Source organism: Pseudomonas sp. MDV22-iso1, assembly GCF_058145095.1.
The window spans coordinates 56,212-169,174 of the sequence record NZ_JBYVMF010000009.1 but is presented as its reverse complement, the minus strand read 5'-3'; the positions used below and the strand labels follow the sequence as shown (position 1 = coordinate 169,174).

The window sequence follows — 112,963 nt, the reverse complement described above, 5'->3', positions numbered from 1 at the left end:
ACCCTGTTGGTCACCACCGGTTCCGAAGCGGTAGAAAACGCTGTGAAGATCGCCCGTGCCGCCACTGGCCGTGCTGGCGTGATCGCCTTCACTGGCGCGTACCACGGTCGCACCATGATGACCCTGGGCCTGACCGGTAAAGTCGTCCCTTACTCGGCTGGCATGGGTTTGATGCCAGGCGGCGTGTTCCGTGCGTTGTACCCGAACGAACTGCACGGTGTGAGCGTCGACGATTCGATCGCCAGCATCGAACGCATCTTCAAGAACGACGCCGAGCCGCGTGATATCGCTGCGATCATCATCGAGCCGGTTCAGGGCGAAGGCGGTTTCTACGTCGCGCCTAAAGAGTTCATGAAGCGTCTGCGCGCCCTGTGCGACCAGCACGGCATCCTGTTGATCGCTGACGAAGTACAGACCGGCGCTGGCCGTACTGGCACCTTCTTCGCGATGGAGCAGATGGGCGTTAGCGCTGACCTGACCACGTTCGCCAAATCCATCGCTGGCGGCTTCCCGCTCGCCGGTGTGTGCGGCAAGGCCGAATACATGGACGCCATTGCACCAGGCGGCCTGGGCGGTACCTACGCTGGTAGCCCGATCGCTTGCGCCGCGGCCCTGGCCGTGATGGAAGTGTTCGAAGAAGAGCAACTGCTGGATCGCTGCAAGGCAGTCGGCGAGCGTCTGGTGACTGGCCTTAAAGCTATTCAGGCCAAGTACCCGGTGATCGGTGAAGTTCGTGCCTTGGGCGCAATGATCGCCGTCGAGCTGTTCGTTGATGGCGACAGCCACAAGCCGAACGCCGCTGCTGTGGCATCGGTTGTGGCTAAGGCGCGCGACAAGGGCCTGATCCTGCTGTCCTGCGGTACTTACGGCAACGTTCTGCGTGTACTCGTACCGCTGACCTCGCCCGACGAGCAATTGGACAAAGGTCTGGCAATCATCGAAGAGTGCTTCTCGGAGCTTTGATCTAAAGTGCTCGTATGAAAGTGTGAGCTGATCAACAAAAAAACCCGCTTTGGCGGGTTTTTTTGTGTCCGTGAATCACATCGTGCTGTATCGAATGGCCAGCATTGAACTAAGGTGCGAGCATCGTCTTCGGAGCGTACAGATGACTGTTGTAGTTTTGCCTGCGGCACCGCGTGTGCTAATTGCCGAGGCCGATCCCTGGTCCCGCGATCTGCTCAAGCAGGTGTTGTTGAATGTTCGGTGCGACGCACGGCTGGACCTGTGCGCTAACGGTCAGGAAGCGCTGCACCTGTTGTCGCAGAACCCATACGACCTGGTGATTGCCGATTGGGAGCTGCCCGGCGTCGATGGTTTGAATGTCTTGCGCAGTATTCGCCAGCGTAAACGCAATCCGCCGCTGCCGTTCATTCTGATGAGCAACCGTAATGACAGCGTCAGCGTGCGCGAGGCGTTGCCTTTGGCACCCTCGGCGTATCTGACCAAGCCCCTGAACATGGAGAGCCTGACCCAGCGTCTGCAGGCGTTTCTGTTGAACGTGGGTGAAGAAGTCTTGTGCGAAGCACCGACACTGGCGCCGGGCATGACCTTGTCGGTGTACCTGGAGCGCCGTCGTGAGCAGGCCGATGGCGCGCCTTTGATGACCGACGTGGAATTGGCAGTCAAACGCAGCCTCAATCCCACGGGTCTCGATCTGACGGCGCTGCACGACGAAACCAGAACGGATCCGCAAGTCACCGCCGTGTTGATCGCTGCCGCCAACAGCGCCGCCCAGCACAAAGGCGCACCCGTGCAGACCCTGCTTGAAGCACTGCATCGTCTTGGTACCGGACAAAGCATGAACCTGATTCTGGGGTTGGCCCTCAAGCGAAGCGCCCGGCTCAGTGATCCGTGTCTGGCGGACTACGCCGAGCGCTATTGGGAGCTGTCGCTGCACACCGCTGAATACGCACGGACCCTGGCGCGCTTGCTGGACCTGGATCAGGAGCGCTGTTATTGCGCCGGCATGCTGCATCGCCTGGGTGATCTGGCGTTACTACGGTGCCTGCAGGAATGGAAGCAGTCTGGCGGCGCGCTGGATGACCTGGAGGAGGTTGGCGAGGCGCTGGCTGAATTCGGGGCGGCCTACGGATCGGCATTGCGAACCCGCTGGCGTCTGCCATTGGAGCTGCGTGAGCTGATTGCGGCGGTCTACCAGTTCGGTGGCGGGGTTTATTCGCGCGAAGCGCTGGTGATGAACATGGCGGTGCAACTGGCGCGGCTGGGCGAGCACGAGGGGCTTGAGGCACTGGCCAAGAGCCGGACGGCGCGCTTGCTGAAGATCGGGCTGCCGGAATTGATGCGGTTGCGCAAAAAGTAGTTCGCACTGGAAATCCCCTGTAGGAGCTGTCGAGTGAAACGAGGCTGCGATCTTTTGATCTTCGCTTTTAAAGGCAAGATCAAAAGATCGCAGCCTCGTTTCACTCGACAGCTCCTACACAGTATCTGCAGGGTTTGTGTGGGTGCCGTCAGCCGCTGATTATCCGGTTCTTACCCTGTCGCTTCGCCTCATACATCGCCGCATCTGACCGCGCATACAGGTCGTCGAGGCTTTCATCTTCGGCCATCAGGCTGGTCAGCCCCTGGCTGATGGTGATGCCGAAGGTTTGATCGTCGTGGCTGAAATTCAGCTGTTGAATCTCCCGTTGCAGACGCTCGGCTACCAGCAACGCCACCGCTGGTTCGCAGCCGGGAAATACGGCCGCGAACTCTTCTCCGCCAATGCGCCCGAACACGTCCCCACGGCGTAAGGCCGCGCGACCGCACTCGGCGATACGTTGCAGCACGTTATCGCCTTCCTGATGGCCGTAGGTGTCGTTAACGGCTTTGAAGTCATCGATGTCCAGCATCAGGAACGACAGCGGGGTGCCTTGCTCGCGTGCCTTTTCGAACTCGCGGTTAGCGCATTCGAAAAAGTACCGGCGGTTGCTGCTTTCCGTTAATTCGTCGGTGGTGGCCAGGCGCTGAAGTTCGGTTTCCAGCTGCTTCTTTTCCGTAATGTCTTCGGCAATGCCGACAATGATCACGGGCTGCCCTGGCTCGGCCTGACGGTTCATGAAGCACTTGTCACTCAGCCAGCGCACCTGGCCATCGGCGGTGATGATTCGATACTCACGGTCTTCAACGGCGCCTTTTTCGAGCACTTCGGCCAGGCTGCGCTCGGCATGCTCCAGATCGTCGGGGTAAACGCTGTCACGCCACTGATGATAGTCCGACAGCAGCAGGTCGCTGGATCGGCCAGATATTCGTTCGTAGGCAGGGCTGACGTAGAGCACCTGACGGGTTTCCCAGTTGAACGCCCAGAGCACGGCATTGACGCTCACGAGCAGGGAATTGAGCAGCTGTTCGCGCTCGCTAAGCCGGGCGACTTCGCCTCGGGCACGCATCAGCGCCATGAGTGTTTGCGCGGCCTCGGGCCACTGGGGAGCGGATGAGTCTTGTAGTTTTTTATCGACCATCGACACAAATCTCAAAGCGTGCCGCGAGTCGACAGCGGCCACAACGAAGCCCGCCAGGGTGGCGAAGTGTTTGTGAGATAGGGGATTTGGAGGTTAGTTCCCGGGTTGCGCAGGAGAGAGAGTGGCTCCCGCCGGGCGGTAATGGCGACGCGTTCTCGATAAAAACGCGTCGCCCTATTGGCAGCGGTCAGGCAGTGGTTGGCCGCAGGGAGTAGGTTTTCAGCTGGTTGGCGAAGTCGCGCAGGGAATGGATTCCGCTGGCTTCGGCTTCGTGGATCCAGTCCTTGATGGCGGCCAGCATGTCATGACCGTTTGAGCTGGTCTTGACCCAGATCTGCTGCAAGGCCAGGCGTTTCTCGTAGATGACCTTCAGCGCCTGACTGTGCTCGAGCATGTTCTGGATGCGCACGTGGTGTTTGTCATCCAGCAGGCTGGTTTCCCGCGAGAGCAGGCGTTTGGCCCGATGGAACTGGTGACGGACCGAATGATCGGCCCTTTCGAGCTCTTGCTTGACCAGTGGTGCGATCACCAACTTGCGGTACTGGGCCATGATCTGGAAGCGGTTGTTGAGAATCGCCATCGCAGTGTCCATGTCCAGATTGCCTTTACCTTCAACGCGGTGGGCAATCGGTGCGACCCGCTGGACCTTGGCCAGGCGCAGGAAGCTGAAGACTTGAATCCAGGCCCAGCCGAGATCAAATTCCCACTTCTTCACGGACAGTTTTGCCGAGTTGGGGTAGGTGTGATGGTTGTTGTGCAACTCTTCGCCGCCGATCAGGATGCCCCACGGTACGAGGTTGGTCGCTGCGTCGCGGCATTCGAAGTTGCGGTAGCCAATGGCATGGCCCAGGCCATTGACAACGCCGGCAGCCCAGACCGGGATCCACATCATCTGGATGGCCCAGATGGTGATGCCGATGGTGCCGAACAGCAGCAGGTCGATGACGCCCATGATCGCCACACCCAAGAGCGGAAAGCGGCTATAAAGGTTGCGCTCGATCCAGTCTTCGGGGCAATTCTTGCCGTAGATGCGCAAGGTCTCGGGGTTTTCCGCTTCGGCGCGGTACAGCTCGGCGCCTTTGCGAAGCACGGTGGACAAACCTTTGACGACCGGGCTGTGCGGGTCATCGACGGTTTCGCATTTGGCGTGGTGCTTGCGGTGGATGGCTGTCCACTCGCGGGTGTTCTGCGCCGTGGTCAACCACAGCCAGAAGCGGAAGAAATGTTTCAGGCCGGCATTGAGCTCCAGGGAGCGATGGGCTGAATAGCGGTGCAGATAGACCGTGACGCCGATGATTGTGACGTGGGTCATCAGCAGAGTGACTGCCACCAGTGACCAGGGCGACAAGCCAAGAAAACCTTCGTACCACATAGGCTGTAGGGCCCTCGATAAATAAAAAAATAGCCGATGCATTATCACTAAGCCCACAGATAAAACCAGTCGCCCTTTCAGATAAGAGTGGCTGGATGTGTCTTTGCTCTATAATTCGAACCCTTTTGTAGGGACATGGACGGTCGAATGTCTGCCACCACTCGCGATGCCTTGCGTGCAGCGCTGCTTTACCTGTTGCTGTCTGTTGTCTGGCTGGGGTTCAGTGGTTATTTATTAAACAGTTTCTTCGATAGCTCCACCGAACGCTTGCAGTGGCAACTGATCAACGGTTATGCCTGGGTTGTGCTCAGTGCCGGGTTGATTTTCTTTGCCCGGGCGCGATTGTTACGTTGTCTGGGGATCGATGTGCAACTGCGCGAGCGGCTTGCAGAGCGCGAGCATTTGCGACAGGCCGCTGCGGTTTTTGATTGCACACGTGAGGGTGTGCTGGTCACCAATGACAAAGGGCTGATCGTTCATGTGAACCGCGCCTTCATGGACATCACCGGATACCAGCGTGAAGAAGTGATGGGCCAGCCACCCAGCCTGTTCAAATCCGGTCGCCACCCACCGGCCTTTTACCAGGCGATGTTCGGAACCCTCAGCAGCAACGACGAGTGGAGCGGCGAGATCTGGAACCGCCGTAAAAGTGGCGAGATTTATCCGCAATGGCAGACCATTCGCATCATTCGTGACGATCAGGGCCAAGTGAGTCAGTACGTGGCGGTGTTTTCCGACATCAGTGCGATCAAAAACTCTGAGCATGAGCTCACACACCTGGCCCACCACGATCCCCTGACCGACCTGCCCAATCGCCTGTTGTTCACCGACCGCGCCGAGCAGGCCCTGGCTTCGGCGCAAACTCATAAGCGCGGTTGCGCCTTGCTGCTGATCGATCTGGATCACTTCAAAATGATCAACGACAGCCTCGGTCATACCATGGGCGACCAGTTGCTCAAGGCCGTGGCTGACCGCTTGCGAGCGATGTTCGGGCCGGGAATCACGTTGGCGAGACTGGGGGGTGACGAATTTGCCGTACTCGCCGAAAGCTGTCCGCAATTGGTTCACGCTGCCGCACTCGCGCAAAAAATCCTGGATGGCCTCAAGGAGCCGTTCCATCTCGACGGCAATCAGCTTTTTATCAACGCCAGCGTCGGGATCAGTCTGTTCCCTGGCGACGCCTTGAGTGCCGAGCAATTACTGCACAATGCCGATTCGGCGCTGTTCAAGGCCAAAAGCGCCGGTCGCGACAACTACGCCCTCTACACCGAAGAGCTCACCGCCCAGGCCCAACAGCGCGTCGAGACCGCGTTCGAATTGCGCCGTGCACTGGAGCAGAAAGAGTTGCGGGTGTATTACCAGCCGGTTTACGACTTCAAGACCCGTCGCCTGGTTGGCGTCGAGGCACTCGTGCGCTGGGAGCACCCACAGCGCGGGCTGGTGTCCCCTGCGGAGTTCATCCCCATTGCCGAGCGCACCGGGCTGATCGCCGAAATCGATGCCTGGGTCATGCGCGAAGCCTGTCAGCAGATGTGTGAGTGGCAGCAGGCGGGCGTGGCGTTGTCGTTTGTTGCAGTGAATGTGTCTTCACGCCTGTTCGCTCGCCGCGAGCTGTATCAGCAGGTGGCGCAAGTGTTGCGCGACACCGGGTTGGACCCCGCCTATCTGGAGATCGAAGTCACTGAAAGCGCCGTCATGGACGACCCGGAAGTCGCGCTGGAACAGATGCATCGATTACGCGAGCTGGGCGTGCGGTTGGCCATTGATGACTTCGGTACCGGGTACTCGTCGCTGCTGCGGCTCAAGCGCCTGCCGGTGCAGAAGCTGAAAATCGACCAGGGCTTCGTCGCCGGATTGCCATGGGATGAGGACGATGCAGCCATCGTGCGGGTGATCATTGCGCTGGCCCAGAGCATGGGCATGCAGGTGCACGCCGAAGGGATCGAACAAGTCGAACAAGCGGTTTTCCTTGTCGAACACGATTGCGATCTGGGGCAGGGCTATTGGTTTGGACGGCCCGTGCCGGCGGAAAGCCTGGAGTGGACTCACGTGCCTGTCATCCGCTAGATCGCAGCTCCTGCATGGAACGCAGGCCCCGTAGGAGCTGCCGCAGGCTGCGATCTTTTGATCTTTTTCTCCCTGTCGCCTCACGCAAACCCTCGCCCCCTCAAATAATCACTTCTGGTTATATAAACATTCTTAAATAGTATTTTTAAGAATATCAGCACCTATCTACTATTGGCCTCAAGCCGCAAGCAGTGCCGCCACTGCCAGGCAACCTCTCAGTCGAAGGAGCAGCACCATGAGCGCATCCCTACGTAGCGTTGACGGCCAGGACGAAGCAACCATCTTGCGCGAGATCCAGAGCGCACTGCGCGACCTGCGTTTCGGGGCGGTGGAAATCACCGTGCACAACGCTCAAGTCGTGCAGATCGAACGCAAGGAAAAATTCCGTTTGCAGCAGCCGGGCAACAAACCGAGCTGACGCAGAAGATCAAAAGTTCGCAGCCTGCGGCAGCACCCACAGATAGACGCATTGCCCCTGTAGGAGCTGCCGAAGGCTGCGATCTTTGAACGGCACCGCGATTCCAGAAACCCATAAGAAAAAGCCAACACATTTCAGAATTCCAGGAGCTTTCACCATGTCGTCGATTCGTCATTTCGCTTTGGCCGCCCTGGCCAGTGCCCTTTTTGCGGGCTCCGCGGTTGCCAAGGACTATGAACTGCTCAACGTGTCGTACGACCCGACCCGTGAGCTGTATCAGGACTACAACGCCGAATTCGTCAGGTTCTGGCAGGCAGATCACGCCGGCGACAACGTGAAAATCCAGCAATCCCACGGTGGTTCGGGCAAGCAAGGCCGCGCTGTGATTGACGGGCTGCGTGCTGACGTAGTGACCCTGGCACTGGCCGGCGACATCGACGAAATCGCCAAGCTGGGCAAAACCTTGCCAGCCGATTGGCAGAAGCGTCTGCCGGAAGCGAGCACGCCCTACACCTCGACCATCGTGTTCCTGGTGCGCAAGGGCAACCCTAAAGGCATCAAGGACTGGGGCGACCTGGTCAAGAACGACGTATCGGTCATCACCCCTAACCCGAAAACCTCCGGCGGCGCACGCTGGAACTTCCTCGCAGCCTGGGCCTATGGCCTGAAAGCCAACGGCGGCAATGAAGCCAAGGCCAAAGAATACGTACAGACCTTGTTCAAGCACGTTCCAGTGCTGGACACCGGTGCTCGCGGTTCGACCATTACCTTCGTCAACAACGGTCAGGGTGACGTGTTGCTGGCCTGGGAAAACGAGGCCTTCCTGGCGCTGAAAGAAGACGGCGGTGCCGACAAGTTCGAGATTGTCGTGCCTTCGCTGTCGATCCTCGCCGAGCCTCCCGTCGCTGTAGTCGACAAGAACGCCGAGAAAAAGGGTAACGAGCAGATCGCCGAAGCGTACCTCAAGCACCTGTACAGCCCGGCCGGTCAGGAAATCGCGGCGAAGAACTTCTATCGTCCACGTGACAAGGACGTGGCCGCCAAGTACGCCAAGCAGTTCCCGACCCTGGATCTGGTGACCATCGACAAGGACTTCGGCGGCTGGAAAACAGCGCAACCGAAATTCTTTAATGATGGTGGCGTGTTCGACCAGATTTATCAGGCGCAGTAATCTCTAATAGGTCATAAATGAGCCCCGATTTTACCGTCGGGGCTTTGTGCGTTCTCAACCAGGGACTTTTATGTCGCGTCGTATCTCCCCCGTCATACCCGGCTTCGGGCTGACGCTGGGCTACACCTTGGTGTACCTCAGCCTGATTGTGCTTATTCCGCTGGCGGCGATGTTCATCCATGCCGCTCAACTTACCTGGGATCAGTTCTGGGCAATCATTTCGGCGCCTCGCGTGCTGGCGGCAATGAAGCTCAGCTTCGGCACCGCGCTGTATGCCGCGATCATCAACGGCGTCATCGGCACGCTGTTGGCCTGGGTGCTGGTGCGCTACACCTTCCCGGGTCGCAAGATCATCGATGCGATGATCGATCTGCCCTTCGCATTGCCCACTGCTGTGGCCGGTATCGCGTTGACCGCGCTGTACGCGCCGAATGGCTGGGTTGGCCAGTTTGCGGCGGACCTGGGGTTCAAGATCGCCTACACCCCCATCGGCATCACGCTCGCACTGACGTTTGTGACGCTCCCATTCGTGGTACGTACAGTACAGCCAGTATTGGCCGATATCCCGCGTGAAGTGGAAGAAGCGGCGGCGTGCCTGGGTGCCAAACCGTTACAGGTTTTCCGCCATATCCTCGTGCCCGCACTCTTGCCCGCTTGGCTGACAGGGTTCGCGCTGGCCTTTGCTCGCGGGGTTGGCGAGTACGGTTCGGTGATTTTCATCGCGGGTAACATGCCGATGAAAACCGAGATTCTGCCGTTGCTGATCATGGTTAAACTCGACCAGTACGATTACACCGGCGCCACGTCCATTGGCGTACTGATGCTGGTGGTTTCCTTTGTCCTGTTGCTGCTGATCAACTTGCTGCAGCGGCGCATCGAAACCCCATAAGGAGGCGCACACATGTCCCAATCGTCTATTGCTGCTGCTTCCTCCAACGCTGCCCGCCGTGGCAGCGCCAGTTCACGCCGCATCCTGATCGGCCTTGGCTGGCTGGTTTTTGCACTCTTCCTGCTGTTGCCGCTGGTAATCGTTGTGTCCCAAGGGCTGAAACTCGGGATTGGCGCGTTCTTCACCGCGATCTTTGAGCCGGATGCGATTTCCGCACTGAAGCTCACGCTGATCGCCGTCGCGATTTCGGTGCCCTTGAATGTGGTGTTCGGTGTCAGCGCGGCTTGGTGCGTCAGTAAGTACTCGTTCCGCGGCAAGAGCATGCTGGTCACCCTGATCGACCTGCCGTTCTCGGTATCGCCGGTGATCGCGGGCCTGGTCTATGTGTTGATGTTCGGCGCCCAGGGTCTGTTCGGACCGTGGTTGCAGGATCACGATATCCAGATCGTCTTCGCCTTGCCGGGCATCGTATTGGCCACGATCTTCGTTACTGTGCCGTTCGTGGCGCGTGAACTGATCCCGCTGATGCAGGAACAGGGCACTCAGGAAGAAGAGGCCGCGCGCCTGCTCGGTGCCAATGGCTGGCAGATGTTCTGGCACATCACCGTTCCCAACATCAAATGGGGCCTGATTTATGGCGTGGTGCTGTGTACAGCGCGGGCCATGGGTGAGTTCGGTGCGGTGTCGGTGGTTTCCGGGCACATTCGCGGGGTGACTAACACCTTGCCGTTGCACGTCGAGATCCTCTACAACGAATACAACCACGTGGCCGCGTTCGCGGTAGCGAGCCTGTTGCTGATCATGGCGCTCTTCATCCTGCTGCTGAAGCAGTGGAGCGAAAACCGTATTAACCGCCTGCGCGCCAGCGCCGCGGAGGAATAATTCATGTCGATCGAAGTGCGTAACGTCAGCAAGAATTTCAATGCGTTCAAGGCGCTGGACAACATCAGCCTGGACATTCATAGCGGCGAACTCGTCGCGCTGCTTGGCCCGTCGGGTTGCGGCAAGACCACGCTGCTGCGGATTATCGCCGGCCTGGAAACGCCGGATCAGGGCAACATCGTGTTCCACGGCGAGGACGTTTCGGGCCACGACGTGCGTGATCGCAACGTCGGTTTCGTGTTCCAGCACTACGCGCTGTTCCGTCACATGACGGTGTTCGACAACGTCGCGTTCGGCCTGCGCATGAAACCGAAAAACCAGCGCCCAAGCGAAAGCCAGATCGCGGTGAAGGTTCACGAACTGCTGAACATGGTGCAGCTGGACTGGCTGTCCGATCGTTACCCGGAACAGCTCTCCGGTGGTCAGCGCCAACGTATTGCGTTGGCTCGCGCCCTGGCGGTTGAGCCCAAAGTGCTGCTGCTCGACGAACCTTTCGGCGCCCTTGACGCCAAGGTCCGTAAAGAGCTGCGTCGCTGGTTGGCGCGCCTGCACGAAGACATCAACCTGACGTCGGTGTTCGTGACCCACGACCAGGAAGAAGCCATGGAAGTGGCCGACCGCATCGTGGTGATGAACAAGGGTGTGATCGAGCAGATCGGCTCACCGGGCGACGTTTACGAGAACCCGGCCAGCGATTTCGTTTATCACTTCCTGGGCGATTCGAACCGGTTGCACCTGGGCGAGGACAACCACGTGTTGTTCCGTCCGCACGAAGTGTCGCTGTCGCGCCATGAACTGGAAGATCACCATGCGGCCGAAGTGCGGGATATCCGTCCGTTGGGCGCAACGACCCGGGTGACGCTGAAGGTCGAAGGCCAGAGCGAGTTGATCGAAGCTGAAGTGGTCAAGGATCACGACAGCCTGACCGGATTGGCGAAGGGCGAAACCTTGTTCTTCAAGCCGAAGGTCTGGCAGAAAGTCGCCAACATTTAAGATCAAAAGATCGCAGCCTGCGGCAGCTCCTACAGGGTTTTGGGTTGATCACAGATTTTGTGTTCAACACCAATCAACTGTAGGAGCTGCCGCAGGCTGCGATCTTTTAAAGCGGCCTAAGCCGCCGCGTTTTTCTGACGCAGACGCACCCCACCCGCCCGCGCCTCGATCTGATCTTTCAGGTCATGTCGCATCCCCAGCAAAAATGCCAGTTCGGCCACCACAAACAGCGGCCCGACAATCAGCCCCGTCACGTCATCGACAAACGCCGGCTTGCGTCCTTCGTAGTGATGGCCAACGAACTGAATCGCCCAGCCCACCACGAACATCGCCACGCCACTGCTCAACCACACCAGAGTGCTTTGCTGCGCCAACACGTGGCCGGCCCAGACACACAGCCCGAGGAGCACCGTCATCAAGACCCCGAGGCGCAGTTCCAGGCGCAGGTAGAACCAGGCCGATGCCAGCGATACCAGTACCGCCGGCGACAGCCAGCCTCCCGCCCATTGCGGCCGGGACAGCAATACCGCCACTGCGACCACAATCAACGGAATGCCGATGAAGTGACTGGCGATGTTTCTCGGATCACGGTGATACGCGGCATATTGACTGAGGTGGTCAACCAGGCTTTTTTTCATTGTTATTCCTCCTGTAGGGTGCTTGATCATGACCCGGGTTCATCTTTCGCTCTGTCAGCCAGGCGACAATCTCAAGGAGTTTTCATGGACATGCAGGTCTGGCGTTCGCGCCTGATGAGCGGCCAATGGTTCAGTCATCTACCTGCGTCCTTACAGGATAGTCTGCTGTCCGCCGCCAGGTTGCGAAGCTTGTCGCCGGGGCAGCGATTGTTCAAACGCGGCGATCCGCCCTGCGGTTTGTACGCCGTGCTCGAAGGGGCCGTGCGCATCGGTGCCGTCAACGAGCAGGGGAAGGAGGCACTGCTGAGTCTGGTCGAGCAGCCTCACTGGTTCGGCGAAATCTGCCTGTTCGATGGGCAGGCGCGGACCCATGATGCGTTTTCTCTGGGCCAGTGCACCCTGCTGCACATCCCGCAAACCGCGCTGCTGGCCTTGCTCGACGAACAGCCGGTGTACTGGCGACAACTGGCATTGTTGATGAGCCAGAAACTGCGCCTGACCTTCATCAACCTTGAACAACTGAGCCTGATGCCGGCACCGGCGCGCCTGGCGCACCGCTTGCTGATGATTGCCGACAGCTACGGTGAGCTCAATCCGCCACGCCGCGTACTGCAGCTCCCGCAAGACCAGCTGGCTTCCATGTTGTCGTTATCACGCCAGACCACCAATCAGCTCCTCAAGGACTTGCAGGGACAGGGGATCGTGAACCTGAAGTACGGCGAGATCGAGATTCTCGACGCCGGTCGGTTGCGGGCATTGGCGATCTTTTAAAGGTGGGCTTTGTCCACAAAGACGCCTAGCCTGTGCAGACGACAATCGAGGTGTGCCATGCGTGTGCTGTTAGTAGAAGACGAGCCGGAGACCGCCAAACTCCTGGCCAACGGCCTTGGCGAAGCCAGTTATTCCGTCGATGTGGCGCTGAACGGGATGGACGGTCGCCGCTTCATCGAGTCCGGCGAATACGACTTGATCATCCTTGATGTGATGCTCCCCGGGCTTAACGGCTGGCAGTTGCAGCAACAGGTCCGCAAGCTGGGCGCGACGCCGGTACTGTTTCTCACCACAAAGGACGGCATCGAGGATCGCCTGCGCGGGCTGGAGCTGCATGAAGACGATTACCTGCTCAAGCCGTTTACCGTGAGCGAGCTTGTGGCCCGGGTGCGCAAGTTGTTGCGGCGGGATCGAGGGCGATAAGTATTTTTGCGGTGGTTGAGCTGGCCTCATCGCGAGCAGGCTCGCTCCCACAGGGATCTCGGCCAGCCACCTATTTTGTGTTCGCTAACGATCAAATGTGGGAGCGAGCCTGCTCGCGATGAAGCCGGTCCAGGCAACCCACCTCCCGGATCTGTCACCGCACCCCATCCCGAAACTGCCCCGGCGTCATCCCTGTCCAGCGCTTGAACGCCCGACTGAAACTGCTCGTATCCGCAAACCCCAACAAATAACTGATTTCACTCAGCGAGCATTGCGGGTCCCGCAAATGCAGCAACGCCAGGTTCTCGCGGCTTTCATTGAGCAGCGTATCGAACCGACACCCTTCATCCGCCAGGTGCCGCTGCAGGCTGCGCAAACTCAGATGCAGGGCTTTGGCTATGTGCTCGGCACTGGGCTCGCCCTCGGGCAACTGCTCTTCAATCGCGTCGCGCACCTTGCGTTCCCAGGTCAGCGGTTTGAGTTGCGCCAGGGTGCGCTTGAGTACGGTTTCGTTGTGCTCGGCCAGTTCCGGGTTGGCATCGTCCAGGTGGCTGTCGAAATCCACCAGGGAAAATTCCAGGCGGTCTTCGTCCGCGGCAAAGTACACCGGGGAGCGAAAGACTTTGTGCCATTGGTGCGCGTCCGCAGGTTCCGGGCGCCTCAGATACACCGCCAGCGGAGCATATTCGCGCCCCAGGCGATTGCGGCAGGTGCGCACGTAAATGGCGGTGAAGGCGTCGATGGCTTCATACGCCGGCGCCGGATTGCCGGGCGGAATCTTCAGGCGAAAGCGATAGCGATCTTCGGTGCGGGTCAATTCGAGCTCAAGGGCGTCGCTGACCACCTGGTGATAGCGCACGATACGTTCGAACACCTCGCGCAAACTGCCGCTGGCCACCAGCGCATACCCGAGCGCGTGAAAGGTGGTCGGGCTGACAAAGCGCGACACCCGCAAGCCAATCGCCGGGTCGCCGCTGACCTGCACAGCGATTTCCCACAGGCGCGTGGTGCCTGACAACGGGTAACGGGCGTTAGGGTCGTCCATCAACTGCGGGTCGAGCCCCGCCTGGTGACACAGGACGGTGCTGTCCAGCCCCAATGCATCGAGTTGCTTGCGCAGGGCGCGGGTCCAGCTGGCGAGGGAGGTCGGTTCAGTCATGCTGATTGGCGCTTCCGGTCAACAGGTTGGCGTTCACGGCTACCACCTTGCGAGGGTCCGCAGGGCAGGATGCGAACATCAATAACCAGAGGATGGAAGCATGGACCGTACTTCTGCAAGTCCCCAGCGACTGAATGCATCTCAACGATCAGCGCATATTCGCGAAGTGGTGCTGGCCAAGGGCGTCGAACTGCGTCAGCGCTACCCGATTCTCAACCATCAGGACGCGTTGGGCGCGGGCATTCTGGCGTTCGCGCTGGCCGGCATGATCGGTTCGGCGGCGCTCTATATCAACGGTTACATGGCCTGGTGGGTGTGCCTGTTGCTCAACGCGTTCTTCGCGTCCCTGACCCACGAGCTCGAGCACGACCTGATACATGGCATGTACTTGCGCAAAAAACGCGTGCCGCACAACCTGATGATGGGCCTGGTCTGGCTGGCGCGGCCAAGCACGATCAACCCGTGGATCCGCCGCCATCTGCACCTCAATCACCACAAGGTGTCCGGCACGGAGGCCGACATGGAGGAGCGGGCAATCACCAACGGCGAGCCTTGGGGTTTTGCTCGATTCCTGATGATCGGCGACAACATCATGTCGGCGTTGATTCGCATGCTGCGGGCCAAAACCTGGACGCATAAATTCAGCATCATCAAACGCACGCTGAAGGTGTACGCACCGCTGGCGTTGATGCACTGGGGCGCGTGGTACGTGTTTCTCGGGTTTCATGCCGCCAACGGTGTCGCGCATCTGCTGGGGGCGCCGATTGAATGGTCGGCGACCACGCTGTCAGTGATGCAGGTGATCGATATCGCCGCCGTCGTGATCATCGGCCCGAACGTTCTGCGCACGTTCTGCTTGCATTTCGTCAGTTCCAACATGCACTACTACGGTGATGTGGAACCGGGCAATGTGATTCAACAGACCCAGGTGCTGAACCCATGGTGGATGTGGCCGTTGCAGGCGTTCTGCTTCAACTTTGGCAGCAGCCACGGGATCCACCATTTTGTGGTGAAGGAACCGTTTTACATCCGCCAGATGACCGTGCCGGTGGCGCATAAAGTCATGCGTGAGATGGGCGTTCGGTTTAATGATTTCGGGACGTTTGGGCGGGCGAACCGGTTTGTTCGCAAGGAAGAAATTCAGGGGCAGGGCGTAGAGGGTGTGCGGGTCTGATGGCCTCATTGCCAGCAGGCTGGCTCCCACAGTGGGTCGGTGGTGAACACAAAATCCGTGCACAACCGAGATCCACTGTAGGAGTGAGCCTGCTCGCGATAGCGATCCTAAACCGCAACACTCATCTCCTGCTTATCCACCGCCACCAACGTCTCAATCATCGCTCTCGCCGCCGGCGACAACCGAAATCCCGTCCGACTCACGATCCCGCACCGTACATGCATGGTCTCAATGTTCTGCGGCAGATTGCGCCAGTGCAGCAGCACCAAAGCCCCTTTGGCGATGTCCTCGACAAACGCCTCCTGAGTGCCCACGCCAATGGCGTTCGATTGCAGCACGATCTTCACCAGCGCCGGAAAATACTCGGTTTCGATGCTCGGTGAAAAATCGGTTCGCCCGCTGAGGTTCGCCAACAGCTTGCGAACGCCCGGCGGGATCAGCGTGGTCGCCAGCGGGTAGTCGAACATGTCGTTGGTCGACAGGCTTTCTTTCGCCAACAACGGATGACCCGGTCTGCAGAAGAACACCCCTCGCCTGGGCGTCAGTGCCTGAGTCTGGAAGTTGGGGTCGGCTTCGAAATGTCGGATGTCCGCGATGAAGAATTCGATCTCCTCGCGGCTCAGCGCACGGCTGAGTTTTTCCCAGTTATCCACCTGGAAACAGGTGCGCACTTTCGGGTGAGCATTGATGAATTGCGCCACCGCATCCGGCACCAGCTTGACCGCCGGCGCCGGGCCGCAGCCGAAACGCAATTCGCCGGCGTCGAGCTTGGTCATCTGCGTGACTTGCGCACTCAACAGCGCGGCGCCCTGCACCAGCGTCAACGCATGTTGCAGCACTACCTGGCCCTCGGGTGTCGGGCGCAGCTCCTTGTTGCCCCGGTCCACCAGCACGCAGCCGAACTCTTGCTCAAGCCCCTGAATACTGCGGCTGAACGCCGGTTGAGTAATGCCCATGGCGTCGGCCGCGCGGACAAAACTGCGGTGCTCGTTGAGGGCGATGAAGTAACGCAACTGGCGAAGATCCATATGCTTTTCCGGCATCCTGAGAATAGCTCGAAGGCATCTGCGACGAGGAGTGCTGGAGGTTTAAATGCAAGTGCTTATTCCGTCAACGAGGCATCTGCACATTTATTAGATCTGTATTGAATATAGATAGAGCATTGTTTCGATGTGCCGGAACCGTAAGCATTGGTGGCTCGTGTGGCCAGAAGACTGCGTGTGCAAAAACACCCAGGAATCCATGCGTGCCTTGAATATTTTCCATGCCGCAAAAGCATGCGTTGTCAGCCTCATGGCCAGACCCCTTGAAGGATAAGGGCCCCAGAGAATCGAACATTTTTCATATTCGTTTTCGGTCTATACATAACCTCAAAGATTACTTTCAGAGATAAGCGTCTAGCCCAATGATTCACCCGTCGATACGTCGTACGGGGGATGTCGGGTCCGGCCTATCGGGTTATTCGCAAAGAGACCGCAGGAGTAAATCAATGGGTAATGTCCAGACCGCCGCCAGCGCACAAGAGGTGCTGTGGCGCCAGGGGCCGGGTGGCGAGTTGGTCGACCTCGGCCGGGTACATCGCGTGCCGTTGGGGCAGCTGCGTTTGCAGCGTGCGCCCAAGGGCATTCTCAGTCGCCGGGAAACGATTCTGCTGGGTGTGCTGGCGCTGCTGGTACACGGTGCGGTGATCTATTGGGTCAACCAACAGCCGACTGCCGTGTTGCCGATCGTGCCGCCGGAAATTCCACCGATGACCATCGAGTTTTCGCAACCGGCACCGCCGGTGGTCGAGCCTCCACCACCGGAGCCTGTTCAGCCCGTGGTCGAGCCACCGCCGCCGGTGGAGGACGAACTGGCAGTAAAACCGCCGCCGCCAAAACCGGTTCCCAAGCCGAAACCGGTCGCCAAACCTGTTCCAAAACCGCTGCCCAAAGCGTTTGAGAAACCGCCAGCACCACTACAACCGGCCGCGGCTGTTGCCGCTCCAGCGCCACCCGCTCCACCCGCGCCTGCTCCAGTGACACCGGCCTCGGCCAACGCCGGGTACCTGAAAAACCCTGCGCCGCAATACCCATCGTTGGCCCAGCGACGCGGTTGGGAAGGGACGGTGTTGTTACGGGTCCATGTGCTCGCCAGCGGCAAGCCGGGCGAGATTCAGATTCAGAAAAGCAGCGGCCGCGAGCCCCTCGACGATGCCGCCCTGAGTGCAGTGAAGCGCTGGAGTTTTGTGCCCGCCAAGCAGGGTGATGTCGCCCAGGACGGCTGGGTCAGCGTGCCCATCGATTTCAAAATTCATTAAACAGAAACCTATTTCACGCGAAACGTTTACACGAGGAATCCACCATGACGTTACTGGCATCTCCACTTGAATCCATCGAAAGCGCGGTGATCTGGCTGCTGGTGGTTTTTTCCGTTGCGACCTGGGGACTGGCGTTGCTCAAGGGCGTGCAGTTCGGCCGTCTGAAAGCTCAGGATCGCAAGTTTCATAAAAAGTTTTGGGCTGCATCGAGTCTGGATTCGGCGGCGGAATTGGCTGAAACCCAGCCAGGCGCTGCGGCGCGGGTGGCGCAAGCCGGCTACGCGGCAATCCAGGTCGGTGAAGCGCCACACGCGGCGGATTTGAGCCAGGCGATCAATCATCAGGATCGCCTCGAGCGAGCCTTGCGTCAGCAGATCGTGCGGGAGCGCCGTTCGCTGGAAACCGGGTTGGCAGTGGTCGCCAGTATTGGCAGTACGTCGCCGTTCATTGGGTTGTTCGGCACGGTGTGGGGAATCATGGAAGCGTTGAAGGGTATCAGCGCGGCAGGCTCGGCGAGTCTGGAAACGGTCGCCGGACCGATTGGTGCGGCACTCGTCGCCACGGGTGTGGGGATCGCGGTCGCGGTGCCGGCAGTGCTGGTTTACAACTACTTTTTGCGTCGTCTGAAACTGACGGCGGCGGACCTGGATGACTTCGCCCATGACTTCTACAGCCTGGCGCAGAAGAGTTCGTTCCGCGTGCTGATTCACCCGACGGCGCATAAAACCGCGGCCTCGGGCAGCGCGCAGAAAGTGAAGGAGGCGTCCTGATATGGCCTTCTCCACGCAAGACAGCGACGAGGTACTGAGCGAGATAAACGTGACACCGCTGGTGGACGTCATGCTGGTGCTGCTGGTGGTGTTCATCGTCACCGCACCGCTGCTGACCAATGCGATACCGATCAACTTGCCCAAGACCGAAGCCGTGGCGCCGGTCGAGCAGAAGGATCCGCTGATGGTGAGCATCGACGGGGCCGGGAAACTGTTTATCAACAAGGATGAAATCCAGCCGGACCTGCTGGAGTTCAACCTCAAGTCGGCGAAGGCCAAGGACCCGCAGGTGCGCGTGCAATTGCAGGCGGACGACGGAGTGAATTATGGCGAAGTGGCGCGAGCCATGGCGTCGATCGAGCGAGCAGGCATTACCAAGTTGTCGGTGATTACCGCGCGTTAAAAAATGTCGTTTTTCCGGGGCCGTCTCCTTGGCAGGGTGCGGCCCTTTTTTTATTTCTTCGTCAGTCGTGGCGGATGGTGGGGTTGTCGTTACGGCTGTTCGATGTTCGGGCCGAGGAATGAATTAAGCGGCCGTTGGGTGGGTGGCGTGGTCGAGATCAATCGTGCCGTGTCCTGCATCATCGGGACGAAGCGCGACACCGCTTTCTTGAGCGTCCACTTGGACACCGGCAAGGACATCTGCAGGCTGGCGACCACCTGATGATTGAGGTCGAACACCGGTACGGCCAGCGCAAGGTCGCCTCGGTAATATTCCTCATTGCAGTACGCGTAACCTTCCTCTCGCGCCAATTGCAGGCGGCCGAGCAGTTCTTGCAGATCGACAACAGTGTTGGGCGTAAAGCGAATTCGCTGGGTACTTTCCAGGATTTCGATGGCGTGCTCTTCAGGCAACGACGAGAGATAGGCGCGTCCGGTAGAAGAGCAATACATCGGAATGCGACGCCCCACCGGCATGTGCACCAATAGGCGCGTGGGGCTTGGAAACCGGCCGATGTAGATCATGTCCGTCCCCACCGGCTCCGCGAGGTTGACCGTTTCTCCCGCGTTTCGATTCAGGTCGAGGAGGTAGGGGTTGGCCCGGTCCAGCAGAGAGTGCGACTGCAAGTAGTGACAGCCTGCATCCAGGGTGCGCGACGATAACGAATAGCGCTTGCTGACCGGGTCTTTGATCAACAGGCCAAGGGCCTCCAGCGTGAAGGCGAATCGCTGCGCAGCGCTACGGCTGATGCCGGCAGCTACGGCGATCTCCGGCAGACTCATCGACGCATGCTGCGGATCGAAGGCATCCAGCACCGCGATTCCGGTGGCGAGAGATTGCACATAGAGCGTCGATTCTGAAGGGTTCATGGGTGGTCCGTGGCTTGGCGACAACGCCGTCCGATTGTCAGTGGAAAGAAACTGCATCGCGATAAGAAGCGACCGTATAGCGATAGAAGAAGTGCGTCAAGTCGCCGCTAAATCCTTCGTGAAGCCTCCCCGATAAAGATCTTCCATCCCGTATATGCGGTTCCATATGAAACCTGTGGGTTGTGGATATCTCCCTGAGCCCTCGCATTTTTGACTATTGACGCTAATGCGTTGCTGATGCAGGATCGAATCTGCATGCAATACATGCATATCGCTATGCGATAAGGCTGGAGGCTTGATATTCCGTGCTGACCGATCTTCGTCGGGACGGTCCGCGCGCTACCAGAGGCGGTTCACAAGGGGATTCCACATGCTGCACAAAACAATAAAATCGTTGGTCGCCGTCGTTTCCACCGTTGCCTTGCTGTCGACCGCGCACGCTGAAATGCCAGTGCTGAAGGTCGGCGCCACACCCAGCGCGGTGCCGTTCAACTTCCTTGATCCGCAGAGCAACACGCTCAAAGGCCTGATGATCGACATCGCCGATGCCGTCGGTAAAGAGGTCGGCTTTACCCCCGAAATCATGCCGATTCCGTTTACGTCCCTCGTCCCCGCCTTGCAAACCGGCAAGATCCAGATCATTGCCTCCGCGTTCGCCCGCACGCCGGCCCGCGCCGAAGTGGTCGACTTTTCCAGCATCGTCGTGAGCTATGGCGAGGGCTTGATCGTCCCCGCCAAGGACACCACGGCCTACCTCAGTTTTGCGGACCTCAAAGGCAAGGTCATCGGCGTGCAGGTCGGCACGTCTTATGTCGAACCGATCACGGCGGTGGGCGGCTTCAAGGAAGTGAAGCTCTACGACACGATGGCCGACATGGTTCGCGACATTGCCCTCGGTCGCCTGGACGCTGCGTTCGGTGACGGTCCGGTCGTCGCTTATCAGGTACGCCAGGTCGGCGCGAAGGTGCGTCTGGTCGACACCTATAAATCAGTCATCGCCACCGACATTGCGTTGGCGGTGAAGAAGGGTGACAGCGAGACCCTCGCGAAGCTCAACGCAGCCATCGACAAGCTCCGCCAGGACGGCACATTGCGCACCATTCTTGCGAAGTGGGCCGTCGCCTCCTGATCGTTTTTTCTCCCAACCCGCACGCGGTCCCTGAGTCCGGGATGGCGCGTGCACACGCTCCGGAGGTTGCTGATGTTCGATTCCTTCCTGACTGATGCGGTGGACTACCTGCCCATGCTGTTGCAGGGCGCACTGACCACCATCTACATCACCGTTACCGCGCTGGTGATCGCTACCGTGCTTGGCTTGTTCTGGGCCCTGTTGCGGGTGAGCGGTATCGCGCCGCTTGCGCATGCCAGCCGCGTGCTGACCAACGTTATCCGAGGCATCCCGATCATCGTGGTGCTGTTCTACATGTACTTCGTGATCCCGGAAATCGGCATCAGCCTGACCGCGTTTCAGGCCGGTTCCCTGGGCCTGGGCATCGCCTATTCCTCGTACATGGCCGAAGTGTTTCGCGCCGGCATCGATGCCGTGGATGTCGGGCAGTTCGAGGCCGCCCAGTCGATTGGCATGTCACGCGCAAAATTGATGCGCCGGGTGGTGCTGCCGCAAGCGTTGCGCATCGCGTTGCCGCCCTATGGCAACAACGTGGTGATGATGCTCAAGGACTCTTCCCAAACCGCTGTCATCACCGTGGTCGAGCTGTCGATGCAAAGCAAACTGATCGCCGCCGCCACCTTCCAGAGTTCGACGGTCTTTACCCTTGTCGCGCTGATGTACCTCGCGATGAGCTTGCCAATGATGTTTGCGATCGGCCGTCTCGAAAAACGTATGGGGACCCAGAAATGATCAAGATCGAGAACCTGAGCAAGTCATTCGGCACCCACCATGTGCTAAGCGGTATCAACGCTGAAATCAACGCTGGCGAAGTGGTGTGCCTGATCGGACCTTCGGGCTCCGGCAAGTCCACGCTGCTGCGCTGCATCAATGGCCTTGAGCGCTATGAGGCCGGCAGCGTGACGGTCGAAGGCCTGCGGGTAGACGCGGCGCGATCGGACATTCGCCAGGTGCGGCAACGTGTCGGGATGGTGTTCCAGCGATTCAATCTGTTCCCCCATCGCACGGCGCTCGAGAACGTGATCGAAGGTCCGGTGTATGTGAAAGGCGAGGATCCCCGCGAGGCCACCGAGCGGGGCCGCGAGCTGCTCGCCAGCGTAGGCCTCGCGGAAAAATTCGAGCACTTCCCTCATCAGTTGTCGGGGGGCCAGCAGCAGCGCGTCGCCATTGCCCGCGCGTTGGCCATGCAACCCGAAGCCATCCTGTTTGACGAACCGACCTCGGCGCTTGACCCGGAACTGGTCGGCGAGGTGTTGGCGGTGATGCGCGGGCTGGCCGAGAAAGGCATGACCATGATCATCGTCACCCACGAGATGGGCTTCGCCCGCGACGTCTCCGACCGCGTGCTGTTTCTCGATGGCGGACGCATTGCCGAACAAGGGCCGTCCAGAGAGGTGCTGACTGCACCGAGCAATGAACGGATGCGCGATTTCCTGCGCCGAGTCACGCACGCCAGTTAAGCCGCAACGCGGCACTTGCCGTCTCCGTACCTGCAGACCCGTATAGGCTTTTTCATGACAGCGAATATGCACTTCCCAACGTCCACGCTGTGGGCGGCGACCACTGCTGCACGTCGCACCACACCTCCGATCACCGGGCCCCTGAACGTCGATGTCGCCGTGATCGGTGGCGGCTTCACCGGCTTGTCCGCCGCGCTCCATCTTGCTGAGTCGGGTGTCCACGTCGCCCTGTTCGAGGCGTCCGAAATCGCCCACCGGGCCTCCGGTCGAAACGGCGGTCAAGTGGTGCCGGGCTTTAAACCGACACCGCAGGCGCTGATCAAACGGTTTGGCGCCGAGACCGCGACGCGCATGATGCGGTTTGGGTATAGCAGTGCTGATGAGCTGTTCGAGCTTGTCGAGCGTCACAAGATTGATTGTTCGCCGACCCGCGATGGCTGGATCCAGGGTGCATTCTCCGAAGCAACGGCGCGGTATCTCCAGACGCGGGCACGGGCCATCAACCATCACGGCGGTGACGCCCTTTACCTTGACCGCGACGCCATGGCCGAGGCGACCGGTTCGGCATTCTGGCCGGCCGGCCTGCTCGAGCGGCGTGCCGGCGCGGTGCATCCGCTGGCCTATGCTCGCGGGCTCGCAGACGCTGCTCTCGCTTGCGGTGCGGCCATTCATGAGCACTCGCACGTCAGTGCAATGACGCCGGTGGCAGGCGGCGTCGAGCTGACCGTGAATGGCCATCAGGTTCGTGCAAAGCAGGTGATCCTGGCCACGGATGCATACACCGACCGGCTGTGGCCTGCCGTTGCGCAATCCTATGTCACGGTGTCGAGCGCGCAGATTGCGACCGACCCTCTTCCGGTGGCCTTGCGCGAGCGCATCATGGCGCGCGGAGCGGGCGTGTCCGAGACACGCAAAATCACCTACTACTGCCGTATCGATCCGGACGGACGATTCGTCATCGGCGGCCGCGGGCATTCTGCCGACTCGCTTGATCCCGCCACACGCGCGCAACTCATCGCGGCGGCCATCGAGCGCTTTCCAGAACTGGCGGGCGTGGCCTGGGTGCATGGCTGGGCGTGCCGGGTGGGCATGACCATTGATGATTTGCCACGCTTGCACCGACTGGCGGATGGCGTGTGGACGGCCTTCGGTTATTGCGGTCGCGGTGTGGCGATGGGAACGGCGCTGGGACGTGTGCTCGCACAGGCCGTACAGGGTTGCGATGAGGCGCAACTGGAATTTCCCGTGACCCCGGTCTCCCGCCTGCCGTTGTACCCGGCTCGTCAACTGGGTGCTGCACTGGCGATCAGTTGGTACCGATTGCGGGATTCGCTCGGGTATCCCGCCTGAATCAACGCTTGCCTTGGTGAATCTCAGCCTGTCGCGGCGGCTTCAGGCCGGGATTTTTTGATTCTCATATTCTTTATAGATCTTAATAAATAGCTTCTTATTCCTTAACGGATATAAATTCGCTCCCTATACTCGCCCAGGAACAGACACGCAGCAGGAGAGCTCCCCCATGCGCAACGAATCAATTCGCTACCTGATTGTGCCGGGCTGGCAAGGATCGCCAGAAGATCATTGGCAAAGCCACTGGCAGAACAGTTTGCCGAATAGCGCCCGGGTGGAGCAGGCCGACTGGCTGACCCCGCGTCGTGAAGATTGGGTGGCCGCGCTGGCTGAAGCAATTGCCGCGGACAGCACACCGGTCATCCTGATCGCCCATAGCCTGGGTTGCATCACCGTTGCCCATTGGGCCGCCACCGCGCCCGTGCAATTTCTGCGTCAGGTGCGCGGTGCCTTGCTGGTCGCGCCAGCGGACGTCGAGCGTCCAGCCTGCGCACCGGCCTTGCGCAACTTTGCGCCGATTCCTGTGGACCTTTTGCCCTTCCCGAGCCAGGTCGTCAGCTCCGACAACGACAGCGCCGTCAGCGCAACGCGAGCACTGGAGCTGGCGCGAAACTGGGGGGCTGAGGCGGGGATTCTGGCGGGCGCGGGGCACATCAACGTGAAGTCCGGTCACCAGCGTTGGGAGCAGGGTTTTGCTTACCTCTATCGCCTGCAAAACCGCTTGGAACATCACGCCCTGCGTCGCGCCTGAGTTTTTCTTTTTTCGCTTTCTTTTGAATAGGCCCCCGCCTCCCGGCGGTTTTGGGCGGGAGTCTGCCATGAGCTTTGAAACCTTCGGTCAGCCGCTGCTGACCTTTCCCGACGCCGAAAAAAGTCCCCTGAGCATCCGCGCCAAAGCGCTGGTGTTCGTCGATCCGCGCTCGCGGCAGTTGCGCCAGGACCTGGAGAATCTGGCACCGCGCGCCATCAGCGTATTGATCCGTGGCGAAACCGGCAGCGGCAAGGAATTGCTCGCGCGTCATATCCACCGTGCAAGCGATCGTGGTGGTTTGTTCGTGTCGGTCAATTGCGGTGCGATCAGCCCGACTTATGCCGACGCCGAGTTGTTCGGCTATGCCGCGGGTAGCTACAGCGGTGCGGCGAGCAGTCGAGCTGGATGGTTTGGTTCGGCCAATGGCGGCACGCTGTATCTGGACGAGATCGGTGACCTGCCGCTGCCGATTCAGATCAAGTTGCTCGCGGCCCTGGAAAATCATGAAGTCACCCGCGTCGGCGCCCATCAGCCGAGCCCGGTGGATGTACGTCTGGTCGCGGCCACCAGCATTGATCTGGCGCAGGCCGTGGCTGCCGGAAAATTCAATGAACGTCTTTATCATTACCTCAGCGAAGGCCAACTCGAACTACCAGCGTTGCGTGAACGGGTGGGCGATATTCTGTCGCTGTCCGAATATTTTCTCGGCATTTATAGCCAGCGCCTGGACCTGCCCGTGCCGCTGATCAGCGAGGCTGCGCAGCAGGTGCTGGAACAGCACTCCTGGCCAGGCAACACCCGAGAGCTGGAAAACGTCATTCACTTTGCGCTGTTGGTCAGCACTGGCGACGAGATTTTGCCTGAGCATCTGAATTTGCCGTCGGTGCCTGCGCCTCTCGAGCACATTGAGCAGGAGGTGGCTCGGCTTATTAAGAACGGCTCCCCTTCAGAACGATCCGGATTGAGGCACTTGTTCGAGCGCCTTGCGCTGATTGTGTAGCAGCTGCCGAAGGCTGCGTTCGATTGCGCAGCAATCGTAAAACGGCACAACAAGGTATTACTGAAAGACCGCAGCGCTGGATTTGCGGCCGCAGCGCGCCCGACCGCAGCCTTCGGCAGCTGCTACAAAGGCCTGCTCGTCTGTATGAACAAAATGGAATATGAAAGTGAATAAAAGATATTGTTCGGGAATAAAAAATCCCGGTATTGTCCGCGTCACGCCAGCGATAGCACTTCACTGGCACCTCACTTGAAGCCGTCGTCGATGACGACCGTGATTTTCGATAAGGACACTGCATGAAAAAGGTTCTGTTGTTCACCGCATTGGCGGCTGCCCTGACCGCGGGCCTGGCCCAGGCTGGCGAAAAACTGGTAGTGGCGGCGACTCCGGTTCCCCACGCCGAGATTCTTGAACTGATTAAGCCAACCCTCGCTAAAGAAGGCGTGGACCTGGAAATCAAAGTGTTCACCGACTACGTTCAGCCGAACGTTCAGGTTGACCAGAAGCGTCTGGACGCCAACTACTTCCAGACCCTGCCGTACCTGAACAGCTTCAACGAAGGTAAAGGCACCAATCTGGTGACCGTGATTGGCGTGCACGTAGAACCGTTCGGCGGCTACTCCAAGAAAGTCAAAACCCTGGCTGAGCTCAAAGACGGCGCGACCATCGCCATCCCGAACGAAGGCAGCAACAGCGGCCGTGCCCTGATCCTGTTGCAGAAGGCTGGCCTGATCGAGTTGAAAGACCCGAAAAACGCTTTGGCGACTCCGAAAGACATCGCCAAGAACCCGCACAACTTCAAGTTCAAAGAACTTGAGTCGGCCATGCTGCCCCGTGTTCTGGACCAGGTCGACCTGGACATGATCAACACCAACTACGCGCTGGAAGCAGGTCTGAACCCGGCTAAAGACGCGCTGATCATCGAAGGTGCCGATTCGCCTTACGTGAACTTCCTGGTGGCACGTCCGGACAACAAGGACAGCGTTGCCATCCAGAAACTGGCCAAGGCGTTGACCAGTCCTGAAGTGAAGGCTTTCATCGAGAAGAAATACAGCGGTGCGGTACTGCCGGCCTTCTGATTGATGCGGTAAACCCTTCACGGTTTTAAGCGCCGACGGCTTATACAGCGTCGGCGTTTTTTATTTGGGAGTGAGCCTGCTCGCGAACCTTTGTAGCAGCTGCCGAGGCACGAGGCTGCGTTGCGGGCCGAAGGACCGCCTTTTTGGGGCTGCTCCGCAGCCTGACGCAGCCTCGCAGGCTCGGCAGCTGCTACAGGGAGCTACGCGAGCACATTGAGAATTTTTTGCCTCGGGAGCCTTAGGACACCTTTGCTTTCAACGCCTTTCGCAACGCCAGCAGCAGCTTCAGTAGATCTTGCGTGTTCATCGGCTGCGGCATTTCTTCATTTGCCATTTTTCGCTTCCTTGTGAAGGTTCGGCCGGGAGTCTGGCCAAAAGATGTCCATCCCTGAAGACTCCTACCGAAAAAGAGATGCTTCCTACAACGCCCGGGGAAATAGTAGACGCTGAACGTAGGAATGAGTACGACGTACTCCGTGCGTAAGAACGCCAAGTCAGGGGCGAGATTGTTGAGGGCGGCAAGTGGCAGGGGTTAAGGGCGTGGCCTGGGGTACCTGGCATTTCTGTCAGGTGCCCTGTCCCTCATGTTCGGTGCAAACTAGACATTCGAGCAGGAGGTTTCGCACATGACATCGTTACCCGCTGATGTGTGTCGGTATCGTTACGACGCACTGGATCTACTCACAGGTTCAGAAACCGCTGGGCAGGCAAGTCTCCAACGTTTCTACCGTCACCAGCATCTAGTGACGGAGCTGCAAGGACAGTCCAGCCATTCCGTGTTCCAGCAGGGTGAGCAACTGCTCGCCATGCAATCGCGCGAGGACGACGGCAGCCTCGAGTGCCAACTGCTGGCCACTGATCAACAACGCTCCGTTTTGCAATTGTTGGATTCGATGGGACCGTCGCCGCAGATCTACACCCCTTATGGTCATCATTCGGCCGATAGTGGTCTGAGCAGCCTTCTCGGCTTTAACGGCGAACGCCGCGACCAGCTGACTGGACATTATCTGCTGGGGAACGGGCATCGGGCGTTCAACCCGGTGCTGATGCGTTTCAACAGCCCTGACCGGTTGAGTCCGTTTGGTCGGGGCGGGTTGAACCCGTATGCGTATTGTCTGGGGGATCCGGTGAATCATAACGATCCGACCGGACAATTTGCCGCAATTGCCAGAATCCTCACCGGTTTAGGCACACTGTTCAACTCGGTTATCACGTTGAGGCCCGGCATCCCTTTTCAGGTAGGACTGGATGCGTTGGCAAATGGAGCCGTGTTTCGATCCCCCCTAAGACATACCGTGGGTGCTTTGTCTTCCGTTTCTGCAGGAGTGACCGGTGTTCTTGGAGCTGTTGCCGGTCTGGCGAGTACGATTGTTGCCGCCATTAGCCCCGCTTCTACCGCGCTTGTACCCATGGCCCACACTTCATTGGGGCTCGGGGCTGCTTCAGCAGTGGGAAGATTGGGGTCCTGGTGGGCTGCGCGTGATGCTGCAGTGCTGCCTGCCCTGAAAAATCTATCTGGCGGGTCGCCTGCTGTAGCAAGTCGAGTGCTATCAGCAGGCTCAAGAAGACCTTCACATATCTCCATTGACATGAATCCCATGCCTTTGCCATCAGCCTCGGGCTTTACTCCCTCAGCTCCTCCTCAAACCCCGACGCCTATTGCTTCGGCTCCACCACTAACGCCAAGTATTGTCCAGCCAACTTCCAGGGGCGCTATCAAACGCAGGCATGATGGTGCGTTCGTGCTGAGGGCTCGGCGTAAAATCATTCGGGAATCATGAGAACAACGTGTAATTGAACGTCAATCCGGCCAATACCAGGCCGGTTCATCCAGCACGCGCTGCCCGACAATCCCGGTCTGGCCCAAATGCTTTTCCAGCACAATGCAATTGCATTCCTCGGCCTCCTGCAATGCTGAAATCAACCGCCGAGCATGGGACACCACCCACACCTGACACTGCTCTGACGCCCGAATAATCAACCGCGCTAACGCCGGTAACAGGTCCGGGTGGAGGCTGGTTTCCGGTTCGTTCAGCACCATCAGCGATGGCGGTCTCGGCGTCAGCAATGCGGCCACCAGCAATAAATAACGCAACGTTCCGTCAGACAATTCGGCCGCCGATAACGGTCGCAACAACCCTTCCTGATAAAACTCGATGGCAAACCGCCCCCCTTGCAGCGGTGCGATGTTCAATCTCGCGCCGGGAAACGCATCGCTGACGGCCGCTTGCAAGGCGTCGGCATCACCGATTTCACGAATGGTCTGCAACGCCGCCGCCAGATCACGACCGTCGTGGTGCAACACCGGTGTGCGCGTGCCCAATTGCGGTTGGCGAACCGGCGCGTCGGCATCGCTGCGAAAGTGATCATAAAAGCGCCAGCGACGAATGAATTCACGCAGCTGCAAGACTTCCGCCGTGGTGCGAAAACTGCCGACCTGATCGAACAGGCTGTCGAAATTCGGCGTGTGCTGGGCGAGTACTTCCCAGCCTCGACCGTCGCGGACGCGAATCATCGGCCCGGCGCGATCCACAAGCAGGCTGGCGGGACGGTAGAACGGGCCAGACCAGATGCATTCCTTTTTGATTTCAGGATCGAGGTAGAACTCAGTACGGGTTGGTACCGGCAAGCCCAGGGCAATCGAATAGCTGAAGTCCTCGCCTGCAAACCCCAGGCGCAGGCGTTTTGGGCCGTGTTGCACGTTTGCCTGGACCGGTACTTCGCCGTTGCGCATGCGCCGGGAGATGTTCTCCGGACCGGCCCAAAAGGTTGAATCCAGCCCACCCTCTCGAGCCAATGCATTGACCACACCGCCCTGAGCGGTTTCCGCCAGCAGGCGCAACGCTCGATAGAGGTTGGATTTGCCACTGCCGTTGGGGCCGGTAATGAGGTTCAGGCGCCCCAGCGGGATGACCAGTTTGTTGATCGAGCGATAATTGGCCACTGCGAGAGTTTTAAGCATTGAGAAGCTTCCAGCTGCGTGGTGCACCAGTTTGCCTTATTGTCCGCAACACGGTGATACCTGTAGCACCCGCTGCGCCACGATCCCTGTAGCACCCGCTGCGCCACGATCCCTGTAGCAGCTGGCGAAGCCTGCGTTCGGCTGCGAAGCAGTCGCAGTCCGGCTTGAAAGGTCCGCCTGTTGCACCGCGAGTACTGATTTTACGACTGCTTCGCAGTCGGTCGCAGGCTTCGCCAGCTGCTACAGGACCGCGACATGATTCCGGTAGGGGTTGCCCTGAGATTATGATGTTATCGCTTTATTTGGCGGGCATCAGAGGCGCCTGTTGAACCCTGTTCTAAGCTCACAGTCGTATCGAGAATCGCACGCCTGTTCAACGCAAAGGAGTCTGCATGGCTGGTCCCGGATTGAAACTAGTGGTTGGGTTGAGCCTCCTGGCTTTGCTGACCGCCTGCGGCGAAAAAAAACAGGTCGAAAAGGAACGTCCGCGGGTGTTCGTGCAAGAGGTCAAGCTGGCCGATTACGCGGCGACGGTGACCCTCACGGGCGATGTCCAGGCGCGGGTTCAGACCGAATTGTCGTTTCGTGTCGGGGGCAAGATTATCCAGCGCATGGTCGATGTCGGTGATCGAGTGTCGGCCAAGCAAGTACTGGCCAAGCTTGATCCCAAAGACCTGCAAACCAATGTCGACTCGGCGCAGGCCCAGGTCACGGCTGAACAGGCCCGGGTCACACAGACCGCCGCGTCCTTTGTCCGCCAGCAAAAACTCCTGCCCAAGGGTTACACCAGCCAAAGCGAATACGATTCTGCCCAAGCCGCATTGCGCAGCAGCCAAAGCGCGCTGGCGGCTGCCCAGGCGCAACTGGCCAATGCCCGCGAGCAACTGAGCTACACCTCGCTGATTGCCGACGCGCCGGGCGTGATTACCGCGCGCCAGGCTGAAGTCGGCCAGGTGGTACAGGCCACGGTGCCGATTTTCAGCCTGGCCCGGGATGGCGAGCGCGACGCCGTGTTCAACATCTACGAGTCGCTGCTGGCCCAGGAACCGGAAGATAAAACGGTGGTTGTAAGTTTGCTCGACAACCCCGCCATTAAAACCACCGGCACCGTTCGCGAGATCACCCCGGCCGTTTCTGCGCAAACCGGCACGGTGCAAGTCAAAGTGACGCTCAGCAGTTTGCCGGAGGGCATGCAACTGGGCTCAGTGGTGAGCGCCACCGCGAAAACGCCAGGCAAATCCGCCGTCGTCCTGCCGTGGTCAGCCCTGACCAAAAATATCAGCGAACCCGCCGTGTGGCGGGTAGACGGCGAAGGCAAAGCCGAACTGCATACCGTCACCGTCGGCCGTTACCTCACCGGTAAAGTCGTCATCAGCGGCGGCTTGAACGCCGGCGATAAAGTGATCATCGCCGGCGGCCAGTTACTGCACCCCGGTGTAAAAGTGGAAGTGGCCGAAAACACGTACAAGGATCTGGAAGTGGGGAATCAGCCATGAAGCGCCTATGGCTGGTTTTAGCCGCTGTCATGCTGGCGGCCTGCTCGAAAAAAGAGCCGCCACCGGAGCCGATACGCCCTGTGCTGTCGATCAAGGTCCTGGCCCTGGACGAAGAAAACCTCGGCCGATTCGCCGGCAGTATCCAGGCGCGTTATGAAAGCAATGTCGGGTTCCGCGTGCCGGGGCGCATTGCTCGTCGTGTCGTCGATGTGGGCGCCGAGGTCGAGAAGGGCGCCTTGCTCGCCACCCTTGATCCCACGGATCAGCAGAACCAGTTGCGTTCTGCCCAGGGCGATCTGGCGAAAATCCAGGCGCAATTCATCAACGCCCAGGCCAATGCCCGACGCCAGCAGGAACTGTTCAATCGTGGTGTGGGCGCCCAGGCGCAACTGGACGCTGCCCAGACCGACCTGAAAACCACCCAGGCCTCCCTCGATCAAGCCAAGGCCGCGGTCGGCCAGGCCAAGGATCAACTGGGCTACGTCGAACTGCGCACCGATCACAAGGCTATCGTCACCGCGTGGAATGCCGAAGCCGGGCAAGTCGTCACGGCCGGCCAGCAAGTCGTGACCCTGGCGCAGCCGGACATCAAGGAAGCGGTGATCGACCTGCCGGACACCCTGGTTGATCAGTTGCCGGCGGACGTGGTGTTCCAGGTCGCCGCGCAACTGGACCCGAGCATCACCACCACCGCCACCATTCGCGAAATCGAGCCTCAGGCACAGAGCGCGACCCGCACTCGCCGGGCACGCCTGACGCTGACGGAGACGCCACCGGGCTTTCACCTCGGGACGGCCATCAGCGTGACCCTCAGTTCGGCGATCAAACCGCGCATTGAATTGCCCGTCACCGCGTTGCAGGAGGTGGACGGCAAGCAGCGCATCTGGGTGATCGACGCACAAACCCAAACCGTTTCCCCGCGAGACGTCCACCTGATAAGCCGCACGGGTGACACCGTGGTGCTGGCGGATGGCGTGAAGTCTGGCGAGCGCGTGGTCAGCGCCGGCGTGAACAGCCTGAAACCAGGGCAAAAAGTGAAAATCGACGAGGAAAGCCCACAATGAAAGGGAGTTTCAATTTATCCGAATGGGCCCTCAAGCATCAGTCGTTTGTCTGGTATTTGATGTTCGTCGCGCTGTTGATGGGCGTGTTCTCGTACATGAACCTGGGTCGCGAGGAAGACCCGTCGTTCACCATCAAGACCATGGTTATCCAGACCCGCTGGCCGGGCGCAACCCAGGAAGAGACCCTCAAGCAGGTCACTGACCGCATCGAGAAAAAACTCGAAGAGCTCGACTCCCTCGACTACGTGAAAAGCTACACCCGACCCGGCGAATCCACCGTGTTCGTCTATTTGCGCGACACCACCAGTGCCGAGGACATCCCGGAAATCTGGTACCAGGTGCGCAAGAAGATCAACGACATTCGCGGTGATTTCCCTCAAGGCTTGCAAGGGCCGGGGTTCAACGACGAGTTCGGTGATGTGTACGGGTCGGTCTACGCCTTCACGGCGGATGGCATGTCGCTGCGCCAGCTACGTGATTACGTCGAACAGGTCCGGGCAGAGATCCGTGATGTGCCGGGGCTGGGCAAGGTCGAGATGATCGGCGAGCAGGACGAAGTGATCTACCTGAACTTCTCCACGCGCAAACTTGCCGCCCTGGGGCTGGATCAGCGCCAGGTGGTGCAAAGCCTGCAATCCCAGAATGCGGTGACCCCGGCCGGGGTGATCGAGGCAGGTCCCGAGCGGATTTCGGTGCGCACATCGGGTCAGTTCGAGTCTGAAAAAGACCTGGCCAACGTCAATCTGAAGCTCAACGATCGCTTCTATCGCCTGGCGGACATCGCTGAAATCAGCCGTGGCTATGTCGATCCGTCGACGCCGGAATTTCGCTTCAACGGCCAGACCGCCATCGGCCTGGCCATCGCGATGAAGAAGGGCGGCAACATCCAGGAGTTCGGCAAAGCCTTGCATCAACGCATGGAAGAGCTGACTGCCGACTTGCCGGTGGGCGTGGGCGTGCACAGTGTGTCCGACCAGGCCGAAGTGGTGGAAAAAGCCGTCGGCGGTTTCACCAGCGCGTTGTTCGAAGCCGTGGTCATCGTCTTGATCGTCAGCGTCATCAGCCTTGGCGTGCGTGCCGGGCTGGTGGTGGCGTGCTCGATCCCGCTGGTGCTGGCGATGGTGTTTGTGTTCATGGAATACAGCGGCATCACCATGCAGCGGATCTCGCTCGGCGCGCTGATCATCGCCCTCGGTCTGCTGGTGGACGACGCGATGATCACGGTGGAGATGATGGTCACGCGCCTGGAGATGGGCGAAACCAAGGAGCAGGCGGCGACGTTCGCCTACACCTCGACCGCCTTCCCGATGCTCACCGGTACGCTGGTGACCGTCGCCGGTTTCGTGCCGATTGGCCTCAACGCGAGCTCGGCGGGTGAATACACCTTCACGCTGTTTGCAGTGATCGCGGTGGCGATGTTGGTGTCATGGGTGGTCGCGGTGTTGTTTGCCCCGGTGATCGGTGTGCACATCCTCAGCGCCAACGTGAAGCCGCACAATGCAGAGCCTGGCCGCGTGGGTCGGGCGTTCAACGGCGGTATGCTGTGGGCGATGCGCAATCGCTGGTGGGCCATCGGCATCACGATTGCGCTGTTCGTGGCGTCGGTGTTTTCCATGCAATTCGTGCAGAACCAGTTCTTCCCGTCGTCGGACCGCCCGGAAATTCTTGTCGACTTGAACCTGCCGCAAAACGCCTCGATTGCCGAAACCCGCAAGGCCGTGAACAAGCTCGAGGAAACGCTCAAGGGCGATCCGGACATCGTGCGCTGGAGCACCTACATTGGCGAAGGTGCGATCCGTTTCTACCTGCCCCTCGACCAGCAATTGCAAAACCCGTACTACGCGCAACTGATCATCGTCAGCAAAGGCCTGGAGTCGCGAGAGGCCCTGAGCCAGCGCTTGCGTGAGCGTCTGCGCAAAGAATTCGTCGGCATCGGCAGCTACGTCCAGGCGCTGGAAATGGGTCCGCCCGTGGGTCGGCCTATTCAGTACCGGGTCAGTGGCAAGGACATCGATCAAGTGCGCAAGCACGCCATTGCATTGGCGACCGAGCTGGATAAGAACGCTCATATCGGCGAGATCATTTACGACTGGAACGAGCCGGGCAAAGTTCTGCGGATCGACATCGCCCAGGACAAGGCACGGCAACTGGGGCTGTCGTCGGAAGACGTGGCCAACCTGATGAACAGCATCGTCGTCGGCGCGCCGGTGACGCAGGTGGATGACGATATCTATCTGATCAACGTCGTCGGCCGTGCGGTGGATGCCGAGCGCGGAACTCCGCAAACTTTGCAGAACCTGCAGATCGTCACGCCGGGCGGGACGTCGATTCCGCTGTTGTCATTCGCCACCGTGCGCTATGAACTCGAACAGCCGCTGGTGTGGCGTCGAGACCGCAAACCGACCATCACCATCAAGGCTGCCGTGCGTGACGAGATTCAGCCGACTGACCTGGTGAAGCAACTCAAGCCGGCCATCGACCAGTTCGCCGCTACTCTGCCAGTGGGCTACAAGGTCGCCACTGGCGGTACGGTTGAGGAAAGCGGCAAGGCCCAGGGGCCGATCGCCAAGGTTGTGCCACTGATGCTGTTCCTGATGGCGACCTTCCTGATGATCCAGCTGCACAGTGTGCAGAAGCTGTTCCTGGTGGCCAGCGTCGCGCCGCTCGGGTTGATTGGCGTGGTGCTGGCGCTGATCCCGACGGGCACGCCGATGGGCTTCGTGGCGATCCTGGGGATTCTGGCACTGATCGGCATCATCATCCGCAACTCGGTGATTCTGGTGACGCAGATCGAAGCGTTCGAGAAGGACGGTTATTCACCGTGGGAGTCGGTGGTGCAAGCCACGGAACATCGACGCAGGCCGATCTTGCTGACGGCGGCGGCGGCGAGTCTGGGGATGATCCCGATTGCCCGGGAAGTGTTCTGGGGGCCGATGGCCTACGCGATGATTGGCGGGATTATTATCGCGACCTTGCTGACGCTGCTGTTTTTGCCGGCGCTGTATGTGGCCTGGTACAAGATTCGGGAACCGAAGAAAGAAGTGCAGTAAGGCGAGCGCTTCGCGCTCATCGCGGGCAAGCCACGCTCCCACAGTTGACCGCGTCGTACAGACGGATGCGGTTTTCTGTAGGAGCAAAGCTTGCTCGCGATGGCGTCCTGCCTGACTACACCGGCTTACGCCAGACACTTGCCAACCAAGGCTGCTGCTCCCGCGGCAATCCGGCTGGCCGATAGTAATGCTCCAGCTCGACAAACCCCGCCTCGGTCAACAGCGCCTGCCACGCCTGCAAGTCGTGATACGCGCCATAACGCGGCCCGTTCCAGCCTTCCTGGTTTTCGCCACGGGGATTGGAACTGAACAACACGCCCCCCGGCTTCAACGTACCGTGCAACTGCTTCAGCACCCGAGGCAATTCCTGGCGCGGGATATGAAACAGTACGGCGTTGGCAAAAATGCCGTCGAAGCGTTGGTCTGGCAGATCCAGCTTGAGAAAGTCTTGCTGCAAGACTTCACAGCCACTGTCTTCACGCGCCATCTGCGCGAACTTCTCTGAGCCATCAAGCCCGACTGCGGTATGACCCAGGCGTGTGAAGGTTTGCAAATCGCGCCCCGGACCGCAGCCGAAGTCGAGGATATTGAACGGTGCCTTCCCCTGAATATGCCGCAGCAGTGCATCGATGTTCTGGCTGACATCGTGATCACGCGTCCCTTCACGAAAGCCTTCGGCCACCGAGTTGTAATGGCCCAAGGTGGTGGAGGTGATTTTTTCGAGGTCGTCCGGGGTTTGTTTCATGGTGGGCTGCGCGGGTAATTGGGATACGCCGAATATACGCCATCAGGCCTAGGGCTGCTGCGCAGCCATCGCGAGCAGGCTCACTCCCACAGTGGATCGCGTCGGACACAGATCCAGCATCCGCTGTAGATCTTTTGTAGGAGTGAGCCTGCTCGCGATGACGGTATTAATAACCACCAAAAACCTGAATCAGTCCTCGGTGTTCTTCATCTAAACGATGGGTGGCAGCTGTGCGCGGGTTAGTAGGCCGGTCAATAGGAACCCGGTGCATCCGAAGACGCCCCACGCACAGCCGCCATATTCAGTACCCGACAGAGTGTCGGGCGTGAGGATGGGACGCTATGCACCTATTGATCCGGGCTACTAAACCCGATCACTGATGAGCAGTGACGGACGGAGGTTAGGCACGGAATTCTGCAGGCGCAAGCGTGCGAAATAATCTAGGAAACGTCCTGCCAAGGGAAGGGATTTGCTATGTAGGAGCGCTGATTTTTCTGTGAGAAAACGGCAGTTTTTGTAGTGGGTTTCCTACAGCAAAGATCGCAGCCTTCGGCAGCGCCTACAGTGGATCGGTGGACACCTGTAGGCGCTGCCGAAGGCTGCGATCTTTTGATCTTGATTCAGCGTTTGTTAAGGCCCCGCGCCAATCGATCCCCACCCAGCTGGATAATCGCCACCAACACCACCAGCAATACGATCACCGTCAGCATGATCTGGCTATCGAATCGCTGATAGCCGTACCGATACGCAATGTCCCCCAGCCCACCAGCACCAATCGCTCCTGCCATGGCCGAGGAGTTGATCATGGTGACCAGGGTAATGGTGAAACCGCCGACAATCCCCGGCAGCGCTTCCGGCAACAGAACATGCCAGACGATGTGCCAGCGCCGGCATCCCATCGCCTGTGCTGCTTCGATGAGCCCATGATCGACCTCACGCAAGCTGACCTCGGCGATACGCGCAAAGAACGGCGTGGCGGCGATGGTCAGGGGGACCACCGCTGCCCACACGCCATAGGTGGTGCCGACGATCAGGCGAGTGAACGGGATCAGCGCCACCATCAGAATCAGAAACGGTATAGATCGAAACAGGTTCACGAACGCACCCAGTGCGCGGTTCAGCGCGGGTGCTTCGTAGATGCCGCCTTTGGAACTGGTGACCAGAATCACCGCCAGCGGTATGCCCGCCAGTAACGCAATCAGCGATGACACGCCAACCATCAGGAAAGTGTCGATGAAGCCTTGCAGCAAGCGATCAAACCACATAACCCAACACCTCCACCTGTTGTGCCCATTGGCCGGCGCGCTGGCGCAGTTCTTCCGCGCTCGAAGATGAATCCGTCACCGCCAACAGCAGTTGTCCAAGCGCATGCCCCTGAATCCGCTCCACGCCACCTTGCAGCAGCCGCACGCGACCGCCAAGGGCGCTGAACAACGCGGCCAGATCGGGTTCGTCGGTGGCGCTACCGGTGAATTGCAGACGCAATACGACGGCGGCATCCGGCTTGGGAGGCTGCGCGTGCAAGCGGCTTTGCAGCTCTTGCGGCAGTGCGTGCTGCAATGGCGCGAGCAAGGTCTTGCTGACCTCATGCTGTGGGTTGCCGAACACTTCCCAGACTGGCCCTTGCTCGACGATCCGACCGTGTTCGAGCACCACTACCCGGTCACAGATATCGCGGATAACCGCCATTTCGTGAGTGATCAGCACGATGGTCAGGCCGAGCCGTTGGTTGATCTCGCGCAGCAGCCCGAGGATCGATTGCGTGGTCTCCGGGTCGAGCGCTGAAGTGGCTTCGTCGCACAACAGAATCGCTGGATCGTGGACCAGCGCGCGAGCGATGCCGACGCGTTGTTTCTGGCCGCCGGAGAGCTGCGCCGGATAGGCCTTGTGTTTGCCTTCAAGCCCCACCAGTTCCAGTAATTCACCTACTTTCTGCTCGCGTTTTTCCTTCGGGACACCCGCCACTTTCAGCGGCAATTCGACGTTCTGCCAAACCGTCTTGGCCGACATCAAATTGAAATGCTGAAAGATCATGCCGATGCGTCGACGCAGCGCGACCAAGCGGTCTTCATCGAACTCGCCAATGTCCACCTGATCGATCAACACGCGACCGCTGCTTGGCTGTTCAAGTCGGTTGATGGTGCGGATCAGCGACGACTTGCCGGCGCCGCTGCGGCCGATGATGCCGAACACTTCGCCGCGCTGAATCGCCAGGTCGATGCCGTGCAGGGCGGCGACCGGACCTTGCTGGCCGTTGTAGGTTTTGCCCAGGCCGATAAAACGCACATGAGCTCGGTTCAGGTCAGGATGCAGTTCGGCTTTTTGGGCCTGACGTTGCTCTGGAATTTCCAGTCGCAGTTGCGTGGCAGCCGTCATTCTCAGCTTTCCCAACCGGCTTGGTAGAGCTTGCCGTGGGCTTTATCCAGCGCAGCGCGAACCGCCGGCGAATGCTGGTAAATGTCGACGAATTTGATAAGACGAGGATCGGTTTTGCTCTTGGGCTGAATCACGAACTGGATCACGTATTCCTTGTGATCGAGGCCATCGAACAGCAGGGCAGAGCCGGCATCGAAGGTCTTGGACAAGCGAATGTAGGCCGGATAGCCCTGCACCAGATCGGCGTCGTCATAAGCGCGCACCAGTTGCACGGCTTCAACCTGGAGAATTTTGATTTTCTTTGGGTTGCTGACGATGTCTTCTTCGGTGGCCTTGTAGCCCACACCGGGTTTGAGCGTGATCAGGCCGGACTTGGCCAGGAGCTGCAGGCCGCGGCCGCTGTTGATCGGGTCATTGGCGATGGCGACGGTAGCGCCTTCTGGCAGCTCGTCGAAGCTTTTGTATTTCTTCGAATACAGGCCGACGTTGTTGATGATCCCCGGAGCGAACGGCACCAGGTCAAAACCGGCGGCGGCCTTGGCGTTTTCCAGGAACGGGATGTGCTGGAAGTAATTCACGTCGATGTCGCCGGCAGCGAGGCTGACGTTGGGGGCGATCCAGTCGCTGAACTCAACCAGTTCAACCTTCAGGCCTTGTTTGTTGGCTTCTTCGACGGCCGCTTCCAGAGGAATCGCGAAGGCGGCGGTGGTGCCGACCTTGAGCGCCGGGTCGGCGGCGAAGGTAGCGGAGCTGAAGAGGCCGAGGGCCAGGGCCAGTGCTTTGACTGGGTGAGAGAGGTAGTGCTTGGTCATGATGGTTATTCCAGTCAGTGCATGAATGTGTGTTGTCTGGTTGGGCCTCATCGCCAGCAGGCTGGTTCCCACAGTAGGAATGCATTGCAACTGTGGGAGCTAGCCTGCTAGCGATGCTTTTAACGGCGGAACGCCGAACCGGTGTGTTGCTCAGGCAAATGCGCCCCTTCGTGAAACAGCTTTTCCCTGAAGGAGCCGTTGTCATAAGCGGTCTTGTACGACCCTCGGCGCTGCAGTTCCGGGATCACCCGCTCAATGAAATCCACATAGCTTTCCGGCGTGACGATGCGCGTGAGGTTGAAGCCGTCCAGACCGGTTTCGGCGATCCACGATTCCAGCTCATCCGCCACTTGCTCAGGCGAGCCCACCACGGTGATGTAACGACCGCCGAGGGCGTGTTGCTCCAGCAATTTGCGGCGGGTCCAGTCGTTGTTCTGCAGGTTTTTGGTCGCGGACTGGATGGCGTTGCTCTTCACGTACTGGATCGGCTCGTCGATCTCGTACTCGGAAAAATCGATCCCGGTCGAGGCCGAGAAATGCGCCACGCCGGCTTCGGCGCTGGCGTAGCTCAGGTACTCGGCATGCTTGGCCCAAGCGAGCTCTTCGGTGGCGCCGACAATTACGTTCAGCCCCATGAACACCTTGATGTCCTCAGGGTTGCGACCGGCTTCAACGGCGCTGGCGCGCACCTTGTCCACCTGAACTTTGGTCGATGGTTTGTTCTGGCCGCTGATGAACACACACTCGGCGTGACGCCCGGCGAACAACAATCCACGGTCCGAGCTGCCGGCCTGGAACAGCACCGGCGTGCGTTGCGGCGACGGTTCGCAGAGGTGATAGCCCTCGACCTGATAGAACTCGCCCTTGTGCTCGACCTTGTGCACCTTTTCTGGCTGCGCATAGATTCGCTGCTGCGGATCGTTGAGCACCGCGCCGTTTTCCCAACTGCCTTCCCAGAGTTTGTAGAGCACGTTGAGGTACTCGTCAGCCTGGTCATAGCGGCGGTCGTGTTCGACCTGTTCGCTCAGGCCCATGGCCTTGGCGGCACTGTCGAGGTAACCGGTGACGATGTTCCAGCCCACTCGACCGCGACTCAGGTGATCGAGTGTCGACATGCGTCGGGCGAACAGATACGGCGGCTCGTAGGTAAGGTTGGCGGTGAGGCCGAAACCAAGGTTTCGGGTCACGGCGGCCATGGCCGACACCAGGAGCAGCGGGTCGTTGACCGGCAGCTGGATCGACTCTTTGAGCGGCACATCCACCGCGTTCTGGTAGACGTCATACACCCCGACGATGTCGGCGATGAACAACCCGTCAAAGAGTCCGCGCTCCAGCAGTTGCGCCAGTTCGGTCCAGTATTCGATGGTTTTGTATTGAGTGGAGTTGTCCCGTGGATGCGTCCACAGGCCATGGTTGATGTGACCGATGCAGTTCATGTTGAACGCGTTGAGCAGGATTTTCTTTTTGCTGGCGCTCATCAGATGGTCCCCCGCAGTGGCGGTTTTTCATCGTTGAGGTAGTAGTTGCCCACAGCGTGGTACTTCCAGCGCACCGGGTCGTGCAGCGTGTGCACGCGCGCGTTGCGCCAATGGCGATCCAGACCGTGTTCGATCAGGGTCGCCTGGCTGCCAGCCAGTTCAAACAGCGTGCTGCCCGCGGCGAGGGAGATTTCGGTACTGATGGCGCGGGCCTCGGCGATGGCAATGGACGCCGCCGCGACGGTCTCGGCGTTGGTGTCGGCCTGGGCCTTGTCGAGGTATTCGCCAGCACGTTCGAGCAAGGCTTCAGTGGCATGCAGACGGATGCTCAGGTGGCCGAAGCTCTTGAGGGTCAGCGGGTCTTCGGTGGCTTTCTCATGGGTAGCATCAATCCACGGCCGGGTTTTGGTGCGCACGAAGTGCAGGGCATCTTCATACGCCGCGCGGGCGATGCCGGTGTCGATGGCGGCATGAAGAATCTGCGCCAACGGGCCAACCGGTGTCGGACGTTCGAAAGCGCTTTGAAAAGGGATCACGTCTTCGGCCGCGACGTAGACGTCTTCGAACACCACCGAGCCGCTGCCCGTGGTGCGCTGGCCAAAGCCGCTCCAGTCGTCGATGACCGTCAGGCCTTTGCTGTCGCGCGGCACAAACGCCAGTTGTTGCACGCCGTTTTCATCAATAACTGACGTCGGGATACGTTGGGCGTAGATGGCACCGGTGGCGTAGAACTTGCGGCCATTAATGCGATAACCATCGCTTTCGCGGGTCAGGCGGGTGACACGGTCGTGGGCGGTTTTGGTGCCCAGTTCTGCCAGGGCATTGCCGAAGCGCTGACCGGCCAGGACTTCGGCGTACAGGCGTTTTTTCTGCTCGTCGCTGCCGTTCACTCGCAGCACTTCGAGGGCATAGAAATGGTTTTGGGGGATCTGTCCGAGGGAACCGTCCGCCTGGGCGATCAAGGCGATGACCTTGGCCAGGGTGACGTTCGAAACGCCCGCGCCACCGTATTCCTTTGGCACACTGATACCCCATAGGCCCGAGCGGGAAAACACTTCCAGCTCCGGATGTGGCAAACGGCGTTCGCGGTCGCGCAGGGCGCTGTCGCGTTTGAAGTCATCGGCCAGGTCACTGGCGACGATCAGGGCTTGCTCATCGCTGGTTATGACCGCGACGTGGTGAGAAAGAGGCATGTGCTTCTCCAGAGATCTGGTCAAAAGTGTCTGGTCGTTAAATCCAGGAATGACGAGCGGGCAACGTGCCGTTCAAGTGATACGTGCCGACAGCGTGATACTTCCAGCGCACCGGATCGTGCAGCGTGTGCACGCGGGCGTTACGCCAGTGACGGTCGAGATTGAATTCGGCGAGGGTGGCGCGGCTGCCGGCGAGTTCGAAGAGCTTTTCGCTGGCCAGCAACGAGATTTCGGTGGTCAGCACTTTGGCTTCGGCCACGGCAATCGAGGCGCGGGCAGCGGACTCGGCAGTGAGCGGCGCGGCGTTGACCTGGTCGAGCACTTGCCCGGCCTTGCGCAGTAGAGCTTCAGCCGCGTGCAGTTCAATTTTCAGTTTGCCGATGTCGGCGATGACATAGAGGTCGTCGCTCGCCCGTTCAACGTTGGCGTCGATCCATGGCCGTGCACGGGTCTTCACGAATTCGATGGCGTCGTCGATTGCGCCTCGGGCAATGCCGGCGTCGATAGCCGCTTGAATCAGCTGTGAGACGGAACCCTGGATGTTTGGCTTGTCGTTGATCGTCCAGTTATCCACCACCAGTTCGGCGTCGACCCGCACGTTGTTGAGCAAGACGGTGCCGCTGGCAGTGGTGCGTTGGCCAAAACCCGACCAGTCATCAACGATGCGCAAACCGGGCGTGCCACGGCGGACGAAGGCCAGTACCTGCTTGCCGTCATCGTTCAGCGCTTTGACGGCGACCCAATGAGCGAACAACGCGCCGGTGGAATAGAACTTCTGGCCATTGATCACGAAACCATCGCCATCGGCGGTGATTCGCGCTTTCAGTTCGAGTGTGTTTTTGGTGCCGCGCTCCGGGCCTGCATTGCCGATGCGCCAGCCTTCAAGCACGCTTTTGAACAGCCGTTTTTTCTGCGCTTCGGTGGCGCTGCCGAGCACAAGATTGAGAATGCCAAACTGGTTTTGCGGGATCTGCCCCAAGGCCGGATCAGCCGCGGAAATGATCGCGAAGACCTCAGCAAGGGTGACGAATGAAACCTGTGGACCGCCGTATTCGCGCGCAATGGCGATGCTGCCCAGGCCGCTGCGGGTGAATTGTTCGATTTCCGACCACGGCAGCTTGCGCTGCTGGTCACGTTTGGCCGCTTGCAGGCGAGCGACCTGTGCCAGCTCATGGGCGGCCTTGATGGCTTGAGCATCGTTGCGCAAGACCTGCGCGGGCAACAACAACGGGGCGATATCCAGATCACTCTGGACAAGTGCGTCTGCCAGACTGGACATCAGCGCCACTCCTTGGCTGCACGCAATGCCCTGGCGATTTGCACTGGGGTGATTGTGTTCCGGACCATACCTACCTCACATCTCATGGAAACGCCGCGGGAAAGGCGGCGAACGAAAACAAGAATGTCCGGTGGTCCGGTTCATATACCCTAAACATGTATAAAAAATTAATAAACTAACTTTTAGGAATATGCATAGAAGGGTGTTGTGGGGGAAGACAGATATCCTGTGTAGCAGCTGGCGACCTGTGGCGAGGGGATTCATCCCCGTTCGGCTGCGCAGCAGTCGTAAAGATTTTGGGGCCGCTGCGCGACCCAGCGGGGATGAATCCCCTCGCCACAGATCGCCAGCTGTTACAGGGATTGTGGTGTGTTTGGAGAGGGGGCTCAGCGCTTTGCTCGCTTCAGCGGTACTTTGAGGTAGGCGTTGGCGCAGCCGATCTTCAGCCTGCGCACTGGCGCCCAGCGAGAGTTGTTGCCTGCCCGGTCGAGGACGCAATACGTTACTTCCAGTCGCAGATCCTCGCCCGCTTCGAGAATGATCGCCGAAGGTACCCAAACCCGAATCGGCTGTCCGATATCACAGGGTTTTAGCCTGGGCAGATCCATTCGAGCGTCCCCCCAACGCAGGGTGATCTCGTCGTCGACGTCCATGTTCAGGTACGGCTCAATGGTCAACGGCACGCCGCGCTTTATCTGCCTCGAATTGACGCCCTTTCGTTGAATCGCCTCGGGGAGGTAAACCGGCGCCAGGTTCTGGTTTTCATCGCCGCACACCGGTGGTGGCTGTCCGCCTGGGCAATCCAGTTTGACGTGTACCTGCATGGCGGGCGACAGGGCCGGTTCCTGACCGATCTGCATGACCCGGTAGCGAACGCTCGAAGCGCCACTGGCAATAAAGCTTTCCGGTACTCGCAGGCTGACGGTCTTGCACACGTCCCTGGCAGCCAACACTTTGGACGCCACGTAGCAGTCATCCCAGAACAGTTCGATCAGATCGCCTTTATCCATGCCGGCGTATGGCGCGACGTCGATCAGCAGGTGCGCCGCCGAGCTGATGTTGATGCTGTCCTTGTCTGATTGCGCCAGCGTCGGCACCGCCAATTGAAGTGTGGTCGAGATGCTTTTCATGGATTCTCCTTGAAGTCTTGCAACGAATTCCGTTTCTGAAAAAAAACGCGGATGTCGAACAGCAAAACCGTTCATTACTTGAAGTTAAAATAATGATTGAGTGTGATGAGTGTCGTCCGTAGTCACAGATAAAAGTGCGGATGAATGACTGTCAATAGAGTGAGTTAGTTAAGTTGGCGAGCGCGTGTTATTCAGAAGGTTCCTACGTGCAGGAGGCAGTAAGCCCCATGGTGCTGTCGAATATTGCTCAATAAATGTTGGGTTTTACTGCGCTGTTTAGCGATAGCGACAGCTAAGCACTGCTTGAGTATTAAGCATACTGGCGAAGGCAAAATGGTTTCTACGGGCTATATATGTACCGCGCGCTTCGACAAAAAAGTTGTAGGGCAGGCAGTGATATTTAATTGAGCGAACAGGGTGTTTATAGAAGGGGAGGGGGACTTCCATCCGTGGAAGTTAAACCGTATTGCGGGGGTGTTTAATGGTGTGTGTTGTTTATAAACTTGCTGAGGAACTGTTTCGTCCGCTCTTCTTTAGGGTTGGCAAACAACGCCTTGGCTTCACCTTGCTCGACGATCACTCCTTTGTCGAAAAACACCACGCGATTGGCCACGTCCCGGGCAAAGCTCATTTCGTGGGTGACGATCACCATGGTGCGTTTCTCTTCAGCCAGGCTGCGGATAGTTGCCAGCACTTCACCCACCAGCTCCGGATCGAGGGCCGAGGTAGGTTCGTCGAACAGAATGACTTCCGGCTCCATGGCCAATGCCCTGGCGATCGCCACACGCTGTTGCTGGCCGCCTGAAAGACGTCGCGGATACGCGTCCTCCTTGCCCGCCAACCCGACTCGGGCCAACAGTTTTTTGCCCAGGGCAATGGCATCGGCGCGGGGGATCTTTTTCACCACGATCGGCCCCTCGATCACGTTTTCCAGGGCCGTGCGATGGGGGAACAGATTGAAGCTCTGGAACACGAAACCCACGTGCTGACGCAAGCGGCGCACCAGGCTTTGCTGCTGGTTCAGTGGTCGGCTGCCATCGATTTCGATGTCACCAACCTTGATCCGGCCGCTGGTGGGTTCTTCCAGAAAATTCAAGCAGCGCAGGAAGGTGGTTTTACCCGAGCCGCTGGGCCCGATAATGGCCACAACCTCGCCTTCCTTTACTTCCAGATCGATGCCATTGAGCACCACTTGACCCTTGAACTGCTTTGTCAGTTTTTCCACGACAATCATGGGTCAGGACTCCTGGTCGTGCCGATTGACCCGCTCTTCCAACTTGTTCTGCAGGTGCGACAACACCGTGGCCAGAATCCAGTAGATCAGTGCGGCGGCAAGGTACATGGTGAACACTTCGAAGGTGCGTGCTGTGATCAGCTGCGCCTGGCGGAACAACTCCGGCACCTGGATGGTGGCGGCCAGCGCGGTGTCCTTGACCAGCGAAATGAAGCTGTTGCCAAGCGGCGGCAATGCGGTGCGCATTGCCTGCGGGATGATGGCCCGTCGCAGGGTTTGCGCTCGGGTCATGCCGATGCTGGCGGCAGCTTCCCACTGGCCGCGCTCGATTGAGCTGATCGCGGAGCGGAGGATTTCACAGGCGTAAGCGGCCATGTTCAGCGAGAAGCCGATCAGGGCCGCCGGCAGCGGATCGAGTTCCATGCCCAATTGCGGCAAGCCGTAATAGATCACGAACAGTTGCACCAGCAACGGCGTGCCGCGAAAAAACGACACGTAGATGCGGGCGATCCAGCTCACCAGCTTGAAGCGCGACAGGCGCATCAGTGCCAGGCCGAAGCCCAGCATGAGGCCGAAAAACATCCCGCCCAGGCTCAAGATGACCGTGTAGTAGGCCCCCTTGAGCAGGAAAGGCAGGGAATCCAGTGCGAGTTGGAAAGCTTCTTCCATTATTGAGTGACGTCAGCGCTGAAATATTTTTCCGAGAGCTTTTTCAGCGTACCGTCTGCACGCAGCTTGTCGATGGCTTTGTTGATTGCTTCCAGCAGTTCAGGCTCGCCTTTGCGCAGGGCAATACCGGCTTCCTGGCGGGAGAACGCTTCGCCGGCGGCGACAGTGTCCTTGGCCTTCTTGGCGTATTCCAGTGCGGCGAGACGGTCGATCAGGATGGCGTCGATACGGCCTACGCGCAGGTCCTGGAACTTGGTCGGATCATCGTCATAGGTCTTGATGATGGCTTTGGGTTGATTTTCCTTGAGCCATTGCTCGTAGTTGGTGCCCAGGCCTACACCGACTTTCTTGCCATCCAGATCGGCGGCGGTCTTGATGGTGTCTTTGTTCTTGGTCAGAACAAGCGCCTGAATACCGGAGACGGTGTAAGGCTCGGAGAAGTCGTACTTCTTCTTGCGCTCTTCGGAAATGGTCACTTGGTTGATCACTGCATCCAGACGCTTGGATTCCAGTGCCGCGAGGATGCCATCCCATTTGGTCGGTTGCAGTTTCACTTTCACGCCCAGCTCTTTGGCCAGGGCTTCGGAGAACTCGACTTCGAAGCCGGCCAGTTTGCCGTCGGCGTCCACGAAGCTGAACGGTGGGTAAGTGCCTTCCAGGCCGACGTTGATAACGCCGGCGTCTTTGATTTTTTGCAGTTGCTCACCGGCAACGGCCTGACCGATCAGACCGGCGCTCAGCGCCAGGCCCAGCGAACCTACCAGCAGATTTCGACGTAGTGCGGAAAAATTCATGACAAGCCCCTGTGTTTTCTTATGGAAGACGTAGTGAGAAGGTTGGCAAATTCGGGATTTAAACGTCTGCGATATCCTGCCCTAAAGCAGCATATTCGTCTCGTTGCAAATTCGCCTGCGGCGCGACTATATGATGGCGTTCTTAGATTGGAAAATAATAAATATTTCGATTGTTATTCCTTTGTGGAATATAAAATCAAAAGATCGCAGCCTTCGGCAGCTCCTGCAGGAGTACGCCAATCCATGTAGGAGCTGCCGAAGGCTGCGATCTTTTGATCTAGCCGTTTCTGTTTTACAGAAAATCTTTATAAGCAAACAACGCCGGTGCTCCACCGGTGTGCAGGAAAATAATCGGCCCCTCATTGAAGCGCTGACGCCCGATGCCATCCAGCAGACCCGCCATGGCCTTACCGGTGTACACCGGGTCGAGCAACAACCCTTCCTGACTGGCCACCAGCTTCACCGCTGAGAGCGTGCCGGCGTTCGGTTCGCCGTAACGCGGGCCGAAATATTCGTCCCACAATTCGACTTTGAAACTCGCTGGCAGAGTCACGCCCAGCAGCTCCGCTGTGCGCTCGGCCAGGCCCTGAACCTTGGGGCGTTGATCTTCATCACTGCGCGATACCGTGACGCCGATCACTGGCAATTCCGGCAGTGCTTCATTCAATGCCAGCGCCAGGCCGCTATGGGTTCCTGCACTGCCTGAGGCCAATACCACGGCAGCAAAAGTCAGACCGGTGTCCTTGATCTGTTCGGCCAGTTCCAGCCCGGCGCGCACATAACCGAGCGCGCCCAAAGCGTTGGAGCCGCCAATCGGCACGATGTAGGGTTTTTTGCCGTTGTTGCGCAGTCGGTCAGCCAGGGCCTGCAATTGTTCGTCGGCGTTGTCGAGGTTTTCCACCAGTTCGACCTTGGCATCGAACAGGTCGAGCAGCAGCCGATTGCCATTGGCGACGTAGTTGCTGTCGTCAGTGCCCAGCGGATTTTCCAGCAGGGCGATGCAACCCAGGCCCAGTTTGGCGGCCAGGGCAGCGGTCTGGCGAACGTGGTTGGACTGCAGCGCGCCTGCGGTGATGAACGTGTCGGCGCCTTGGGCCAGCGCATCTGCCGCCAGGTATTCGAGTTTTCGCAGCTTGTTGCCGCCCATCGCCAGTGGCGTCAGGTCATCGCGTTTGACGTATACATCGCGGCCCAGCCAGGTCGACAGGCGCTCGAGTTTTTCCAGCGGCGTCGGGTGGCTGAGCAATTCGAGGCGGTCAAAACGGGCGAGCTGTTGTTTGATCATGGTTACGCACTGGCAGGGAAAGATGTCCGGACTATAGGCACGCCAAAATCCAGGGGCAACCGCCAATCGCTTATAGCCAAAAGTATTGAGTTCAGCACTATTGGTTCTTAATTCGGCTTGAAGACCTTGCCGTAAAGTAATCGCCGTCAAGGTGGCCAGACAGTCCGGCTGCCGGTGAGGAGTTTCTACAGTGAGCGAGCGATCCAGCCATTGGCAATTGCAGACCATCGTCAGCCAACTGCGTACCGCGCGTGATCAATGGCGTGCCCAAAACGGTCGCGCCAGTGGCGAGCAGGGCGGTCGCGAGTTGCCTTCTCGAGCGGCGATGGCCGATATTCTTGAAGCGCTCTGTGGCGCGCTGTTTCCGATGCGTCTGGGGCCGGTCGACCTGCGTGAGGAGAGTGAAGATTTCTACGTCGGCCACACGCTGGACGTGGCGCTGAACGCATTGCTGGCTCAAGCGCGACTCGAACTGCGTTACGCCGCGCGCCATAGCGCCCAGGCCGACACCGAAGTCGAGGCCAGGACCATTCAGATCATCCAGGATTTCGCCCTCGCGTTGCCGGGGCTGCGCAGTTTGCTGGACACCGATGTGCTGGCGGCCTACCACGGCGACCCGGCGGCACGCAGCGTTGATGAGGTGCTGCTGTGCTACCCAGGGATCCTGGCGGTGATTCACCATCGCCTGGCGCACCATCTCTATCGCGCCGGGTTGCCGCTGCTGGCGCGGATCAGCGCGGAAATCGCGCACTCGGCCACGGGCATCGATATCCACCCAGGGGCGCAGATCGGTCGCAGCTTCTTTATCGATCATGGGACGGGTGTGGTGATTGGCGAGACTGCCATCATCGGCGAGCGTGTGCGGATCTATCAGGCCGTGACCCTGGGTGCGAAGCGTTTTCCGGCGGATGAAGACGGGCAATTGCAGAAGGGCCATCCGCGGCATCCGATTGTCGAGGATGACGTGGTGATTTACGCCGGTGCGACGATTCTGGGGCGGATTACTATCGGCAAGGGCTCGACCATCGGCGGTAATGTCTGGCTGACCCGCAGCGTGCCGGCGGGGTGCAACCTGACCCAGGCGAATCTGCAGCATGATGATGGGACGCAGAAGTAAGGGCTGAAATCTTCAGTGATCTTGCTAACGCCTTCGCGGGCAAGCCCCGCTCCCACAGGATCGATGTCGTTCGCACAATTACTGTACGACACGATACCTGTGGGAGCGTGGCTCGCCCGCGAATGATTTCAATCCGAACCGAGATAATGGTATTCAGCCAATTATCCAGTGAACCAAACCACCAAATCCCACCTCATACCCTTCCTTGAGCTAGCGTACACACAGTACCGCCGAGCCCTGCGATTAGTCCTTAGCGCCCTATCCATGTTTAACTTGAACGCTCATTCAAGTTAAAACGCCGGTTCGCTGCCCGCTCACAACAGGAGGCTTGCCTTTGCTGAGTCTGATTTTCACAGCCACATTGCCTACCTTAGAGGTGCATGTTTCATGAGTGCATCTTCTCTCCCACCAAGCGGCCAGGTCCGCATGAATCCGCCGGTGTTCTACTTCTCGGCGAGTTTCATTCTGTTGTTCGGCATCGTGGTTATCGCGATGCCCGAGCAAGCCGGGGCCTGGTTGCTGGCGGCACAAAACTGGGCGGCCAATACGGTCGGCTGGTACTACATGCTCGCGATGACCCTGTACCTGGTCTTCGTGGTGGTCACCGCCTTATCCGGCTACGGCAAGATCAAGCTCGGTGCCGACCACGACGAACCCGAGTTCAGTTACCTGTCCTGGGCCGGCATGCTGTTCGCCGCCGGGATCAGCATCACGCTGTTTTTCTTTTGTGTATCCGAGCCGCTGACCCACCTCGCGCAACCGCCCCAGGGCGATGCCGGCACGGCGGATGCGGCGCGACAGGCGATGCAGATTCTGTTCCTGCACTGGGGCTTGCATGGCTGGGGCGTGTTCGCCTTTGTCGGCATGGCGCTGGCCTACTTCGCCTACCGCCATAACCTGCCACTGGCGTTACGCTCGGCGCTTTACCCGCTGATCGGCAAGCGCATCAACGGTCCGATCGGTTATGCGGTGGACGGCTTCGGCATCATCGCTACGGTGTTTGGCCTCGGTGCCGACATGGGCTTTGGCGTGTTGCACCTCAACTCCGGGCTCGACTATCTGTTCGGTGTTGCACACACCCAGTGGGTTCAGGTGGGCCTGATCACGCTGATGATGGGCGCGGCAATCATCGTCGCGGTATCCGGCGTCGACAAAGGCGTGCGGGTGATGTCCGACATCAACATGCTGCTGGCGTGTGCGCTGCTGTTGTTCGTGTTGTTCGCCGGCCCTACGCAGCATTTGCTCAACACCCTGATCCAGAACATCGGCGACTATCTCGGCGCCTTGCCGATGAAGAGTTTTGACCTGTACGCCTATGACAAACCCAGCGACTGGTTGGGCGGCTGGACAGTGTTCTACTGGGCCTGGTGGATTGCATGGTCGCCGTTCGTTGGCCTGTTCATCGCACGGATTTCCCGTGGCCGGACCATCCGCGAATTCGTTTTTGGCGTATTGCTGATCCCGCTTGGTTTCACCCTGGCGTGGATGTCGATCTTCGGCAACAGCGCCATCGATCAAGTCCTCAACCACGGCATGAGCGCGCTGGGAATGTCGGCCATCGACAACCCCTCGATGACGCTTTACCTGTTGCTGGAAACCTACCCGTGGAGCAAAACCGTTATCGCGGTCACGGTGTTCATCAGCTTCGTGTTCTTCGTCACCTCGGCCGACTCCGGTACCGTGGTGCTGTCGACGCTGTCTGCCAAAGGCGGCAATCCGGATGAAGACGGGCCGAAATGGCTGCGGGTGTTCTGGGGCGCGATGACTGCATTGGTGACCAGTGCGCTGCTGTTCTCCGGCAGCATCGATGCGCTGAAGTCAGCCGTGGTGCTGACCTCGCTGCCGTTCTCGATGATTTTGCTGTTGATGATGTGGGGACTGCACAAGGCGTTCTACCTGGAGTCGCAGAAGCAGATCGCGCAACTGCATTCCCTGGCACCGGTGTCCGGTTCGCGGCGTGGTGGCTGGCGTCAGCGGCTGAGTCAGGCCGTGCACTTCCCCTCGCGGGATGAGGTCTATCGCTTCCTCGACACGACGGTGCGCCCGGCGATTGAAGAGGTGACCGCCGTATTCGTCGAGAAGGGTTTGAACGTGGTCACTCAGCCTGACCCGGCCAATGACAGTGTCAGCCTGGAAATCGGTCATGGCGAACAGCATCCGTTCATCTATCAGGTGCAGATGCGTGGCTACTTCACACCGTCTTTCGCTCGTGGCGGCATGGGTTCCAAGGAGCTCAACAATCGCCGTTACTATCGGGCTGAAGTGCATTTGGCCGAGGGCAGTCAGGACTACGATCTGGTCGGTTACACCAAGGAGCAGATCATCAACGACATCCTCGACCAGTACGAGCGGCACATGCAGTTCCTGCATTTGGTGCGTTGATCAATGGGTGATGGCTCAGGCTTGAGTCATCACCATGAACAACACCAGTGCGGCCACTGGGACGCTGAACACCAGGCTGCCGACCACCATTTCCGAACTCACGGACTGGCCGGCAGTGACCACGCCGATGGCACCGTTGATGACGGTCAGCGCCAGCCACAAGGCGACGAAGCTGTAGGTCAGGGTCTGGCGGCTGAAGCCGATTTTCTCACCGATGAACAGCATCAGCGCCAGGAGGATCAGGCCGAAGGTGATGATGATGGTGGTGTGCATGGTGAGTACATTCCTCGGGTGTGGGTTGGCTTAGAGGGCTTCATCGTCGGAACGCCGCCCGGACCAAGCTTTGCTCTCACAGGTAATGGTCTGATGCCATGTTTGGACATTAATGTACTCATCTCAATGAATGTTTACCCAGACAAGAGAGGATTCGATGACTTACACCGCTGCCGAAAACCGCTATGACGCCATCCCGTACCGCCGTGTAGGCCGCAGCGGGCTGGTATTGCCGGCGCTGTCGTTGGGACTGTGGCACAACTTTGGCGACAGCACGCCAATCGAAACCCAGCGCTCGTTGTTGCGCACGGCGTTCGATCTGGGGATCAACCACTTCGACCTCGCCAACAACTATGGCCCGCCGTATGGCAGCGCCGAGATCAATTTCGGCCGTTTGCTGCGTGAAGACTTCAAGCAGTACCGCGACGAACTGATCATCTCGAGCAAGGCGGGCTGGGACATGTGGCCCGGCCCTTACGGCCAGGGCGGAGGTTCGCGCAAATACGTGCTCGCCAGCCTCGACCAGAGCTTGCAGCGCCTGGGCCTGGACTACGTCGACATCTTCTATTCTCACCGCTTCGACCCGGACACGCCGCTGGAAGAAACCGCCAGCGCACTGGCCACCGCCGTGCAGCAGGGCAAGGCTTTGTACATTGGCATCTCGTCTTATTCCGGGGTGAAAACCCGTGAAATGGCCGCGCTGCTGAAGGAGTGGAAAGTGCCGCTGTTGATCCATCAGCCGGCCTACAACCTGCTCAACCGTTGGGTAGAAAAAGACCTGCTGGATGTCACCGATGAGCTCGGCACCGGGGTGATTGCATTCACACCACTGGCCCAGGGACTCCTGACTGACAAGTACCTCAACGGCGTGCCGGCGGATGCGCGGGTGAATCGTCCGGGGGGTGGCTCGTTGCAGGCTTCGCATTTGTCCGAGGCCAACATCGCTCACGTTCGCGCGCTGAACGAGATCGCCAAGCGTCGTGGTCAGAGCCTGGCGCAGTTGGCGCTGGCCTGGACGCTGCGAGATCCACGCGTGACCTCGGCGCTGATCGGCGCGAGTCGTCCGGAGCAGATTATCGAGAACGTCGGGGCGTTGAAGAATTTGAGCTTCAGTGCGCAAGAGCTGGCGGAGATTGATGGGTTTGCCCAGGAGGGTGGGATCAATCTTTGGGAGAAGCCATCCTCGGCTGAGTAAGCTTTCGGCGCTGGTTTTTCCGGCGCCTGCAATACCGCTATCGCGGGCAAGCCCGCTCCCCCAGGGTTATGTGTTGAACCAACATTCTGCGGCCAACTGATATACCTGTGGGAGCGGGCTTGCCCGCGATAGCGGTATTTGAGGCAACGACGAAAGTCAGGTCTCACCGAAAAAACGGTACATCCCCCAACACCGTCGCGCGCTGCATCACCCGCCGTGCAGGGCGGTAGTCGTCTACTGCGTAATGCTGCGTCACGCGGTTGTCCCAGAACGCCACGTCGTCTTTCTGCCAACGCCAGCGGATGGTGAACTCCGGGCGCGTCGCATGGGCGAACAGCAGCTTCAGAATGGCCTCGCTTTCCGTTTCCGACAGCTCGTTGATCTTCGATGTGAACCCTTCATTGACGAACAATGACCGGCGCCCACTCACGGGGTGTGTGCGGATCACAGGGTGCGACAACGGTGGGTTTTTGCGGCGGGCTTCTTCCCATTGAGCCAGCGCTTCTGGCGTGTTGCCGTAGCGTTCCAATGGAAACGAGCGAGTGAAATCGTGGGTGGCGGTCAGGCCTTCGAGCAGGTTTTTCATCGGCGCAGACAGCGCTTCATACGCAGCAATGCCGCTGGCCCACAGCGTGTCGCCGCCAAACTCCGGCAACAGCTTGGCACTGAGCACGGCGCCCATCGCCGGTGTCGGCAGGAAGGTCACGTCGGTGTGCCAGATCGCGTTGTCGCGCACGTCGGTGACGGCGGTATCAAGGATCAGCACCTGCGGTTGTTCGGGGACGTTGGGGTAGATCGGGTGGATGTGCAGGTCGCCAAAATAGGAGGCGAACCGCGCCTGCTGCTGAGGCGTGATCGGCTGGTCGCGGAAGAACAACACTTGGTGCTTGAGCAACGCCTGCTCGATAGCGTCACGTTGTTCCAGGTTCAGCGGCTGGCTCACGTCGACGCCGCTGATCTGCGCGCCGAGGGCCGAGCTTAGGGGGACGATGGTCAGGTTACTCATGGTGGTTCTCTTCAATTCGGGGGGCGGCAACCGAGGTAGCCATATTCAGTGAGCCTGGCCGTGCCACGGCACCAGCTTGCGTTGCAGGGCACGCAGGCCCATTTCCATGGCGAAGGCAATCAGCGCGATGACCAGAATCCCCAGTACCACCACATCGGTGACCAGGAACTGCGCGGCCGATTGCACCATGAAGCCCAAACCGCTGGTGGCGGCGATCAATTCGGCGGCGACCAGGGTCGACCAACCCACACCGAGACCAATGCGCACGCCGGTCAAAATGTCCGGCAAGGCGCTTGGCAGAATGACATGGCGTATCAGCTGCGCCCGTGTTGCGCCCAGCGACTGTGCGGCACGCAGCTTGGCGGGGTCGACCGTGCGCACACCCGTGGCCGTGGCGATGGCGATGGGCGCAAAAATCGCGAGGTAGATCAGCAGGACTTTGGACAGCTCACCGATGCCGCACCAGATCACGATCAGCGGCAGGTAGGCCAATGGTGGAATAGGGCGGTAGAACTCGATCAGCGGATCGAGGATGCCGCGAGCAATGCGGTTGTGGCCGATGGCGATGCCGACCGGTACCGCCGTCAATACCGCGAAGCCCAGGCCCAGCCCGATGCGACTCAAACTGGCGCCCAAGTGCTGCCACAAGGTGGAGTCCATGTAGCCGGTGGTCACCAGCAACCAGCCCTTTTGCAGGACGGCGGACGGAGGCGGCAGGAACAGCGGTTCGATCATGCCGGTAGCCGTCACCGCCCACCACAGCGCCACCAACGCGACCAGTGTCAGGACACTGATCCAGCGTGTGCTCAAGCTGCGCCGTACAGGTATCACCGTCGAAGGGGTTTTTACCGTGACGGCCGGAATCTCATAGCTGCTCATGCGCGCTCCTGCCGCTGGGCGGCGCTGCGTTGGGAGAACACCTTGGCGAGGACGTGTTCGCGGGTTTCGATAAAGCGTGGGTCGGATTTGATCGCCCGTGCCGATTCGCCAGCGGCATAGCGCTGACCGAAATCAAGACTCAAGCGCTCGACGATTTGCCCAGGATCAGGCGCTAGAAGAATCAGGTCAGTAGCGAGAAATACGGCTTCTTCGATGTCGTGGGTAATCAGAAAAACCGGTTTGGCGGTGCGCTGCCAGACTTGCAGCAAGAGCTCTTGCATCTGTTCGCGGGTGAACGCGTCGAGGGCACCGAAAGGTTCGTCCATCAGCAATACGCGAGGGTCGGCAGCCAGCGCGCGGGCCAGGCCGACGCGCTGTTTCTGTCCGCCCGAGAGTTGCCAGATCCGGCGGTTTTCGAAACCGGAAAGGTCCACCAGCGCGAGCATTTCTTTGGCGCGGCTTTCACGTATTTCACGAGATACGCCCGCCAGCTCCAGACCGAAGCCGACGTTGGCCAGCACATCCTGCCAAGGCAGCAGGGCATCGTCCTGGAACACCACACCACGTTCGGCGCCTGGCCCTTTGACCGGTACGCCGTCCAGCGTGATACGCCCGGCGCTGGGCTCGACGAAACCGGCAATCAGGTTCAACAGCGAGGTCTTGCCACTGCCGGACGGGCCGAGAGCCACCAGCAATTGCTGAGGCCCGAGGCTCAAGGAAATATCCGCCAGCACCGGTTCCGGGCTACCGGGGTACTGTGCGCTGATGCGCTCCAGCTGTAGCAAAGCCATCGCAATGAACTCCCGATCAGTGAGTGATGAACTTGGCGCTGACGTAAGGCGCGTAGTCCGGCAGTACCGCGTCGACCTTGCCCTGTTCCTTGAGGAAGGTGGCGGTGTCAGTGATCGCTTTGGTGGTCGGTGCGCCAAGGGTGATCACCTGATCAGCCGCCAGCGGGTAGACGTTGCCTTGCAGCAGCAACGGAATGTCGCTGGCCTTGGCGCCGGAGAGTTTCACCAGCTTGTCGACGTTGGATTGATTAGCGAGCCAGGCTTGAGGGTCTTTGCGATATTCGGCGTAGGCGTCGAGGGTGACTTTGGCGAACGCGGTGACGATTTCCGGGTGTTTTTCGGCGAAGTCTTTGCGCACGATCCAGGCATCGAACGTCGGTGCGCCGAACTTGGCCAATTCACCCGAGGTGATCAGTACTTTGCCGTTTTCCTTGGCGACGCCCAGGGCCGGGTCCCACACGTAAGTGGCGTCGATATCACCGCGTTTCCATGCAGCAATGATCGCGGGCGGGGCGAGGTTGAGGACGGTGACTTTCGACGGGTCGATGTTCCAGTGCTTCAACGCCGCCAGCAGGCTGTAGTGGCCGGTGGAGACAAAAGGTACGGCGATTTTTTTGCCGATCAAGTCTTGTGGGGTCTTGATGCCGGAACCATCGCGAGCTACCAGGGCTTCGGCGGCGCCGATTTGAGTGGCAATGAGGAAGGTTTCTACCGGGACTTTGCGGGTGATCGCGGCAGTCAGGGGGCTGGAACCCAGGTAGCCGATTTGGACATCGCCGGAGGCAATGGCGGCGATGATGTCGGCGCCGTTGTCGAATTTGCGCCAGTCAATCTTGGCGTTGGTGGCTTTTTCGTAGGCGCCGTCGGCCTGGGCGACTTTCGCCGGGTCAACGGTGGTCTGGTAGGCGACGGTCACGTCGGCTGCCTGGACAAAGAAACTCGCCGCAGCCAGCGAAACGGCCGCCAGGAGGCGAAGGGGGAGATGCAGTTTCATGGAGAAGCTCCTCAACAGGCGGCCGAGAGTTGGCGTGTGAGGAGGCTAAATGATCTAAGAATCCGAAAATAAATAACTTTTTCGAATTAGCTTATGAGTGGAAAAGTTGGGAATGCATGAGGTGAGGGGCTTAGTGGCGAGAGGATTTGCTGTGGCGAGGGGATTTATCCCCGTTGGGCTGCGAAGCAGCCCCCCATTAAAAGGATCTTGCGACTGCTTCGCAGTCGAACGGGGATAAATCCCCTCGCCACAGTGAGTTGCTATGTCTGATCCACAGGAGCTGCTTGCTTGCGATAAAGGGCCGTAGTGACTCAGTTACTGATCGCCAGAATACTCGCCTGATACGACCCGACGAACACGTCGAAATCACCGACCTCGTTCTGCTCCAGCTCCACCTGTTCGGCCAGCGAAGTGCGCGCACGGTTTTCAAACGTCGCCTGGGCTTCGGCTGACAGCGGCTCGCTACGGAAATACTCCGCATGTGCGCGGCTCTGGCGCAGGGAGAACTGGGCGAAGCTTTCCTTATGCTCGGCCATCGACGCCAAGACCATGGCTGACGGCGTCCGGGACGGGTCCTTGATCTTCTCCATCTGCACGTCCAGCGCCTTGCTGTGAGCATCGCCGCCATGGCTTTGATCAAGCAGTGCGGCCAGCGGTGCAATCTTCTCCAGCAGCTCGGCAGCCCATTCCTTCATGTCCACCGGTTGACCGTCGCGCTGCAGTTGCAAGCCTGGGCGGCGACCTTCCTTGACCACGCTGAGGAAGTTCGAGGTCGCATTGCCACAGCTGCTGTTGGTCAGCAGAGGGCTTTCGTTGAGCGCGCAGTACAGCAGGAAGGCGTCGAGGAAGCGCGACTCGGTAAGATCGATGCCCATCGGCAGGAACGGGTTGATGTCCAGGCAGCGCACTTCAACGTACTGAATGCCACGGGCCACCAGCGCCTGGATCGGCCGCTCGCCGGTGTAGGTCACGCGCTTGGGACGGATGTTGGAGTAGTACTCGTTTTCGATCTGCAGGATGTTGGTGTTGAGCTGAACCCACTCACCGTCCTGATGGGTGCCGATTTCAACGTACGGCGCATAAGGTGTCGCCACCGCTTTGCGCAAGCTGTCGGTGTAGCTCGCCAGGTCGTTGTAGCACGGCGTCAAGCCGGCCTGGGCGTTGCTCTGGTAACCCAGGTCGCTCATGCGCAGGCTGGTGGCGTAGGGCAGGTACAAGGTGTCCGGGTCCAACTGCTCGAGCTGGTGCGAACGCCCGCGCAGGAAACCGGCGTCGAGCGCTGGCGAGGCACCGAACAGGTACATCAGCAGCCAGCTGTAGCGACGGAAGTTACGGATCAGTGCGATGTAGGCTGACGACTGATAATCGCGGTCGGTGCCGACAAAGCCTTCAGCCTCTTTGAGCAGCGGCCAGAGCTTTTCCGGCAGGGAAAAATTGTAGTGAATCCCGGCGATGCACTGCATGGTCTTGCCGTAACGCAGGGCCAGGCCCTTGCGGTACACATACTTGAGCTGCCCGATGTTGGACGTGCCGTAGTAGGCAATCGGGATATCTTCCTCGGCCGGCAAAGGGCACGGCATCGACGGACTCCACAGAAACTCGTTGCCGAGCTTGCTGTAGGCAAAGCGGTGAATGCTGTCCAGGCTCGCCAGCGTGTCGGCCGGGTCGGGCAGGGCTGGCGTGATGAACTCCAGCAGCGACTCGGAATAGTCAGTGGTGATTTGTTCGTTGGTCAGCGCGGAACCCAATTCTTCCGGGTGCGGCGTTTGCGCCAGGCGACCTTCGCTGGTCACGCGCAGGCATTCACGTTCGATGCCGTGAAGGCACTGTTCGAGCAGAGAGAGGTTAGCGCGCTCGCCGAGCAGAGCCAGGCGGCGGTTGAGAAGTTCGCTCAAGTTGGATTCCTTCACGCGTCAGTCGCCCCAATATGGGGGTGGGCAAGACGGTCTACAAGGGTGAAGTAGAAACTGGCGTTTTCGCCTGGTTTTTGCATCGAACTGCCGTGTCCTCTGTAGGAGCGAGCTTGCTCGCGAAGGAGGTTAACGATGACGAGGGCTGTCAGGATGACAGCGGCGCCCTTGCCTCCTTCGCGAGCAAGCTCGCTCCTACAGATTTCTTAGCGCTGAAATTAACTCAAAATGATGGCATTCATCTACAGGACAGCGAACGTGCCTTGTGCTTTTGCGACTAATTTTTCGCCTTGCATCACGTCAGCTTCGACCACCAGCGTGCGACGGCCCGGGTGAATCACCCGTGCCGTGCACATCACTTCACCGTCGGACACGGCGCGAATGTAGTTGATCTTGCATTCGATGGTCGCGCTCTGCTGGTCAAAGCCGTGGGTGCTGGAGCAGGCCAGCCCCATGGCGATGTCCACCAGACTGAACAATGCCCCGCCGTGCAGCTTGTTCGCCCGATTGCGCAGCGCTGGCTCAAGCAACAGGGCGACCTGCGCCACCCCGGTTTCCAGGCTGTGCAAACGGCACCCCAGCAGCTTGAAAAATGCGCTTTCGGTGTACCCGGCAGGGAACTCCATCAGCGTTTCTTCAACTGCTTGGCGTTTGCGAACAGCGACGCCATGGCGTTGTTGGCCGGAGCCGCAGCCGTGGTTTCCTTGCGTGGAGCGGTGTTCTGGGACTGGCGCGGAGCGGAACCCGGACGTGCACCACGGGCGCCGTCGATTTTCTCACCCGGTGTGTCGCTCATGCGCATCGACAGGCCAACGCGTTTACGCGGAATGTCGATTTCCATGACCTTCACTTTCACCACGTCACCGGCCTTCACCGCTTCGCGAGGATCCTTGATGAACTTCTCCGAAAGCGCAGAGATGTGCACCAAACCGTCCTGATGCACGCCGATGTCGACGAACGCGCCGAAGTTCGTCACGTTGGTGACGACACCTTCGAGGATCATGCCCAGTTGCAGGTCCTTGAGATCCTCGACGCCTTCCTGGAACTCGGCGGTCTTAAACTCGGGACGTGGGTCGCGACCAGGCTTTTCAAGCTCTTGCAGAATGTCGGTGACCGTCGGCAAACCGAAGGTTTCGTCGGTGTACTTCTTCGGATCAAGACGCTTGAGGAAGCTGGCATCGCCGATCAGCGAGCGGATATCGCGGTCAGTCTCGGCGGCGATACGCTGCACCAACGGATAGGCTTCCGGGTGAACCGCGGACGAATCCAGCGGGTTGTCGCCATTCATGACCCGCAGGAAGCCGGCAGCCTGTTCGAAGGTTTTTTCGCCCAGGCGTGCCACTTTCTTCAGTGCGGCGCGGGTTTTGAAGGCGCCGTGCTCGTCGCGATGGCTGACGATGTTCTGTGCCAGCGTCGCGTTGAGGCCGGAGATACGGGCCAGCAGCGCCACAGAGGCCGTGTTGACGTCGACGCCGACGGCGTTCACGCAGTCCTCGACCACAGCGTCCAGGCCGCGCGCCAGTTTCAGCTGCGACACATCGTGCTGGTACTGGCCGACACCGATGGATTTCGGATCGATCTTGACCAGTTCTGCCAGCGGATCCTGCAGGCGACGGGCAATGGACACCGCGCCACGGATCGATACGTCGAGGTCCGGAAATTCCTTGGAAGCCAGTTCCGAGGCCGAGTAAACCGATGCACCGGCCTCGGAGACCATTACTTTGGTCATTTTCATGGCTGGATACTTTTTGATCAGTTCAGCGGCGAGCTTGTCGGTTTCCCGGCTGGCGGTGCCGTTGCCGATGGCGATCAGGTCCACCGAGTGCTTGGCGCACAGGGCGGCGAGCACGGCGAGGGTCTGGTCCCACTTGTTGTGCGGTACGTGCGGGTACACCGTGGCGTGGTCCAGCAGCTTGCCGGTGGAGTCGACTACGGCGACCTTGCAGCCGGTGCGCAGGCCAGGGTCGAGGCCCAGGGTGGCACGTGGGCCGGCGGGTGCCGACAGCAGCAAGTCGTGCAGGTTGTGCGCGAACACGTTGATCGCTTCGGTTTCCGCGCCGTCGCGCAGTTCGCCGAGCAAGTCGGTTTCGAGGTGGGTGTAGAGCTTGACCTTCCAGGTCCAGCGCACCACTTCGCCCAGCCATTTGTCGGCCGCGCGGTTCTGGTTCTGAATGCCGAACTGCTGGCCGATCATGCCTTCGCACGGGTGCATGGTGCCCGGGAGCTCGTCGCCGATTTTCAGCGCGGAGCTGAGAATGCCTTCGTTGCGGCCGCGGAAAATCGCCAGGGCGCGGTGCGATGGCATGCTTTTCAGGGGTTCGTCATGTTCGAAGTAGTCGCGGAACTTGGCGCCTTCCTCTTCCTTCCCGGCGATGACACGGGCACTCAGGGTGGCTTCCTGCTTCAGGTAGCTGCGCAGTTTGTCGAGCAGACCGGCGTCTTCGGCGAAACGCTCCATGAGGATGTACTTGGCGCCTTCGAGGGCGGCCTTCACGTCGGCCACGCCTTTTTCGGCGTCGACGAAGCGCGCAGCTTCGGCGTCCGGCGCCAGGGTAGGGTCGTTGAACAGGCCGTCAGCCAGCTCGCCGAGGCCGGCTTCCAGGGCGATCTGGCCCTTGGTGCGGCGTTTCTGCTTGTACGGCAGGTACAAATCTTCGAGACGGGTCTTGGTGTCGGCGAGCTTGATGTCGCGTTCCAGCTGCGGGGTCAGCTTTCCCTGTTCCTGGATGCTGGCCAGGATGCTGATGCGCCGTTCGTCGAGTTCTCGCAGGTAGCGCAGACGTTCTTCAAGGTGGCGCAGCTGGATGTCATCGAGGCTGCCGGTCACTTCTTTCCGGTAGCGGGCGATGAAGGGAACGGTTGAGCCCTCATCGAGTAGCGCGACGGCCGCTTCGACCTGTTGTGGGCGTACGCCGAGTTCCTCGGCGATGCGGCTGTTGATGCTGTCCATAAAACCACCTGACAAATTGTGAAAGCAGGCTCGCAGGCGCAGAGATAAGGGCTCGGCGAGTCTGGTTGAGCGGCCTGGCCTGCGCCGCTACCTGGATCAACAGGCATTCCGTTGACCCGTGAAATCGAACAATTACTGCCGGCGCCATGAAAATAAAAAGCGGTCGCCGGGGTAAACGATCAGACGTTGCCTGACACAAAACGCCGCGCATTATACCCAGCGTTCGATCATTCGGGGGCATCACCGACCTTGGGGATAACGCCCGGCGTGCTGGCGGTGAAGGAAAAATCTGCTAACAATGCACACGGTGCGTATAACGGCAGCTACGCCATAATGCGCGCCGAGCTAAAAGGAGCATCTAATGAGCAGCACTGCAAACATTGCTGAAGGCGAAAAAATTCTTATTGTTGACGACGATCCAGGGCTGAGCAGCCTGCTGGAACGCTTTTTCGTCAGCAAAGGCTATCGAGCCCGTGCCGTACCGAACACTGAACAAATGGACCGCCTGCTGGCGCGCGAAGTGTTCAACCTGGTTGTTCTCGACCTGATGCTGCCTGGCGAAGACGGCTTGACTGCTTGCCGCCGCCTGCGCACCGCTAACAATCAGATCCCGATCATCATGCTCACCGCCAAGGGCGACGAGCTGAGCCGTATCAAAGGCCTCGAACTGGGCGCCGACGACTACCTGGCCAAGCCGTTCAACCCGGATGAGCTGATGGCTCGCGTCAAAGCCGTGTTGCGTCGTCAGTCCACTCCTGTGCCGGGCGCACCGGGCAGCGAAGACGAAAGCGTGACCTTCGGTGACTACGAGCTGTCGCTGGCCACCCGTGAGCTGAAGCGCGGTGATGAAGTGCACATGCTCACTACCGGTGAGTTTGCGGTGCTGAAAGCCCTGGTCATGAACGCGCGTCAGCCTCTGACCCGCGACAAACTGATGAACCTGGCTCGCGGCCGTGAGTGGGATGCTCTGGAGCGCTCCATCGACGTACAGATTTCCCGTCTGCGCCGAATGATTGAACCCGATCCATCCAAACCGCGTTATATCCAGACTGTCTGGGGCGTGGGTTACGTGTTCGTTCCGGATGGCGCCGCCACCAAGTGATCGGCGTTTTGTAGGAGCGGGTCTTGCGGACGATGTTGTCCGCAGACTCGCGATCCGCAATATGCGAGCATCCTCGCTCCTGCAAGCGTGTAACGGCTATTCATGAAAACCCCGATCTGGTTTCCCCAAAGCTTCTTCTCCCGCACCCTTTGGTTGGTGCTGATTGTCGTTCTGTTCTCCAAGGCACTGACCCTAGTTTATCTATTGATGAACGAGGATGTGCTGGTGGACCGGCAATACAGCCACGGCGTCGCCCTGACGCTTCGCGCCTATTGGGCGGCGGATGAAAATAACCGCGACAAAATTGCCGAAGCCGCGACGTTGATTCGTGTGGTGGGCACCGGTGTGCCAGAAGGCGAACAGCATTGGCCATACAGCGAGATCTATCAGCGCCAGATGCAGGCTGAGCTGGGGGCCGACACCGAAGTCCGATTACGCATGCATTCGCCGCCGGCGTTATGGGTCCGGGCACCAAGTCTGGGTGACGGCTGGCTGAAAGTGCCGCTATACCCGCACCCATTGCGCGGTCAAAAAATCTGGAACGTACTCGGCTGGTTCCTGGCCATCGGCTTGCTGTCGACTGCTTCAGCCTGGATCTTTGTCAGCCAACTCAACCAGCCCTTGAAACGTCTGGTCTTTGCCGCAAGGCAACTCGGCCAGGGTCGCAGCGTGCGCCTGCCGATCAGTGATACGCCGAGCGAGATGACCGAGGTTTACCGCGCGTTCAACCAGATGGCTGAAGACGTCGAACAGGCCGGTCGCGAGCGCGAGCTGATGTTGGCCGGCGTCTCCCACGACTTGCGGACTCCGCTGACCCGCTTGCGTTTGTCTCTGGAATTGATGGGCGACCGCAGCGACCTCACCGATGACATGGTGCGCGACATCGAAGACATGGATGCGATTCTCGACCAGTTCCTGGCGTTTATCCGCGATGGTCGCGACGAGTCGGTGGAAGAGGTCGACTTGATCGATCTGGTGCGCGAAGTCGCCGCTCCTTACAACCAGAATGAAGAAAAAGTAAGACTGCGCCTGGAGCCGATCCAGCCATTCCCGTTGCGTCGGGTGTCGATGAAACGACTGCTGAACAACCTGATCGGCAATGCGCTGCATCACGCTGGCAGCGGTGTCGAGGTCGCGGCTTACGTGTCTGGAGATACCAGCGCCCCGTATGTGGTACTGAGTGTGATGGACCGAGGGGCGGGGATTGATCCTTCGGAATTGGAAGCGATCTTCAATCCGTTTACCCGCGGTGATCGTGCTCGTGGCGGTAAAGGGACGGGTTTGGGGCTGGCGATCGTGAAGCGGATCGCGTCGATGCATGGCGGTAATGTTGAGCTGCGCAACAGAGACGGTGGCGGGCTGGAAGCGCGGGTGCGGTTGCCGCTGGGGTTGATGCTGCCGCGAGATGCGGTTTAACCACTGAAAAGATCGCAGCCTGCGGCAGCTCCTACAGGGAACGCATTCCCATGCAGGAGCTGCCGCTGGCTGCGATCTTTTGATCTTTGGGCTTTACCCTTTGCCTTTGGTCCGGGTCATGTTCGGTCCGCCATTTTTCTCCAGATGCTCGATGATGATCCCTGCCACATTCTTCCCGGTGGTGGTTTCAATCCCTTCCAGGCCCGGCGACGAATTGACCTCCATCACCAGCGGCCCGTGATTGGAGCGCAGGATGTCCACACCCGCTACCGCAAGGCCCATCACCTTCGCCGCACGTAACGCAGTCATGCGCTCTTCCGGCGTGATCTTGATCAGGCTTGCACTCCCTCCGCGATGCAGGTTGGAACGAAACTCCCCGGGTTTGGCCTGCCGCTTCATCGCCGCGATCACTTTGTCGCCGACCACAAAGCATCGAATGTCCGCGCCACCGGCTTCCTTGATGTACTCCTGAACCATGATGTTTTGCTTGAGGCCCATAAATGCCTCGATCACCGACTCCGCCGCCGTTGCGGTTTCGCAAAGCACCACGCCAATGCCTTGAGTGCCTTCCAGTACCTTGATGACCAGTGGTGCACCGTTGACCATTTCAATCAAATCGGGAATGTCATCCGGCGAGTGAGCAAACCCGGTGACTGGCAAACCGATACCGCGACGCGAGAGCAGTTGCAGCGAGCGCAGCTTGTCTCGCGAACGTGCGATGGCCACCGACTCGTTAAGCGGAAAAACCCCCATCATTTCGAACTGACGCAACACGGCGCAGCCATAAAACGTCACCGACGCGCCGATCCGCGGAATGACCGCGTCGAAGCCTTCCAGCGGTTTGCCGCGATAGTGAATCTGCGGTTTGTGGCTGGCGATGTTCATGTAGGCGCGCAGGGTGTCGACCACCACCATTTCATGGCCACGCTCGGTTCCGGCTTCGACCAGACGACGAGTGGAATACAGACGCGGGTTACGCGACAGCACAGCGATCTTCATGCAACACCTGTGGAGGAGGTAGATACCGGGAACACCGGCTTGTCTTGTACGTATTTAATGCCCGGATTGACCACCAATTGGCCATCGATCAGGGCTTTGGAGCCGAGTAGCAGGCGATAGCGCATGGATTTGCGGCAGGCGAGGGTGAACTCGACCCGCCAGACCCGATCACCAAGGGCCAGGGTAGTGCTGACCACGTATCGCATTTGCGCGTGACCATTGGAGCTTTTAATGGTTTTCATCGTCACCAGCGGTGCTTCGCAGCGCCTGTGACGCAGTTGCACCACCGTCCCGAGGTGCGCGGTAAAGCGCACCCACTGCTCACCATCGCGCTCGAACGGTTCGATGTCGGTGGCATGCAGGCTGGAGGTGCTGGCACCGGTGTCAATTTTTGCGCGAAGTCCGGCGACTCCCAGATCCGGGAGCGCTATCCACTCGCGCAGACCGACAACGGTCAAATGGTCAAATGTCTTCAATAGGGATAAACCAGCGATTAACGCGTCCAGGCCCCAGGTGTTACCTGGGCCAACGCTTTGAATGCAGGTTTGGCGAACCAGTAACCCTGCATCAGAAAAATTCCACAGTCCGCCAGAAAATCCCTTTCCCCGGCGCTTTCGATGCCTTCGGCAATGACTGTAACGTTCAACTCCGCACAGATTGTGACAATCCCTCGAACGATAGCCTGACGAACGCGATCGCGGTCGACATCGCGGATGAGCGCCATGTCGAGCTTGATCAGGTCCGGTTGGAAATCGGCGAGCAGATTGAGCCCCGAGTAGCCCGCCCCGAAATCGTCGATGGCGGTCTTGAAGCCGAATTCGCGGTATTCACGCAGAATATTGGTCAAATGGCGATAGTTATCTACGTGCTCGCTTTCCAGTGTTTCAAAAATCAGCTGATTGATCGGGAAGTTGTACTTTTGTGCAGCTTCCAGCGTGCTTCGAATACACAGCTCGGGGCGGTAAACGGCGTTTGGCATGAAGTTGATCGACAGGTTCGTTTGCATCCCCAAATGCGCCGCACCTTCAATGGCTCGGGTCCGGCAGAGCTGGTCGAAACGATAGCGGTTTTGATCGGTAACCTGATCAAGCACGGACATCGCGCCTTGACCGTCCACTCCTCGCACCAAGGCTTCATGAGCGAAAATGGAGTGATCTCGCAGGTCGACGATGGGTTGGTAAGCAAAGGCAAAATCGAACCCCAAGGGCTCGCTTTGCTGACATCCCTGACACCCGACCTTGGGCGCAGTCAATGAAGACGGAAATATAGTCACTCGATCACTCCACGGCGTTGAGCCGGCCAAGATCTCATTCTATCTGGAGGGCCGGGTTCTTGCGCCCGACAGAAACGGTAGTACAGTTCCGACTATTGTCTGAAAGAGGAATTCCAGTGGCACAAAAACAGGAAGAGGACGACAAGGTCCGTCTCGATAAGTGGTTGTGGGCTGCACGCTTTTATAAAACGCGTGCCCTGGCCAAAGCGGCCATTGAAAGCGGCAAGGTGCATTGTCGTGGCGAGCGCTGCAAACCGGGCAAGGAGCCCCGGGTCGGTGACGAATTTCAGATTCGCGCCGGTTTCGATGAGCGCACGGTGGTGGTCAAGGCGCTGTCGAGCGTGCGCGGTGGCGCGCCGCAAGCACAGACACTGTACGCCGAAACCGAAGCCAGTATCGCCAAACGCGAAGCTGCTGCAGCCATGCGAAAAGCGGGCTCGTTGGGCGTGAGCACGGACGGCAAGCCGAGCAAGAAGCAGCGGCGGGATTTGTTCAAGTTTCGTGGCAGCAGCAACGACCAGTAAGTCATTGTTTTGTGGCGAGTGGGCTTGCTCCGTTGGAGGCCGAAGGACTCCTGATCCTGACAACTGCATTCTTCCAGCAAGAACACGGTCGTCTGGCTTTGCGGCTGCTGCGCAACCGAGCGGGAGCAAGCGCCCTCGCCACATAGGCATCAAGGCATTAACTTGTAGCTCGCACCACACTCATCCGCGAAACCACTGGCAATCTGCTCAGCAGTTCAAATACTGGCGCCGTTACCTTCAGGAAAAACTCTGAAACATAATAGGCAAGCGGCGTGTAGTAACCCCAACCCAGGGCCCACACCGCCAGCATCACACCGCCAATGTAATCGTCCTGACCCCAGTGGGCGCCCGCCACCAGGCGCGGCATCATGAACAGCAGCGCAAGACTCCAGATCACCGCTGTCTGCCAGGTGGAGCGACTGAACACCGTCATGAACAGCGCCCAGATCAGTAGTACTGACGCATGGTCTCCCGGAAAACTCTGACTCGATCGGTCCTTCAGTTCCCAGGCTTTTTCAAGACCCGGAAAGTAGTCGCTCATGCGGACGGCGCTGTCGATCATCATCGACGGACTGCTGTGCTGCCAGTCCATATGCACGGCCAGTTTTGAAAACAGCATCCGGATCAACAGCAGCAACAGCAGTGTCGAGAGAAACCCGAAAAACGCCTGGCGCACTTCATTGGCTTTGAATACCCAATCGCCTTTGATCAGCAGGGTAAAAAGAATCACGCCGACCACCGCGTCGAAGGGGCGCAGACTTGCAATCGCCCAGATGTGCAGCCATATCGGGTTAGTCGCCAGTGGCGAATTGAGGCGGTAAAAAAGCCACTCGTCGAAAATCACACACACCATCTGCCCTGTAGGCCATAACCAGAAGGCCAGCAGCGCCAGCGGTACCAAGTTGCACAGAGCCAACCGGCGCAGGTTCCACCTTGCTTGGAACAAACCCGGATTGTTCATAAAATGCCTCCCATGGCTGAACATTTCGCACCAAAACGGTGCCGAATAAGCAAGATTCTCACTTTTTGAAATCACTTTGTCATTAATTCAGATACCCAGACCTATGACCGATCTAACGGATACCGACTACACCCAACGCTTCATCTTCGATGACAGCGATACCCGCGGCGAACTGGTTTCGTTGGAACTCAGCTACGCCGAAGTCTTGGCAAAACACGCCTACCCGGAGCCAGTCGCACAATTGCTGGGCGAGTTGATGGCGGCCGCGTCGCTGCTGGTGGGCACTTTGAAATTTGATGGTCTGCTGATCCTCCAGGCCCGGTCCGACGGCCCGATCCCGCTGTTGATGATCGAGTGTTCCAGCGAGCGTGAAATCCGTGGCCTGGCACGTTATGAAGCTGACCGGATTGCCCCCGATGCGACTCTTGCCGACCTTATGCCCAATGGCGTATTGGCGCTGACGGTCGACCCGAAACAGGGTCAGCGTTACCAGGGTATCGTCGACCTGGACGGCGAAACGTTATCCGAGTGCTTCACCAACTATTTCGTCATGTCCCAGCAAGTGGGCACGCGTTTCTGGCTGTACGCGGATGGCCGTCGTGCTCGCGGCTTGCTGTTGCAGCAATTGCCCGCCGACCGTCTCAAGGACGAAGAAGAACGCGCCGACAGCTGGCAGCACATCACCGCGCTGGGCAGCACGCTGACCGCCGATGAATTGCTGAGCCTGGACAATGAAACCGTGCTCCATCGTCTTTACCACGAAGAACAGGTTCGACTCTTCGATGTGCAAAAACTGCGCTTCCGTTGCAGTTGCTCCCGCGAACGTTCGGCCAATGCTCTGGTGAGTCTGGGTCTGGAGGATGCGCAGGAACTGGTCATCGAACACGGTGGCAACATCGAAATCGATTGCCAGTTCTGCAACCAGCGCTACCTCTTTGATGCCGCAGATATCACTCAATTGTTCGCTGGAGCGGGCGTAGATACTCCGTCAGATACCCGGCACTAAAACGGTTCAGCGCAGGTAAATTCACTGCTTTGCGCCGGAATAACGCCGTTACGACGGGAGGGCCCTACTATTTTTGGGCGTTTCTGGCATAATCCGGCCCACTTTTTGTCGCGGTAGTAGTGCACGACTTTCTACTACAAAACGTTTGGAGCACACTCGGCCACTGGCCGACGGGGAATCTCATGACGCAAGCCAATAACGCCGTGTACACCGATCTGAGTGTTGATGATCTGGTTAAAGAAGCTCTGAATCGCGGTGAAGGCGAGCTTGCCGATACCGGCGCGCTGGTGGTTCGCACCGGTCATCGCACCGGCCGCTCGCCAGTTGACCGTTTCATTGTTGAAGAGCCAACCACTCAGGCAGCCATTGCCTGGGGCCCAATCAACCGCAAGTTCCCGGCCGACAAGTTCGACGCCCTGTGGGACCGCGTTGAGGCTTTCAACAACGCGCAAGAGCACTTCGTTTCCCATGTGCATGTAGGTGCGTCGGAAGATCACTACCTGGCCGTGAAGATGACCACTCAGACTGCCTGGCAGAATCTGTTCGGTCGCTGCCTGTTCATCAACCCGGCCCAGTACAACCCTGCTGGTCGTGAAGAGTGGCAGGTTCTGAACGTTGCCAACTTCGAATGCGTTCCAGAGCGTGACGGCACCAACTCCGACGGTTGCGTGATCCTCAACTTCGCGCAGAAAAAAGTGCTGATCGCCGGCATGCGTTACGCCGGTGAGATGAAGAAAGCCATGTTCTCGGTGCAGAACTTCCTGCTGCCGGCCGCCGACGTACTGCCAATGCACTGCGCTGCCAACATTGGCGAAGCAGGCGATGTGACCCTGTTTTTCGGTCTGTCCGGCACCGGTAAAACCACCCTGTCCGCTGATGAAAGCCGTTACCTGATCGGTGACGACGAGCACGGCTGGGGCGAAGGCGTTGTGTTCAACATTGAAGGCGGCTGCTACGCCAAGTGCATCGACTTGTCCGAGAAGAACGAGCCGGTCATCTGGAAAGCCATCAAGCACGGTGCAGTACTGGAAAACGTCGTCATCGATGATGCCAAGCACGCCGACTACGCCGATGTCAGCCTGACCCAGAACAGCCGCGCCGCCTACCCGCTGGAACACGTTGCCAAGCGTTCCGAGAAGAACCTCGGTGGCGAGCCGAATGCTGTGATCTTCCTGACTTGCGACCTGACCGGCGTACTGCCGCCAGTCTCGATCCTCAGCGAAGAGCAAGCGGCCTACCACTTCCTGTCCGGCTACACCGCTCTGGTGGGCTCGACCGAAATGGGTTCCGGCAGCGGCATCAAGTCGACCTTCTCCACCTGCTTCGGCGCACCGTTCTTCCCGCGCCCAGCTGGCGAATACGCAGAGTTGCTGATCAAGCGCATCCGCGGCTTCGGCTCCAAGGTATACCTGGTCAACACCGGCTGGACCGGCGGTGGCTACGGCGTCGGCAAGCGCTTCAACATTCCGACCACTCGCGGCGTCATCGCAGCGATTCAGAGCGGCGCGTTGATCGGTGCTGAAACCGAACACCTCGACACCATTAACCTCGACGTGCCACTGGCCGTGCCGGGCGTTGAAACTGGCCTGTTGAACCCACGTAACACCTGGGCTGACAAAGCCGCTTACGATGAATCGGCTAAAGCACTGGCTGGTCTGTTCGTTGAGAACTTCAAGAAGTTCGACGTGAGCGATGCCATCAAGGCTGCTGGTCCGAAGTTGTAAGTGTTGGTTTGAAGCCATGAGAAAGCCGCCTTTAGGGGCGGCTTTTTTGTGGGCGCTGTTTTTTCAGGTTTTGAGGTGCAAGACAAATGCGCCGAGTAAAACCAGGACAACCCCAAGAATTTGTATCTTCGCCAGTCTCTCTTTGAAAAATACATACCCCAAAATCGCCGCGATTCCTCCGGAAAGCGTGCTGATCACCGTCACCACCGAGACCGATCCTGCCACCGCGCCCCAGGCGAATGACGAAAACCCGCCGAGGTTCATCAGGCTGGCGCCAGTGAGTGTCATACAGTTTTTCAGAGGTGGAATTTTCAGGCCGTCCTCAATTCTCAGGACGATGACTATCAGCACCATAAGTCCGATCAGGTACGCCAGCCAGAGCATCGTCACTGGCCCGAGTACTGGCAACACGTAGTGGCCTTGCAGCCAGAAACTGGTGCCATAAAAAACAGCTGCAAGCAGTGCGTAGGCAATCGAGCTGCCGGCTTGAGTCGTGTGTGGAATCTTCGAGTCGGAGTGAATGCTCGAGAGGATGACCCCGAGCACACACAGGGCAATGCAAAACAGCTGGATCAGACTGATCTGCTCACCTGCGGCCCATGACAACAACGTCGTCACCACGCCATAGGAAGTCACCAACGGCGCGACGATAGACGCTTTGCCAAGGGCGAACGCTTTTGACAGCGCGAGTGCGCCGGAAACGGTCAGCACGGCGGCACCCATGCCGATCAGCCACACTTGGAGCGATGCCGACATCGACTTGAGGATAAAGGCGGGGAAAGCGATCAGCAGCAGGCTCATGATGCAGAAACCCAACGCCTGACCGAAATAAACGGCGCGTTTAACACCCACTGCGCGGGCATTCAAACCCACCAGGAAATCCGTACCGCCCCACATCACGGCGGCTAGCAATCCCATCAGTACGTCCACTCTATGTCCTTATAGATTGCGCTACGGACGTCAGAGGCTTTCCAGCGCCTGAGTATCCCAGCAGCGGGCCTTGATAGCCCGGTAGAGCATGCCAACGGTCAGCGGAACCTTGTCGCCACGTCCTTTGGCCCTGCGTTTAAGGAACACATCGTAGCCTTCGGGGTGGAAGTAGCGATAGGCGTCATAATCGACGAAGTCGATGTCGAACTGTTCTTCCAGCACCTCCATCAGAATTCGCGCATCAGCGCCGTCGCAACCGAGGTCGACGTTGATCGAGGTGGCGAGGCTGACAGTTTTACGTTCGGGCAGGCCAAGTTCTTCGTGCAGCAACTGCATCAGCAGCTGCATGTCGTGATCGTCGGGCAAGTCGGAGGCGAGATTCATTGCGGGGTTATCCGATAGAAAGGACATAAACGGTCAATCTTATTGATCTGACATATTCAACTGGTCGCCGATACAACGCTCGAATATGGATTCAAGGGCTCGGTAATCGCACGTTACCGCATCAATATTCGCGGGTATCCATGCAGTGTCTTTGACCAGCCACCAATCAACCGCAAACCCTGCATTGATGATGATCTGTTCAAACAGGATCCGCTGAGCTCGACCGTTGCCCTCTCGAAAAGGGTGAACGACGTTTAGATCGCCGTAGGTCTCTGCAACCTTAGCTACAAGCTCCGCTTTAAGGGTGCCAGCGAACCATGCTGCACTTTCCATGACGCGAAAAATTTTCTCGGCTTCGGGGGCTATTCGTTCTGCTGTACAAAAAAGAGTATCGCCTTTCTGGATGTTCACTGACCTCAATTGCCCAGCCCACTCATACACGTCGCAAAATAGAGACTTATGAATGTGTTGGAAATGGCAGAGGTTGTAGGGCGGGGGGAGTAGGCGGAGTTTACTGACGGCGATTTCTGAGAGTTCTCGTTCCGCTTTTTGTAGTTGCTCTTCATTACGAATGTTGAGCAAATTGCGCAGAACGACGCTGCCAGAGTAGCAATAGGGGTCTTGGCCGACCCCGTATTTATCCACCATTAACTGGAGTCTGACGATATTTGTTGAGTACCGACTCCCGCGTTGGGAGCGGCTTTTCAGCATCGGCACGTGAGGTGTCGAAGCCTTCAAGACGCAAGCTCGCCAGGTAATTCGAACGACGTACTTTGTCGTAATAATCTTGTTTTTGCTGAAAAGTCAGTTCGCTCATGACACCTGTCTCTTTGTGCAATACCCAAGTGTAGCTCAAACGATCTGATCGATAGACCGGTATTTTTATGCTGCACAAATTATCGGATACATCGTTTTTTGTCAGTTTTACTGCGTTGTCACCTAATGCGGGCAGGTCCGGCAGCGGGGGGGCATCATGTGATGGAAAATTTCGGTATCCGTTGTCGAGCGACTTCAAGCAACTCGTGACCGTCCTGTGTCAGCAGGTATAGCGCGCTGATGATTTTGGGGATGTCACTGGCTTCGGCTTGTTCAAAACATTGACAGTAAAGCGTTTCAAGCAGGTCACTGGCGGCGCGGATGCGTTGTCGGGCGGCGTCGAGTATTTCGTGCGGATCGGCTTCCGAGTCGATGACTAGCACGGGCGTTTCGCTGTAGCTGGTCTTCAGCGGTCGGTAGCGTTCTGTAGGCGGATTGATCTGATTCATTGAAGCCTGTCCTTGATGAATTCGGAGGTCGCTCCGGCTGGCCGACAAGTATTTTCAGCCGCGGCGAAAACTATGACGATGCCGACCTGTGTGTGCAATACAGCCTCAATCGACAGGGTGTGTAGGGGCTTTACTGCGCTTTCGGATTGGCCCTACACGTTTTGTGAAAGACGCCGATAAATGAGAAATTTCCCACGGTTTCGTCAGACGTGATAACGACAACCCGTCCTGATTATTCCGCCATCCGCTGTATCATCCCGTATCGTTTTACCCCCGACCTTTTCTCGACTCGCTGCAATCGCCAGCTAGGCTTTGGGCTTCGCAGCGGTCAACGGAGTGACAGCTTATGCACAACACCCTGGAACAGGTTTTCGGTTTCTCACAGTTTCGTCCCGGTCAGGAAGCAGCGATCAGCGCCGTGTTGGCCGGTCGTTCAGCCGCAGCGATTTTCCCTACGGGATCGGGCAAGTCCATCTGCTACCAATTGTCTGCCTTGTTGCTGCCGCACCTGACACTGGTGGTGTCACCGCTGCTCGCGCTGATGCAGGATCAACTCGTATTCCTGCAGCGCCATGGCATCTCGGCAGGCAGTATCGATTCGGCCCAAAGTCGTGATGAGGCCAGTGATGTGATGGCTCGCGCCAAGTCTGGCGAGCTGAAGATTTTGATGATTTCGGTAGAGCGCCTGAAAAACGAACGCTTTCGCAATTTTTTGCAGCAGGTACCGATTTCCTTGCTGGTGGTGGACGAGGCGCATTGTATTTCCGAATGGGGTCATAACTTCCGACCCGACTATCTCAAGCTTCCGGACTACCAGCATCAGTTCAATATCCCGCAGGTGCTGCTACTGACCGCTACGGCGACCCCCAAGGTGATCGCGGACATGCAGGCCAAGTTCGCCATTGCGCCTGAAGACGTGGTAACCACGGGGTTCTACCGCCCCAACCTCAACCTGCTGGTGGAACCGGTACGGGGCCAGGACAAGCGCCGACGACTCGTCGAATGGATGAGCCAGCGGCCGGGCCAGCCCAGCATCGTTTATGTCACCTTGCAGAAAACCGCTGAACACATTGCCGAGCACCTGGAACGCAACGGTATCCAGGCCGAGGCGTATCACGCAGGTTTGCCCCACGAGCAGCGGGAAGCCATCCAGAAACGCTTCATGGGCGGCCAGTCCAACTGCATCGTTGCCACCATCGCGTTCGGCATGGGCATCGACAAGAGTGACATCCGCAATGTGGTGCACTTTGACCTGCCTAAATCGATCGAGAACTACAGCCAGGAAATCGGTCGCGCCGGACGTGACGGGCAGCCGTCGGACTGCCTGGTCCTGGCCAACCGTGACAGCCTCAACGTGCTGGAGAACTTCGTTTACGGCGACACCCCTGAGTTGGACGGTATCCGGCATGTGCTCGACGAATTGCGAGCGGCAGCGCCGGAAGGACAATGGGAGTTTTTGCTGGGCCCGTTGGCAGATCAGAGCAACATTCGGCAGCTCCCGCTCAAGACGTTGTTGGTACAGCTGGAACTGCGCAGGATCATCGCCCCGCGTTATGCCTATTACGCCGAATACCGCTTCAAGTATGTGCAGGAGCCCGAGGTTTTACTTGCCCGTTTCGAGGGCGAGCGGAAGGATTTCGTTGCCGCGATTATCCAGACTTCCAAGCGTGCGCGCGCCTGGGCGACGGTGAGTTTCGACGCGCTTTACGACCAATATCAAGCCGAGCGCGGTCGGGTAGTGAAGGCGCTGGATTACTTCCAGGAAAAGGGTTGGATCGAGCTGGAGAGCAAGCTCATGACCGAGGTCTACAGCGTATTGCAGACGGATTTTGACAGTCAGGCACTGGGCGCAGAACTGCATGCTTACTTCACACAGCATGAGCGCACCGAGATCGCCCGGATTCACGCCATGCTGGACCTTTTTGCCACTGAACAATGCCTCGGTTATCGACTGGCCGAGTACTTCGGCGATGAAAATGCGCCGCAGCGGTGCGGGCATTGTTCGGTGTGCCATGGGGACATAGCACGGTTGCCATCGCCGCCAGAGCTCCCCGCACTTGTGGGTAAGTCTTTCGAAGCGCTGTGTAGTGACTTTATCCACAAGCACGAAGCGCAGACCGGCAGCGCTCCCTCGGCTGAACGCGTCACGCGGTTCCTATGCGGGATCAGTGTGCCGTTGTTCACCAAGTTAAAAGCGCGTGCCATGTCGGGGTATGCGGTGCTGGAGGATTATCCCTATGGCGAAGTGCGGGCTTGGGTCGAAACGCGCCTCTGACACAGGCTCATCCATCCGCTGAATGTTGCTCATCACAGGAATAAATTTCAAAAATACGCGGTGGCTGACTATGGTGAGGGCTGTCTTTGGATCGCCAACAAGAGAACAACCATGAGCCAGACACCGTTCAATATTCAGCGCGCAGCCGTTATCGGCGCGGGCACCATGGGCCGGGGCATTGTGATGTGCCTGGCCAACGCCGGAGTGCCGGTGCAATGGGTCGACAACAATCCGCAGATGCTTGAACAGGCGCTGGACGCAGTCGCGCAGACTTGCGCGCACAACGTGCGCCAGGGGCGTATCGACCAGGCCGAAGCGGACGCACGCATTGCTCGAGTTACAACGGCTCCTGACTACGCAGCGATTCGCGACGTCGATCTGGTCATTGAGGCGGTTTACGAGAACCTCGAGCTCAAGCAAAAAATCTTCCGCGAACTGGATGGTCTGCTCAAGCCTGAAGCCATTCTGGCCAGCAACACCTCGGCGCTGGATATCGACGCCATTGCCGCGGCAACCCGACGGCCAGAGCAAGTCCTGGGCCTGCATTTCTTCAGCCCGGCGCACATCATGAAACTGCTGGAAATCGTCCGTGGCGCCAAGACTGCGCCAGCGGTTCTGGATGCCGCGCTGGCGCTAGGCAAGCGCATGGGCAAGGTCAGCGTTGTCTCCGGCAATTGCGATGGTTTTATCGGCAATCGCATGCTCAATACCTACGTGCTCGAAGCCCGCAAGATGCTGCTGGAAGGTGCCTATCCTTATCAGGTGGATGCGGCGCTGCAAGGTTTCGGTTTCGCGATGGGACCGTTCCGCATGTTCGACGTGGTCGGGATCGACCTGCAGTGGCGCGCTCGGGAGTTAGCGGGCACTGGACAGGATGCACCAGAGGTCCAAGTGGACAACCGTTTGTGTGAGCTGGAGCGCTTCGGGCAAAAAAGTGGCAACGGTTACTACCACTACGAACCGGGCAGTCGTCAGGCTGAGCACGATGTGGAGGTCGATGCGCTGGTTCTGCAGGTCAGCGAAGGGTTGGGCTTCCAGCGCCGGGAGATCGGGCCTGAGGAGATCCTCGAGCGCTGCTTGCTGGCTCTGGTCAACGAAGGGGCGAAGATTCTCCAGGAAGGCATCGCCGGCTCCGCGCACGACATCGATCTGGTTTATCTCAACGGCTATGGCTTCCCGGCGGACAAGGGCGGCCCAATGGCCTGGGCGGATCAGCAAGGGCTGGCGGATATCCATCAACGCTTGTTGGCGCTTGAGACCCGGCAGGGCGATCACTGGCAGCCGGCCCGCTTGATTGGGGACCTGAAGGCGATGGGCAAGGGGTTTGCTGAAAGATAATCGGGGACAGCACCGGCCTCATCGCCAGCAGGCTGGCTCCCACTTTGGATCTGCGCCGGACACACTATTAGTGCACGTTGAAGGCCCGCTGTGGGAGCCAGCCTGCTGGCGATGAATACGACACGGTTTTCGCATTAGACTGCCCCTCACATTCAAGGAACCGACGCCGATGCCTCAACGCACCGAATACCCGCACTTCCAGCCCATCACCACGCGCTGGCATGACAATGACGCCTACGGTCACGTCAACAATGTCACCTACTACAGCTTCTTCGACACGGCGGTGAATACCTACCTGATCGAAGTCGGGGGGCTCGATATTCATGAAGGTGACGTGGTGGGTTTCGTGGTGAGTTCAGCCTGCGACTATTTTGCGTCCATTGCTTTCCCTGATCGGATCGAGATCGGATTGCGCGTGGGCAAGCTGGGCAACAGTTCGGTGCAGTATGAATTGGCAGTGTTCAAAGCCGGCGAAGATGAAGCCTGCGCGGCGGGGCGTTTTGTTCACGTGTTCGTGGACCGCGCGTCGAATGAGCCGGTGACGATCCCTGGCCCGTTACGCACGGCATTGGAGCGGTTGGTGATCTGAAACGAAAAATCGCAGCCTCCGACAGCTCTGCAGGTTCACTAACCAATGCAGGTGCTGCTGGAAGCTGCGATCTTTTTATCGTCTAGCAATCAACGATGACGATTGTGTTTGTGATGCTTGCGATGGCCATAGGCGTGACCGCGTCCAGGGTGACCATCACGGTAGTAACGGCGATCGTCACGGCCGCGACTGGAATAACGATCATCATCGTCGTCACTCTTGTTACCCATGTAGTTACCCAGCGCGCCACCCGCGCCGCCGCCTGCTGCCGAGCCGATCAGGCTGCCAGTGGTGCCGCCCACGCTGCGGCCTACCACGTTACCGCCTGCCGCACCCAGCGCGCCGCCAATGGCTGCTTCGCCACGGCTGCGTTTGTCTGCGCCGACTGCGCTACCACCCGCGCCACCCAGGGCTGCGCCAATGGTTGAACCTGTGTTGCCGCCTAACGACTGTCCGACGACCGAGCCAAGAACCCCGCCCAATGCGCCGCCCACACCTGCTTCGGTGGTGCCTCCGGCAGAAGCGAAGCCACTGACCAGGCCAAGGGACAACAAGAGAATCGAGGAGAACTTCATAGAGGAACCTCAAGGGGATGACGACGCGATCCTGAGGCTGTGTGGTAGTGGTGACAATCAAAATCCGACGAGTAACACGACTTGTACACAATTCTATAAGTTACTGTTTTTTAGACGGAACTTAAGTGTTTTTCGTCGGTCTTTAGTTACTTCGGATAGGCCGTTTTTGCGAAAAAACGGCCTTTTTTGTGGGCGATCGAAAAGTGGTTTGTCGCTGAAAAGTTAAGATCGTTCCGACGCAGAGCGTGGGAACGATCCACGATCCATGTCAGGCCGACCTGGCCATGATCAATCCAGTTTCACTCGCCGCTTCCAACCGTATCGCCACAAACTTCGACGTCGGCGTATGGCTGCCATCCCCAGTGCTTTCCAGCGGCACCAGTGGGTTCACTTCCGGATAGTAAGCCGCTGCCTGACCTGCCGGAATATCAAATGCCAGCAGTGTAAACCCCTTCACCCGACGCTCACGGCCATCATCCCAAATCGAAACGATGTCCGCTTTCTGACCCGGTTTGAAGCCCAGGCGAATGATGTCGGCCTCGTTCACGAACAGCACATCACGCTGGCCTTTCACCCCACGGTAACGGTCATCAAGCCCATAGATCGTGGTGTTGTACTGATCGTGGGAACGCAACGACTGCATGATCAAATCCGGCAGCACGCCGGTCGCGCGTGTGCGCTCATGCACAAGGTCTTTGGGCAGAACGTTTGGTCGAAAATTAGCGCGGCCTGATGCCGTGTTCCACTTGCGCGCACCCGCGCTGTTGCCAAGGTAGAAGCCCCCCGGATGCTTGACCTTCACGTTGAAGTCGCGAAAGCCTGGAATCGTGTCGGCGATCAGGTCGCGAATGCGATCGTAGTCGGCCACCAGCCAATTCCAGTCCACCGGCTTGCTCCCCAGAGTCGCGGCAGCGATGCCGGCGATGATCGCCGGCTCGGAACGCATCTGCTTCGACAGCGCCTGCAGCTGACCGTTGGACGCGTGGACCATGCTGAACGAATCTTCAACGGTCACCGCCTGCGGGCCTTCGGTCTGGATGTCAATGTCGGTGCGCCCCAGGCATGGCAGGATCAGGGCGACTTTGCCATGGGCCAAATGGCTACGGTTGAGCTTCGTACTGATTTGCACCGTCAGGTCGCAATTGCTCAACGCCTGGAACGTGCGCGGGCTGTCGGGCGTGGCTTGAGCGAAGTTTCCGCCCAGGCCGATGAAGACTTTCGCGCGACCCTCGGCCATGGCGTGAATCGCCTCGACCACGTTATGGCCGTTTTCGCGCGGCACCTTGAACTGGAAACGACGCTCCAGCGAATCAAGGAACGCCACCGGCGGACGCTCGTTGATGCCCATGGTCCGGTCGCCCTGCACGTTGCTGTGACCACGCACCGGGCAGAGCCCTGCACCTGGCCGCCCGATGTTGCCGCGCAGCAGCATCAGGTTCGCGATTTCCTGGATGGTCGCCACCGAATGGCGATGCTGGGTGATGCCCATCGCCCAGCACATGATTACGTTCTTGCCTTTGGCGTACATCCGCGCGGCTTGCTCGATCTCCACAAGGGGCAGGCCGGATTGCTCGACGATCTGCTCCCATGAGGTGTCGTCGACGGTGCCCAGGTATTCCAGCACGTTGACGCTGTGTTCATTCAGGAAGTCGTGGTCGAACACGGCAGGCTCACCTGCCTTCTGCGCATCACGCTCCCATTGCAGCAGGAACTTGGCCATGCCGCGCATGATCGCCATGTCGCCGCCCAGTGCCGGACGGAAGTACGCGGTGTTGGTTGGCTTGTCACCGTTGGTGAGCATTTCGAGCGGGTGCTGCGGGTGCTGGAAGCGCTCAAGGCCGCGCTCTTTCAGCGGATTGATACACACCACCTGCGCACCCCGTTTCACCGCTTCGCGCAGCGGTTCGAGCATTCGTGGGTGGTTGGTCCCGGGGTTCTGGCCCCAGACGAAAATCGCATCGGCATGTTCGAAGTCGTCGAACGTCACGGTGCCTTTGCCGACGCCGACACTTTGCGACAACGCCACGCCGCTTGCCTCGTGGCACATGTTCGAGCAGTCGGGGAAGTTGTTGGTGCCGTAGGCGCGCACGAACAACTGATAGAGGAACGCGGCTTCGTTGCTGGCGCGGCCCGAGGTATAGAACTCGGCCTGGTTCGGGCTCGACAGCCCTTGCAGGTGTTTGCCAATCAAGGCGAAGGCGTCTTCCCAGCTGATCGGCTTGTAGCGATCGGTTTGTGCGTCGTAGCTCATTGGCTCGGTCAGTCGGCCCTGGTACTCGAGCCAGTAATCACTTTGCTCCAGCAACGAACTCACACTGTGCTTGGCGAAGAACGCGCCATCGACACGCCGCTTGGTTGCTTCCCAGTTCACGGCTTTGGCGCCGTTCTCGCAGAACGCCACCATGCCGGCTTCGTTGGAATCGCCCCAGGCGCAACCGGGGCAGTCGAATCCGCCGTTCTTGTTGGTTTTAAGCATCATGCGCAGATTTTTCAGCGCGTTGTCACTGGTCAACCAGGCACGGGCAACGCTGGCCAACGCGCCCCAGCCACCGGCCGGGCCTTTGTAAGGCTTGTAGCGCGAAACGGGTTTCTGGTCGGCTTGATTGTGTTGACTCACGCTTGATTCTCCAACGCAGGGCTGTAGACCCGCGGCGCACTTTTTTGCGGCAGGTGGATGAGATTGAGGTTGTGACGGCGGGCCCATTGCACGGCAAGGCCGGTGGGCGACGACAGGCTGACGAGGGTCTGGATGCCTGCCCGCAGCACTTTCTGGATCAGTTCGAGGCTGCAACGGCTCGTGACGATCGCCAGCCCGCCGGTTATCGGGATGCGTTGGCGAATCAGTCCGCCGATCAGCTTGTCGAGGGCGTTATGCCGCCCGATGTCTTCGCGGCCCAGTAGCAATTCGCCTTGGTCGTTCATGAACACCGCCGCATGCACGGCGCCGCAATGTTGGCCCAGGGGCTGAAATGCGCCGATGCGCTGGCGCAGGCCGTCGAGCCATTCGGCCGGAGGCAGTGGCGCGCCGGGCAGGACCTTGAGGTCAGGCAATGCCTGCTCGACCGCTTCCACGCCGCACAGACCGCAACCGCTGGTGCCGGCCATTTGCCGACGTTGCTGCTTGAGGTTCCAGAAGGCGCGATTGGCGATGGTCACTTGGGCGTATTGTGCGGAGCCCGAACCGGTGAGTTGCAGGTCATAGATGTCGGTGGCGTCCTCGATGATGCCGCTGCCCAGGCTGAAACCAACGATAAAGTCTTCCAGATCGGTCGGCGTCACCAGCATCACGGCCTGGCTGATGCCGTTGTAGGCAATCGCCAACGCGACTTCCTCGGCCAGCGCGGTGCTGTCCGACTCGGTGTTTTCAAGGTTGCTGTAGCTGTAGGTCTGACTCGCAGCGGGCGCGGGCGTTTCGAGGGCAGGCGCCGCGCTGGATGGGCGCTTGGCGTTCATGGCATCACCACGGATTGATCAGCTTTAAGCCTAGGCGCGTCAAAGGGTCGCGTCTAATCGCTAATACTGATGCGCTGATAGATGGCGTCGATCAAGCGCCCGTCGGCGATTTCTGATAAATCGCAAAACAGGCTTCTGCCAGCGCCGAGCGCGGGGCGCTGCGACGCATGATCAGCCCTAGCCGGGCGAGGGTCTGGGCGTTTTCGATGGGCTGCAGGCGCAAGTGATCAGTGAGATTTTCCAAGCCACCGTCCAGCGGCATAACGGCGCAGCACAGGCCGCCGTGCACAGCTTGTAACAGTTGATGCACGGCGTCGGTTTGCAACAGCGGCTGAGGTGTGAGGCCACGGCTGTGGAAGTTATGGTCGATCGACTGACGAAAGTGCATGCCGCTGGTGAGCATGCCCAGCGGCAATTCGATCAGCGACTCCCAACTCAACGGCGTCTCACCGAAATTGAAGAAGCGTTGATCGTAGAGCAAGCCCATGCGGGTTTCGCTGAACGCCAGGGAATCGAAGCGCTCGCCATCCAGGCGTTCGAGGTAGGAAACGCCGAGGTCCAGTCGATTGTTCGCCAGCTGTTCGAGGATCTGTTCGGAACTGAGGGCCGAGAGTTCGAAGCGCAGGTTCGGGTGTTCGGCATGCAAGCGCTGCATCAGCGGCAGCGGGTCGAAGCTCGACAGCGGCACCACACCCAGCCGTAGCGTACCGACCAGGTTACCGCGACAGGCCGCCGCTTCGGCTTGCAGACCGTCATAGGCCGCCAGCACCGTGCGCGCCCACGCCAGAACCCGTTCACCCGGAGCGGTAAAGCCTTCGAAGCGTTGACCGCGGTTGACCAGCGGCAACTCCAGCTCTTCTTCGAGGCTGCGCAGGCGCATCGAGAGGGTGGGCTGGGTGATGTGACACCGGGCGGCCGCCTGACCGAAATGGCGGGTTTCGTCGAGGGCGATGAGGAATTTCAGCTGCTTGATGTCCATCTTCGCTCCAGGGCGCGGGAAGGTTGGGATTCTAGCGCCTGGGGGGAATCGGCGTCATTGGTCGGGTTGGATCCGCACTTGGCAAGCTTGGTCTAGGCTTTTGCGTCTGGACCCATTTATTCCTATGGAGAGCACACGATGAGCCTTTTCAGTTTTCTCAAAGAAGCCGGTGAAAAAATCCTCGGTGCGCTGACGCCGGATAAGGCCGAAGCCAATAGCGAAGCGCTGACCAAGCACGTGAAGGATGCCCTGACAGGTATCGACACTTCCAAGATTCAGGTCAAGGTTGAGGGTGACAAGGTCATCGCCAGTGGCGAGGCCGCGACCCAGGAAGAGAAAGAAAAAATCCTGCTGTCGCTGGGCAACGTCGCAGGTGTCAGTGGTGTAGAAGACCAGATCACCGTCACCGGTCCCGTTGTCGTCGCCGCGAAGTTCGTCGTGGTCGAGAAAGGCGACACCCTCAGCGCGATTTCCCTGCGCGTGTACGGCGATGCCAACAAGTATCAAAAAATCTTTGAGGCCAATAAGCCAATGCTCAAGGATGTGAACAAGATCTATCCGGGGCAGTCGCTGCGGATTCCTGAATAATGTGAGGTCCGTAGGAGCTGCCGCAGGCTGCGATCTTTTGATCTTGTTTTTCCGAATTTTACCGTCGAGATCAAAAGATCGCAGCCTGCGGCAGCTCCTACATGGAATCAGAGGCCTTCGATAAGCTCCCGATAGTCCCCAACCGCCGCAAACTCCGCCGTGTCCTTCGGCCCTTTGCGGCTGTCCGGCTCGCGCACCGCCAGCAGATGCGCCACGCCAAAATCCCTCGCACTGCGCAGGATCGGCAAGGTGTCGTCGATAAACAGGCTGCGCGCCGGGTCGAAACTGATGTCCGCCTGCAAGGCGTCCCAGAATTGCGGGTTTTCCTTGGGGAAACCGTAATCGTGAGAGCTGATCAGACGCTCGAAGTAAGGCGCCAGCTCTATTCGCTCCAGCTTCAATGACAGCGAATCACGGTGCGCATTGGTGATCAGCACCACGCGTTTGCCTGCTCGCTTGATCGCCGCCAGGAAGGTATCCGCATCAGGGCGCAGGGCGATCAGGTGCGCGGTTTCCAGTTTCAGTTCACGCACCGGCAGCTTGAGTTCCGCGCTCCAGAAGTCCAGGCAGTACCACTGCAACTGGCCGGCGTTACGCTCAAACAGCGGCTGCAATTCCATTTCGGCCATGGCCCGGCTCACCCCGTGCAACTCGGCGTAGCGCTGGGGCAAGTGCTCAAGCCAGAAATGGTTGTCGAAGTGCAGGTCCAGCAGCGTGCCGTCCATGTCCAACAGAACGGTGTCGATGTCGTGCCAGGGCAGCAGGGACATAAAAAACTTCTCCAGCGGTGAAAAGGATATCCGGGATCAACAATGAGGATAGGCCGGGTATAGTAACCCGCTATCGCCAAGGAGCCGCTCATGCGCCAGAAACCCACCATCCTCGCCCGCGAGATCGTCGCCACCAGTCGCTTGTTCTGCGTCGAAGAGCTCAAGTTGCGCTTTTCCAACGGCGTGGAGCGCACCTATGAGCGATTGGTCGGAAAGGGCGCCGGCTATGGCGCGGTGATGATTGTGGCGATGCTCGATTCGGACCATGCGGTGCTGGTCGAAGAGTATTGCGGCGGCACTGATGAATACGAAATGTCGCTGCCCAAAGGTTTGATCGAGCCGGGCGAAGATGTACTGGCCGCGGCCGAGCGCGAGCTCAAGGAAGAGGCGGGGTATGGCGCACGGCAACTGGAGCATTTGACCGAGTTGTCGTTGTCGCCCGGTTACATGAGCCAGAAGATTCAGGTGGTGCTTGCTACCGATCTGTACGAGGAAAGCCTGGAGGGTGATGAGCCCGAGCCGATGGGCGTGAGCAAGGTCAACCTGCGCGAGCTGTCGGCGCTGGCACAAAACCCGCAGTTCACCGAGGGCCGTGCCTTGGCGGCGCTGTATCTGGCCCGTGACCTGCTGACTCAGCGCGGGGTGTTTCTGCCATGAATTTTCCCCACCCATTGATGGCACCCGTCGTCGCGTTGGCGTTGCAAGCGGGTGACGCGATCCTGCCGTTCTGGCGCACGGGCACGGCTGTGACTGCCAAGGCCGACGATTCTCCAGTGACTGCCGCTGACCTGGCGGCGCACCATTTGATCCTGGATGGCCTGACGGCGCTCGATCCGAACATTCCGGTGCTGTCCGAAGAGGACGCCAACATTCCCCAATCCGTGCGTGCCGGATGGCAGCGTTGGTGGCTGGTCGATCCGTTGGACGGGACCAAGGAGTTTATCTCGGGGAGTGAAGAGTTCACCGTCAACATCGCGTTGATCGAGCAGGGTCAGGTTGTTTTTGGTGTGGTTTCGATGCCGACCAGCGGACGCTTTTATGTCGGTGGCGCAGGGTTGGGGGCGTGGCGTGGTGATAAAGATACTCCGCCATCGCCGATCCAGGTTCGCACGGTGCCGCCTACAGGGCAGGCTTTTACTGTCGTCGCGAGCCGGCGGCATTCGAGCCCCGAGCAGGAGCGCTTGCTGGCGGGTTTGAGTGCCAGTCTGGGTGAACTGAAACTGGCCAATATCGGCAGCTCGTTGAAGTTTTGCTTGTTGGCGGAAGGTTCGGCGGATTGTTATCCACGCCTGGCGCCGACATCGCAGTGGGATACGGCGGCCGCCCAAGGCGTGCTGGAAGGGGCGGGCGGTGAGGTGCTGGAGTTGAGCGGAGCGTCGTTCAGTTATCCGGCGCGGGAATCGTTGTTGAACGGGTTCTTTCTGGCGCTGCCGGCGAAAGCGGCCTGGCGGGAAAAGCTGCTGGAGCTGGCTCGGGTTTGAAGATCAAAAGATCGCAGCCTCGTTTCACTCGACAGCTCCTACAGGGGGCACGGATTAACGTGTTCTCTCTGTAGGAGCTGTCGAGTGAAACGAGGCTGCGATCTTTTGCTTCACCGGTGCAAAACGAACTGCCCGGTAAACGTCACCGCATCGTCATCACTGTCAGCATTCACAATCTGCGAATGCAGTGTAATCCGGGCCCGACCGTATCGCTGATACATCGCCAGAAACTTCTTCCAGACCGCGGCACTCGGCGCCTGACAAATCGACACCGCATCCATCGTCACGGGTAACGGATAGCTGATTTGCCCTTCCTGAATCACGATGTGCCCGTCTTCAATCCCTTCTTCACGCAAACGCAAATGCAGCCAGCCCCAGCCCGCCAACACGGCGGCGCAATACAGGCTGCCGCCAAACATGGTGCTCTTGTGGTTGACGTTGGCTTCCAGCGGCAAGTGCAGGCGCAATTGATGGTCGTGCCAGTCGAGCACCTTGAGGCCCATGTCCCGCGTCAGGGGGATGTCGTGATGGAGGATGGATTCCAGGTAGCGACTGTTGCGGCTCATGAATGCTCTCTTGCTTTCAGGTGGATGATTGGACGGTGGCTCAATCGAGCTCGTCGGTGGAGGTGTTGGCGCTGCTGTCAGCGAAATTCAACCCATGCTTGCGCAGTTTGTCGTGCAGGGTTTTACGTGGGACGCCGAGTGCTTCAGCCAGACTGCGGACCGAGCTGTGGGAACGTGCGAGTTCTGCCGCGATCAGACTCTTTTCGAAATGCTCCACCTGCTCGCTCAAGCCTCCGCCGACGACTTCAACAGCCGTGCCGGACACGCCATCGGACGAGCTGTTGTCGAGTGCCAACTCCAGTCCCAACGCAAAGCGCTCCGCCGCATTTTGCAGCTCCCGCACATTGCCCGGCCAGGTGTGACGCAGCAACAGGGCGCGTTGCCCCGGTTGCAATTCGTGGGGCGGTAAACCGTGACGGGCACTGGCCTCATCGGCGAAATGCTGAAACAACACCAGCGCATCCTCACCGCGCTCGCGCAGAGGTGGAATGCGCAACGGCGCGACGTTCAGGCGGTAATACAAGTCGGCGCGAAAGCGTCCCTGATCAGCGGACTGGCGCAGGTCTTCCTTGGTCGCGGCGATGATGCGGATGTCCAGCGGGATCTGCTGATTACCCCCCAGACGCTCCACCACGCGCTCTTGCAGCAAGCGCAGCAACTTCACCTGCACATCCAGGCTCATGCTTTCGATTTCATCGAGAAACAGCGTGCCGCCGTTAGCAAACTCGAACTTGCCGATGCGACGTTTCTGCGCGCCGGTGAACGCCCCCGGCTCGTGACCGAACAATTCGCTTTCCACCACCGATTCGGCCAGCGCTCCGGCGTTGATCGCCACGAACGGACCGTTTCGCCGATTTGATAAATCGTGCAGGGCGCGGGCGACGACTTCTTTACCGGCCCCGGTTTCACCGAGGATCAGCACATCGGCCTTGGTGGCGGCCAACGCGCCGATCTGCTCGCGCAGGCGCAACATCGGCGCCGACTGGCCGACCAGCCGGGCGCTCAATTCATTGCGATCGCTCAGGGCCAGACGCAGGCTGCGGTTGTCCAGCACCAGTCGGCGCAGGGCCAATGCGCGACGCACGCTGTCGAGCAACGCATCGCTGGCGAAGGGCTTTTCGAGAAAATCATAGGCCCCGGCGCGCATCGCCTGCACCGCCAGCGGTACATCGCCGTGACCCGTGATCAACAGCACCGGCAGCTCCGGATCTTGAGCATGCAATTCGGTCAGCAGTTCGAGGCCGTCCATGCCTGGCATGCGGATGTCGCTGACCACCACGCCTGGCCAGTCGCGTTCCAACTGTGCGGCGAGGCCTTTGGCTTCCGCCAGCGACAAGATCTTCAGGCCGGCAAGGTCCAGCGTCTGGCTCAACGCCTGGCGCAGATGGGGATCGTCGTCGATCAACACGACCTGGATGCGGTTGTCGATGGTCATGCACTTCGGTCCTCGGACGGTTGCAGGCTCACGCCCGGTGCGCCTGGGCGCAGCTTCAGGGTAATCAGGGCGCCGCCTTCCTTGTGGTTGGAGAACAACAGTTCACCGCCGAAGGCACGCATCAGGGTTTCGCAAATGGCCAGCCCCAGTCCAAGCCCTTGGGTGCGGGTCTTGGTGGTGTAGAAGGGCTCGCTGGCGCGTCCGAGGGCTTCCATGCAGAAGCCCGGGCCATTATCGCGAATGTACAAGGTGACGCCATCAGCGGTGGATTGGGCACTCAGCCAGAGTTTACGCGGCGGACCTTTTTCCGTGAGGGCGTCCAGGGCATTCGCCAGCAGGTTGCCGAGCACTTGGCGCAAACGGGTTTCCCCCGCTTCGACCCACAAAGTGGCGGCGGGCAAATCGCGAATCAGCTCGACTTCCATGCTGCGCCGACGCTTGGCGAGCAGGGCCAGCGCGTCATCCAGCGCCGGTTGCAGGGCAACGCTTTCAGGGGCGTGTCGATCGCGCCGGGCGAAGGCGCGCAGGTGAGCAATGATCGATGCCATCCGCGCGGTCAACTCGCTGATCAACTTGAGGTTGCCACGCGCATCGTCGGTGCGCTGGTGATCGAGCAGTATTTCGGCGTTTTCCGCGTAGCTGCGGATCGCTGCCAGCGGCTGGTTCAGTTCGTGGCTGATGCTGGCCGACATCGTCCCCAGCGCCGAGAGTTTGCCGGCCTGCACCAGATCATCCTGGGCGCGCACCAGTTCCTGCTGGGCCTGTTCGCGCTCCAGCACTTCTTCCTTGAGGCGTCGATTGAGACCTTCCAGATCACTGGTTCGCTCGGCGACACGCCCTTCCAGTTCACGGCGCGCCTTGGCTTCGAAAGCGATGCGTTCGAGGTAATGGCGCCGACGCTGCATCATCAGCCCGAGCAACAGCATCAATACCAGCAAAGTGGCGCCGCCGATGGCGACCACGGTGCGAACGGGGCGGTCGATCAGGGTGCGCGGCGCGAGAATGTTGACGGTCCAGCCGGTTTCTTCAATTTGTCGGGATTGCGTCAGCCACGCATTCGGATTGAGTTTCAGCGGTTTGGGATCGCGGGTTGGATAGGGCTGAATCGCAGTAATGGCCTTGTTCTCTTCTTCGCTCAACGCCCGGGTCGAGCGGAAGCGCCATTCTGGTCGCGACGTCAGAATGACCACGCCATTGTGGTCGGTCGCCAGCAATTGCTCTGGCGTCTTGCCCCACAAGCTTTCGGTGTGGTCCAGATCGACCTTTACCACCAGCACGCCGATGATTTTCTCGCCGTGTCGCACGGCCGCAGCAAAAAAGTAGCCACGCTTGGCGGACGTCGTACCCAAGCCAAAAAAGCGCCCGAGCCGTCCGGCCATGGCTTCGCTGAAATACGGCCTGAAGGAAAAATTGCGCCCGACAAAGCTGTCGTTTTTATCCCAGTTGGACGCGGCCAGCGTCTTGCCCGTGGTGTCCATCAGGTACATCACCTCGGCACCGGTCTGAGCGCTGATGTTCTTCAGCAACCGGTTGGCGTTGCCTTGCGTGACGCTATCGTCCGGCGCGCCCAGCACCGCGCGCAGGGCCGGAAGATCACCGAGGATCTGCGGTAACACCTCGTACCGGTGCAGCGTGCCCAGCAGGTTGGCCACATACAGATCGAGGGTCTGGCGATTCTGCCCAGCCAGTTCGCTGCGGTAATAACGCTCGGCCAGATGCTCCAGCGGCCACAGCAAAGGTGCCAGGCACAGCGCAAGCAGTGCGAGGCTGCGCCAGCGGGGTCTGCGGGGAAGGGTCGGAGTCATGAGCATCGAGCGCCTGAAAGTACAGGCGCATTATGCCCACGCTCGGGAAAAGACGTCAGCGTCGTTGAATCAGATGGCGATGTGGTGATAGGCCGAAAGTTGCGGCGCGGCGTCGAGTTGCCCATCAAATGCCAGGTGGACGCGAGTGGTCCCGCTCTTGAAGGGGTTGCGTATCGCCCCGAGCAGTGGCGATATAAGCGCCTGAATACTTTCTCAGGGGTCTTGTATGCCGCTCGCCACGTTGATTCATCGCGCCAGTTTGCCCAGCCCGCAGGTGTCTGCGGAGCAAGCGTCAGCGCTGCTCGAAAAGCATTACGGGTTGAGTGGCAGGTTGCAGGCGCTTGGCAGTCAGCAGGATCTTAATTATCGCGTCGACAGTGACCAAGGGCGTTTCGTCCTGAAAATCTGTCGCGGTGATTACGCGGTACAGGAGCTGCAAGCCCAGCACGCGGGGCTCAAACACCTTGCCGATCACCCCGATGTGCAGGTGCCTCGGGTGATACTCGCCAAAAACGGCGCTGATCTGCTGTCGCTGGAAGTGGATGGGCAGACGGTGCATGTGCGATTGCTCGATTACATCGAAGGCCAGCCGCTGACTCACCTGGGTCATCTGCCCGGTTCGGTGGTGGCGGGTTTCGGACGGTTATGTGGCGAAATGGATCTGGCCCTGGCTGACTTCGATCACCCAGGGCTGGCGCGTACGCTGCAATGGGACGCCCGTCACGCCAACGCGTTGATCGCGCATTTGCTGCCGGTTATCAAGGATGACCAGCAGCGCCAGCAGATCGCCGAAGTGGCCGAACGTGCCGAGCGCCATTTGCTGCCGTTGGTGGATCAGCTGCCTGTGCAGGCGATTCATATGGACATCACCGATGACAACGTGGTCTGGCAGCGTGATGCGCAACGCGTATGGCAACTGCAGGGCGTGATCGATTTCGGCGACCTGATTAGTACCTGGCGCATCACTGATCTTTCGGTGACCTGCGCGGCGTTGCTGCACCACGCCGAGGGGGATCCCTTTTATATCTTGCCGGCGGTCCAGGCGTACCACGCGGTCAATCCGTTACAGCCTGCGGAGCTGCTGGCGCTGTGGCCGTTGATTGTTGCGCGTTCAGCGGTGCTGGTGCTCAGCGGTGAACAGCAGGTCAGCGTCGATCCGGGCAATGACTACAGTCGCGACAACCTCACCCATGAGTGGGAGATCTTCCGCGTTGCGACGTCGGTACCGTTGGCGTTGATGGAAGCGGCGATCCTGAGTTCTGTTGGCCAGAGCCTGACGAGCATTGGCAGTGAAGGTTTTGCGCCGCTGCTGCCAAGCCTGGTCGGGCGAGAATTTGCCTTGATCGACCTAGGGGTGCTCAGTCCGCATTTCGAGGCCGGTAACTGGGAGCAAGAGGGGATCGATCAGCGTCTGCTGGACGAAGCGTCAGCGGCGCATGGTCTGGCGGCCAGTCGTTACGGGCAGTATCGCCTGTCCCGCACTCAGCCGGACATTCCGTCCGAACCCGAGACCTGTCCCTTGCACGTGGAGTTGCGGGTACCCCACGGCACGGCGGTCGAATCGCCATTTGCCGGCATGGTCCATCAACGGTCGGCGGGCGTTCTGCAACTCGACGGCCCGCAACTGAGCCTGCGGCTGTGGGGCGTGACGCCATCGCTGCACACGGGTGCGGCACTGGTGAAAGGCCAGGTGCTGGGTGCGGTCAGCGGCCCGTTAGTGGTGCAGCTGTGCCGAGGTGCTTCGCTGGATGCGCCGCTGTTTTGCACGCCGTCCCGAGCGGCCGCCTGGCAAGCGTTGTGCCCATCCCCGGCAATGTTGTTGGGGCTGGCCTGCGATGCGGAGCAGGAGCTGGATTGGCAGGCATTGCTGGCGCGTCGCGAGGCCAGTTTCGCCCGTACCCAAAAACACTATTACGTCGACCCGCCGCGCATCGAACGTGGCTGGCGCAATCACCTGATCGACATGCAGGGTCGTTCCTATCTCGACATGCTCAACAACGTCGCGGTGCTGGGCCACGGGCATCCGCGCATGGCAGCGGTTGCAAGTCGCCAGTGGTCGCTGCTCAACACCAACTCACGCTTCAACTACGCCGCGGTTGCCGAGTTTTCCGAGCGGCTGCTGAAGCTGTCGCCGGACGCCATGGACCGCGTGTTTCTGGTCAACAGCGGCAGCGAGGCCAACGACCTGGCGATTCGTCTGGCGTGGGCTTATAGCGGCGGGCGCGACATGGTCAGCGTGCTGGAGGCCTATCACGGCTGGACGGTGGGCGCCGATGCGGTGTCGACCTCGATTGCCGACAATCCCCAGGCCTTGAGCAGCCGTCCCGATTGGGTGCACCCGGTGATCGCGCCGAACATCTATCGCGGCGAGTTTCGTGGCCAGGACAGTGCGCCGGATTACGTGCGCAGCGTCGAACACAACCTGGCGAAAATCGCCGAGCAGAAACGCCAGCTCGCCGGGTTTATTTGCGAACCGGTGTACGGCAATGCGGGCGGGATCTCGTTGCCGCCGGGCTATCTGAAGCAGGTCTACGCACTGGTTCGCGCCCAGGGCGGGGTGTGCATCGCCGATGAAGTGCAGGTCGGCTATGGCCGCATGGGCCGTTTCTTTTGGGGATTTGAGGAGCAGGGCGTGGTGCCGGACATCATCACCATGGCCAAGGGCATGGGCAATGGTCAGCCACTGGGTGCGGTCATCACTCGCCGGGAAATCGCCGAAGCGCTCGAGGCCGAGGGTTATTTCTTCTCGTCGGCTGGCGGCAGTCCGGTGAGTTGCCAGATCGGCATGGCAGTACTCGATGTGATGGAAGAGGAGAAACTCTGGGAGAACGCTCAGGTCGTGGGCGGGTATTTCAAACAGCGGCTTGAAGCGGTGATCGATATTCATCCGCTTGTGGGCGCGGTGCATGGCTCCGGTTTCTATTTGGGCGTGGAGCTGATCCGCAACCGCGAGACCCTGGAGCCAGCGACGCAGGAGACCACCGCCTTGTGTGATCGCCTGCGTGAACTGGGCATTTTCATGCAGCCGACGGGCGATGACCTGAACATCCTCAAAATCAAACCGCCGATGGTGACGTCGCGTCGGAGTGTGGATTTCTTTGTGGAGATGCTCTCCAAAGTCCTCAGCGAAGGCTTGTAAGCGGCACAGCCAGACCCTTGTAGGAGCTGCCAAGTGAAACGAGGCTGCGATCTTTTGATGTTGTTTTTAAAAATCAAAAGATCGCAGCCTCGTTTCACTCGGCAGCTCCTACAAAGGCACTCTAATGCCGATTGTTATCTGGGTTTAATGCTGAAATTTGTCTGATTGTGTAAATAATTGCTTTTATAGCCGATATTTATCGGCTATAAAGTCGCCACTGCCTCGGCGTGGTCGACTTCGCCTGGGCTTTTTCCTTTCTGTCCCAGGAGATGATTCATGAGCCGTATCGTTACCGTCGCCGCTACCCAGATGGCTTGTTCCTGGGACCTTGAAGCCAACATCGAGACCGCCGAGAAGCTGGTCCGTGAGGCTGCGGCCAAAGGCGCGCAAATCATCCTGATTCAGGAACTGTTCGAAGCCCCGTACTTCTGCCAGAAACCCAACCCGGACTACCTGCAACTGGCTACGACGGTCGAAGACAACGTCGCTATCAAGCACTTCCAGAAAGTCGCCAAAGAGCTGCAAGTGGTGTTGCCCATCAGCTTCTACGAATTGGCCGGCCGCGCGCGTTTCAACAGCATCGCGATCATCGATGCCGACGGCAGCAACCTCGGGATTTATCGTAAAAGCCACATCCCGGACGGCCCTGGCTATCACGAGAAGTACTACTTCAACCCGGGCGATACCGGTTTCAAAGTCTGGAATACCCGCTACGCAAAAATCGGCGTGGGCATCTGCTGGGATCAGTGGTTCCCCGAATGCGCCCGCAGCATGGCGTTGCAAGGCGCAGAGATTCTGTTCTACCCGACCGCCATCGGCAGCGAACCACACGACAAGAGCATCTCGTCCCGGGATCACTGGCAACGTGTGCAGCAAGGCCATGCCGGCGCCAACCTGATGCCGCTGATCGCCAGCAACCGCATCGGCAACGAAGAGCAGGACGGCTACGACATCACGTTTTATGGCTCGTCGTTCATTGCCAACCAGTTCGGCGAGAAGGTTCAGGAACTCAACGAAACCGAAGAGGGTGTACTGGTGCAACGTTTCGATCTCGATCAGCTGGAACACATTCGCAGTGCCTGGGGCTCCTTCCGTGACCGCCGCCCGAACCTGTATGGTGCTATCAAAACCCTCGACGGTTCTCTGGAGTCCTGATCGTCATGACCACTTTAAACAGCACGCCCCGCGCCGATGGCTTCCACATGCCAGCCGAATGGGCGCCACAAACCCAAACCTGGATGATCTGGCCGGAGCGTCCTGATAACTGGCGCCTGGGCGGCAAACCGGCGCAAGCCGCGCACGTCGCAGTGGCCAAAGCCATCGCCCGTTTCGAACCAGTGACCGTGGCGGTGTCCGCCGGCCAATACGAAAACGCCCGTGCCCGCCTCGACGTGCCCAATATTCGCGTCGTCGAGATGTCCAGCGACGATGCCTGGGTGCGGGACACCGGCCCGACGTTTGTCATCAATAACAACGGCGAAGTCCGCGGCGTGAACTGGGATTTCAACGCGTGGGGCGGTTTCGACGGCGGGCTGTATTCGCCGTGGAACCGCGACTCCCAGGTCGGCGGCAAGATCCTCGAGATCGAGCGCAGCCCGCGCTATCGCACCGAGGGCTTTGTGCTCGAAGGCGGTTCGATCCACGTGGATGGCGAAGGCACGCTGATCACCACTGAAGAATGCCTGCTCAACCGCAATCGCAATTCTCACCTGGACCGCGCAGCCATCGAAGAGGTGCTCAGCGCCAATCTGGCTGTGGATAAAATCATCTGGTTGCCGGACGGTTTGTTCAACGACGAAACCGACGGACATGTGGATAACTTCTGCTGCTACGTGCGTCCGGGTGAAGTGCTGTTGGCCTGGACCGATGATCCGCAAGACCCGAATTACCCGCGCTGCCAGGCGGCGATGAAAGTGCTGGAAAGCAGCACCGATGCCAAAGGTCGCCCGTTCACAGTGCACAAAATGCCGATCCCGGGTCCGTTGTATGCCACCGAGGAAGAATGCGCGGGTGTGGATCCGGTGGACGGTACACAGGAGCGAAATCCTACGGTTCGCCTGGCCGGTTCCTACGTGAATTTCCTGATCGTCAATGGCGGCATCATCGCGCCGAGCTTCGACGATCCATTGGATGGTCCGGCCAAGGAAATCTTGCAGAACCTGTTCCCGCAACATGAAGTTGTCATGGTGCCGGGTCGTGAACTGTTACTGGGCGGCGGCAACATTCACTGCCTTACCCAACAACAGCCGGCGCCGCACAAAGAGTGAGTGCAGTTGTAACAGGTTGAGTTGGTTCAGAAAAAATTCTGACCCACGGTTTTCCCCTCGTACTTTACGAGAAGCCCGCGATCCATCAGGACCGCGGGCTTTTTTGTATCCGCATATCGACAACCCGGACAGATTGGCACAGCTCTTGTATCGGTCATGGCGTTAAACAGGGAGGGGAGAACTGTGCTGTTCTGTCATAAAACTTGGATAAGTTAGCCGCTCACACACCCAGGAGAGAGCGAGGAAATGAACGCCGAAGTGAATGTAGTGAGCGAGCAGGCGTTGCATCCCCTGGCAGTCAATAACGAATCGCTCCAGATCCTGGCGCACTGGTTGAAATCCAATGGAACGCGTCAGATCAGGGAACCTGATCCGCGCCGGATGATGATCGAGCGCTACCCCGCTGGTTTGTTCAGCGAAGCGGAACTGGAAGCGTTGTGGGATGTGATGGAAGGATAAGAAGTAAAACAACGGATTGATAAAGCGCTGCCGGGATGGCGGCGCTTTTTTTCGCCCGCATTTGATGAAAAGACCCCCAAACCTGTAGGAGCTGTCGAGTGAAACGAGGCTGCGATCTTTTGATCTTAAAAAACAGAATCAAAAGATCGCAGCCTCGTTTCACTCGACAGCTCCTACAGGTTTGTGTGTGTTGTTTAGAAGCTGTACGTCCCGGTCACTACCAGGCTGCGCGGTGCTCCCGGTTGAATCTGGAACTGGCTGGTGGCCGATTCGTAATAGCCTTTGTCCGTGATGTTGTTCAGCGCTGCACGCAAATCCCAGTCCTTCTGGCGGAACCCGGCCAACGCATCCCAGCGGCCATAACCTGGCAATACCACGGTGTTGAGGTTGTCGGCGTAACGATCGCCCACCAACGTCAGGCCCGTTTCCGCATACCAGCCCATCTCCGGTTTCCAGGTCAGGAACAGACTGCCGTTGTGCTTGGCCACATCACTGATGCGTTTGCCCTCAAAGCCGTTGTTGTCCTCCTCGACCGTTGCATCCTGAATACCCACGCCCCCGCGCACATACCAGTTGCCCACGATCTTGCCCGTACCGGTCAACTCGATCCCGCGGGAGCGTTGCTTGCCGGTCAGCAGGGTGATGGTCGGGTCCAGTGGATCGCTGGTGCGCCGGTTGTACAGTTCCAGTTCGTAAATCGCCAACGTGGTGCTCAGGCGATCGTCGAGCCAATCGCTTTTCACCCCGATTTCTTTCTGCTTGGTCAGCTCCGGGCTCAGGTCGTTGCTGTTGCCGGCAGCCCCAGGCGTGATCCCGATCAAGCCACCGCCGACAGGCGAGAAGGTCTTGGTCCAGGAGGCGTAGAAGGAGTGATTCTGCAACGGTGTCCAGACCACGCCGACACGGGGGCTGGTGCTGTGGCTGTCACGGTCTTCGGAAATATTGCGTATCTGGTTGGTCGACTCGATGTCGAAGGTGTCGTAGCGCAGACCGGCCAGGACTTGCCATTGATCGTTCAAGCGCAGTTGATCCTGAACATAGACCGCGCGGCTTTCCACTTCCGTGTGGTTGTTGCTCGCCACCTGCATGCGTCCGGTGTGGCGCAAATCCCGATTGGGGTTGTACAAATCCACAGACGGCACCGGTGAGCTGCCTGGTCCCGAAGTGGCGGCGTTATACAGCGTCGGGTCGCGGCGCTGGCTGCCGATTTCGATACCGGTCAGCAGGCGATGCTCCAGGCCGAAGGTGTCGAAACCACCTTCCATCTCGACGTTGTTGAAGACGTTGCGAGTGGTCAGGTCCTGCTGCCAGTGCTGGCGCAGAACCTGGTTGGTCGTCGGGTTGAATCCGGTCTGGTAGGTGTTATCGAAATCACTGTTGAGCTTGAACACGCCCAAGGTGTGACGCAGTTGCCAGTTATCGCTGAGTTCATAGCTGAGTTTCGAACGCAGTGATTGCGACTTGTCGTCGATGAAATCGTGATCGTTGCCGTAGGTCGTGTCACGCCCCACATCCGCCGGGCGCCCGTTCACACCGGGAATACCGCGATCCGGGGTGCGGTTGTAGCGGCTGTATTCGTACTGCACCAGCCAGTTCAGGTCCGGCGTGAGCTGCCAGCTCATCGACGGCGCGAACAGTTGACGGTTGCCGCTGACACCATCGCGGAAGCTGTTTTCATCCATGTTGCCCATGTTCAGGCGCAGGCTGATGTTCTCGCTCGGGTCGGTGCTCAAATCGGCATACAGGCTGCGCAAATCTTCGCTACCGCCTTGGGCTTCAATGGATGAGCGACGACCAAATTCCGGTAGCTTGCTGACGCGGTTGACGATCCCGCCCTGGCTGCCTCGGCCATACAAAACGGCTGCGGGGCCCTTGAGGACTTCAATGCGCTCAATGTTGTGCAAGTCGCGCACGTACTGACTGTCGTCACGAATACCGTCGAGATAAAAGTCGTTGCTGGCGTCAAACCCACGGATTCGCAGGCTATCGAAGCGTGTGTCGGCGCCGCTGCTGACGTTCGGCATACCGCTGAGTGCCGTGCCCAAATCGTTGGTGCCGTAATCCATTACGTTCGAGGTTTTGACCGAATCGATGGCTTGCGGCACATAGCGAACCGGCGTCGCTGTGCGAGTGGCGGTACTGGTTTCTTTCACGCGCGGATCGTCGGCTTCCGCTTCGGCGCTGATCGACGTTGCCGGCAATGTGGTGGGCGCAGCATAGGAAAAACCGGCAGAAAGCACAGCAGAGAGCCCAAAACTGAAGGGCACAAGACGAAATGGGGCAGGCATTTGAAGGGGCGCGTCCGTAGGGGTTGTAGGATGTTTCTTGTGAAGGGCGCGAATGATAATGCTTGCTATTTACTTCCGTTAATTATTCCTGAAAAGTACCTCGCTTTGATTGTTTCTAATCATGTCAAAATCGATACGCAGATGATTCGTTAGATTTTTTTCGCCTATTTACAGACGATTCTTGAAATTGACACATTGTTAAGCGCGCGGATAGGATTCGCCCCAACGCCTGTGGCCAACCGCCATGACTCACAAAATAATAAAAGGCCCGCCTCGATTTCTCGTGGGCGGGCCTTTTTATTTTGCGGTGAAAAAAGAGCGCAATAGCGCCGTTTCAACCGTCCGGCACAGCGCGTATCAACCGGTAATAAGGAAAAGAACAAAATGTTGAATAAGCGAATCAGCCTGATCGCTCTGGGGATGTTGAGTGCTACACAGGCCATGGCTAACGACCAGGCCGAATCCAAGGGTTTTGTTGAAGACAGCAGCCTCAAAGTGCTGTTGCGCAACGCCTACATCAATCGTGATTACAAAGACGGCAACCCGGACAAAGCCGAGTGGGGCCAAGCGGCCATCGGTACGTTCTCGTCCGGCTTCACCCAAGGCACCGTCGGTGTGGGTGTGGACGCCTTTGGCCTGTACGCACTGCGTCTGGATGGCGGCAAAGGCCGCAGCGGCGCCGGTGGTATCGATTTCTTCAAACAGGGTGACAGCGGCAACGCGGCTGATGACCTGTCGAAGGGCGGCGCAGCGGTCAAATTCCGTCTGTCCAGCACCACGCTGACCTACGGCGACCAGATGCCGGCCCTGCCGGTTCTGAACTACGACAACTCCCGCCTGCTGCCAGAAAGCTACACCGGCACCCTGATCACCTCCAAGGAGATCAAAGGCCTGGAGCTGAACGCCGGTCGCTTCACCGCTGAATCGCGCAAAAGCGCTGAAGGCCGTGACAGTGGTGGCTTGAAGTCGATCAATGTATTGGGCGGTAGCTACCAGTTCACCGAACAATTCAAAGCGGCCGTTTACGCGTCCGACGTTGAAGACGTGTTGAAGAAACAGTACCTCAACGCCAACTACGTGTTCCCGATCGATAAAGATCAGTCCCTGACCCTGGACTTCAACGGCTACCGCACCAAGCTGGATGATTCCTACGTCCGCGAAAGCGGCGCCACCGGCGACGACAACAAGATCTGGAGCCTGGCAGCTACCTTCGCCACCGGCCCGCACTCGTTCACCCTCGCTCACCAGCGCAGCACCGGCGACAGCAACCTGGGTTATGCCTACGGCGGCTATCAGAAGGATCAAGGTCGCGTCGGCGATGGCGGCAACACCATCTACCTGGCGAACTCCTACTGGTCCGACTTCAACGCTGAAGACGAACGCAGCTGGCAGCTGGGCTACGGCCTCGATTTCGGCAGCTTCGGCGTGCCTGGCCTGAGCTACAACTTTGCCTACGTGCGTGGCGACAACATCACCACTTCCACCAGTGAAGGCGGTACCGAGCGCGAAATCTTCAACCAGTTCAAATACGTCGTACAAAGCGGCCCGGCCAAAGACCTCAGCGTGAAACTGCGCAGCTCGATCCTGCGTGTTTCGCAGAAATCGAGTGAGTACAACGTCAGCGGTAACGAAGTGCGTGTGTTCGTGGATTACCCGATCAACATCTTCTGATGCTGATTTGAGTTTTTCAGCTTGAAGAAAACCCCGACTGGCTCGGGGTTTTTTGTTTCATGGCGCTCCATTGTCGTTTGAATGTGTCATGTCGCCGAAATCGCATTTCGAGAACATGTGTTGCGAACATGTCGTCCGCAACGACACGTCGATGGAACGCACGCCTGATGTCGAGGGCTTTGTTATAAAAACGCATCTTGAAAACTATTCCTGGCGCTTTTGCGCCTGGATCATCATGACGGGCTTTTCGTACCGGGCAATGTAGCCCTTTAGTTGTTCCAGCCGCTGATCAAGCGCGAGCAGAAGTCGGCTACGCGTCGTCAACACCTCGTTCTTATTGAAGAACCCGGGCTCAACCGTATAAAGGTTGAACATCTGGTTGATCTGCGCCGGGGAAAAGATGATGTGGTACTGGTCAGCGTTGTGGTTGTAGAGCGAGACCATTTGCCCGGTATCGTTATCAGCCGGCCGCATGAAGAGCATTGAAATCATCTGGCCTTCGCGGATGCGAACGTTCTTGTCGGCGAATTGAAAGCAGGACTCTTTACCGTCTTGCAGCCTGACCCAAAACTCGTGTTCTTCGACATTACGGCTACTGACGTAAGACGACGATGAACCGCCGCCCACATAACCGCTGCCATTGCTGATGTACCCACCACCAGAACTATGAGAGTGACCGGCATGCAAATGCACCTGGTTGCGCTTTTGGCTGTCCAGCACTTCACCGGTGATGATGAAAAAGTTGAACTGACGCCCGTAGTGGTTGAAGGGTTCATCGATGAACAGTTCATCCTCGGGAGACAGGCTGATGTCATACATCGTGCGGATCATTTCATCACGTGCGGCTTTGTCGTTCTTTGCTTGCACCTGAAGTTCGGCCCGACGGATCTTGGCGTCTTCGATCGCCTTCAGGGCTTGAGCCTTAACGATCGGCGTTTTTTCCTGAGCGTAGGCAGCGGCTTTCTCGCCAGCCTCTTTCAACACCGGCGCGGCCTTCTGACCGGCTTCAATCGCCAGGTCCTTGGCTTTGTTCAGGGCCTGTGCGGCCTTGGAGGCCAGTTCAGGGTTGGCATCTATGGCTTTTTGCTTCAGGTCGCCCCAGAGACTCATGTTCGCTCCTTATTACTCACCCATGAAAAGGCCGCCCTCTGGACGTAATGCTTTTCACCTAATCGAAACACTGTACCTGTACCTGTACCTGTGGCGAGGGAGCTTGCTCCCGTTGGGCTGCGCAGCAGTCCCCCGCTTTTCACGTAAAAGCGTAGGGCCGCTGCGCGCCCCAGCGGGAGCAAGCTCCCTCGCCACAGGGTTTCATCCAGTTCGAAATTGCTTAAGTGAACAGCCTTAAGCCCTCGGGCGGCCCATCAATCACTCGACTGCGATGGTCAACTCAGGGTTGCCGAACCCCTTGAGTTGCGCGTTCGACTTCTCAAAATAGAGACGCCAGAAACCTTCCAGGTTCTGGATCATCTTGCCGCTGCGGTAGCCGTTCTTGATTTGGGTCGGCACGAATGCCGCCCCGTGAACGTAGACCCGAGCGCCGGAGAAATCGGCCAGCAGGTTCTGCTTTTCGACCTTGGCCAGTTCGACGCCAGGGTTGATTTCACGTATGCCGTTGTTGGTGTAGAAGCTGCCGAAATCGCTGTATTCCAGCATGTCGGACATCAGCAAAATGACCTGCTCGTTCACACCCTCAGCCGTCTTGATGTCATCACCGATCGACTTCAGGCTGAACAGGATTTCACTGCGGGGAATGTCCGAACTCGATTTACCCATCGCACTTGAAAAGGCTTTTCCGAACCGCTGAAACAGTGCCGCGGACTGGCCTTTCAAGCACCCGTCGAACTTACGGCTGGCCATCATCGGCACATCGCCCAGGACCGCAGGGTCGATGGGTTTCTCAAGTTCGCCAGCGAATTGCAGGCGCGTGTAGTGGCCTTCCAGATAAGCGCTGAAAGAGTACAGGCGCAGCTTGTCACCCGGTTGCATGAAGCGCTTGATGTGGCCCCAGGCGGTCTTTTGCAGGTCGGGGGTCAAGGGTGTTGTCTGGTCCACGACGACGGTCAGCATGCGGCCGGAGGGCGCGCTGCGAAACGCTTCGATCTTGGCTTGGGCATAGCAGCTCGGCACGTCATTGCGCTCCGCTGCCATGAGGGCAGCGGGGGCAAATGCCAGAGCCAGGATCAGGCTCTTGAACTTCATCAGGCCTCCGACTTATCGAGCAGCTGGAGTTTGCGGGCACGGCGGATGATCGCAGCGTCCACGCCTTTTTTGCCGGCAACGTAGTCGATGTCGTCCTCTTCGTAACCGGTCAGATCACCGAAGGCGTTGTGATCGAAGGCGGCTGCCTGGGTCGGGGCGACGATTGGTGCTGGAGCTGGAGCTGGAGCTGGAGCTGGCGCCGGCACTGGAGCCAGAGCTGGCTCAACGGCAACGGCCACTTCGATGACGGATGCTTCGACCCGTGTCACGACAGGTGCTGGTGCTGGTGCAGCCGTCGGTTTGGTGTGGAAGATGCTCAGGCTGGCGAACTGCGTTTTGAAATCGGCCAGCGTAGGGTCGTTGGTGTCGATTTGATTAAAGCGCGGGGTGGCGACCGAGATCAGTTCGTTGATCTTGGCGTTGTCGCCCGCTTCAATGGCGGCAGACAGGTCGGCCATGAGTTTCTTGAAGTAAGTCTCGATGACGTCGCGGCTCTTTTTGCCCCTGGCTTTGTTGTCTTCCTGAGCGATGTACGATTCGAAGGTTCGGTTCAGCAAATCCGAACGCAACGCATCCAGATCATTGCCGCCAACCCGGAATACTTTCATCTGCAAACCTTGAAGCATGCCCAAGGACGCTTGTGCATCGTTGGCCACATCGCGCGCCTTGCTGGCGTGGTAGCGCATGAAGTCGTCGGCGCTGGAGAACTTGTGTGTCCGTTCCCAGGCTTTGCGTGAATGTGTGCCGGCAAAACCGAAGATGAACGCCAGGTAGGTCGAGCTCGCCTGGATGAAGATAAACAGGCCACTCAATACAGCGAAGGTCACGAGGGATGCGCGGTGCAACGCATCGATCTGATCCTGGGCCGATTTGCCGGCAGCACTGTCGGACATGGCTTGCATGTCATCGGGAATCGGTACGCCGTCCGCTGCCGGGAAGTCGTCAGCCGACTGGACCTGCGCAGGCGGGTTGGCGATCAGGTCAGACTCTTGGGCGTTGAGTGTTTCGGTTCGGACCCAGAACGCAGCGACTGCCAAACCAACGATGAAAATGCCATAGCCAATCAGCATGGTGTAACGCTTGGCCGGCATGTCGCCGTTTTTATTCACTTTCATGCGGTTCAGCAACTGCTGATAAGGCGCATCACCGTCATCGTCATTGGTGTTGTCGATGGTGATGATGTGAGTGCTGATCATGTCGCCGCCCGAACCATTACGGCGCAGGTTTTCGTACGACATGATGTTATCGACCATGTGGTTTTTGTAGAGCGCGCGCCCGGCGAATTCGGACAGGAACAAACCAATAATCGAGATCACCAGACCGATCGCGAAAGCACCCGCCAATGCGGTGTTCGGAGTGGCCAGCGTCAGGGCGAAAGGTGCCAGTGCGAAACCGAACGCCGTGGCCTCGATCAGCATCAACACAATAATCAGTGCCCAAAGGCCCAGGCCTTTTTCCCGGCGATCCGCTTCCTGGACCTTGCCGAGGTAATTCTGACAGCGCCGGAAGTTGGCTTCCGAAGGTTGGTGGTCCCGGTAGTACTTGTCGTAGAACGAGCACAATTCACGTTCGGACGAAAGAAAACCGATAGGCCGGGTGTTGTTTTCACTTGGCTTTTCTTTTTCGCCAGGATGCTTGACCCAGTGTCTGATTCGGCCAAATACCGGCAGTCGAATACGGACTTTCATCAACCAGTATTTAAAGGACGACCAGTAAACAATCACCGGGATTGAAAGCAGGACGGTAAAGACCACCGGGATGATCACGTACCAGTACGCCGTGAAAAACGAGCGGAAAATTTCGAGCATTGTGTGTACCTCTTGGCTTAACGGCGCTTGGGTGTGAACTGAGCGACGTAAGCGTCACCCTGTTTCGGGTAATAAATTTCGCCTGCGACGGCGCTACCAGCGCGCTTGTCGAAAACGATGTCCATGCACGTCACCGGCGACTTGTTCTGGTCGACAGCAAACACGCGGTACAAGATCTGGGTCTCACCTTCGTAGGTATTAGCGACAGCGGTGTAGGCCTGGCTTTGCTTCTTCTGCGGTGTGGCGTAGTCGGTGATGAACTGCATTTTTGGCGCTTGAGCGACTTTGGCGTCATCACGCAACACAGCGATCGGGCCGACGGTGACGGAGTGCCCGTTAACCGCAGTGGCCCACGGCTTGCCGGTCAGGCCTGGAAAGAACTCGTTGGTGGCGAACTCGTTCAGCGGCTTGTCATCGGCCAGGCTCTTCACTTGGCCCTCGATGCGGGGCAGATCAGCAACACACGAGCTCAACGGCGCCGCAGCGTTAGCCGTACCGATCAGCGCGAACGGTGAGCTTTTCGGAGTAATCCCCATCGCCAGAACCGAGCGCGTGGTGGTCACAGCACTGCCGCCGAAGTCGACACCACCCTTGCCGTCCAGTGGAACAGCGGGCGATGTAATGGACGCAGGTGTTTTTGTTTCAGGGGCCTGAGCAACCGGTTCCTGTGCGTCTACCGCAGGTTTCTTGCTGGCGACGATCACAGGCTTCTTGGTCGCTGGCGCTTTAGCCACCGCAGGTTTGACTGAGGTCACCGGGGCTGTGCCGTGAGCCAGGTACTTGGCGTTGCTGCGCTCACTGCGGACGCGCTCGACCAGCAGTTTTTCGTTGTCGACTTCGACAAACTCGACACGACGGTTCTCGGTACGACCTTGTTCCGTGGCGTTGCTGGCAAGCGGGCGGGACGCACCGGCGCCCTGGTAATAGATGTCCTGACGAGCGATGCCCGCATCGGCCAGGATCTGGCCCACTGCACGAGCGCGTTGCTCGGAGAGTTTCTGGTTGAATTCAGCAGCACCTGTCGCGTCGGTATGCCCAACCACCAGGATTTTCTTCAGCGCTTTAGGCGTTTGTGGCGCTGAGCCTGGTTGCTTGTCGGCTAACGTGGCAGCCAGACGAGTCAGTTTCCGCCGGCCATCAGGTGTCAGCTCGGCTGACCCCACGGCAAACATTTCGGAAGACTGCACCTGCGCTTCAACACCGACTGCTTGCATGCTCGGCGCGGCAGTAGGCGTGGCGGCGACGTCGGCATTCAACTCGTTGACCTGCATCACCAGGCCTTCTTCTTTCGCCACAGCCTGCAGCTTCTGCACGCGATCGCGGTACAGCAACGCAACGCCACAACCCGCACCTGCGCCGATCAACGCGCCTTTGGCATAGGCGTTGGCGTCACCTTTGCTCAAACCAGCAACGGCCACACCCAACACGGCACCGACAGCGCCACCGGCAACACATGCACTCGTCCCCGAGGACTGACCCATGTAGTTATCGACGTGCGCGCAACCACTAAGGCCAACAGCAATCGCAACGGCGAGCGCAGTGGGTCTCAAGACACGATTCAAAAGCATCTGGCAACTTCCATGGATTTACAGGCAAGCAGAAGCCCGAGCGGTGTGCGATTAGCACGGCTCCAGGCGCAGGAATGAGATTTTTTGCGAGGCGAAAGCCCATGTCGGGAATATCCATATAAGTACAGGCATGACGCCGTGACACATCCGTGTCTTTTGGTGTCGCTTAGCGTGCGACGTATCGGGTGGAGCGGGGAAGGCCTTTGGGTGGGGCGAGGCTTCCTTGGGCATGATACTTCGGAATGGGGTGGTGATGGCACTGTGATATGCAGAAAAGCGGTGGAACTGTTCTGTGAATGCGTGGGGGAGAGGTGATGCGGTTCGGCATGCTGGGGCAAGCGTGGGGCCGAAACTGTGAAGCCCTCGTCGTTTTGCGAGGGCTTCGTTTTTGTAGGGTTGAAAAGAGAGCCGTCGCTTTTGTTTGCTGCGTTTTAATCAATAGGGTCGAGTTGGTCGAGCGCTCGATTCACTGAGAGTTCTGCAACCATCAGGATCTGGTGAACACCCAGCAGAGAGTTGCGACTTGTCCCGGTCTCACGGTCTGCAACATCCATGGTGATGACGCTGGCGGATGCCAGGGACTCGCTCACACGTCCTAAAAGGGTTTGGACGTCGATATCCGGGTTGACGGTGAACAGAGTAGAAGGTGTGCGCGGGGTGGCTTTGATATTGGCGACGCAGGAGTGTCGTTCATTGCAATCGCAGTAAGGGGCTTGTTCGAGCGTTTCAGATTTGGGGTTTTCGGGCTCGGAGGCGTTGCTGGTATTCGGGGGATCGGGGGTTACTTTCATAGTCGATATTCCAGATCGGGTGCCAACCTATCCGCTGCTAACGAATAGGGTGGCAGCTGCACGCAGGTTAGCAGACCGGGGAATATCGCAAAGCCGGCGCGCCCGAAGACGCCCTACGTACAGCCACCATCAAACAGCAGGCATGGAAAATACCTGTGGTGTGGATGCACGTGCAGCGATAAACCGCGAGCTGCTAAACCCGACCACTGATGAGCAGCGGCAGGTCAACGATAGAACTCGGGGTATAGCCGCACAAGCCGGCGGATTCTGGAGTAACCGTAAGCAATGCCGCAAGGTTTTGTAGCTTTCTGGAAGTGACGGGTGACGGGATTAAACAAACTGCGCTAATCGCGCGGTAGATATGTCATTTGAGAAATTCGGCGAACATTTCTGGCAACTAATAAAGAAACTTCCTACGTTTTTTGATTTTCCAGATTATGGATTGAGTGTCGCGTTTTAATCTCTGCGTAAGCGTTCCGGGAACACACCTTCCAAAGCCGCTCCTATAGCACTCGCGTTACTCGTGACTATCCAGAACAAATGTATTGCCCCCAACTCTCTGTTTCCCCACAAACAGGTTGTGTACGTTGGATGCACTGCAACCCCATGAGGACGCCCCCATGCTCAATCGTTTGATATTGCCTTTTGCTTTGCTCTTCACCGTCAGTGCTGCCCAGGCCGCGGATGCCGAAAAGTGGTACCCGTCGAAATACGGAGCCAATGATGAAATCGGCGCGCTTAACCTGCTGAACGCCGACTCGGTGCTTAACGCCGCCAAATTGATCAAGACCGGCAAGACTTATCCGCTGGCCGTACCCATTGACAAGACTCTCCCTGCCTTCCGCCATCGCAGTTTCAACCTGACTAACGTCCAGCCGGGCGAGGCGGGCGGCACGACAATGGGTCCGAACAAATTCACCTTCAATGATGAACTGGTGGTGGGCTGGACAGGCGTTGGCACCCAGCTCAACGGCATCGGCCATATAGGCATCGACTACGTCTATTACAACGGCAATCGCGCCGCCGATTTCGTGACCGTAGAAGGCGTGACAAAACTCGGCATCGAGAAGGTCCCGCCCATCGTTACACGTGGCGTGGTGCTGGATATGACCGCCGTGTACGGCACGCCAATCGTGCCGGAGAAAACCGAATTCACCGTTGCCGACATCCAGAAAGCGCTCGACCTGCAAGGCATTACCATCCAGAAAGGCGATGTGGTGTTGTTCAACACCGGCTGGCTGGAACTGCTGGGCAAGGACAACAAAAAATTCCTCGCCGTAGAGCCGGGCATCGGCATGGCAGCCGCCAAATGGCTGGTGGATAAGCAGATCGTCGCGTTCGGTGGTGACACTTGGGCCTCAGAAATCTACCCGGCCAAAGACGGCCAGGAATTCCCGGTGAACCAGTACATGCTGGCCAAGAACGGCATCTACAACCTGGAACTCATCGACAGCCGCGCGCTGGTGAAAGACAAGGTTTGGGAGTTCATGTTTGTCCTCGGCCAGCCACTGTACAAGGGTTCGACCCAGGTCAACATTAACCCGGTCGCCATTCACTGACAGACCGTACGCCAGGGGATGACGGAAAAGGGGACGGATCTATTTTCGTATAAAAAATCGGGTGTCTGCGCGCGGCGATGCTAGCTTTGAACACAACATTTACCCGCTGATGCTTCGGTATCAATCCAGTACCCACCCCAAGGAAAAAGCCGTAATGGATCTACACCAAGAGTTTGAGAGCAGCAAATTCTTCCACCGCGCCCGTATCGATCGACGCGCCGCCGATGCTTTGGTGGGTTTGGCCGCCGGGATTACGGCTGACGGTACTGTAAACACCGCCGAAGCCTTGTTCCTGAAGCAATGGCTGGAAAACAATCTCGCGTATCTGGACGATCCGGTCATCAACCTGCTGTATTCGCGATTGGCGTGCATGCTTCAGGATGATGCTCTAGACAAGGACGAGGCCCTTGAGCTGCTCAACATTCTGCGGGGCTTTTCTGGAGTGAGCATTGAGAGACCGAAGGTTGGTGGAGCTGTTGCCGTTGCACCTACAGACCTTCCGTTCAACTCCCCAATCCCCGATTTGGTGTGGGACAGCCGGGTGTTTGTCTTCACGGGCGTCATGGCCTATGGGCCGCGTAAGGATTGTCAGGCGCTGGTCGAGGAGCGAGGTGGTTTGATTGGGGGAGGTGTGAGTAAGAAGGTGTATTACCTGGTGGTGGGTAGCGTGGGTAATGAGCAGTGGCGCCATAGCACTTACGGGACGAAGATCATGAAGGCTGTGGAGTTACGGGAGGCGGGGGCTTCGATTGCCATTGTGGGTGAGGATCATTGGCAAAAGGTGCTGTTTGGTTGAGGTTGGTTTGTTCCAGGTGTCTTGGGTAGGGTAAACCAGTGTTTTGGTCGGCAGATTGGCGGTGGGTTTGATGGCCTCATCGCGAGCAGGCTCACTCCTACAGGGGCGAGTGGGTGGATAGAAATTGATATTCCAGAAACAACAAAGCCCCTGCATTTCTGCAGGGGCTTCGTTTTGTATGGTGCCGGCACCAGGAGTCGAACCCGGGACCTACTGATTACAAGTCAGTTGCTCTACCAACTGAGCTATACCGGCGTGTTGGGCGACGATTATAGCGATTGGATTGGTTCTGTAAACCCCTGAATTCAGACTATTTTTGCGCATGCATCGGATCAGGCGCGCAGCAGTGCATTCTTGAGTTTATGCAGTGCTTTCCAGGTGCGGCTGTTTTGGATGGCGTGCAGTTGCGCTTCGGCCTGTTCGGCGCGTGCCAGAGCGGCGGCGAGGTGGTGTTCGGCGTCGCTGACGGGGTGGCTGAATTTGTGGCCGCGGCATAACTGGAAGTTGTCCAGGTTGCAGGGCGGGATATCGAAAGCGGGTTTGAGGTTCAGGTGTTCGTCGGCCAGGTAGTAGGTGTTGATGCCGTCGAACAGGATGGCGTGGTAGCCGGCGTCGGTGACGAGGGTTTCCCAGGTCTGGTTTCGCTCCCAGGGCGTTTCGATGAGGATGATCCACGGTCGCCATTGGGTGAAGTCCATGCCGCGCAGGACGGTTTCTTCGTGGCCTTCGACGTCTATTTTCAAAAAGTGGATCGGTCGGCCGTGTGCGTGTTCTTCGCAAATGGACGACAGCGTGCGGCATTTCACAGTGTGGGTTCGAACGTCCATGCCGGCATCTTTGTGCAGTTGCGCCATGGCCGGTTCCAGGGTCGACAGGCCGGTGCCGGCGATGCCGTAGAAGGTCAGGTCTTGTGCGTTTTCACCGGCGACGCATTGCAGGTTGATGTCTTTGGGGCGCTGTTCGCAAAGGGCTTCGTAGTAATTGGGCATTGGCTCGACATTGATGCCGGTCCAGCCATTGTCGTAGAAGGCTTTGGTCACAGAGTCATGGGCAGGGTCATTGGCGCCGATGTCGATGTAGAAGCCGTTCTCTAAGTTTCTGAGCGCGCGCCACAGGCGAATGTCTTCGAAATTCTGTGCGTAGGAAATAAACGTCACTGTCGCCTCCTGCCAGTTGGTTTTCTTGTTTTTTGGCTGCGATGTAGGCGCCTGGTTGCTTGTATAGCAAGGGGAGCGGGTAGGCGCAATTTCCTGTTGATGAGGTCCTGTTTTCGGCGGTTATGTCCTTTTCAGCAATTGCTTATGCACAACTGGCTTGTCCCGTGCCGGTGCTCATTACTGTTTTTGTGGACCCGTTCTCATTTGATCGCAAATGACTGTTTTACGGGTTTTTTATTCGTGTGTACGAAAATTGTACAGTGGTGTTTCAACCCCGAAACAGCCGTAGATATTGGATCCACGAATATTCCATCAACAGAGTTATCCACAGGCTGCGCAGGTTAAGAGCGTTCACCGAGCAACAGGAAGTTACGCGGCGTGAGGGCGCTTTCGCAGAAGGTTCCGAGCCTGACGGAGTAGCCCTGCTCGAAAAGGAAAAGTGCCCGATCGAGTACCAGCCAAAGCTCCAGTGGCCGCCGGAAAAGTCCGCGCAAGAGCTCCAGATTGCGCACGTGGGCCAGGCGCTGCCAGCCGGCGGCTTCCAGGGCGGACCAGTCCTGATCGCCGATTGTGGATAACTCCTTTAAGGCGGCCAAATGATGGCAGTACTCAGGGAAGGATTTATCCAGCCATGCAGCAGGCAGCGAGGGAGTGGGCAGGTATTCATCAATGCCGCGCAGTTGCCGTTGCAGCAGGTCGAAGGCCAGACGGCGAGCCATGGATGTGTCGCGCTGGCGGCGCACGCGCGCGCCAGCGGTAACGGTTTCGCTGGCGGGCAGTGACAGGTCGTCGAGGGAGAGCCGCAGGCTGGATTGGCTGGCCGCCGAGGACATTGCCTTGTAAGTCGGAAGGTTGATCCGGTTATAGCAGCACGGTGCAACGGCCAATTGTTTGCAGCCCACCGCGCTGGCGAGCTGGATCAGTCGGACGTGCAGATCGCCGCAGGCGTGTAGCGCAACGGGTGTGTGGGACCGATCAAGTAGAGACGCGGTATCAGGGTCGAGTACATCGCGTTCAACGTGCAGCGCATGCAGTTGATGACGCTGGCTGAGTGCCTGGCCGCTGATGACCAGTGCCGGGTCGTATTCCAGGCAGGTGAGTTGTTGCCCGGCTTGCAGCAGGCGTCGTCCCAGATGCCCTTTGCCTGAGCACCAGTCCAGCCAATGTGTGGGCGTTTGCGCGAACGTTAATCGACTGGCGAACGCCTCGATTTGCTGCCATTTACGCCCCGGTACATCGACGTTCAGCCGATGCCCGGCCTCTGCCAATGCTCGAGCCGGAAATTCGGCCACGGCGCTCAGTTCCAGTGACTTCGCGGCTAACGAGGCGAACGGTTCGGGGGCATCGAGAAGAGCAGGGTGGTTGTGTGCCTGTTCCGCGTCGTCCAATGAACGCCCACGTAGCCAGCATGCGAGTTCCGGGTAGGACGTTTCCCAAGGAAGCTCAAGATGGGTAAACGGTCTGGGCTTCCATAGCGCTTGATGCTCGATCAGAAAAGCATCCAGCGCCGTGAAGCGGGCGAGTAGGTCCTCGCCCGTCAGCACTTCGCGATCAGCGCCCTTGGCAGGCATCGACGCGCAGCCAGCGCTCCAGCAGCTTGAAGCCGCGAACCAGCACGTAAGCCATCAGCAGATAGAACATGCCTGCGGCGAAGAAGATCTCCACCGGCAAGTACGTCCGGGCAATGATGGTGCGCGCCATGCCGGTCAGTTCCAGCAGGGTCACGGTGCTGGCCAGGGCGCTGGCCTTGAGCATCAGGATCACTTCGTTGCTGTAGGCCGGCAGGCCGATACGCGCCGCACGGGGCAGGATGATGTAGAACATCGCTTTGGCGCGGGACATGCCCAGCGCCCGGGCAGCTTCGATTTCACCCTTTGGAATCGCCTGGATCGAGCCGCGCAGGATCTCGGCGATGTACGCCGCCGTGTGCAGGGTCATGGTGGCGGTGGCGCACCAGAATGGATCGCGCAGGTACGGCCACATCGAGCTGTTGCGTACGGCATCGAACTGCGCCAGCCCGTAGTAGACCAGGAACAGTTGAACCAGCAGCGGCGTGCCGCGGAAAAAGAAGATGTAGGCGTAGGGAAATGCGCGCACGTACCAGTGGCGCGACGAGCGCGCGATGCCCAGCGGAATCGCCAGCAGCAACCCGGCAATGACGGCAATGGCGACCAGCTCCAGGGTCAGGGTGGCGCCTTGGGCCAGCTTCGGCAGCCACTTGATGATGACTTCCCAGTTCATTGGGTGCTCCTTGCGAAGCCGCGACTGGCGCGTCGTTCCATAAAGTGCATGCCGGTCATGGCGAGAATCGTCAGGCCCAGGTACATGAACGCAGCCACCATATAGAAGGTGAACGGTTGCTTGGACACGGTCACGCCGATTTGCGCGTGACGCATGATTTCTTCCAGGCCGATGACCGAGACCAGGGCGGTGTCTTTCATCAGGATCATGAACAGGTTGCCAAGGCCCGGCAGGGCGATGCGCCACATCTGCGGCATGATCAGCTTGGTGAAAATGCGCCATTTCGACAGGCCCAGGGCTACGCCAGCTTCGCGGTGACCTTTGGGGATTGCGAGGATCGCGCCGCGAAATACTTCCGTGGCGTAGGCGCCGAAGCACAGCCCAAGGGCAATCACACCGGCGGCGAATGCGTTGAGTTCAAGGTCGGGATTGCCGAAGAACTCGCCCAGGGCGCGCATCAGGTTGACCGTACCGAAGTAGATCAACAGCACCCAGAGCAATTCCGGGATGCCGCGCACCAGGGTCGAATAAGTACCGCCAAGCCATTGCAACGGCTTGTACGGGGAAGTCTTGGCCAAGGCGCCGAGCAGACCGAGTACCAGCCCCAGGCACAGGGCCGAGAGTGCCAGTTTCACAGTCATCAGCGCGCCAGCGGCGAGCGCCGGGCCGAATCCGTAAAGGTCGATAATCATGGATTTCTTTTCAAATCGCGGCAGGCAAGGCCGGGGACCGGCGCCGTCAGAGGGCGGCGTCGGTCCGGCAGGTCAGGATCAATAGATGCTGAACGGGAAGTACTTGTCGTTGATCTTCTTGTAGGTGCCGTCAGCCACGATTTCTTTTAGTGCGACGTTCAGTCTCTCGCGAATCGGATCGTTTTTACGCACTGCGATACCGATCTTGTCGCTTTCTTCCACCGGGTCGCCTTTGAACTCGTAACTGCGGCCGGCGTCGCTTTTCAGCCATTCGTAGTTGACGTATTTGTCAGCCAGGATGCCGTCCAGACGACCGGAGGTCAGGTCCAGGTAAGCGTTTTCCTGAGTGTCGTAGAGTTTGACTTCGACGCCTTCCATGTTGTCTTCCATCCAGGTACCGGCGAGGGTCGCACGTTGTGCGCCGATCACTTTGCCTTGCAGGGAAGCCTTGTCGGTTTTGAACTCTTTGTCTTTAGGTGCGATGAACTGCAGCTTGTTGGAGTAGTACGGGTCGGTGAAGTCGACGGCTTGCTTGCGCTCGTCGGTGATCGACATCGAGGAGATCAGGAAGTCGAACTTCTTGGCGTTCAGGGCCGGGATGATGCCGTCCCAATCGGACGTGACCACGGTGCAATCGACTTTCATCTTGGCGCACAGGGCGTCGCCGATTTCCTTGTCGAAGCCGACAACGTTGCCGCTGGCATCTTTGTTGTTGAACGGCGGGTAGGCCGCTTCGATGCCCATCTTCAGGGTTTCGGCCATGGCACCGGCGCTGAACGCCAGGGTGACGGCGGCAGCCAGGAAGACCTTTTTGTAGTTCTGCATGCGGGTAGCTCCGTTAGCGGTTGCTGGACATGAATTGTTTGCAGCGCGCCGAAAGCGGGTTTTCGAACACCTGCTGTGGCGATCCTTGCTCTTCTACCAGGCCTTGGTGAAGGAACACCACTTCGCTGGACACCTGACGGGCGAAGCCCATTTCGTGGGTAACCAGCAACATGGTGCGGCCTTCCTCGGCCAATGCGCGGATGACATTAAGTACTTCCTGGACCATTTCCGGGTCAAGGGCGGAGGTGGGTTCGTCGAACAGAATCACCTTGGGTTGCATCGCCAGCGTGCGGGCAATTGCCGCGCGCTGCTGCTGTCCGCCGGACAGTTCTGCCGGGTAGGCGTGGCGCTTTTCGGCGATGCCGACCTTGGCCAGCAGGGCTTCGGCGACTTCGATGGCCTCGGCTTTACTCTGGCCAAGCACGCGGCGTGGG

The 112,963-nt window shown here is 58.9% G+C and carries 102 protein-coding genes and 1 tRNA gene (2 of these 103 running past the window's edge); 46 read left to right on the top strand and 57 right to left on the bottom strand.

What is annotated here, in order from left to right; all coding sequences use genetic code 11:
• On the top strand, nt 1-963 hold the 3' portion of the coding sequence (gene gabT / locus AC3ZVB_RS13120) for a 4-aminobutyrate--2-oxoglutarate transaminase (protein ID WP_162440351.1). It extends 315 nt beyond the left edge of the window; the window shows 963 of its 1,278 coding nt (coding positions 316-1,278); its start codon lies off the left edge, out of view; the stop codon is at nt 961-963.
• Nucleotides 964-1,105: 142 nt separating this feature from the next.
• Nucleotides 1,106-2,320, top strand: coding sequence for an HDOD domain-containing protein (locus tag AC3ZVB_RS13115; protein WP_490146724.1), 1,215 nt, complete (start codon nt 1,106-1,108; stop codon nt 2,318-2,320).
• A gap of 148 nt (nt 2,321-2,468) precedes the next feature.
• Here the strand turns inward: AC3ZVB_RS13115 and AC3ZVB_RS13110 are convergent, their stop codons facing one another.
• A complete protein-coding gene (locus AC3ZVB_RS13110) occupies nt 2,469-3,458 on the bottom strand; it encodes a GGDEF domain-containing protein (RefSeq protein ID WP_490146723.1) in 990 nt (329 codons plus the stop codon).
• A 187-nt stretch (nt 3,459-3,645) separates the two neighbouring features.
• Entirely contained in the window at nt 3,646-4,830 is a 1,185-nt protein-coding gene (desA, locus tag AC3ZVB_RS13105; protein ID WP_162440348.1) for a delta-9 fatty acid desaturase DesA, read from the bottom strand.
• Between the two features lie 147 nt (nt 4,831-4,977).
• Here desA and dibA point away from each other — a divergent pair, with 147 nt between their 5' ends.
• The 6 genes from dibA (at nt 4,978) to AC3ZVB_RS13075 (ending at nt 11,250) form a co-directional block, all read left to right on the top strand.
• Nucleotides 4,978-6,897 (top strand): phosphodiesterase DibA, encoded by a 1,920-nt coding sequence (gene dibA / locus AC3ZVB_RS13100; RefSeq protein ID WP_490146722.1) that lies wholly within the window; start codon nt 4,978-4,980, stop codon nt 6,895-6,897.
• Between the two features lie 235 nt (nt 6,898-7,132).
• Nucleotides 7,133-7,315, top strand: a complete 183-nt coding sequence (gene oscA / locus AC3ZVB_RS13095; RefSeq protein ID WP_022643503.1) for a sulfur starvation response protein OscA — start codon at nt 7,133-7,135, stop codon at nt 7,313-7,315.
• A gap of 157 nt (nt 7,316-7,472) precedes the next feature.
• Nucleotides 7,473-8,486, top strand: a complete 1,014-nt coding sequence (locus AC3ZVB_RS13090) for a sulfate ABC transporter substrate-binding protein (protein ID WP_490146721.1) — start codon at nt 7,473-7,475, stop codon at nt 8,484-8,486.
• Between the two features lie 70 nt (nt 8,487-8,556).
• On the top strand, nt 8,557-9,375 hold the full coding sequence (gene cysT / locus AC3ZVB_RS13085; RefSeq protein ID WP_162440345.1) for a sulfate ABC transporter permease subunit CysT: 819 nt from the start codon (nt 8,557-8,559) through the stop codon (nt 9,373-9,375).
• 12 nt (nt 9,376-9,387) lie between these two features.
• On the top strand, nt 9,388-10,257 hold the full coding sequence (gene cysW / locus AC3ZVB_RS13080; protein WP_162440344.1) for a sulfate ABC transporter permease subunit CysW: 870 nt from the start codon (nt 9,388-9,390) through the stop codon (nt 10,255-10,257).
• Between the two features lie 3 nt (nt 10,258-10,260).
• Nucleotides 10,261-11,250: a sulfate/molybdate ABC transporter ATP-binding protein gene (locus AC3ZVB_RS13075; protein WP_162440343.1), complete on the top strand. Its 990-nt coding sequence runs from the start codon at nt 10,261-10,263 to the stop codon at nt 11,248-11,250.
• A 116-nt stretch (nt 11,251-11,366) separates the two neighbouring features.
• Here AC3ZVB_RS13075 and AC3ZVB_RS13070 read toward each other — a convergent pair whose 3' ends face one another.
• Nucleotides 11,367-11,888 carry an Mpo1 family 2-hydroxy fatty acid dioxygenase gene (locus AC3ZVB_RS13070; RefSeq protein WP_162440342.1) on the bottom strand — a complete coding sequence of 174 codons (522 nt, stop codon included), beginning with the start codon at nt 11,886-11,888 and terminating at the stop codon, nt 11,367-11,369.
• Between the two features lie 84 nt (nt 11,889-11,972).
• On the opposite strand from AC3ZVB_RS13070, the gene AC3ZVB_RS13065 reads away from it, so the two are divergent.
• Both AC3ZVB_RS13065 and AC3ZVB_RS13060 read left to right on the top strand, forming a co-directional pair.
• Nucleotides 11,973-12,659, top strand: a complete 687-nt coding sequence (locus tag AC3ZVB_RS13065; RefSeq protein ID WP_194691825.1) for a Crp/Fnr family transcriptional regulator — start codon at nt 11,973-11,975, stop codon at nt 12,657-12,659.
• Between the two features lie 57 nt (nt 12,660-12,716).
• Nucleotides 12,717-13,082 (top strand): response regulator, encoded by a 366-nt coding sequence (locus AC3ZVB_RS13060; RefSeq protein ID WP_162440340.1) that lies wholly within the window; start codon nt 12,717-12,719, stop codon nt 13,080-13,082.
• 154 nt (nt 13,083-13,236) lie between these two features.
• Here AC3ZVB_RS13060 and AC3ZVB_RS13055 read toward each other — a convergent pair whose 3' ends face one another.
• Nucleotides 13,237-14,241, bottom strand: a complete 1,005-nt coding sequence (locus AC3ZVB_RS13055; protein ID WP_490146720.1) for an AraC family transcriptional regulator — start codon at nt 14,239-14,241, stop codon at nt 13,237-13,239.
• A 100-nt stretch (nt 14,242-14,341) separates the two neighbouring features.
• On the opposite strand from AC3ZVB_RS13055, the gene AC3ZVB_RS13050 reads away from it, so the two are divergent.
• Nucleotides 14,342-15,415: a fatty acid desaturase gene (locus AC3ZVB_RS13050; protein ID WP_490146719.1), complete on the top strand. Its 1,074-nt coding sequence runs from the start codon at nt 14,342-14,344 to the stop codon at nt 15,413-15,415.
• Nucleotides 15,416-15,522: 107 nt separating this feature from the next.
• Here AC3ZVB_RS13050 and AC3ZVB_RS13045 read toward each other — a convergent pair whose 3' ends face one another.
• A complete protein-coding gene (locus tag AC3ZVB_RS13045) occupies nt 15,523-16,443 on the bottom strand; it encodes a LysR family transcriptional regulator (protein WP_490146718.1) in 921 nt (306 codons plus the stop codon).
• A gap of 461 nt (nt 16,444-16,904) precedes the next feature.
• Between AC3ZVB_RS13045 and AC3ZVB_RS13040 the strand changes: the two genes are divergently transcribed.
• The 3 genes from AC3ZVB_RS13040 to AC3ZVB_RS13030 are packed head-to-tail and all read left to right on the top strand — an operon-like array spanning nt 16,905 to nt 18,887.
• Entirely contained in the window at nt 16,905-17,714 is an 810-nt protein-coding gene (locus AC3ZVB_RS13040; RefSeq protein ID WP_490146717.1) for an energy transducer TonB, read from the top strand.
• A gap of 44 nt (nt 17,715-17,758) precedes the next feature.
• A complete protein-coding gene (locus AC3ZVB_RS13035) occupies nt 17,759-18,484 on the top strand; it encodes a MotA/TolQ/ExbB proton channel family protein (RefSeq protein ID WP_162441152.1) in 726 nt (241 codons plus the stop codon).
• A 1-nt stretch (nt 18,485) separates the two neighbouring features.
• Nucleotides 18,486-18,887, top strand: a complete 402-nt coding sequence (locus AC3ZVB_RS13030; RefSeq protein ID WP_490146716.1) for an ExbD/TolR family protein — start codon at nt 18,486-18,488, stop codon at nt 18,885-18,887.
• Between the two features lie 89 nt (nt 18,888-18,976).
• Here AC3ZVB_RS13030 and AC3ZVB_RS13025 read toward each other — a convergent pair whose 3' ends face one another.
• Nucleotides 18,977-19,795: an IclR family transcriptional regulator gene (locus tag AC3ZVB_RS13025; RefSeq protein WP_194691817.1), complete on the bottom strand. Its 819-nt coding sequence runs from the start codon at nt 19,793-19,795 to the stop codon at nt 18,977-18,979.
• 370 nt (nt 19,796-20,165) lie between these two features.
• Between AC3ZVB_RS13025 and AC3ZVB_RS13020 the strand changes: the two genes are divergently transcribed.
• The 8 genes from AC3ZVB_RS13020 to AC3ZVB_RS12985 all read left to right on the top strand — a co-directional run bounded on the left by AC3ZVB_RS13020 (nt 20,166) and on the right by AC3ZVB_RS12985 (nt 28,345).
• Nucleotides 20,166-20,924 carry an ABC transporter substrate-binding protein gene (locus tag AC3ZVB_RS13020; protein ID WP_162441149.1) on the top strand — a complete coding sequence of 253 codons (759 nt, stop codon included), beginning with the start codon at nt 20,166-20,168 and terminating at the stop codon, nt 20,922-20,924.
• A 72-nt stretch (nt 20,925-20,996) separates the two neighbouring features.
• Nucleotides 20,997-21,656: an amino acid ABC transporter permease gene (locus AC3ZVB_RS13015; RefSeq protein WP_162441148.1), complete on the top strand. Its 660-nt coding sequence runs from the start codon at nt 20,997-20,999 to the stop codon at nt 21,654-21,656.
• A complete protein-coding gene (locus AC3ZVB_RS13010) occupies nt 21,653-22,384 on the top strand; it encodes an amino acid ABC transporter ATP-binding protein (RefSeq protein WP_162441147.1) in 732 nt (243 codons plus the stop codon). Before AC3ZVB_RS13015 ends, AC3ZVB_RS13010 begins: the two co-directional genes overlap by 4 nt.
• 66 nt (nt 22,385-22,450) lie before the next feature.
• Nucleotides 22,451-23,734 carry an NAD(P)/FAD-dependent oxidoreductase gene (locus AC3ZVB_RS13005; protein ID WP_490146715.1) on the top strand — a complete coding sequence of 428 codons (1,284 nt, stop codon included), beginning with the start codon at nt 22,451-22,453 and terminating at the stop codon, nt 23,732-23,734.
• A gap of 169 nt (nt 23,735-23,903) precedes the next feature.
• Nucleotides 23,904-24,485: an alpha/beta hydrolase gene (locus AC3ZVB_RS13000; protein WP_490146714.1), complete on the top strand. Its 582-nt coding sequence runs from the start codon at nt 23,904-23,906 to the stop codon at nt 24,483-24,485.
• 67 nt (nt 24,486-24,552) lie between these two features.
• Complete coding sequence (locus AC3ZVB_RS12995; protein WP_490146713.1) at nt 24,553-25,485, top strand: sigma 54-interacting transcriptional regulator; 933 nt, start codon at nt 24,553-24,555, stop codon at nt 25,483-25,485.
• Between the two features lie 296 nt (nt 25,486-25,781).
• Entirely contained in the window at nt 25,782-26,564 is a 783-nt protein-coding gene (locus AC3ZVB_RS12990; RefSeq protein ID WP_162437060.1) for a MetQ/NlpA family ABC transporter substrate-binding protein, read from the top strand.
• Between the two features lie 626 nt (nt 26,565-27,190).
• On the top strand, nt 27,191-28,345 hold the full coding sequence (locus AC3ZVB_RS12985) for an RHS repeat-associated core domain-containing protein (RefSeq protein WP_490146712.1): 1,155 nt from the start codon (nt 27,191-27,193) through the stop codon (nt 28,343-28,345).
• Nucleotides 28,346-28,365: 20 nt separating this feature from the next.
• On the opposite strand, the gene AC3ZVB_RS12980 is transcribed toward AC3ZVB_RS12985, so the two are convergent.
• Nucleotides 28,366-29,526, bottom strand: coding sequence for an AAA family ATPase (locus AC3ZVB_RS12980; protein ID WP_490146711.1), 1,161 nt, complete (start codon nt 29,524-29,526; stop codon nt 28,366-28,368).
• A 392-nt stretch (nt 29,527-29,918) separates the two neighbouring features.
• Between AC3ZVB_RS12980 and AC3ZVB_RS12975 the strand changes: the two genes are divergently transcribed.
• From AC3ZVB_RS12975 to AC3ZVB_RS12965, 3 genes are read left to right on the top strand one after another with little or no spacing between them, the layout of a single operon-like run.
• Nucleotides 29,919-31,022, top strand: coding sequence for an efflux RND transporter periplasmic adaptor subunit (locus AC3ZVB_RS12975; RefSeq protein ID WP_162437057.1), 1,104 nt, complete (start codon nt 29,919-29,921; stop codon nt 31,020-31,022).
• Nucleotides 31,019-32,086 carry an efflux RND transporter periplasmic adaptor subunit gene (locus AC3ZVB_RS12970; RefSeq protein WP_490146710.1) on the top strand — a complete coding sequence of 356 codons (1,068 nt, stop codon included), beginning with the start codon at nt 31,019-31,021 and terminating at the stop codon, nt 32,084-32,086. Before AC3ZVB_RS12975 ends, AC3ZVB_RS12970 begins: the two co-directional genes overlap by 4 nt.
• On the top strand, nt 32,083-35,136 hold the full coding sequence (locus AC3ZVB_RS12965; RefSeq protein WP_490146709.1) for an efflux RND transporter permease subunit: 3,054 nt from the start codon (nt 32,083-32,085) through the stop codon (nt 35,134-35,136). Before AC3ZVB_RS12970 ends, AC3ZVB_RS12965 begins: the two co-directional genes overlap by 4 nt.
• A 115-nt stretch (nt 35,137-35,251) precedes the next feature.
• On the opposite strand, the gene AC3ZVB_RS12960 is transcribed toward AC3ZVB_RS12965, so the two are convergent.
• The 12 genes from AC3ZVB_RS12960 to AC3ZVB_RS12905 form a co-directional block, all read right to left on the bottom strand.
• Complete coding sequence (locus AC3ZVB_RS12960) at nt 35,252-35,881, bottom strand: class I SAM-dependent methyltransferase (protein WP_162437054.1); 630 nt, start codon at nt 35,879-35,881, stop codon at nt 35,252-35,254.
• Nucleotides 35,882-36,501: 620 nt separating this feature from the next.
• Complete coding sequence (locus AC3ZVB_RS12955; RefSeq protein WP_154852881.1) at nt 36,502-37,146, bottom strand: methionine ABC transporter permease; 645 nt, start codon at nt 37,144-37,146, stop codon at nt 36,502-36,504.
• Nucleotides 37,136-38,257: a methionine ABC transporter ATP-binding protein gene (locus AC3ZVB_RS12950; protein WP_490146708.1), complete on the bottom strand. Its 1,122-nt coding sequence runs from the start codon at nt 38,255-38,257 to the stop codon at nt 37,136-37,138. Before AC3ZVB_RS12950 ends, AC3ZVB_RS12955 begins: the two co-directional genes overlap by 11 nt.
• A gap of 2 nt (nt 38,258-38,259) precedes the next feature.
• Nucleotides 38,260-39,069 (bottom strand): MetQ/NlpA family ABC transporter substrate-binding protein, encoded by an 810-nt coding sequence (locus AC3ZVB_RS12945; protein ID WP_490146707.1) that lies wholly within the window; start codon nt 39,067-39,069, stop codon nt 38,260-38,262.
• 119 nt (nt 39,070-39,188) lie between these two features.
• Nucleotides 39,189-40,547 carry an LLM class flavin-dependent oxidoreductase gene (locus AC3ZVB_RS12940; protein WP_490146706.1) on the bottom strand — a complete coding sequence of 453 codons (1,359 nt, stop codon included), beginning with the start codon at nt 40,545-40,547 and terminating at the stop codon, nt 39,189-39,191.
• Nucleotides 40,547-41,740, bottom strand: a complete 1,194-nt coding sequence (locus AC3ZVB_RS12935; protein WP_162437050.1) for an SfnB family sulfur acquisition oxidoreductase — start codon at nt 41,738-41,740, stop codon at nt 40,547-40,549. The genes AC3ZVB_RS12940 and AC3ZVB_RS12935 overlap by 1 nt, the downstream gene beginning before the upstream one ends.
• Before the next feature lie 37 nt (nt 41,741-41,777).
• On the bottom strand, nt 41,778-43,019 hold the full coding sequence (locus AC3ZVB_RS12930; protein WP_490146705.1) for an SfnB family sulfur acquisition oxidoreductase: 1,242 nt from the start codon (nt 43,017-43,019) through the stop codon (nt 41,778-41,780).
• A 386-nt stretch (nt 43,020-43,405) separates the two neighbouring features.
• Entirely contained in the window at nt 43,406-44,149 is a 744-nt protein-coding gene (locus tag AC3ZVB_RS12925) for a hypothetical protein (RefSeq protein WP_490146704.1), read from the bottom strand.
• A 478-nt stretch (nt 44,150-44,627) separates the two neighbouring features.
• Nucleotides 44,628-45,383: an L-cystine ABC transporter ATP-binding protein TcyN gene (gene tcyN, locus AC3ZVB_RS12920; protein WP_162437047.1), complete on the bottom strand. Its 756-nt coding sequence runs from the start codon at nt 45,381-45,383 to the stop codon at nt 44,628-44,630.
• A 3-nt stretch (nt 45,384-45,386) separates the two neighbouring features.
• A complete protein-coding gene (gene tcyL / locus AC3ZVB_RS12915) occupies nt 45,387-46,052 on the bottom strand; it encodes a cystine ABC transporter permease (RefSeq protein ID WP_010464804.1) in 666 nt (221 codons plus the stop codon).
• Nucleotides 46,052-46,846, bottom strand: coding sequence for a cystine ABC transporter substrate-binding protein (gene tcyJ / locus AC3ZVB_RS12910; RefSeq protein WP_490146703.1), 795 nt, complete (start codon nt 46,844-46,846; stop codon nt 46,052-46,054). The genes tcyL and tcyJ overlap by 1 nt, the downstream gene beginning before the upstream one ends.
• Before the next feature lie 292 nt (nt 46,847-47,138).
• The gene (locus AC3ZVB_RS12905; protein ID WP_162437045.1) at nt 47,139-48,131 is read right to left on the bottom strand and encodes a D-cysteine desulfhydrase; all 993 of its coding nucleotides are present in this window, start codon (nt 48,129-48,131) and stop codon (nt 47,139-47,141) included.
• A 190-nt stretch (nt 48,132-48,321) separates the two neighbouring features.
• Between AC3ZVB_RS12905 and epsC the strand changes: the two genes are divergently transcribed.
• Together epsC and betT are read left to right on the top strand one after the other, a co-directional pair.
• Nucleotides 48,322-49,248 (top strand): serine O-acetyltransferase EpsC, encoded by a 927-nt coding sequence (gene epsC / locus AC3ZVB_RS12900; protein WP_162437044.1) that lies wholly within the window; start codon nt 48,322-48,324, stop codon nt 49,246-49,248.
• Nucleotides 49,249-49,674: 426 nt separating this feature from the next.
• A complete protein-coding gene (gene betT, locus AC3ZVB_RS12895; protein ID WP_178114286.1) occupies nt 49,675-51,630 on the top strand; it encodes a choline transporter BetT in 1,956 nt (651 codons plus the stop codon).
• Between the two features lie 15 nt (nt 51,631-51,645).
• On the opposite strand, the gene AC3ZVB_RS12890 is transcribed toward betT, so the two are convergent.
• Entirely contained in the window at nt 51,646-51,903 is a 258-nt protein-coding gene (locus AC3ZVB_RS12890; RefSeq protein WP_162437042.1) for a hypothetical protein, read from the bottom strand.
• Nucleotides 51,904-52,060: 157 nt separating this feature from the next.
• Between AC3ZVB_RS12890 and mgrA the strand changes: the two genes are divergently transcribed.
• Nucleotides 52,061-53,098 (top strand): L-glyceraldehyde 3-phosphate reductase, encoded by a 1,038-nt coding sequence (mgrA, locus tag AC3ZVB_RS12885; protein WP_162437041.1) that lies wholly within the window; start codon nt 52,061-52,063, stop codon nt 53,096-53,098.
• Nucleotides 53,099-53,261: 163 nt separating this feature from the next.
• On the opposite strand, the gene tauD is transcribed toward mgrA, so the two are convergent.
• From tauD to AC3ZVB_RS12850, 7 genes are all read right to left on the bottom strand, one after another.
• Nucleotides 53,262-54,104, bottom strand: a complete 843-nt coding sequence (gene tauD, locus AC3ZVB_RS12880) for a taurine dioxygenase (protein ID WP_490146702.1) — start codon at nt 54,102-54,104, stop codon at nt 53,262-53,264.
• Between the two features lie 45 nt (nt 54,105-54,149).
• Nucleotides 54,150-54,983 (bottom strand): taurine ABC transporter permease TauC, encoded by an 834-nt coding sequence (gene tauC, locus AC3ZVB_RS12875; RefSeq protein WP_194691798.1) that lies wholly within the window; start codon nt 54,981-54,983, stop codon nt 54,150-54,152.
• On the bottom strand, nt 54,980-55,774 hold the full coding sequence (gene tauB / locus AC3ZVB_RS12870) for a taurine ABC transporter ATP-binding subunit (RefSeq protein ID WP_490146701.1): 795 nt from the start codon (nt 55,772-55,774) through the stop codon (nt 54,980-54,982). The genes tauC and tauB overlap by 4 nt, the downstream gene beginning before the upstream one ends.
• Nucleotides 55,775-55,790: 16 nt before the next feature.
• Nucleotides 55,791-56,768 carry a taurine ABC transporter substrate-binding protein gene (tauA, locus tag AC3ZVB_RS12865; RefSeq protein WP_490146700.1) on the bottom strand — a complete coding sequence of 326 codons (978 nt, stop codon included), beginning with the start codon at nt 56,766-56,768 and terminating at the stop codon, nt 55,791-55,793.
• 311 nt (nt 56,769-57,079) lie between these two features.
• Nucleotides 57,080-58,663 carry a glutamate--cysteine ligase gene (gene gshA, locus AC3ZVB_RS12860; protein ID WP_162437036.1) on the bottom strand — a complete coding sequence of 528 codons (1,584 nt, stop codon included), beginning with the start codon at nt 58,661-58,663 and terminating at the stop codon, nt 57,080-57,082.
• A gap of 257 nt (nt 58,664-58,920) precedes the next feature.
• The gene (locus tag AC3ZVB_RS12855) at nt 58,921-59,304 is read right to left on the bottom strand and encodes a PaaI family thioesterase (RefSeq protein WP_162437035.1); all 384 of its coding nucleotides are present in this window, start codon (nt 59,302-59,304) and stop codon (nt 58,921-58,923) included.
• The gene (locus AC3ZVB_RS12850) at nt 59,304-61,628 is read right to left on the bottom strand and encodes a Tex family protein (protein WP_490146699.1); all 2,325 of its coding nucleotides are present in this window, start codon (nt 61,626-61,628) and stop codon (nt 59,304-59,306) included. The genes AC3ZVB_RS12855 and AC3ZVB_RS12850 overlap by 1 nt, the downstream gene beginning before the upstream one ends.
• Nucleotides 61,629-61,989: 361 nt before the next feature.
• Between AC3ZVB_RS12850 and ompR the strand changes: the two genes are divergently transcribed.
• A complete protein-coding gene (ompR, locus tag AC3ZVB_RS12845; RefSeq protein ID WP_027922237.1) occupies nt 61,990-62,730 on the top strand; it encodes an osmolarity response regulator transcription factor OmpR in 741 nt (246 codons plus the stop codon).
• A gap of 102 nt (nt 62,731-62,832) precedes the next feature.
• A complete protein-coding gene (locus AC3ZVB_RS12840; RefSeq protein ID WP_162437033.1) occupies nt 62,833-64,146 on the top strand; it encodes an ATP-binding protein in 1,314 nt (437 codons plus the stop codon).
• A 93-nt stretch (nt 64,147-64,239) separates the two neighbouring features.
• On the opposite strand, the gene rimK is transcribed toward AC3ZVB_RS12840, so the two are convergent.
• From rimK to rimA, 3 genes are read right to left on the bottom strand one after another with little or no spacing between them, the layout of a single operon-like run.
• A complete protein-coding gene (gene rimK / locus AC3ZVB_RS12835; protein WP_007972871.1) occupies nt 64,240-65,145 on the bottom strand; it encodes a 30S ribosomal protein S6--L-glutamate ligase in 906 nt (301 codons plus the stop codon).
• Complete coding sequence (gene rimB / locus AC3ZVB_RS12830) at nt 65,142-65,621, bottom strand: retropepsin-like aspartic endopeptidase RimB (protein WP_162437032.1); 480 nt, start codon at nt 65,619-65,621, stop codon at nt 65,142-65,144. Before rimB ends, rimK begins: the two co-directional genes overlap by 4 nt.
• 17 nt (nt 65,622-65,638) lie before the next feature.
• Nucleotides 65,639-66,418: a S6 modification regulatory phosphodiesterase RimA gene (gene rimA / locus AC3ZVB_RS12825; protein WP_162437031.1), complete on the bottom strand. Its 780-nt coding sequence runs from the start codon at nt 66,416-66,418 to the stop codon at nt 65,639-65,641.
• 116 nt (nt 66,419-66,534) lie between these two features.
• Between rimA and AC3ZVB_RS12820 the strand changes: the two genes are divergently transcribed.
• A complete protein-coding gene (locus tag AC3ZVB_RS12820; RefSeq protein ID WP_162437030.1) occupies nt 66,535-66,942 on the top strand; it encodes an RNA-binding S4 domain-containing protein in 408 nt (135 codons plus the stop codon).
• Between the two features lie 157 nt (nt 66,943-67,099).
• On the opposite strand, the gene AC3ZVB_RS12815 is transcribed toward AC3ZVB_RS12820, so the two are convergent.
• Entirely contained in the window at nt 67,100-67,903 is an 804-nt protein-coding gene (locus AC3ZVB_RS12815) for a phosphatase PAP2 family protein (protein WP_490146698.1), read from the bottom strand.
• 103 nt (nt 67,904-68,006) lie between these two features.
• On the opposite strand from AC3ZVB_RS12815, the gene hslO reads away from it, so the two are divergent.
• Nucleotides 68,007-68,909, top strand: coding sequence for an Hsp33 family molecular chaperone HslO (gene hslO, locus AC3ZVB_RS12810; protein ID WP_162437028.1), 903 nt, complete (start codon nt 68,007-68,009; stop codon nt 68,907-68,909).
• A gap of 182 nt (nt 68,910-69,091) precedes the next feature.
• Nucleotides 69,092-70,633 (top strand): phosphoenolpyruvate carboxykinase, encoded by a 1,542-nt coding sequence (locus tag AC3ZVB_RS12805; protein ID WP_122840747.1) that lies wholly within the window; start codon nt 69,092-69,094, stop codon nt 70,631-70,633.
• Between the two features lie 63 nt (nt 70,634-70,696).
• Here the strand turns inward: AC3ZVB_RS12805 and AC3ZVB_RS12800 are convergent, their stop codons facing one another.
• The 5 genes from AC3ZVB_RS12800 to AC3ZVB_RS12780 form a co-directional block, all read right to left on the bottom strand.
• Nucleotides 70,697-71,551, bottom strand: coding sequence for an EamA family transporter (locus AC3ZVB_RS12800; protein WP_490146697.1), 855 nt, complete (start codon nt 71,549-71,551; stop codon nt 70,697-70,699).
• A 42-nt stretch (nt 71,552-71,593) separates the two neighbouring features.
• Entirely contained in the window at nt 71,594-71,947 is a 354-nt protein-coding gene (locus tag AC3ZVB_RS12795; protein WP_490146696.1) for a DUF1493 family protein, read from the bottom strand.
• Between the two features lie 39 nt (nt 71,948-71,986).
• Nucleotides 71,987-72,595: a putative adenosine monophosphate-protein transferase Fic gene (locus AC3ZVB_RS12790; protein WP_490146695.1), complete on the bottom strand. Its 609-nt coding sequence runs from the start codon at nt 72,593-72,595 to the stop codon at nt 71,987-71,989.
• Complete coding sequence (locus AC3ZVB_RS12785; RefSeq protein ID WP_194691790.1) at nt 72,585-72,764, bottom strand: YhfG family protein; 180 nt, start codon at nt 72,762-72,764, stop codon at nt 72,585-72,587. Before AC3ZVB_RS12785 ends, AC3ZVB_RS12790 begins: the two co-directional genes overlap by 11 nt.
• Nucleotides 72,765-72,918: 154 nt before the next feature.
• A complete protein-coding gene (locus AC3ZVB_RS12780; RefSeq protein ID WP_194691789.1) occupies nt 72,919-73,212 on the bottom strand; it encodes a hypothetical protein in 294 nt (97 codons plus the stop codon).
• A 346-nt stretch (nt 73,213-73,558) separates the two neighbouring features.
• On the opposite strand from AC3ZVB_RS12780, the gene AC3ZVB_RS12775 reads away from it, so the two are divergent.
• The 3 genes from AC3ZVB_RS12775 to AC3ZVB_RS12765 all read left to right on the top strand — a co-directional run bounded on the left by AC3ZVB_RS12775 (nt 73,559) and on the right by AC3ZVB_RS12765 (nt 77,414).
• Nucleotides 73,559-75,487 (top strand): RecQ family ATP-dependent DNA helicase, encoded by a 1,929-nt coding sequence (locus AC3ZVB_RS12775; RefSeq protein WP_490146694.1) that lies wholly within the window; start codon nt 73,559-73,561, stop codon nt 75,485-75,487.
• 111 nt (nt 75,488-75,598) lie between these two features.
• On the top strand, nt 75,599-76,825 hold the full coding sequence (locus AC3ZVB_RS12770) for a 3-hydroxyacyl-CoA dehydrogenase (protein ID WP_490146693.1): 1,227 nt from the start codon (nt 75,599-75,601) through the stop codon (nt 76,823-76,825).
• Between the two features lie 169 nt (nt 76,826-76,994).
• A complete protein-coding gene (locus AC3ZVB_RS12765; protein WP_162437022.1) occupies nt 76,995-77,414 on the top strand; it encodes an acyl-CoA thioesterase in 420 nt (139 codons plus the stop codon).
• An 89-nt stretch (nt 77,415-77,503) separates the two neighbouring features.
• Here AC3ZVB_RS12765 and AC3ZVB_RS12760 read toward each other — a convergent pair whose 3' ends face one another.
• From AC3ZVB_RS12760 to AC3ZVB_RS12745, 4 genes are all read right to left on the bottom strand, one after another.
• Nucleotides 77,504-77,989, bottom strand: coding sequence for a glycine zipper domain-containing protein (locus AC3ZVB_RS12760; protein WP_490146692.1), 486 nt, complete (start codon nt 77,987-77,989; stop codon nt 77,504-77,506).
• Nucleotides 77,990-78,257: 268 nt separating this feature from the next.
• Nucleotides 78,258-80,606 (bottom strand): FdhF/YdeP family oxidoreductase, encoded by a 2,349-nt coding sequence (locus tag AC3ZVB_RS12755; RefSeq protein WP_490146691.1) that lies wholly within the window; start codon nt 80,604-80,606, stop codon nt 78,258-78,260.
• The gene (fdhD, locus tag AC3ZVB_RS12750; protein ID WP_490146690.1) at nt 80,603-81,442 is read right to left on the bottom strand and encodes a formate dehydrogenase accessory sulfurtransferase FdhD; all 840 of its coding nucleotides are present in this window, start codon (nt 81,440-81,442) and stop codon (nt 80,603-80,605) included. The genes AC3ZVB_RS12755 and fdhD overlap by 4 nt, the downstream gene beginning before the upstream one ends.
• 91 nt (nt 81,443-81,533) lie before the next feature.
• Nucleotides 81,534-82,421: a LysR family transcriptional regulator gene (locus tag AC3ZVB_RS12745; protein ID WP_162437018.1), complete on the bottom strand. Its 888-nt coding sequence runs from the start codon at nt 82,419-82,421 to the stop codon at nt 81,534-81,536.
• 138 nt (nt 82,422-82,559) lie between these two features.
• Here AC3ZVB_RS12745 and lysM point away from each other — a divergent pair, with 138 nt between their 5' ends.
• Nucleotides 82,560-83,009 carry a peptidoglycan-binding protein LysM gene (gene lysM, locus AC3ZVB_RS12740; RefSeq protein WP_162437017.1) on the top strand — a complete coding sequence of 150 codons (450 nt, stop codon included), beginning with the start codon at nt 82,560-82,562 and terminating at the stop codon, nt 83,007-83,009.
• 107 nt (nt 83,010-83,116) lie between these two features.
• Here lysM and yrfG read toward each other — a convergent pair whose 3' ends face one another.
• Nucleotides 83,117-83,779, bottom strand: a complete 663-nt coding sequence (gene yrfG / locus AC3ZVB_RS12735; protein ID WP_490146689.1) for a GMP/IMP nucleotidase — start codon at nt 83,777-83,779, stop codon at nt 83,117-83,119.
• Between the two features lie 90 nt (nt 83,780-83,869).
• On the opposite strand from yrfG, the gene nudE reads away from it, so the two are divergent.
• Both nudE and cysQ read left to right on the top strand, forming a co-directional pair.
• Nucleotides 83,870-84,436 (top strand): ADP compounds hydrolase NudE, encoded by a 567-nt coding sequence (gene nudE, locus AC3ZVB_RS12730; RefSeq protein WP_194691784.1) that lies wholly within the window; start codon nt 83,870-83,872, stop codon nt 84,434-84,436.
• Complete coding sequence (gene cysQ / locus AC3ZVB_RS12725) at nt 84,433-85,260, top strand: 3'(2'),5'-bisphosphate nucleotidase CysQ (protein WP_162437014.1); 828 nt, start codon at nt 84,433-84,435, stop codon at nt 85,258-85,260. Before nudE ends, cysQ begins: the two co-directional genes overlap by 4 nt.
• 110 nt (nt 85,261-85,370) lie before the next feature.
• Here the strand turns inward: cysQ and AC3ZVB_RS12720 are convergent, their stop codons facing one another.
• The 3 genes from AC3ZVB_RS12720 to AC3ZVB_RS12710 are packed head-to-tail and all read right to left on the bottom strand — an operon-like array spanning nt 85,371 to nt 89,066.
• Complete coding sequence (locus tag AC3ZVB_RS12720) at nt 85,371-85,826, bottom strand: thioesterase domain-containing protein (protein ID WP_490146688.1); 456 nt, start codon at nt 85,824-85,826, stop codon at nt 85,371-85,373.
• Between the two features lie 40 nt (nt 85,827-85,866).
• Nucleotides 85,867-87,261, bottom strand: a complete 1,395-nt coding sequence (locus AC3ZVB_RS12715) for a sigma-54-dependent transcriptional regulator (RefSeq protein WP_490146687.1) — start codon at nt 87,259-87,261, stop codon at nt 85,867-85,869.
• A complete protein-coding gene (locus AC3ZVB_RS12710) occupies nt 87,258-89,066 on the bottom strand; it encodes a sensor histidine kinase (RefSeq protein ID WP_162437011.1) in 1,809 nt (602 codons plus the stop codon). Before AC3ZVB_RS12710 ends, AC3ZVB_RS12715 begins: the two co-directional genes overlap by 4 nt.
• A 226-nt stretch (nt 89,067-89,292) precedes the next feature.
• On the opposite strand from AC3ZVB_RS12710, the gene AC3ZVB_RS12705 reads away from it, so the two are divergent.
• The 4 genes from AC3ZVB_RS12705 to AC3ZVB_RS12690 all read left to right on the top strand — a co-directional run bounded on the left by AC3ZVB_RS12705 (nt 89,293) and on the right by AC3ZVB_RS12690 (nt 94,931).
• Nucleotides 89,293-92,205, top strand: coding sequence for an aminotransferase (locus AC3ZVB_RS12705; RefSeq protein WP_490146686.1), 2,913 nt, complete (start codon nt 89,293-89,295; stop codon nt 92,203-92,205).
• Nucleotides 92,206-92,481: 276 nt separating this feature from the next.
• Nucleotides 92,482-93,360, top strand: coding sequence for an N-carbamoylputrescine amidase (aguB, locus tag AC3ZVB_RS12700; RefSeq protein WP_162437008.1), 879 nt, complete (start codon nt 92,482-92,484; stop codon nt 93,358-93,360).
• A gap of 5 nt (nt 93,361-93,365) precedes the next feature.
• On the top strand, nt 93,366-94,472 hold the full coding sequence (aguA, locus tag AC3ZVB_RS12695) for an agmatine deiminase (protein WP_490146685.1): 1,107 nt from the start codon (nt 93,366-93,368) through the stop codon (nt 94,470-94,472).
• Nucleotides 94,473-94,718: 246 nt separating this feature from the next.
• Nucleotides 94,719-94,931 (top strand): hypothetical protein, encoded by a 213-nt coding sequence (locus AC3ZVB_RS12690; RefSeq protein ID WP_162437006.1) that lies wholly within the window; start codon nt 94,719-94,721, stop codon nt 94,929-94,931.
• Nucleotides 94,932-95,125: 194 nt separating this feature from the next.
• On the opposite strand, the gene AC3ZVB_RS12685 is transcribed toward AC3ZVB_RS12690, so the two are convergent.
• Entirely contained in the window at nt 95,126-97,219 is a 2,094-nt protein-coding gene (locus tag AC3ZVB_RS12685; protein WP_490146684.1) for a TonB-dependent receptor, read from the bottom strand.
• 384 nt (nt 97,220-97,603) lie between these two features.
• On the opposite strand from AC3ZVB_RS12685, the gene AC3ZVB_RS12680 reads away from it, so the two are divergent.
• Nucleotides 97,604-98,890 carry an OprD family porin gene (locus tag AC3ZVB_RS12680; protein WP_162437004.1) on the top strand — a complete coding sequence of 429 codons (1,287 nt, stop codon included), beginning with the start codon at nt 97,604-97,606 and terminating at the stop codon, nt 98,888-98,890.
• Between the two features lie 204 nt (nt 98,891-99,094).
• Here AC3ZVB_RS12680 and AC3ZVB_RS12675 read toward each other — a convergent pair whose 3' ends face one another.
• The 5 genes from AC3ZVB_RS12675 to AC3ZVB_RS12655 form a co-directional block, all read right to left on the bottom strand.
• Complete coding sequence (locus AC3ZVB_RS12675) at nt 99,095-100,000, bottom strand: hypothetical protein (RefSeq protein ID WP_490146683.1); 906 nt, start codon at nt 99,998-100,000, stop codon at nt 99,095-99,097.
• 258 nt (nt 100,001-100,258) lie between these two features.
• Nucleotides 100,259-101,092 (bottom strand): hypothetical protein, encoded by an 834-nt coding sequence (locus tag AC3ZVB_RS12670; protein WP_247266882.1) that lies wholly within the window; start codon nt 101,090-101,092, stop codon nt 100,259-100,261.
• Nucleotides 101,092-102,900, bottom strand: coding sequence for a hypothetical protein (locus AC3ZVB_RS12665; RefSeq protein ID WP_490146682.1), 1,809 nt, complete (start codon nt 102,898-102,900; stop codon nt 101,092-101,094). Before AC3ZVB_RS12665 ends, AC3ZVB_RS12670 begins: the two co-directional genes overlap by 1 nt.
• Nucleotides 102,901-102,917: 17 nt before the next feature.
• Nucleotides 102,918-104,468, bottom strand: coding sequence for an OmpA family protein (locus tag AC3ZVB_RS12660; RefSeq protein WP_490146681.1), 1,551 nt, complete (start codon nt 104,466-104,468; stop codon nt 102,918-102,920).
• A 431-nt stretch (nt 104,469-104,899) separates the two neighbouring features.
• Nucleotides 104,900-105,259: a DUF6124 family protein gene (locus AC3ZVB_RS12655; RefSeq protein ID WP_490146680.1), complete on the bottom strand. Its 360-nt coding sequence runs from the start codon at nt 105,257-105,259 to the stop codon at nt 104,900-104,902.
• Between the two features lie 620 nt (nt 105,260-105,879).
• Here AC3ZVB_RS12655 and AC3ZVB_RS12650 point away from each other — a divergent pair.
• Both AC3ZVB_RS12650 and AC3ZVB_RS12645 read left to right on the top strand, forming a co-directional pair.
• On the top strand, nt 105,880-106,818 hold the full coding sequence (locus AC3ZVB_RS12650; protein ID WP_194691772.1) for a cyclase family protein: 939 nt from the start codon (nt 105,880-105,882) through the stop codon (nt 106,816-106,818).
• 154 nt (nt 106,819-106,972) lie between these two features.
• Nucleotides 106,973-107,614, top strand: a complete 642-nt coding sequence (locus AC3ZVB_RS12645; RefSeq protein WP_490146679.1) for a BRCT domain-containing protein — start codon at nt 106,973-106,975, stop codon at nt 107,612-107,614.
• A 179-nt stretch (nt 107,615-107,793) separates the two neighbouring features.
• On the opposite strand, the gene AC3ZVB_RS12640 is transcribed toward AC3ZVB_RS12645, so the two are convergent.
• From AC3ZVB_RS12640 to AC3ZVB_RS12610, 7 genes are all read right to left on the bottom strand, one after another.
• A tRNA-Thr gene (locus tag AC3ZVB_RS12640) sits at nt 107,794-107,869 on the bottom strand.
• Nucleotides 107,870-107,946: 77 nt separating this feature from the next.
• Nucleotides 107,947-108,771 (bottom strand): FkbM family methyltransferase, encoded by an 825-nt coding sequence (locus AC3ZVB_RS12635; protein WP_490146678.1) that lies wholly within the window; start codon nt 108,769-108,771, stop codon nt 107,947-107,949.
• A 341-nt stretch (nt 108,772-109,112) separates the two neighbouring features.
• Nucleotides 109,113-110,342: a methyltransferase gene (locus AC3ZVB_RS12630; protein WP_490146677.1), complete on the bottom strand. Its 1,230-nt coding sequence runs from the start codon at nt 110,340-110,342 to the stop codon at nt 109,113-109,115.
• On the bottom strand, nt 110,323-111,012 hold the full coding sequence (locus AC3ZVB_RS12625; RefSeq protein WP_162436990.1) for an ABC transporter permease: 690 nt from the start codon (nt 111,010-111,012) through the stop codon (nt 110,323-110,325). Before AC3ZVB_RS12625 ends, AC3ZVB_RS12630 begins: the two co-directional genes overlap by 20 nt.
• Nucleotides 111,009-111,704 (bottom strand): ABC transporter permease, encoded by a 696-nt coding sequence (locus AC3ZVB_RS12620; protein WP_162436989.1) that lies wholly within the window; start codon nt 111,702-111,704, stop codon nt 111,009-111,011. The genes AC3ZVB_RS12625 and AC3ZVB_RS12620 overlap by 4 nt, the downstream gene beginning before the upstream one ends.
• A 78-nt stretch (nt 111,705-111,782) precedes the next feature.
• Entirely contained in the window at nt 111,783-112,529 is a 747-nt protein-coding gene (locus tag AC3ZVB_RS12615; protein ID WP_194691762.1) for an ABC transporter substrate-binding protein, read from the bottom strand.
• 13 nt (nt 112,530-112,542) lie between these two features.
• Nucleotides 112,543-112,963, bottom strand: the 3' portion of a protein-coding gene (locus AC3ZVB_RS12610; RefSeq protein ID WP_162436987.1) for an ABC transporter ATP-binding protein. The gene runs 353 nt beyond the window's last position; only the last 421 of its 774 coding nucleotides appear in the window; its start codon lies off the right edge, out of view; it ends in the stop codon at nt 112,543-112,545.

Bases quoted from the DNA above. Each gene is read 5' to 3' on its own strand.
- AC3ZVB_RS13115 (WP_490146724.1), top strand. From the start codon at position 1,106: ATGACTGTTGTAGTTTTGCCTGCGGCACCGCGTGTGCTAATTGCCGAG.
- AC3ZVB_RS13110 (WP_490146723.1), bottom strand. From the start codon at position 3,458: ATGGTCGATAAAAAACTACAAGACTCATCCGCTCCCCAGTGGCCCGAG.
- desA (WP_162440348.1), bottom strand. From the start codon at position 4,830: ATGTGGTACGAAGGTTTTCTTGGCTTGTCGCCCTGGTCACTGGTGGCA.
- dibA (WP_490146722.1), top strand. From the start codon at position 4,978: ATGTCTGCCACCACTCGCGATGCCTTGCGTGCAGCGCTGCTTTACCTG.
- oscA (WP_022643503.1), top strand. From the start codon at position 7,133: ATGAGCGCATCCCTACGTAGCGTTGACGGCCAGGACGAAGCAACCATC.
- AC3ZVB_RS13090 (WP_490146721.1), top strand. From the start codon at position 7,473: ATGTCGTCGATTCGTCATTTCGCTTTGGCCGCCCTGGCCAGTGCCCTT.
- cysT (WP_162440345.1), top strand. From the start codon at position 8,557: ATGTCGCGTCGTATCTCCCCCGTCATACCCGGCTTCGGGCTGACGCTG.
- cysW (WP_162440344.1), top strand. From the start codon at position 9,388: ATGTCCCAATCGTCTATTGCTGCTGCTTCCTCCAACGCTGCCCGCCGT.
- AC3ZVB_RS13075 (WP_162440343.1), top strand. From the start codon at position 10,261: ATGTCGATCGAAGTGCGTAACGTCAGCAAGAATTTCAATGCGTTCAAG.
- AC3ZVB_RS13070 (WP_162440342.1), bottom strand. From the start codon at position 11,888: ATGAAAAAAAGCCTGGTTGACCACCTCAGTCAATATGCCGCGTATCAC.
- AC3ZVB_RS13065 (WP_194691825.1), top strand. From the start codon at position 11,973: ATGGACATGCAGGTCTGGCGTTCGCGCCTGATGAGCGGCCAATGGTTC.
- AC3ZVB_RS13060 (WP_162440340.1), top strand. From the start codon at position 12,717: ATGCGTGTGCTGTTAGTAGAAGACGAGCCGGAGACCGCCAAACTCCTG.
- AC3ZVB_RS13055 (WP_490146720.1), bottom strand. From the start codon at position 14,241: ATGACTGAACCGACCTCCCTCGCCAGCTGGACCCGCGCCCTGCGCAAG.
- AC3ZVB_RS13050 (WP_490146719.1), top strand. From the start codon at position 14,342: ATGGACCGTACTTCTGCAAGTCCCCAGCGACTGAATGCATCTCAACGA.
- AC3ZVB_RS13045 (WP_490146718.1), bottom strand. From the start codon at position 16,443: ATGGATCTTCGCCAGTTGCGTTACTTCATCGCCCTCAACGAGCACCGC.
- AC3ZVB_RS13040 (WP_490146717.1), top strand. From the start codon at position 16,905: ATGGGTAATGTCCAGACCGCCGCCAGCGCACAAGAGGTGCTGTGGCGC.
- AC3ZVB_RS13035 (WP_162441152.1), top strand. From the start codon at position 17,759: ATGACGTTACTGGCATCTCCACTTGAATCCATCGAAAGCGCGGTGATC.
- AC3ZVB_RS13030 (WP_490146716.1), top strand. From the start codon at position 18,486: ATGGCCTTCTCCACGCAAGACAGCGACGAGGTACTGAGCGAGATAAAC.
- AC3ZVB_RS13025 (WP_194691817.1), bottom strand. From the start codon at position 19,795: ATGAACCCTTCAGAATCGACGCTCTATGTGCAATCTCTCGCCACCGGA.
- AC3ZVB_RS13020 (WP_162441149.1), top strand. From the start codon at position 20,166: ATGCTGCACAAAACAATAAAATCGTTGGTCGCCGTCGTTTCCACCGTT.
- AC3ZVB_RS13015 (WP_162441148.1), top strand. From the start codon at position 20,997: ATGTTCGATTCCTTCCTGACTGATGCGGTGGACTACCTGCCCATGCTG.
- AC3ZVB_RS13010 (WP_162441147.1), top strand. From the start codon at position 21,653: ATGATCAAGATCGAGAACCTGAGCAAGTCATTCGGCACCCACCATGTG.
- AC3ZVB_RS13005 (WP_490146715.1), top strand. From the start codon at position 22,451: ATGCACTTCCCAACGTCCACGCTGTGGGCGGCGACCACTGCTGCACGT.
- AC3ZVB_RS13000 (WP_490146714.1), top strand. From the start codon at position 23,904: ATGCGCAACGAATCAATTCGCTACCTGATTGTGCCGGGCTGGCAAGGA.
- AC3ZVB_RS12995 (WP_490146713.1), top strand. From the start codon at position 24,553: ATGAGCTTTGAAACCTTCGGTCAGCCGCTGCTGACCTTTCCCGACGCC.
- AC3ZVB_RS12990 (WP_162437060.1), top strand. From the start codon at position 25,782: ATGAAAAAGGTTCTGTTGTTCACCGCATTGGCGGCTGCCCTGACCGCG.
- AC3ZVB_RS12985 (WP_490146712.1), top strand. From the start codon at position 27,191: ATGACATCGTTACCCGCTGATGTGTGTCGGTATCGTTACGACGCACTG.
- AC3ZVB_RS12980 (WP_490146711.1), bottom strand. From the start codon at position 29,526: ATGCTTAAAACTCTCGCAGTGGCCAATTATCGCTCGATCAACAAACTG.
- AC3ZVB_RS12975 (WP_162437057.1), top strand. From the start codon at position 29,919: ATGGCTGGTCCCGGATTGAAACTAGTGGTTGGGTTGAGCCTCCTGGCT.
- AC3ZVB_RS12970 (WP_490146710.1), top strand. From the start codon at position 31,019: ATGAAGCGCCTATGGCTGGTTTTAGCCGCTGTCATGCTGGCGGCCTGC.
- AC3ZVB_RS12965 (WP_490146709.1), top strand. From the start codon at position 32,083: ATGAAAGGGAGTTTCAATTTATCCGAATGGGCCCTCAAGCATCAGTCG.
- AC3ZVB_RS12960 (WP_162437054.1), bottom strand. From the start codon at position 35,881: ATGAAACAAACCCCGGACGACCTCGAAAAAATCACCTCCACCACCTTG.
- AC3ZVB_RS12955 (WP_154852881.1), bottom strand. From the start codon at position 37,146: ATGTGGTTTGATCGCTTGCTGCAAGGCTTCATCGACACTTTCCTGATG.
- AC3ZVB_RS12950 (WP_490146708.1), bottom strand. From the start codon at position 38,257: ATGACGGCTGCCACGCAACTGCGACTGGAAATTCCAGAGCAACGTCAG.
- AC3ZVB_RS12945 (WP_490146707.1), bottom strand. From the start codon at position 39,069: ATGACCAAGCACTACCTCTCTCACCCAGTCAAAGCACTGGCCCTGGCC.
- AC3ZVB_RS12940 (WP_490146706.1), bottom strand. From the start codon at position 40,547: ATGAGCGCCAGCAAAAAGAAAATCCTGCTCAACGCGTTCAACATGAAC.
- AC3ZVB_RS12935 (WP_162437050.1), bottom strand. From the start codon at position 41,740: ATGCCTCTTTCTCACCACGTCGCGGTCATAACCAGCGATGAGCAAGCC.
- AC3ZVB_RS12930 (WP_490146705.1), bottom strand. From the start codon at position 43,019: ATGTCCAGTCTGGCAGACGCACTTGTCCAGAGTGATCTGGATATCGCC.
- AC3ZVB_RS12925 (WP_490146704.1), bottom strand. From the start codon at position 44,149: ATGAAAAGCATCTCGACCACACTTCAATTGGCGGTGCCGACGCTGGCG.
- tcyN (WP_162437047.1), bottom strand. From the start codon at position 45,383: ATGATTGTCGTGGAAAAACTGACAAAGCAGTTCAAGGGTCAAGTGGTG.
- tcyL (WP_010464804.1), bottom strand. From the start codon at position 46,052: ATGGAAGAAGCTTTCCAACTCGCACTGGATTCCCTGCCTTTCCTGCTC.
- tcyJ (WP_490146703.1), bottom strand. From the start codon at position 46,846: ATGAATTTTTCCGCACTACGTCGAAATCTGCTGGTAGGTTCGCTGGGC.
- AC3ZVB_RS12905 (WP_162437045.1), bottom strand. From the start codon at position 48,131: ATGATCAAACAACAGCTCGCCCGTTTTGACCGCCTCGAATTGCTCAGC.
- betT (WP_178114286.1), top strand. From the start codon at position 49,675: ATGAATCCGCCGGTGTTCTACTTCTCGGCGAGTTTCATTCTGTTGTTC.
- AC3ZVB_RS12890 (WP_162437042.1), bottom strand. From the start codon at position 51,903: ATGCACACCACCATCATCATCACCTTCGGCCTGATCCTCCTGGCGCTG.
- mgrA (WP_162437041.1), top strand. From the start codon at position 52,061: ATGACTTACACCGCTGCCGAAAACCGCTATGACGCCATCCCGTACCGC.
- tauD (WP_490146702.1), bottom strand. From the start codon at position 54,104: ATGAGTAACCTGACCATCGTCCCCCTAAGCTCGGCCCTCGGCGCGCAG.
- tauC (WP_194691798.1), bottom strand. From the start codon at position 54,983: ATGAGCAGCTATGAGATTCCGGCCGTCACGGTAAAAACCCCTTCGACG.
- tauB (WP_490146701.1), bottom strand. From the start codon at position 55,774: ATGGCTTTGCTACAGCTGGAGCGCATCAGCGCACAGTACCCCGGTAGC.
- tauA (WP_490146700.1), bottom strand. From the start codon at position 56,768: ATGAAACTGCATCTCCCCCTTCGCCTCCTGGCGGCCGTTTCGCTGGCT.
- AC3ZVB_RS12855 (WP_162437035.1), bottom strand. From the start codon at position 59,304: ATGGAGTTCCCTGCCGGGTACACCGAAAGCGCATTTTTCAAGCTGCTG.
- AC3ZVB_RS12850 (WP_490146699.1), bottom strand. From the start codon at position 61,628: ATGGACAGCATCAACAGCCGCATCGCCGAGGAACTCGGCGTACGCCCA.
- ompR (WP_027922237.1), top strand. From the start codon at position 61,990: ATGAGCAGCACTGCAAACATTGCTGAAGGCGAAAAAATTCTTATTGTT.
- AC3ZVB_RS12840 (WP_162437033.1), top strand. From the start codon at position 62,833: ATGAAAACCCCGATCTGGTTTCCCCAAAGCTTCTTCTCCCGCACCCTT.
- rimK (WP_007972871.1), bottom strand. From the start codon at position 65,145: ATGAAGATCGCTGTGCTGTCGCGTAACCCGCGTCTGTATTCCACTCGT.
- AC3ZVB_RS12815 (WP_490146698.1), bottom strand. From the start codon at position 67,903: ATGAACAATCCGGGTTTGTTCCAAGCAAGGTGGAACCTGCGCCGGTTG.
- hslO (WP_162437028.1), top strand. From the start codon at position 68,007: ATGACCGATCTAACGGATACCGACTACACCCAACGCTTCATCTTCGAT.
- AC3ZVB_RS12805 (WP_122840747.1), top strand. From the start codon at position 69,092: ATGACGCAAGCCAATAACGCCGTGTACACCGATCTGAGTGTTGATGAT.
- AC3ZVB_RS12800 (WP_490146697.1), bottom strand. From the start codon at position 71,551: ATGGGATTGCTAGCCGCCGTGATGTGGGGCGGTACGGATTTCCTGGTG.
- AC3ZVB_RS12795 (WP_490146696.1), bottom strand. From the start codon at position 71,947: ATGAATCTCGCCTCCGACTTGCCCGACGATCACGACATGCAGCTGCTG.
- AC3ZVB_RS12790 (WP_490146695.1), bottom strand. From the start codon at position 72,595: ATGGTGGATAAATACGGGGTCGGCCAAGACCCCTATTGCTACTCTGGC.
- AC3ZVB_RS12785 (WP_194691790.1), bottom strand. From the start codon at position 72,764: ATGAGCGAACTGACTTTTCAGCAAAAACAAGATTATTACGACAAAGTA.
- AC3ZVB_RS12780 (WP_194691789.1), bottom strand. From the start codon at position 73,212: ATGAATCAGATCAATCCGCCTACAGAACGCTACCGACCGCTGAAGACC.
- AC3ZVB_RS12775 (WP_490146694.1), top strand. From the start codon at position 73,559: ATGCACAACACCCTGGAACAGGTTTTCGGTTTCTCACAGTTTCGTCCC.
- AC3ZVB_RS12770 (WP_490146693.1), top strand. From the start codon at position 75,599: ATGAGCCAGACACCGTTCAATATTCAGCGCGCAGCCGTTATCGGCGCG.
- AC3ZVB_RS12765 (WP_162437022.1), top strand. From the start codon at position 76,995: ATGCCTCAACGCACCGAATACCCGCACTTCCAGCCCATCACCACGCGC.
- AC3ZVB_RS12760 (WP_490146692.1), bottom strand. From the start codon at position 77,989: ATGAAGTTCTCCTCGATTCTCTTGTTGTCCCTTGGCCTGGTCAGTGGC.
- fdhD (WP_490146690.1), bottom strand. From the start codon at position 81,442: ATGAACGCCAAGCGCCCATCCAGCGCGGCGCCTGCCCTCGAAACGCCC.
- AC3ZVB_RS12745 (WP_162437018.1), bottom strand. From the start codon at position 82,421: ATGGACATCAAGCAGCTGAAATTCCTCATCGCCCTCGACGAAACCCGC.
- lysM (WP_162437017.1), top strand. From the start codon at position 82,560: ATGAGCCTTTTCAGTTTTCTCAAAGAAGCCGGTGAAAAAATCCTCGGT.
- yrfG (WP_490146689.1), bottom strand. From the start codon at position 83,779: ATGTCCCTGCTGCCCTGGCACGACATCGACACCGTTCTGTTGGACATG.
- nudE (WP_194691784.1), top strand. From the start codon at position 83,870: ATGCGCCAGAAACCCACCATCCTCGCCCGCGAGATCGTCGCCACCAGT.
- cysQ (WP_162437014.1), top strand. From the start codon at position 84,433: ATGAATTTTCCCCACCCATTGATGGCACCCGTCGTCGCGTTGGCGTTG.
- AC3ZVB_RS12720 (WP_490146688.1), bottom strand. From the start codon at position 85,826: ATGAGCCGCAACAGTCGCTACCTGGAATCCATCCTCCATCACGACATC.
- AC3ZVB_RS12715 (WP_490146687.1), bottom strand. From the start codon at position 87,261: ATGACCATCGACAACCGCATCCAGGTCGTGTTGATCGACGACGATCCC.
- AC3ZVB_RS12710 (WP_162437011.1), bottom strand. From the start codon at position 89,066: ATGACTCCGACCCTTCCCCGCAGACCCCGCTGGCGCAGCCTCGCACTG.
- AC3ZVB_RS12705 (WP_490146686.1), top strand. From the start codon at position 89,293: ATGCCGCTCGCCACGTTGATTCATCGCGCCAGTTTGCCCAGCCCGCAG.
- aguB (WP_162437008.1), top strand. From the start codon at position 92,482: ATGAGCCGTATCGTTACCGTCGCCGCTACCCAGATGGCTTGTTCCTGG.
- aguA (WP_490146685.1), top strand. From the start codon at position 93,366: ATGACCACTTTAAACAGCACGCCCCGCGCCGATGGCTTCCACATGCCA.
- AC3ZVB_RS12690 (WP_162437006.1), top strand. From the start codon at position 94,719: ATGAACGCCGAAGTGAATGTAGTGAGCGAGCAGGCGTTGCATCCCCTG.
- AC3ZVB_RS12685 (WP_490146684.1), bottom strand. From the start codon at position 97,219: ATGCCTGCCCCATTTCGTCTTGTGCCCTTCAGTTTTGGGCTCTCTGCT.
- AC3ZVB_RS12680 (WP_162437004.1), top strand. From the start codon at position 97,604: ATGTTGAATAAGCGAATCAGCCTGATCGCTCTGGGGATGTTGAGTGCT.
- AC3ZVB_RS12675 (WP_490146683.1), bottom strand. From the start codon at position 100,000: ATGAGTCTCTGGGGCGACCTGAAGCAAAAAGCCATAGATGCCAACCCT.
- AC3ZVB_RS12670 (WP_247266882.1), bottom strand. From the start codon at position 101,092: ATGAAGTTCAAGAGCCTGATCCTGGCTCTGGCATTTGCCCCCGCTGCC.
- AC3ZVB_RS12665 (WP_490146682.1), bottom strand. From the start codon at position 102,900: ATGCTCGAAATTTTCCGCTCGTTTTTCACGGCGTACTGGTACGTGATC.
- AC3ZVB_RS12660 (WP_490146681.1), bottom strand. From the start codon at position 104,468: ATGCTTTTGAATCGTGTCTTGAGACCCACTGCGCTCGCCGTTGCGATT.
- AC3ZVB_RS12655 (WP_490146680.1), bottom strand. From the start codon at position 105,259: ATGAAAGTAACCCCCGATCCCCCGAATACCAGCAACGCCTCCGAGCCC.
- AC3ZVB_RS12650 (WP_194691772.1), top strand. From the start codon at position 105,880: ATGCTCAATCGTTTGATATTGCCTTTTGCTTTGCTCTTCACCGTCAGT.
- AC3ZVB_RS12645 (WP_490146679.1), top strand. From the start codon at position 106,973: ATGGATCTACACCAAGAGTTTGAGAGCAGCAAATTCTTCCACCGCGCC.
- AC3ZVB_RS12630 (WP_490146677.1), bottom strand. From the start codon at position 110,342: ATGCCTGCCAAGGGCGCTGATCGCGAAGTGCTGACGGGCGAGGACCTA.
- AC3ZVB_RS12625 (WP_162436990.1), bottom strand. From the start codon at position 111,012: ATGAACTGGGAAGTCATCATCAAGTGGCTGCCGAAGCTGGCCCAAGGC.
- AC3ZVB_RS12620 (WP_162436989.1), bottom strand. From the start codon at position 111,704: ATGATTATCGACCTTTACGGATTCGGCCCGGCGCTCGCCGCTGGCGCG.
- AC3ZVB_RS12615 (WP_194691762.1), bottom strand. From the start codon at position 112,529: ATGCAGAACTACAAAAAGGTCTTCCTGGCTGCCGCCGTCACCCTGGCG.